Annotated in this window: 119 protein-coding genes, 1 tRNA gene and 1 pseudogene (1 of these 121 only partly in view); 31 read left to right on the top strand and 90 right to left on the bottom strand. The window is 35.0% G+C overall.

Annotation, left to right across the window (positions count from 1 at the left end; translation table 11 throughout):
- On the bottom strand, nt 1-704 hold the 5' end (the start) of the coding sequence (locus GKP30_RS02365; RefSeq protein WP_216827774.1) for a U32 family peptidase. The gene continues 1783 nt to the left of window position 1, outside the view; 704 of the gene's 2487 nt are visible here — the first part of the coding sequence; its start codon is at nt 702-704; its stop codon lies off the left edge, out of view.
- Between the two features lie 85 nt (nt 705-789).
- Nucleotides 790-1290, bottom strand: coding sequence for a GNAT family N-acetyltransferase (locus tag GKP30_RS02370; protein WP_216827775.1), 501 nt, complete (start codon nt 1288-1290; stop codon nt 790-792).
- Nucleotides 1291-1360: 70 nt separating this feature from the next.
- On the opposite strand from GKP30_RS02370, the gene GKP30_RS02375 reads away from it, so the two are divergent.
- Together GKP30_RS02375 and GKP30_RS02380 are read left to right on the top strand one after the other, a co-directional pair.
- Nucleotides 1361-1744 (top strand): DUF2512 family protein, encoded by a 384-nt coding sequence (locus tag GKP30_RS02375; protein WP_216827776.1) that lies wholly within the window; start codon nt 1361-1363, stop codon nt 1742-1744.
- A gap of 946 nt (nt 1745-2690) precedes the next feature.
- Nucleotides 2691-3548, top strand: coding sequence for a sulfite exporter TauE/SafE family protein (locus GKP30_RS02380; protein WP_216827777.1), 858 nt, complete (start codon nt 2691-2693; stop codon nt 3546-3548).
- A gap of 4 nt (nt 3549-3552) precedes the next feature.
- On the opposite strand, the gene GKP30_RS02385 is transcribed toward GKP30_RS02380, so the two are convergent.
- Together GKP30_RS02385 and GKP30_RS02390 are read right to left on the bottom strand one after the other, a co-directional pair.
- Nucleotides 3553-3924, bottom strand: coding sequence for a hypothetical protein (locus tag GKP30_RS02385; RefSeq protein WP_216827778.1), 372 nt, complete (start codon nt 3922-3924; stop codon nt 3553-3555).
- A 57-nt stretch (nt 3925-3981) separates the two neighbouring features.
- Nucleotides 3982-4902: an NAD-dependent epimerase/dehydratase family protein gene (locus GKP30_RS02390; protein WP_216827779.1), complete on the bottom strand. Its 921-nt coding sequence runs from the start codon at nt 4900-4902 to the stop codon at nt 3982-3984.
- Between the two features lie 193 nt (nt 4903-5095).
- Between GKP30_RS02390 and GKP30_RS02395 the strand changes: the two genes are divergently transcribed.
- Nucleotides 5096-5599, top strand: coding sequence for an arsinothricin resistance N-acetyltransferase ArsN1 family A (locus GKP30_RS02395; RefSeq protein WP_236034845.1), 504 nt, complete (start codon nt 5096-5098; stop codon nt 5597-5599).
- A 71-nt stretch (nt 5600-5670) separates the two neighbouring features.
- On the opposite strand, the gene GKP30_RS02400 is transcribed toward GKP30_RS02395, so the two are convergent.
- The 3 genes from GKP30_RS02400 to GKP30_RS02410 all read right to left on the bottom strand — a co-directional run bounded on the left by GKP30_RS02400 (nt 5671) and on the right by GKP30_RS02410 (nt 8539).
- On the bottom strand, nt 5671-6069 hold the full coding sequence (locus tag GKP30_RS02400; protein ID WP_216827781.1) for a (deoxy)nucleoside triphosphate pyrophosphohydrolase: 399 nt from the start codon (nt 6067-6069) through the stop codon (nt 5671-5673).
- Between the two features lie 6 nt (nt 6070-6075).
- Nucleotides 6076-8145: an AMP-binding protein gene (locus GKP30_RS02405; protein WP_216827782.1), complete on the bottom strand. Its 2070-nt coding sequence runs from the start codon at nt 8143-8145 to the stop codon at nt 6076-6078.
- Nucleotides 8146-8299: 154 nt separating this feature from the next.
- Nucleotides 8300-8539: a hypothetical protein gene (locus GKP30_RS02410; protein WP_216827783.1), complete on the bottom strand. Its 240-nt coding sequence runs from the start codon at nt 8537-8539 to the stop codon at nt 8300-8302.
- A 232-nt stretch (nt 8540-8771) separates the two neighbouring features.
- Here GKP30_RS02410 and GKP30_RS02415 point away from each other — a divergent pair, with 232 nt between their 5' ends.
- Nucleotides 8772-9314, top strand: coding sequence for a YpiB family protein (locus GKP30_RS02415; RefSeq protein WP_216827784.1), 543 nt, complete (start codon nt 8772-8774; stop codon nt 9312-9314).
- A gap of 122 nt (nt 9315-9436) precedes the next feature.
- Nucleotides 9437-10267, top strand: a complete 831-nt coding sequence (locus tag GKP30_RS02420) for a site-2 protease family protein (RefSeq protein WP_216827785.1) — start codon at nt 9437-9439, stop codon at nt 10265-10267.
- Nucleotides 10268-10393: 126 nt separating this feature from the next.
- Here the strand turns inward: GKP30_RS02420 and GKP30_RS23695 are convergent, their stop codons facing one another.
- A complete protein-coding gene (locus GKP30_RS23695) occupies nt 10394-10525 on the bottom strand; it encodes a hypothetical protein (RefSeq protein WP_268884649.1) in 132 nt (43 codons plus the stop codon).
- Nucleotides 10526-10641: 116 nt separating this feature from the next.
- Here GKP30_RS23695 and GKP30_RS02425 point away from each other — a divergent pair, with 116 nt between their 5' ends.
- Nucleotides 10642-11547 (top strand): CobW family GTP-binding protein, encoded by a 906-nt coding sequence (locus tag GKP30_RS02425; RefSeq protein ID WP_216827786.1) that lies wholly within the window; start codon nt 10642-10644, stop codon nt 11545-11547.
- Between the two features lie 91 nt (nt 11548-11638).
- Here GKP30_RS02425 and GKP30_RS02430 read toward each other — a convergent pair whose 3' ends face one another.
- From GKP30_RS02430 to GKP30_RS02450, 5 genes are all read right to left on the bottom strand, one after another.
- Nucleotides 11639-11842, bottom strand: a complete 204-nt coding sequence (locus tag GKP30_RS02430) for a DUF6501 family protein (protein WP_216827787.1) — start codon at nt 11840-11842, stop codon at nt 11639-11641.
- A 93-nt stretch (nt 11843-11935) separates the two neighbouring features.
- Nucleotides 11936-12742, bottom strand: coding sequence for a DUF169 domain-containing protein (locus GKP30_RS02435; protein ID WP_216827788.1), 807 nt, complete (start codon nt 12740-12742; stop codon nt 11936-11938).
- A gap of 65 nt (nt 12743-12807) precedes the next feature.
- Nucleotides 12808-13980, bottom strand: coding sequence for a Ger(x)C family spore germination protein (locus GKP30_RS02440; protein WP_216827789.1), 1173 nt, complete (start codon nt 13978-13980; stop codon nt 12808-12810).
- Nucleotides 13980-15449 (bottom strand): spore germination protein, encoded by a 1470-nt coding sequence (locus GKP30_RS02445; protein ID WP_216827790.1) that lies wholly within the window; start codon nt 15447-15449, stop codon nt 13980-13982. Before GKP30_RS02445 ends, GKP30_RS02440 begins: the two co-directional genes overlap by 1 nt.
- Nucleotides 15446-16528, bottom strand: coding sequence for an endospore germination permease (locus GKP30_RS02450; protein WP_216827791.1), 1083 nt, complete (start codon nt 16526-16528; stop codon nt 15446-15448). Before GKP30_RS02450 ends, GKP30_RS02445 begins: the two co-directional genes overlap by 4 nt.
- A 276-nt stretch (nt 16529-16804) precedes the next feature.
- Here GKP30_RS02450 and GKP30_RS02455 point away from each other — a divergent pair, with 276 nt between their 5' ends.
- The gene (locus GKP30_RS02455; RefSeq protein WP_216827792.1) at nt 16805-17041 is read left to right on the top strand and encodes a transcriptional regulator SplA domain-containing protein; all 237 of its coding nucleotides are present in this window, start codon (nt 16805-16807) and stop codon (nt 17039-17041) included.
- A gap of 28 nt (nt 17042-17069) precedes the next feature.
- Complete coding sequence (gene splB / locus GKP30_RS02460; RefSeq protein ID WP_216827793.1) at nt 17070-18098, top strand: spore photoproduct lyase; 1029 nt, start codon at nt 17070-17072, stop codon at nt 18096-18098.
- Nucleotides 18099-18539: 441 nt separating this feature from the next.
- Here splB and odhB read toward each other — a convergent pair.
- A pseudogene (gene odhB, locus GKP30_RS02465) lies at nt 18540-19762 on the bottom strand (2-oxoglutarate dehydrogenase complex dihydrolipoyllysine-residue succinyltransferase).
- Between the two features lie 4 nt (nt 19763-19766).
- A complete protein-coding gene (locus GKP30_RS02470) occupies nt 19767-22577 on the bottom strand; it encodes a 2-oxoglutarate dehydrogenase E1 component (RefSeq protein WP_216827794.1) in 2811 nt (936 codons plus the stop codon).
- A gap of 226 nt (nt 22578-22803) precedes the next feature.
- Between GKP30_RS02470 and GKP30_RS02475 the strand changes: the two genes are divergently transcribed.
- Entirely contained in the window at nt 22804-23592 is a 789-nt protein-coding gene (locus tag GKP30_RS02475; protein WP_216827795.1) for an HAD family hydrolase, read from the top strand.
- Nucleotides 23593-23651: 59 nt separating this feature from the next.
- Here GKP30_RS02475 and ku read toward each other — a convergent pair whose 3' ends face one another.
- Nucleotides 23652-24497, bottom strand: a complete 846-nt coding sequence (ku, locus tag GKP30_RS02480; RefSeq protein WP_216827796.1) for a non-homologous end joining protein Ku — start codon at nt 24495-24497, stop codon at nt 23652-23654.
- Between the two features lie 171 nt (nt 24498-24668).
- On the opposite strand from ku, the gene GKP30_RS02485 reads away from it, so the two are divergent.
- On the top strand, nt 24669-26483 hold the full coding sequence (locus tag GKP30_RS02485; RefSeq protein ID WP_216827797.1) for a DNA ligase D: 1815 nt from the start codon (nt 24669-24671) through the stop codon (nt 26481-26483).
- Between the two features lie 29 nt (nt 26484-26512).
- Here GKP30_RS02485 and GKP30_RS02490 read toward each other — a convergent pair whose 3' ends face one another.
- Both GKP30_RS02490 and GKP30_RS02495 read right to left on the bottom strand, forming a co-directional pair.
- The gene (locus GKP30_RS02490; RefSeq protein ID WP_216827798.1) at nt 26513-27409 is read right to left on the bottom strand and encodes a manganese catalase family protein; all 897 of its coding nucleotides are present in this window, start codon (nt 27407-27409) and stop codon (nt 26513-26515) included.
- A gap of 53 nt (nt 27410-27462) precedes the next feature.
- Nucleotides 27463-27705: a YuzF family protein gene (locus GKP30_RS02495; RefSeq protein WP_216827799.1), complete on the bottom strand. Its 243-nt coding sequence runs from the start codon at nt 27703-27705 to the stop codon at nt 27463-27465.
- Between the two features lie 244 nt (nt 27706-27949).
- Between GKP30_RS02495 and GKP30_RS02500 the strand changes: the two genes are divergently transcribed.
- Nucleotides 27950-28771 (top strand): squalene/phytoene synthase family protein, encoded by an 822-nt coding sequence (locus GKP30_RS02500; protein WP_216827800.1) that lies wholly within the window; start codon nt 27950-27952, stop codon nt 28769-28771.
- A gap of 149 nt (nt 28772-28920) precedes the next feature.
- Here GKP30_RS02500 and megL read toward each other — a convergent pair whose 3' ends face one another.
- Both megL and GKP30_RS02510 read right to left on the bottom strand, forming a co-directional pair.
- Nucleotides 28921-30105, bottom strand: coding sequence for a methionine gamma-lyase (gene megL, locus GKP30_RS02505; protein ID WP_216828081.1), 1185 nt, complete (start codon nt 30103-30105; stop codon nt 28921-28923).
- A gap of 274 nt (nt 30106-30379) precedes the next feature.
- Complete coding sequence (locus GKP30_RS02510) at nt 30380-30781, bottom strand: GNAT family N-acetyltransferase (RefSeq protein ID WP_216827801.1); 402 nt, start codon at nt 30779-30781, stop codon at nt 30380-30382.
- A 39-nt stretch (nt 30782-30820) separates the two neighbouring features.
- On the opposite strand from GKP30_RS02510, the gene GKP30_RS02515 reads away from it, so the two are divergent.
- Together GKP30_RS02515 and GKP30_RS02520 are read left to right on the top strand one after the other, a co-directional pair.
- On the top strand, nt 30821-31060 hold the full coding sequence (locus GKP30_RS02515) for a DNA alkylation repair protein (protein WP_216827802.1): 240 nt from the start codon (nt 30821-30823) through the stop codon (nt 31058-31060).
- 177 nt (nt 31061-31237) lie between these two features.
- Nucleotides 31238-32470 (top strand): aminopeptidase, encoded by a 1233-nt coding sequence (locus tag GKP30_RS02520; RefSeq protein WP_216827803.1) that lies wholly within the window; start codon nt 31238-31240, stop codon nt 32468-32470.
- Nucleotides 32471-32581: 111 nt separating this feature from the next.
- On the opposite strand, the gene GKP30_RS02525 is transcribed toward GKP30_RS02520, so the two are convergent.
- From GKP30_RS02525 to GKP30_RS02545, 6 genes are all read right to left on the bottom strand, one after another.
- Nucleotides 32582-32842, bottom strand: coding sequence for a DUF2535 family protein (locus tag GKP30_RS02525; protein ID WP_216827804.1), 261 nt, complete (start codon nt 32840-32842; stop codon nt 32582-32584).
- A 99-nt stretch (nt 32843-32941) separates the two neighbouring features.
- Nucleotides 32942-33853, bottom strand: a complete 912-nt coding sequence (locus GKP30_RS02530; RefSeq protein WP_216827805.1) for an aldo/keto reductase — start codon at nt 33851-33853, stop codon at nt 32942-32944.
- 314 nt (nt 33854-34167) lie between these two features.
- Entirely contained in the window at nt 34168-35373 is a 1206-nt protein-coding gene (locus GKP30_RS02535; protein ID WP_216827806.1) for an alpha/beta hydrolase, read from the bottom strand.
- Nucleotides 35374-35687: 314 nt separating this feature from the next.
- Complete coding sequence (gene msrA, locus GKP30_RS02540) at nt 35688-36233, bottom strand: peptide-methionine (S)-S-oxide reductase MsrA (RefSeq protein WP_216827807.1); 546 nt, start codon at nt 36231-36233, stop codon at nt 35688-35690.
- Nucleotides 36234-36480: 247 nt separating this feature from the next.
- Nucleotides 36481-36612, bottom strand: a complete 132-nt coding sequence (locus GKP30_RS23700; protein WP_268884650.1) for a hypothetical protein — start codon at nt 36610-36612, stop codon at nt 36481-36483.
- Between the two features lie 91 nt (nt 36613-36703).
- Nucleotides 36704-37375 carry an SIMPL domain-containing protein gene (locus tag GKP30_RS02545; protein ID WP_216827808.1) on the bottom strand — a complete coding sequence of 224 codons (672 nt, stop codon included), beginning with the start codon at nt 37373-37375 and terminating at the stop codon, nt 36704-36706.
- 250 nt (nt 37376-37625) lie between these two features.
- Here GKP30_RS02545 and GKP30_RS23705 point away from each other — a divergent pair, with 250 nt between their 5' ends.
- On the top strand, nt 37626-37757 hold the full coding sequence (locus GKP30_RS23705; RefSeq protein ID WP_268884651.1) for a hypothetical protein: 132 nt from the start codon (nt 37626-37628) through the stop codon (nt 37755-37757).
- Between the two features lie 53 nt (nt 37758-37810).
- Here GKP30_RS23705 and GKP30_RS02550 read toward each other — a convergent pair whose 3' ends face one another.
- Together GKP30_RS02550 and GKP30_RS02555 are read right to left on the bottom strand one after the other, a co-directional pair.
- Nucleotides 37811-38434: a hypothetical protein gene (locus GKP30_RS02550; RefSeq protein ID WP_216827809.1), complete on the bottom strand. Its 624-nt coding sequence runs from the start codon at nt 38432-38434 to the stop codon at nt 37811-37813.
- 175 nt (nt 38435-38609) lie between these two features.
- Nucleotides 38610-38897, bottom strand: a complete 288-nt coding sequence (locus tag GKP30_RS02555; RefSeq protein ID WP_216827810.1) for a HesB/YadR/YfhF family protein — start codon at nt 38895-38897, stop codon at nt 38610-38612.
- 174 nt (nt 38898-39071) lie between these two features.
- Between GKP30_RS02555 and GKP30_RS02560 the strand changes: the two genes are divergently transcribed.
- From GKP30_RS02560 to GKP30_RS02575, 4 genes are all read left to right on the top strand, one after another.
- The gene (locus GKP30_RS02560; protein WP_216827811.1) at nt 39072-39590 is read left to right on the top strand and encodes a ribonuclease H-like YkuK family protein; all 519 of its coding nucleotides are present in this window, start codon (nt 39072-39074) and stop codon (nt 39588-39590) included.
- A 431-nt stretch (nt 39591-40021) separates the two neighbouring features.
- Nucleotides 40022-41419: a sigma-54 interaction domain-containing protein gene (locus GKP30_RS02565; RefSeq protein WP_216827812.1), complete on the top strand. Its 1398-nt coding sequence runs from the start codon at nt 40022-40024 to the stop codon at nt 41417-41419.
- A gap of 112 nt (nt 41420-41531) precedes the next feature.
- Nucleotides 41532-42956 carry a lysine 2,3-aminomutase gene (gene kamA / locus GKP30_RS02570; RefSeq protein WP_216827813.1) on the top strand — a complete coding sequence of 475 codons (1425 nt, stop codon included), beginning with the start codon at nt 41532-41534 and terminating at the stop codon, nt 42954-42956.
- Between the two features lie 6 nt (nt 42957-42962).
- Nucleotides 42963-43235 carry a YokU family protein gene (locus GKP30_RS02575; protein ID WP_216828082.1) on the top strand — a complete coding sequence of 91 codons (273 nt, stop codon included), beginning with the start codon at nt 42963-42965 and terminating at the stop codon, nt 43233-43235.
- A 16-nt stretch (nt 43236-43251) separates the two neighbouring features.
- Here the strand turns inward: GKP30_RS02575 and ablB are convergent, their stop codons facing one another.
- The 6 genes from ablB to GKP30_RS02605 all read right to left on the bottom strand — a co-directional run bounded on the left by ablB (nt 43252) and on the right by GKP30_RS02605 (nt 48489).
- The gene (ablB, locus tag GKP30_RS02580) at nt 43252-44076 is read right to left on the bottom strand and encodes a putative beta-lysine N-acetyltransferase (RefSeq protein ID WP_216827814.1); all 825 of its coding nucleotides are present in this window, start codon (nt 44074-44076) and stop codon (nt 43252-43254) included.
- 48 nt (nt 44077-44124) lie between these two features.
- Complete coding sequence (locus tag GKP30_RS02585) at nt 44125-45396, bottom strand: peptidase (RefSeq protein ID WP_216827815.1); 1272 nt, start codon at nt 45394-45396, stop codon at nt 44125-44127.
- 16 nt (nt 45397-45412) lie between these two features.
- Nucleotides 45413-46075, bottom strand: coding sequence for a 3-oxoacid CoA-transferase subunit B (locus GKP30_RS02590; RefSeq protein ID WP_216827816.1), 663 nt, complete (start codon nt 46073-46075; stop codon nt 45413-45415).
- Complete coding sequence (locus GKP30_RS02595) at nt 46060-46743, bottom strand: CoA transferase subunit A (RefSeq protein ID WP_216827817.1); 684 nt, start codon at nt 46741-46743, stop codon at nt 46060-46062. Before GKP30_RS02595 ends, GKP30_RS02590 begins: the two co-directional genes overlap by 16 nt.
- A 4-nt stretch (nt 46744-46747) precedes the next feature.
- Nucleotides 46748-48097, bottom strand: a complete 1350-nt coding sequence (locus GKP30_RS02600) for an aspartate aminotransferase family protein (RefSeq protein ID WP_216827818.1) — start codon at nt 48095-48097, stop codon at nt 46748-46750.
- A 185-nt stretch (nt 48098-48282) separates the two neighbouring features.
- Complete coding sequence (locus GKP30_RS02605; RefSeq protein ID WP_216827819.1) at nt 48283-48489, bottom strand: hypothetical protein; 207 nt, start codon at nt 48487-48489, stop codon at nt 48283-48285.
- A gap of 186 nt (nt 48490-48675) precedes the next feature.
- Between GKP30_RS02605 and GKP30_RS02610 the strand changes: the two genes are divergently transcribed.
- A complete protein-coding gene (locus tag GKP30_RS02610; RefSeq protein WP_216827820.1) occupies nt 48676-49161 on the top strand; it encodes a DUF421 domain-containing protein in 486 nt (161 codons plus the stop codon).
- Nucleotides 49162-49185: 24 nt separating this feature from the next.
- Here the strand turns inward: GKP30_RS02610 and GKP30_RS02615 are convergent, their stop codons facing one another.
- From GKP30_RS02615 to GKP30_RS02630, 5 genes are all read right to left on the bottom strand, one after another.
- Entirely contained in the window at nt 49186-50091 is a 906-nt protein-coding gene (locus GKP30_RS02615; protein ID WP_216827821.1) for a chemotaxis protein, read from the bottom strand.
- Between the two features lie 79 nt (nt 50092-50170).
- Nucleotides 50171-51793: a Na/Pi cotransporter family protein gene (locus GKP30_RS02620; protein WP_216827822.1), complete on the bottom strand. Its 1623-nt coding sequence runs from the start codon at nt 51791-51793 to the stop codon at nt 50171-50173.
- Nucleotides 51794-51862: 69 nt separating this feature from the next.
- Nucleotides 51863-52654, bottom strand: coding sequence for an ABC transporter ATP-binding protein (locus GKP30_RS02625; protein WP_216827823.1), 792 nt, complete (start codon nt 52652-52654; stop codon nt 51863-51865).
- A 273-nt stretch (nt 52655-52927) separates the two neighbouring features.
- Nucleotides 52928-53212 carry a HesB-like (seleno)protein gene (locus GKP30_RS24080; protein WP_456237150.1) on the bottom strand — a complete coding sequence of 95 codons (285 nt, stop codon included), beginning with the start codon at nt 53210-53212 and terminating at the stop codon, nt 52928-52930.
- 60 nt (nt 53213-53272) lie between these two features.
- Nucleotides 53273-54202, bottom strand: a complete 930-nt coding sequence (locus tag GKP30_RS02630; protein WP_216827824.1) for a dipeptidase — start codon at nt 54200-54202, stop codon at nt 53273-53275.
- Between the two features lie 112 nt (nt 54203-54314).
- On the opposite strand from GKP30_RS02630, the gene GKP30_RS02635 reads away from it, so the two are divergent.
- On the top strand, nt 54315-54758 hold the full coding sequence (locus tag GKP30_RS02635) for an Hsp20/alpha crystallin family protein (protein WP_216827825.1): 444 nt from the start codon (nt 54315-54317) through the stop codon (nt 54756-54758).
- 26 nt (nt 54759-54784) lie between these two features.
- Nucleotides 54785-55177, top strand: a complete 393-nt coding sequence (locus tag GKP30_RS02640; RefSeq protein ID WP_216827826.1) for a YppG family protein — start codon at nt 54785-54787, stop codon at nt 55175-55177.
- A gap of 112 nt (nt 55178-55289) precedes the next feature.
- On the opposite strand, the gene GKP30_RS02645 is transcribed toward GKP30_RS02640, so the two are convergent.
- The 5 genes from GKP30_RS02645 to GKP30_RS02665 form a co-directional block, all read right to left on the bottom strand.
- Entirely contained in the window at nt 55290-55499 is a 210-nt protein-coding gene (locus GKP30_RS02645) for a hypothetical protein (protein ID WP_216827827.1), read from the bottom strand.
- 225 nt (nt 55500-55724) lie between these two features.
- Complete coding sequence (locus GKP30_RS02650; protein ID WP_216827828.1) at nt 55725-59522, bottom strand: dynamin family protein; 3798 nt, start codon at nt 59520-59522, stop codon at nt 55725-55727.
- A gap of 92 nt (nt 59523-59614) precedes the next feature.
- Nucleotides 59615-60793: an MFS transporter gene (locus tag GKP30_RS02655; RefSeq protein WP_216827829.1), complete on the bottom strand. Its 1179-nt coding sequence runs from the start codon at nt 60791-60793 to the stop codon at nt 59615-59617.
- Between the two features lie 261 nt (nt 60794-61054).
- Nucleotides 61055-62272 carry an EAL domain-containing protein gene (locus tag GKP30_RS02660; RefSeq protein WP_216827830.1) on the bottom strand — a complete coding sequence of 406 codons (1218 nt, stop codon included), beginning with the start codon at nt 62270-62272 and terminating at the stop codon, nt 61055-61057.
- Nucleotides 62273-62331: 59 nt separating this feature from the next.
- On the bottom strand, nt 62332-63186 hold the full coding sequence (locus GKP30_RS02665) for an alpha/beta fold hydrolase (RefSeq protein ID WP_216827831.1): 855 nt from the start codon (nt 63184-63186) through the stop codon (nt 62332-62334).
- Nucleotides 63187-63280: 94 nt separating this feature from the next.
- Between GKP30_RS02665 and GKP30_RS02670 the strand changes: the two genes are divergently transcribed.
- Nucleotides 63281-63481, top strand: coding sequence for a hypothetical protein (locus GKP30_RS02670; protein WP_216827832.1), 201 nt, complete (start codon nt 63281-63283; stop codon nt 63479-63481).
- 206 nt (nt 63482-63687) lie between these two features.
- Here GKP30_RS02670 and GKP30_RS02675 read toward each other — a convergent pair whose 3' ends face one another.
- Complete coding sequence (locus tag GKP30_RS02675; RefSeq protein WP_216827833.1) at nt 63688-64785, bottom strand: hypothetical protein; 1098 nt, start codon at nt 64783-64785, stop codon at nt 63688-63690.
- A gap of 497 nt (nt 64786-65282) precedes the next feature.
- On the bottom strand, nt 65283-66197 hold the full coding sequence (gene metA, locus GKP30_RS02680) for a homoserine O-acetyltransferase MetA (protein ID WP_216827834.1): 915 nt from the start codon (nt 66195-66197) through the stop codon (nt 65283-65285).
- Nucleotides 66198-66559: 362 nt separating this feature from the next.
- On the opposite strand from metA, the gene GKP30_RS02685 reads away from it, so the two are divergent.
- The gene (locus GKP30_RS02685; RefSeq protein ID WP_216827835.1) at nt 66560-67231 is read left to right on the top strand and encodes a reverse transcriptase-like protein; all 672 of its coding nucleotides are present in this window, start codon (nt 66560-66562) and stop codon (nt 67229-67231) included.
- A gap of 12 nt (nt 67232-67243) precedes the next feature.
- Here the strand turns inward: GKP30_RS02685 and GKP30_RS02690 are convergent, their stop codons facing one another.
- The 9 genes from GKP30_RS02690 to GKP30_RS02730 all read right to left on the bottom strand — a co-directional run bounded on the left by GKP30_RS02690 (nt 67244) and on the right by GKP30_RS02730 (nt 76895).
- Nucleotides 67244-68227 carry an HD-GYP domain-containing protein gene (locus GKP30_RS02690; RefSeq protein WP_216827836.1) on the bottom strand — a complete coding sequence of 328 codons (984 nt, stop codon included), beginning with the start codon at nt 68225-68227 and terminating at the stop codon, nt 67244-67246.
- A 56-nt stretch (nt 68228-68283) separates the two neighbouring features.
- Nucleotides 68284-69153: a PHP domain-containing protein gene (locus tag GKP30_RS02695; protein ID WP_216827837.1), complete on the bottom strand. Its 870-nt coding sequence runs from the start codon at nt 69151-69153 to the stop codon at nt 68284-68286.
- A gap of 187 nt (nt 69154-69340) precedes the next feature.
- On the bottom strand, nt 69341-70159 hold the full coding sequence (nadE, locus tag GKP30_RS02700) for an ammonia-dependent NAD(+) synthetase (protein ID WP_216828083.1): 819 nt from the start codon (nt 70157-70159) through the stop codon (nt 69341-69343).
- A 284-nt stretch (nt 70160-70443) separates the two neighbouring features.
- Nucleotides 70444-70671: a small acid-soluble spore protein Tlp gene (gene tlp / locus GKP30_RS02705; protein WP_216827838.1), complete on the bottom strand. Its 228-nt coding sequence runs from the start codon at nt 70669-70671 to the stop codon at nt 70444-70446.
- 72 nt (nt 70672-70743) lie between these two features.
- On the bottom strand, nt 70744-71169 hold the full coding sequence (locus GKP30_RS02710; protein ID WP_216827839.1) for an acyl-CoA thioesterase: 426 nt from the start codon (nt 71167-71169) through the stop codon (nt 70744-70746).
- A 56-nt stretch (nt 71170-71225) separates the two neighbouring features.
- Nucleotides 71226-73586: an AAA family ATPase gene (locus GKP30_RS02715; protein WP_236034847.1), complete on the bottom strand. Its 2361-nt coding sequence runs from the start codon at nt 73584-73586 to the stop codon at nt 71226-71228.
- 29 nt (nt 73587-73615) lie between these two features.
- Nucleotides 73616-74557, bottom strand: a complete 942-nt coding sequence (locus tag GKP30_RS02720; protein ID WP_236034848.1) for a DMT family transporter — start codon at nt 74555-74557, stop codon at nt 73616-73618.
- Nucleotides 74558-74676: 119 nt separating this feature from the next.
- Nucleotides 74677-76305 (bottom strand): copper resistance D family protein, encoded by a 1629-nt coding sequence (locus tag GKP30_RS02725; RefSeq protein ID WP_216827840.1) that lies wholly within the window; start codon nt 76303-76305, stop codon nt 74677-74679.
- 20 nt (nt 76306-76325) lie between these two features.
- Nucleotides 76326-76895, bottom strand: coding sequence for a copper resistance CopC family protein (locus tag GKP30_RS02730; RefSeq protein ID WP_216827841.1), 570 nt, complete (start codon nt 76893-76895; stop codon nt 76326-76328).
- A 211-nt stretch (nt 76896-77106) separates the two neighbouring features.
- Here GKP30_RS02730 and GKP30_RS02735 point away from each other — a divergent pair, with 211 nt between their 5' ends.
- Complete coding sequence (locus tag GKP30_RS02735) at nt 77107-77742, top strand: TVP38/TMEM64 family protein (protein ID WP_216827842.1); 636 nt, start codon at nt 77107-77109, stop codon at nt 77740-77742.
- Between the two features lie 39 nt (nt 77743-77781).
- On the opposite strand, the gene GKP30_RS02740 is transcribed toward GKP30_RS02735, so the two are convergent.
- The 7 genes from GKP30_RS02740 to GKP30_RS02770 all read right to left on the bottom strand — a co-directional run bounded on the left by GKP30_RS02740 (nt 77782) and on the right by GKP30_RS02770 (nt 80565).
- The gene (locus tag GKP30_RS02740) at nt 77782-78282 is read right to left on the bottom strand and encodes a VanZ family protein (protein WP_328703109.1); all 501 of its coding nucleotides are present in this window, start codon (nt 78280-78282) and stop codon (nt 77782-77784) included.
- Between the two features lie 99 nt (nt 78283-78381).
- Nucleotides 78382-78567 carry a hypothetical protein gene (locus GKP30_RS02745; protein WP_216827843.1) on the bottom strand — a complete coding sequence of 62 codons (186 nt, stop codon included), beginning with the start codon at nt 78565-78567 and terminating at the stop codon, nt 78382-78384.
- 197 nt (nt 78568-78764) lie between these two features.
- Nucleotides 78765-78905 (bottom strand): acid-soluble spore protein N, encoded by a 141-nt coding sequence (locus GKP30_RS02750; RefSeq protein WP_216827844.1) that lies wholly within the window; start codon nt 78903-78905, stop codon nt 78765-78767.
- A gap of 140 nt (nt 78906-79045) precedes the next feature.
- Complete coding sequence (locus tag GKP30_RS02755; RefSeq protein ID WP_216827845.1) at nt 79046-79186, bottom strand: FbpB family small basic protein; 141 nt, start codon at nt 79184-79186, stop codon at nt 79046-79048.
- 147 nt (nt 79187-79333) lie between these two features.
- The gene (locus GKP30_RS02760; RefSeq protein WP_216827846.1) at nt 79334-80056 is read right to left on the bottom strand and encodes a DUF421 domain-containing protein; all 723 of its coding nucleotides are present in this window, start codon (nt 80054-80056) and stop codon (nt 79334-79336) included.
- 147 nt (nt 80057-80203) lie between these two features.
- The gene (locus GKP30_RS02765; RefSeq protein ID WP_216827847.1) at nt 80204-80413 is read right to left on the bottom strand and encodes a DUF1657 domain-containing protein; all 210 of its coding nucleotides are present in this window, start codon (nt 80411-80413) and stop codon (nt 80204-80206) included.
- A gap of 11 nt (nt 80414-80424) precedes the next feature.
- Nucleotides 80425-80565 (bottom strand): hypothetical protein, encoded by a 141-nt coding sequence (locus tag GKP30_RS02770; protein WP_216827848.1) that lies wholly within the window; start codon nt 80563-80565, stop codon nt 80425-80427.
- 97 nt (nt 80566-80662) lie between these two features.
- Between GKP30_RS02770 and GKP30_RS02775 the strand changes: the two genes are divergently transcribed.
- Nucleotides 80663-81007: a hypothetical protein gene (locus GKP30_RS02775; protein ID WP_216827849.1), complete on the top strand. Its 345-nt coding sequence runs from the start codon at nt 80663-80665 to the stop codon at nt 81005-81007.
- Nucleotides 81008-81116: 109 nt separating this feature from the next.
- Here GKP30_RS02775 and acnA read toward each other — a convergent pair whose 3' ends face one another.
- Nucleotides 81117-83840, bottom strand: a complete 2724-nt coding sequence (gene acnA / locus GKP30_RS02780; RefSeq protein ID WP_216827850.1) for an aconitate hydratase AcnA — start codon at nt 83838-83840, stop codon at nt 81117-81119.
- A gap of 221 nt (nt 83841-84061) precedes the next feature.
- Between acnA and sspO the strand changes: the two genes are divergently transcribed.
- On the top strand, nt 84062-84223 hold the full coding sequence (gene sspO, locus GKP30_RS02785) for a small acid-soluble spore protein O (protein WP_075386108.1): 162 nt from the start codon (nt 84062-84064) through the stop codon (nt 84221-84223).
- 75 nt (nt 84224-84298) lie between these two features.
- On the opposite strand, the gene GKP30_RS02790 is transcribed toward sspO, so the two are convergent.
- A complete protein-coding gene (locus tag GKP30_RS02790; protein WP_216827851.1) occupies nt 84299-84553 on the bottom strand; it encodes a DUF2524 family protein in 255 nt (84 codons plus the stop codon).
- 125 nt (nt 84554-84678) lie between these two features.
- Between GKP30_RS02790 and GKP30_RS02795 the strand changes: the two genes are divergently transcribed.
- Nucleotides 84679-84816: a small acid-soluble spore protein P gene (locus GKP30_RS02795; protein ID WP_216827852.1), complete on the top strand. Its 138-nt coding sequence runs from the start codon at nt 84679-84681 to the stop codon at nt 84814-84816.
- Between the two features lie 66 nt (nt 84817-84882).
- On the opposite strand, the gene selA is transcribed toward GKP30_RS02795, so the two are convergent.
- Entirely contained in the window at nt 84883-86283 is a 1401-nt protein-coding gene (selA, locus tag GKP30_RS02800; protein WP_216827853.1) for an L-seryl-tRNA(Sec) selenium transferase, read from the bottom strand.
- An 80-nt stretch (nt 86284-86363) separates the two neighbouring features.
- Nucleotides 86364-86600, bottom strand: coding sequence for an Rdx family protein (locus tag GKP30_RS23965; RefSeq protein ID WP_407928575.1), 237 nt, complete (start codon nt 86598-86600; stop codon nt 86364-86366).
- A 114-nt stretch (nt 86601-86714) separates the two neighbouring features.
- On the opposite strand from GKP30_RS23965, the gene selD reads away from it, so the two are divergent.
- Complete coding sequence (gene selD, locus GKP30_RS02810; protein ID WP_216827854.1) at nt 86715-87767, top strand: selenide, water dikinase SelD; 1053 nt, start codon at nt 86715-86717, stop codon at nt 87765-87767.
- Nucleotides 87768-87832: 65 nt separating this feature from the next.
- On the opposite strand, the gene selB is transcribed toward selD, so the two are convergent.
- A complete protein-coding gene (selB, locus tag GKP30_RS02815; protein ID WP_328703110.1) occupies nt 87833-89728 on the bottom strand; it encodes a selenocysteine-specific translation elongation factor in 1896 nt (631 codons plus the stop codon).
- A gap of 131 nt (nt 89729-89859) precedes the next feature.
- On the opposite strand from selB, the gene GKP30_RS02820 reads away from it, so the two are divergent.
- Nucleotides 89860-91152 (top strand): ATP-binding protein, encoded by a 1293-nt coding sequence (locus tag GKP30_RS02820; RefSeq protein ID WP_216827855.1) that lies wholly within the window; start codon nt 89860-89862, stop codon nt 91150-91152.
- 36 nt (nt 91153-91188) lie between these two features.
- On the opposite strand, the gene GKP30_RS02825 is transcribed toward GKP30_RS02820, so the two are convergent.
- Both GKP30_RS02825 and GKP30_RS02830 read right to left on the bottom strand, forming a co-directional pair.
- Complete coding sequence (locus GKP30_RS02825) at nt 91189-91647, bottom strand: divergent PAP2 family protein (RefSeq protein WP_216827856.1); 459 nt, start codon at nt 91645-91647, stop codon at nt 91189-91191.
- A 127-nt stretch (nt 91648-91774) separates the two neighbouring features.
- Entirely contained in the window at nt 91775-92914 is a 1140-nt protein-coding gene (locus GKP30_RS02830; protein ID WP_216827857.1) for a DUF3900 domain-containing protein, read from the bottom strand.
- Between the two features lie 151 nt (nt 92915-93065).
- Between GKP30_RS02830 and GKP30_RS02835 the strand changes: the two genes are divergently transcribed.
- Nucleotides 93066-93162: transfer RNA gene (locus GKP30_RS02835), tRNA-Sec, on the top strand.
- Between the two features lie 103 nt (nt 93163-93265).
- On the opposite strand, the gene GKP30_RS02840 is transcribed toward GKP30_RS02835, so the two are convergent.
- A complete protein-coding gene (locus GKP30_RS02840) occupies nt 93266-93616 on the bottom strand; it encodes a tyrosine-type recombinase/integrase (RefSeq protein WP_216828088.1) in 351 nt (116 codons plus the stop codon).
- Between the two features lie 97 nt (nt 93617-93713).
- Here GKP30_RS02840 and GKP30_RS02845 point away from each other — a divergent pair, with 97 nt between their 5' ends.
- Nucleotides 93714-94283: a tyrosine-type recombinase/integrase gene (locus tag GKP30_RS02845; RefSeq protein ID WP_268884652.1), complete on the top strand. Its 570-nt coding sequence runs from the start codon at nt 93714-93716 to the stop codon at nt 94281-94283.
- 512 nt (nt 94284-94795) lie between these two features.
- Here GKP30_RS02845 and GKP30_RS02850 read toward each other — a convergent pair.
- From GKP30_RS02850 to GKP30_RS02945, 20 genes are all read right to left on the bottom strand, one after another.
- On the bottom strand, nt 94796-95116 hold the full coding sequence (locus GKP30_RS02850; protein ID WP_216827859.1) for a hypothetical protein: 321 nt from the start codon (nt 95114-95116) through the stop codon (nt 94796-94798).
- 351 nt (nt 95117-95467) lie between these two features.
- Nucleotides 95468-95848 carry a hypothetical protein gene (locus tag GKP30_RS02855; protein WP_216827860.1) on the bottom strand — a complete coding sequence of 127 codons (381 nt, stop codon included), beginning with the start codon at nt 95846-95848 and terminating at the stop codon, nt 95468-95470.
- Nucleotides 95849-96204: 356 nt separating this feature from the next.
- On the bottom strand, nt 96205-97920 hold the full coding sequence (locus tag GKP30_RS02860; protein WP_216827861.1) for a KAP family NTPase: 1716 nt from the start codon (nt 97918-97920) through the stop codon (nt 96205-96207).
- Nucleotides 97921-98310: 390 nt separating this feature from the next.
- Complete coding sequence (locus tag GKP30_RS02865; RefSeq protein WP_031537207.1) at nt 98311-98553, bottom strand: hypothetical protein; 243 nt, start codon at nt 98551-98553, stop codon at nt 98311-98313.
- The gene (locus GKP30_RS02870; protein WP_216827862.1) at nt 98538-99305 is read right to left on the bottom strand and encodes a hypothetical protein; all 768 of its coding nucleotides are present in this window, start codon (nt 99303-99305) and stop codon (nt 98538-98540) included. Before GKP30_RS02870 ends, GKP30_RS02865 begins: the two co-directional genes overlap by 16 nt.
- A 151-nt stretch (nt 99306-99456) precedes the next feature.
- Complete coding sequence (locus GKP30_RS02875; protein ID WP_216827863.1) at nt 99457-100032, bottom strand: hypothetical protein; 576 nt, start codon at nt 100030-100032, stop codon at nt 99457-99459.
- 580 nt (nt 100033-100612) lie between these two features.
- Nucleotides 100613-101365 (bottom strand): phosphotransferase family protein, encoded by a 753-nt coding sequence (locus GKP30_RS02880; protein ID WP_216827864.1) that lies wholly within the window; start codon nt 101363-101365, stop codon nt 100613-100615.
- Nucleotides 101366-101472: 107 nt separating this feature from the next.
- Nucleotides 101473-102090, bottom strand: coding sequence for an NUDIX hydrolase (locus tag GKP30_RS02885; RefSeq protein WP_216827865.1), 618 nt, complete (start codon nt 102088-102090; stop codon nt 101473-101475).
- Nucleotides 102091-102184: 94 nt separating this feature from the next.
- Nucleotides 102185-102394, bottom strand: a complete 210-nt coding sequence (locus tag GKP30_RS02890; RefSeq protein ID WP_216827866.1) for a hypothetical protein — start codon at nt 102392-102394, stop codon at nt 102185-102187.
- Nucleotides 102395-102473: 79 nt separating this feature from the next.
- Nucleotides 102474-103007 carry a hypothetical protein gene (locus tag GKP30_RS02895; RefSeq protein WP_216827867.1) on the bottom strand — a complete coding sequence of 178 codons (534 nt, stop codon included), beginning with the start codon at nt 103005-103007 and terminating at the stop codon, nt 102474-102476.
- 191 nt (nt 103008-103198) lie between these two features.
- Nucleotides 103199-103696: a hypothetical protein gene (locus GKP30_RS02900; RefSeq protein ID WP_216827868.1), complete on the bottom strand. Its 498-nt coding sequence runs from the start codon at nt 103694-103696 to the stop codon at nt 103199-103201.
- A gap of 384 nt (nt 103697-104080) precedes the next feature.
- Nucleotides 104081-104515 (bottom strand): hypothetical protein, encoded by a 435-nt coding sequence (locus tag GKP30_RS02910; protein ID WP_216827869.1) that lies wholly within the window; start codon nt 104513-104515, stop codon nt 104081-104083.
- Between the two features lie 321 nt (nt 104516-104836).
- Nucleotides 104837-106498 (bottom strand): UvrD-helicase domain-containing protein, encoded by a 1662-nt coding sequence (locus GKP30_RS02915; protein WP_216827870.1) that lies wholly within the window; start codon nt 106496-106498, stop codon nt 104837-104839.
- Nucleotides 106483-108615: an ATP-dependent nuclease gene (locus GKP30_RS02920; protein ID WP_216827871.1), complete on the bottom strand. Its 2133-nt coding sequence runs from the start codon at nt 108613-108615 to the stop codon at nt 106483-106485. Before GKP30_RS02920 ends, GKP30_RS02915 begins: the two co-directional genes overlap by 16 nt.
- A gap of 274 nt (nt 108616-108889) precedes the next feature.
- A complete protein-coding gene (locus GKP30_RS23970) occupies nt 108890-109099 on the bottom strand; it encodes a YcxB family protein (RefSeq protein WP_216828089.1) in 210 nt (69 codons plus the stop codon).
- A gap of 364 nt (nt 109100-109463) precedes the next feature.
- On the bottom strand, nt 109464-110123 hold the full coding sequence (locus GKP30_RS02930; RefSeq protein ID WP_216827872.1) for a hypothetical protein: 660 nt from the start codon (nt 110121-110123) through the stop codon (nt 109464-109466).
- 795 nt (nt 110124-110918) lie between these two features.
- Nucleotides 110919-111095 (bottom strand): hypothetical protein, encoded by a 177-nt coding sequence (locus tag GKP30_RS02935; RefSeq protein ID WP_216827873.1) that lies wholly within the window; start codon nt 111093-111095, stop codon nt 110919-110921.
- Nucleotides 111096-111666: 571 nt separating this feature from the next.
- The gene (locus GKP30_RS23710; RefSeq protein ID WP_268884653.1) at nt 111667-111795 is read right to left on the bottom strand and encodes a hypothetical protein; all 129 of its coding nucleotides are present in this window, start codon (nt 111793-111795) and stop codon (nt 111667-111669) included.
- Nucleotides 111796-112547: 752 nt separating this feature from the next.
- Nucleotides 112548-113765 (bottom strand): NAD(P)/FAD-dependent oxidoreductase, encoded by a 1218-nt coding sequence (locus tag GKP30_RS02940; RefSeq protein ID WP_216827874.1) that lies wholly within the window; start codon nt 113763-113765, stop codon nt 112548-112550.
- 210 nt (nt 113766-113975) lie between these two features.
- Nucleotides 113976-115193, bottom strand: a complete 1218-nt coding sequence (locus GKP30_RS02945) for a M14 family zinc carboxypeptidase (protein WP_216827875.1) — start codon at nt 115191-115193, stop codon at nt 113976-113978.
- Between the last annotated feature and the right edge of the window lie 150 nt (nt 115194-115343).

Below are 115343 nucleotides of genomic sequence, written 5' to 3' on the forward strand. Positions count from 1 at the left end.
GGTACTAGGTCAATGGCTGCAAGGTCTTTAGGAGATAGCACATATGCAATGTTCCCCATTTCCTTTTTCTCTCCATCAACGATTAAATCATACGGCAGACGACAGGCTTGCGCACATTCACCTCGGTTTGCAGAACGGCCACCCCACATTTCAGAAGTTAAACATTGCCCTGAATAGGATACACAAAGTGCACCATGAACAAATACTTCTAATGGGGTTTCCGTTTTATTCGAGATCGATTTAATCTGCTTTAGGTTGTTTTCACGTCCTAGTACAACAACTTCAATATCGTAAGGGGCTAAAAACTCGACAGCTTCAGCTGATGTAACAGTCATTTGTGTTGAACCGTGAATCGGAAAATCTGGAGACATTTCACGAATTATATGCATAAGTCCCATATCTTGAACAATTAATGCATCAACTCCAGCTTCCATACAGGCAGTTACTAACTGTCTTGCATCTTCTAATTCATTTTCAAATACTAAAATGTTAAAAGTTACATACCCACGTACATTATATTTGTGTAAGTACGCCATAATATGAGGGAGTTCTTCCATTTGAAAATTATCTGCTCGAACTCTGGCGTTATATTTACCAATACCAAAAAAAACTGCATCTGCCCCATTAGCAACAGCTGCACGTAAACAATCCCAATTTCCAACAGGTGCTAATAGTTCTACGCTCTTATTTAAAAAAGGATTCAAGAGTGAATCATCCTTTCATTTTCAGAAAAATTTTTTAACAAGCCTTTTCTATTTTAAACGATAATTCACGTCTCTGTAAGCTTTTTTATTTATCTAATAATTTTGACATGTAATACTCATCTACATACTCACCATTTACCTTGAGAGAATTTCGTTTTGTTCCTTCCAATTCAAAACCGACGCTTTTATATAATTTAAGGGCATTTTCGTTATGAGTCATCACTGTTAATTCAAAACGAGTAATTTCGTTATGTATTGCCCAGTTTTCAAGTTCATGAAATAGTTTCTTTCCTACCCCTTTACCAGCTTCTTCTTGAAGAATACCTATAACAATCATAACGCAGTGTTGGTTACGGTTAGCATCTCCACCTTTTGCTAAAATGTGTCCAATAAGCTTGCCGTTTTTTTCTGCTACTAGTATAGTCGAGTTTTTCACCTTTAAAAACATATCAATCATTTTTTCCATATGTTCTTTGGTTGTTTTTCTTTCGTTAACTTCCAATAATAAAAAATTTGTTTCTTCTTCTAATTTCTTCAAAAATAGACCGTAACGAACAGCATCATAAATTGAAATTGACCTTATCATTGCTTTCTCCTCACCTATAGTTATTTCGTTAACATTTGTACATACTAACGATAATGAAAAGTTTTAAGGAGTGGTTATCATTTTTAAACATTTAAATCCAATCCTCATCAAAATGGCTATGACCATTATTGTACTACTAATTGTTATGTCGGTTGCCTATAATTATCCAGTTTGGACACCAATTGGGATCGGTATATTAGTTGCTGCTGTTAGTTATTCTGTAGGTGATCTGTATATTTTAAAAATATCAAATAATGTCGTTGCCTCCTTAGCTGACCTATTCATGGCTACTTGGCTAATATGGATTATTGGTCCATTATTTCAAGGTCTAAGAATTCCATTTATCGTAGCCTTTATTTCTGCCTTACTTATTACTGGAGGAGAATGGTTTTTCCATAAGTACATGGTTAACTACAGAAAAAATATTCACCACAATCCAAAATATCCAAATTAAAAAGCTTTTGACCTACCAAAACACTCCAAATTGTAATAATTTGGAGTGTTTTTTTGTTTTACTGGGGCACCTTTTATTTAGTCAAATATTGTATTTTGGAATCATAATCTCGCTAGATTCTTTTACCACACAATCTAGTAAAAAAATTTTTAAAAGATTGTTATAAAATACTAGATTTGCTCATAGTCTAGAACAAACCATTTTAGGAGGAATTCATATGATTACAAAATGGAAAGGTCTAGATCTTCAAGAGAAAAGCTTAGTTATTGGTATGTCTTTATCTGTAGCATTTTTTCTGTTCATGAGCGCAGCTAAGTATATTTGATTTTTCCTGAAATTTAAAGGAATTGCTTACAAAGCCACCACCCAAATTACCCACCTAGAAACAATTAGTTGTTATTGAGTATTGCTACAACAAGGGTAAGAGTACATAAACATCAAAATAATTATTAATTAGAGCACTAAATGAAAGACTTTAATTTCGATGAACGGTATCTCTTTTCTATTAATATTGAGACTCATGTTATGATCGCATTTATTAACAATCGTCTAACCGACCTTTTCATCGTGTATTCTTATTTACACTTTCCCCTTAAAACTCTATTGCTTAATTATGTTCTAGCTGTTGCTAACCACTAAGCAACTTTTTTTGAGTGAAAACTTCTATCATTTTTCCTCCTAGCCATCTAAGTAGAAATGTGTTCTTTTTGGCTTTTTTCCTTCCTTCTTTTCAAGTTACTCCCATTTTTTAACTAGACAAGAGATTGTTACATAGAAAAAATAATTGCATTTTCCGAGGTTACTTCTTTAGCTTGAAAATTATTTTTGACAAAATATAATGATAGCTTAAAATTAAACTCATATGTTTAAGTTATTTATAAATTACCGCTATATCAACAATATCCTTTAACATAACTTATAAATTAATAGCAGAAGGGAGAGGTGTATGGAATATATTATTTTTGCAATCATCGGAGTTATCATCGGTACTTTTTCTGGATTGTTCGGAATTGGTGGAGGTGTGATTTTAGCGCCTTTGCTACTTATTATAGGGACTCCGCCGACGGTTGCGATTGGAACAAGTTTAATGCTCTCACTTTCAACGTCATTGTTTGGAACAATTGCCCATTTACGTTTGAAAAATATTCGTTGGAAAGTAGCTGGTATCATTGCGGTAGCTGGAATTCTTTCCGTTCAAATTACTCAGCCTTTCGTCCTATACTTAGAAAGACAAGGGCTAGATGAGATTGTTATTCCAATCGTTTTTATTATTCTTTTACTATCATTTGCTTCGATGTTATGGAGAGAACGGCCCAATGAAGACACTGAAATAGTAAAAAAACCAAAGTTCCCTCAATATATTTACTTCATTTTAATTGGGCTAATAGCTGGGATGTTTTCTGTAATGTTAGGTGTTAGTGGGGGTTTTATCATCGTTCCCCTGTTAATTGGGTTACTCCGTTTTCCAGTGAGGACTGCAGTAGGAACTAGTCTCGCTTCTGTTGTTCTAATCGTGCTTGTTGGCTTTGTTAAATATACTCTGACGACGCCGATCGAATATATTATTGGTCTTGTTTTAATTGCAGGTACGTTTTTTGGGAGTCCATTAGGGGCTAAACTAACTAACTTCTTTAAAAATGATGAAATGAAAAAATTACTTAGCTTTCTTTACATATCTTTAGCGCTAAGTATAGCATTCCGAATGTTCTTATCCCCAACCCTAGGAATTATCACATTAATCATATACTTCCTAGGCTTCCTAACTTACCTCATCTTTAAGCAAAAGGCACCTTTAACACAATAAAGTATTAAAGGTGCCTGTCACCTAAGGTGTTGAAAAAATGCTGGATGTATTGATAACTTTTTCCAAAGTCTCCTAGTGCGCCTTGTTTTGAACAGTGAATATCTATTGCGCTATTGATTGGGTCAATTTTAAAAACTGTAATAATCATCAAATAAGGTGTACCTTTTATTTTTTCGACGATCATTTCTCCACGTTCTTTATCCACTTTTTTAAGCTGCCATTCTGGAAACTTTTGATTGATGGTTTCTGACACTTGTTCAATCATCGCTTCACGACTCTTTCGATAATAGCGTGTTTTTAATTCAGGGACCTTTGGTTGTTCACTCGTTTCCTCTGAACTTTTCCAAATCCCAGTAATCGTTCGCATTAAACTCAATGTATGTCCCTCCACTTGCTAGTTCTTTATTCGAGTTTCATAAGCTTTTATAGCATATCATTTTTTTGCTCGAGTTTCATCTATGCTTCCATTAATTATTTGAAAATAGTATTGAACAAGCTGTGGCAAATACTCATTTACCCTTTTAAAGGTAAACCCTATCTGTTCAGCTTTCTTTGAACAAAGTGAGTAAGAATCAGGCAAGGCATAAGGTGACATCGTTTGTTGGTTCTTTCCATCCGTGTAGACAGCCCTTTTACCTACAATCTCTTCAATTCGTTGCATTAGCTCACGAAATGATAGATCATCAGGAGCAGCGCCGTTAATAGGACCTTCAAACGAATTTTGTCCTAGTTCATACAAAAAAGCAGCTGCTTCATCTGACGTAATGAAACCAAGGATATTATTAATGTTTGGAATATGTAGTGGCTCTCCTTTCGCTACTTTATCAACGTGATACTTTAACCGCTCTGTATAATCGTCTTCACCAACTACAATCGGCAACCTAACTGCTACAACGGGAAAACTTGCTTTTTGAAAATAGACGGCTTCAGCCATACGTTTCGCTTCCTGATATCCAAAAATCCCTTTATACTCTCGTCTTCCTTTTAGCTTAGAGATCGGAAACTTATATGGATTGAAATCACCTTCCACTTTATTTACACCAAAATCATATACAGCTCCACTCGATGTAAACACTAATTTTGAAATCTTACCTTCTAAAACCTCACATACATCCATTGCTTCTTGTGGAGAAAAGCAACTTTGATCAAACACAATATCGAAGTGCTGTGAAAAAGCTGTTTCTAGCGTTGATCGATTTTCTCGATCAATGATTAATCGCTCTACACGATCACCAAATTGATCCTTCACTTGTCCTCTCGTAGCAATTGTTACGTCTACTCCTTCATCTAGTAGTCGTTCAACTAATTTCTTTCCAAAAAACATAGTTCCACCTAATACTAGTGCCGTTTTCATAATGAACCTTCTTTCAATCATTAATTTTTGTCACTTAATTTGTATCGTATAATTTATAAAAGTTGTCTATTTTTATTCACCAGAATCGCTTAAAATATGATATCGTAAAATAAATAGATTATTTGTAAGCTCTTGTTTAAATAACAACAATCTTCTAGAAAAAGCCAACTATAATAGGGAAGGGTGCATGGTTATGCTTAAACTAGTAACAACTCGGTTAGCCACTCATACAGACTTAGAAGCCATAAGAGATATTTACAATCAAGGTATTCAGGACCGGATTGCTACATTAGAATCAGATATAAAAGACCATGCATTTATGCAAGAATGGTATAGTAAACACCAAGGTCGCTACGGTGTTATTGTCGCAGAAATTGAAGGAATAGTTGCTGGTTGGGCTTCCCTAAACCAATACAATTCACGATCTGCATATGATGGAGTCGCTAGCTTATCCATCTATATCGATCGAGATTTTCGTGGACGAGGAGTCGGAAGTCACCTTTTAAAAGCAATTGAACAATTAGCGATACAAAATGATTTCTATAAAATTGTACTTTATACCTTCCCTCAAAACGAGATGGCACAATCTCTATATCGAAAAAACGGCTACCGCGAAGTCGGTATATTTCATAACCAAGGTAGGTTAGACGGTAAATTTATTGATATAATGGCAATGGAAAAGTGCTTCATTTATTAAGGATAAAAACGGCATCTCTCTAGGAGTTGCCGTTTTTTATCTAATTCCCTATACATGTTCCAAAATCTACATTACCGATCTAATTCTTGTTGTAGCCAGTCAACAGTTGGAATGTCTGCAGGTGCCCAGTTTAATTGACGAAGCTCATCGATTGGCACCCAACGTAATTCCTCATGTTCTATTGGCTCTGGTGTACCTTCGATAATTTCAGTTAAAAACGTATGCAAATGGACGATGATTGCTTCCGTTCTGTGATAAGTATCGGTAATCTTTTCTTTAACTCGGATATGGCAGCCAAGTTCTTCTCTAATTTCTCGAACTAACGCTTCTTTCATGTCTTCACCATTTTCAATTTTCCCACCAGGAAACTCCCAATGATTTGACATCGACATCTTCTCTGAACGTAATGCACAAAGAATGCTCTTCTGTTCACTAATTATTACGGCTCCAACTACTTCAATCGTTCTCAATTTCCATTACTCACTTTTAGCAAGCTGTTCTAGTTTGACGTAGTCCGTTTTGCCACTGCCTAATAGTGGAATTTCCTCAATTTGTTTTACTTCAGCAGGAATTAGTAATGCGGAGTGTTTATTTGCTTTAACGTAACGCTTCAATTCACGCATATTAAATTCCTCTTGATTTGTAAATAAAACGATCTTTTCACCTTTTCGTTTATCAGGGATACTTACAGCTGCAAAACCAATATCATCAAAACATTGAGCAACAATATCCTCTACAAGATTTAATGAAACCATTTCTCCACCGATTTTTGCAAAACGCTTTAGTCGAGACTTAATTGTAATGTATCCATAATCATCAATCTCAACCACGTCTCCCGTATCGTACCAATCATTGAGTGGGACAAAGCCTTTTTCGTGAATTAAATATCCCTTCATTAAGTTAGGACCTTTGACTAAAAGACTTCCACCCTTTTCGATTCCCTCGACCTTTTTAAGCTTGTATTGGACACCTGGAATCATTTTACCTACCGATTGCTCTTTAGTATGCATTGGGGTATTAACCGACAATAAAGGCGATGCTTCTGTTGCACCGTACCCTTCTAAAATACGGATCCCAAATTTTTGTTGAAAAAGTTCTTTAATTTCCTCTTTTACACTTTCTGCACCAGCAATTACATAACGAACGGTATGGAAATCAAATGGATGAGCATTTTTTCCATATCCATTTAAGAACGTTGGCGTGCTTAAAGTGATTGTAATATCCTCATTATAAATTAATTCAGGGATGACCTTGTATTGAATTGGAGATGGGTGAATAACAACAGGAATGCCCGACAGCAGCGGTAAAAATGTTCCAATCGTCAAGCCGAAGCTATGAAACATCGGTAACGGGTTTAGCATGCGATCCCCAGTATGTAAATCGATCACTGATAGCGCCTGATGAATATTAGCATAGATATTATCATGTGTTAAGATAACACCTTTTGGTTTATTCTCACTTCCTGATGTAAATAAAATGACCTCATTTTTAGCATAAACCGACTTTTGTGAACTCGCATGATTTTTTAAACCAACAATTTTATCTTTAGAGTTCAAACTTTCTTTTACATCTTCAAGAAAAATGACCTTAAGTTTATACTTATTAAATACTTCAATTAACTCTCCTAATTCGGCTTTTTCAATAAACACTTTGGATGTTAAGATCGTTTTTACATTTGCGGTTTCACAACAATCAATTAATGTAGAGTGACCCATTGTAAAGTTTAAAACCGCTGGCGTGATTCCGATTTTAAATAACGAAAACAAACAAACGGCTTGTCCTATTGAGGAAGGTAAAAATACCCCCACCCTTTCTTCATCAAGAATCGTTTCCAATTTTGAACTTAATACTTGCACACCTAGTAAAAACTTTTTATAAGTAAGCGCATTTGTTGGGTCTTTGATCATAATCTTGTTTGGATCATGAGTTTTTGACGCTTCAAGAAGTTCATTGAATAAATTCACATTATATTTGAACATCGACTTTGCATAAAGGTCAGTCATTTTTTGATAAATAAATGACGCGGCAAGCTGTTTTTCGTTCACTCCAGCTGTTTTTTGAATAGAAAGTTGAAATGGTTCTCCTATATGTATCGATGCATCTTTATCTGAAAATGGATTTAAGGAAGTAAAATTTATCAGTGCATTTTTTACTTCATTCGTTTGAATAATAACAGGATAAATCGTCGCTTCTGTTCGATTTGCAATGAATGCGATCTCCTCATAAATTTTCATAATATTACCTGTCCGTGAAATTCTAATCTCTGGGAACACGAGAACGGGTTCTTCAGACTCGATAATTGAAATTGCTTTTTTCAATACTTCAGGAGTAATCTCTTCGAAGTAGGTAATTTTCCGTCCAACTATGTTCTTTTCATTAAGTTCATACTCCTCCTTATCAAAAATGAAAAAATGCACATGTAACGGAAGTTCACGATGCAAATAAACTAAATCATTTTTGGACACATGGTTTGACATGTAAATTACCCGATTCGTTTTCGGTTTCTCTATCTTTTTTACAACTTTCTTTTTAAATAATCCAAACAATGGAAATCCTCCAGTCTTGTCCACCCTTTTGATGAAATAATAATTATATCCATTATAGTATTTTACAGGTAAATTGAAAAATGTCATACTGTTATAACAATTAAAATGAATGGTGCCTGGCACCTTTAGTTCACTAAAGGTGCCAGGCACCATTCTACATAAATGCATTATTATTATGTTGGTTGATATACAAAAAGAGTGTGAAATATGTTTTTAGTTCTTTTATGGATAGATAGTCATAATCTTCGAATGTAAAATGGTCAAAGAACGATTCTAAAGTTTCTTCGTCTACACCTTCAAAGATACACTCTTGCTTAACCAAACTACGTATTTGCTCAAATAAATGTCCATAACCATAAAGTTGAAATACATCAGCAGCTTGCTCTTCAATCATCTTCCATCCCTCCACCACCAGTATGGGATGAAGTAAATCACAATAAACATTATAGTTCTGACGCAACGCCTCAAGTATGTTAATATTCGTAGCTTTAACTACTGGTCTTAACCTATAATGCCAATCATTTCTTCAAATTTTTCTTGTAACATAATCTAACAATCAAGTAGTCTTAAAACTCTGTTCCAGAGTAAAATTAAATGATCAAAGTTTTTTTCAAGGGGTTTTTCCAATGAGTAAATGGGTTTCTGTACATGAGAAAAAAGCTTTCTTACTTTGGTTTCTTGAAAATCACCGATTAAAGAAAGCGGATGCAAGACGATTATTAGAAGTCCTTATCAAACACTTTCATATATTAGAAAATGTACATTTTACAGATGAGTTAAAACCGAATCGAAAAACTGTTGTCATTTCAAGTATAAATTCAGATGAAATTGGGTTTAAATACTACCAATCAGGAAGAGTCTATGAAGAAGTAGCGATGGCTTATAATGAAATAACAAATAATCCAACTGAGCCTGTCTACCTCTTACTACATTTTTATGGAAAGCTAAATAATCAACGCTACTTACACCTTATTGAAAACAAAATAATTGATAATATAAGGCGCTATGAGTACTATGAAAAGGTTGCTAAACAAGCTGAAGAAATATTAGAGGGGTCTCTATCCGCAAACAAAAAAGAAATTCTGTTACATCAAATTGATAAAGCTTTGGATGAAAAAAATGAAGAACTCTTTCAACAACTCGTAAAGCAATTACAAAACTATATATGATCACGTTCTAGTTCTCTCTTACCGTCATATGATGAATTATAATTATGTCAATCAAAAGGGAACTTTACCTTTCTCATTCGAAAGTTTATTAGACAGCCGAGATGATAAGGGGGTATAAGAATGTGACCTGGTATGAAATGTTCCTATTACTTAAATTTGTTTTTGCTGTTTATTTGATCCTTTTCATTCACAAATGGGGACATTATTGTTTTGCCCGTTTTACTGGAATAAAGGTTACCAGCTTCAATGTCGGCCGTGGACCAATCTTATATCATACAGTTAAGAGCGATTGCCTTTGGACTTTTCAGTTGTTCCCAATTAGTGGAAGAGTAAAGGCACATTCTACACAACTCCAACACGCCCCTTTGAGTATCAAATTGGGGTATTATCTGGCTGGAGCCATTAATAACCTTTTATTTTACTTACTTTGTTACGGATATTTTAGTTTTCAGCAAACAGGTGCTTTTTGGGGAGGAATCGTTCAAGCTTTAAAAGGAATTTATCACCTTTTATTACTCATACCTACTATTAAACTTTCAACAATTTATTCCCCAGACCGAGATTTAGTCGGTCAACTTGAACTGTATAACTCTCTTGCACAACTAATGCATAGCACTGTCCTAGGATTAGCACTACTAAGTTTGCTTTATGCGATGGTTAACCTCCTACCGATACCAGGTTTAGATGGTGGAAGAATAATTTTACTTCTTATTGAAGAGATTGGTAGTTTTCTACGTGTTAAAGAAAGTTTATTACAAAAATGGATAAAAACTTGTCTCGTCATAGGAACTCTTATCCTTTTTTCTCCATTTATTGTTAATAATATTTGGTCCATTAGTCTTGAACTAGGACTAACTTTGATAGAAATCATATTATGGGTTAGTTTAACGATAAGCATCATCATGAATATCCACATTTTCCTAGAGAAGCAAACAGTACTTAAAAGACGATAAATAGAAGGAGTTGACTCGTTAATCACCCTCCTTCTATTTTTCTGTTATTTTCTTGCTTACCTCTGTAATTAAATTCGATAATCACCTAACCTCAACTTTAGTAGTCACTACAACTCCCCCGATTATTTAGGTCCTACTATTCTTCAGTCGCTCCACTTTCCAGTAATAAATTTTCGGAAAATGAAAGAACGTAACATAATCTTGTATTAAAGAAAGTCCAACAAACGAAAACATTTGTAAATCCAAGCCTTTTATCATCTTCATCTCCCCCTTAAAATAAGTCTATGGGGATAGGAGTTTGTCTAAATACATCAACTAACAGCTGTTGTATAATAAAATAAAGCTCAACTTTAAAAGAGATGAAGGAGTCATAAATGAAAAAAACGGAAATTTACATACTCTCAGGTTTTTTAGGTAGTGGGAAAACAACGTTACTAAAAAGATTATTACAATATGAAAAAGACACAGGAAGAAAAGTCGGAGTAGTTATGAATGAAATCGGCAAAGTTTCCATTGATACTACTGCTGTTTCTAACGATTTACCCTTGAAAGAATTACTCGATGGCTGTGTTTGCTGTACGATTATTGATCAATTCGAAGATCAACTCACTCAACTGCTTGAGGATAATGAACTAGATGCCATTTACATTGAAACAACTGGTGCAGCCCATCCTTTAGAAGTTTTTGATGCGTGCATGGCTCCTCCAATTGCTGCAAAAATTAAAATGAAAGGGATCATTACCATCATCGACCTCCCACTTTGGATGAAACGTCATACACTCGATTCAGCTGTCGAAGAGCTCATCCTTGAACAGGTCAAGCATGCAGATCTTTTACTTTTAAATAAAAGCGACCTTGTTGGAGAAGGTGATCAAGCATCTACCCTATTCTCAATCCAAAGCTTAAATTCCAGGGCCTTATCCATCCTTACTTCAAATGCCGATATCAGCCCAGAAATGATAACAGGAATTTCTTTAAGCGAAAAAGAAGAGAGATCAACAGTAACGATCGAGAAGTTGGCATTGCAAACATATGTGCATACGTTTAAAGAGCCAATAAGCCACGAAAAGTTCGAACAGTTTATTTCTACTTTACCAACATCCATATATCGAATTAAAGGATTCATTCGCTTCAAAGAATCAAACTTACTTTATTCGTTTCAATATACGAACGGTCAACCGATTCTGTTGCCTGATATGATGGATTACCCAACAACACTCGTTTTTATTGGTACAAAAATTGACCAGAAGCAGCTTCAGCAAACATTAATGGAATTATAAAAAAGAAAATGACTCCGTATAAATGGAGTCATTTCCTTTTCATTATGCATGCTTACCTATAAATAAAGCTAAAGCTTCAAGATTTTTTTGATTAAACTTCTTGAAAATAATCCTTGTAATATCCGCCTACTTTTCCAGTGTTATCAATAACAAAATAAAACTCTTCTGTTTCATTTTTTACATCGTACACCTTTTCTGCAGTCAACGCTCGGTCAACCATATATTTTTTGGCATTTGTATGTACGCATTTCACTTTTTTAATCGTTTCATTATTACTCCAAGTTTGATGGATCATCACTTTTACCTCCTTTAGTATGTATAACCCTTATCATACCAAAAAAAGTATAAATATAGAATAAGCGCATTTAAACAGTTAATTTATTACTTTTTACTTCCCATCTTGATCATCAAACATATCATTTAAACGTTCGTAAGTTGCTGGATATTGATTTTCATACCGCAAGAATGTTGGAACTGGATAACGAACACCGCCTCTGTGGGTCCCTTCTAACCCTTCCATGAAAGACGATACACTAGCATACGGAAAAGAAAAAGCCATTTCATGATCATGCGTTTGACCAAACACTCGATCACCGTAACACGGTAAAATTACTTGTGGCTTATCGGATTGCATCGTCCGGATAATAATATCTGCACAATCAGCGCGTGCCGAAAAATGCGAAGTAATCTCCCCACCTGTTGTATATAGAGATGCCGCAACCATACGCATGACTTGAGCAGAATTACCGTAAGTAACTACAATTTGCGGTTCAAACGTTGCGCGGTTTAATGGTGCAATCACTATTGTACCTGCTTCAGCTTTTGAAAACTTCGGTACTGCTTTTTCAGTTTCTGCTCCTATTTCACAGGTCTTCGCATACATTCCATGAGCAAGATTTCCATCAGAATAAAAATCTACTTCATCCTCATAAGCGAAAGCTACTTTTGCGATAGGACAGGACTGGTCCTCACTCCCCATCGCCAATGACCAGCCGTACCTTCTTGACATTGTAATGGCTTGGCAAATACTAAACCTCGACCCTAAATCCCTTAATGGACGCTTTACTTTCTCGGGTAGTACTTCGCCTTCCTTCATAACCCTTATCCCTAAAGGAAACGTATCAGGACGAACATATTTCTCAATCGCTTTCCCTAATAAACCTACCGTTTCACTGTGATTTACCGTATTTTCCATTGAGTTCTCCCCCTAACATATAATAGTTAGACTATTCTGCAAGTTAGAGTGAAAACCCTTTCTTTTTACTGAATATCTTTTATATCAACACTTTCATTTTTCATAATTCCTGTATGTTTAATTGTCATATCTATATTGATACTTTGGATTGAATTTTCTGTTAAGATAGGATCATCATTTTCCTTTAAACGCTGCCAAGTAGGATATTCTTTTCGAAACAACTCATGCTCAAGATTATAGAAGTCAACACCTTTTCCCACGCCTAGTTGATACATTTCTTGAATTTCTACAGTAATCACTTCTTTCGTTTCCTTTTCAATATCCTCAAGCTTCATTATTTTATTTATATTTCGATGAACAAAATATCCGGTTAACTCCAAGTTGATGTTAAACTTAGGATCACCATCAACTAATAAGACTTCAACATCGGACAACGGGTATTCGAAGACTACTTCAAAATAAATATTTTTTTCATCTGGAACTGGTATAGCTACCCTAATTGTTTCAGGTGATAACCAGCGAATTCCACCTAAATCATTCAAGCTATGAAACCCCATATAGTGCTCATTTTGAATAAAAAAGGCGCCATTGAGTGCTAGCTTCGGGTCTTTTTTTAAATCTTTTTCCCACGTTGCTTTGTCAATCGTTATTGAAGGAACAAAAGTGGTTTCACCAGGTTCGTAAATTTCCCTAGCCAGCTGGTGTAATTTTATGGGACGAATTTCAGAGCTTTGTTCATATATTCTTTGTGGCTCATGGATGATCGTATCCAAAACAGTTTGACCGAAAAAACCAGGAGTTGATAACACTTCTTTAACCGAGTCTTTAGTACCAAAAACCCACGGAGTTAAGCGAAATTCATAATATCTCGTTAAAGAATCAAAGATGCTGTCAAATCCTTGCTTTAAAGCCGTTTCACTTAAAAGTATCGTTGTAACATGGCCCCATAAAATTCTCTCTTGAGCTGTTTTATAAACAACGAAAAAAGCTTCTTCAAAACTGTCAGCGACTGCCTCTGACACCCATACGCTTCCTTCTGTCGTTTGTCCTTCTGTTCTTGCAATCCCTTCAAACGATACAAATTGGATATAACTATAATATTTTCCATCTTTATAATCGACACCTATTGCAGTCGCATAATTTAAATGTTGTATTTCTTTTACATCTCTACATCCAGAGCTGAAAAAGAGACTTATACTTGTCAAAATGACCAACAAAAATTTAAGATCTTTCTTCATCAAGATCTTCTCCACTTCTGTAATAACGGTATCGTCCATTTCTTTCTTTTCAAAGGATTTAAACTAAGTGCAGAAAGGAATTCTTTGAAATTTAAAGATGCTATTGGTTCAAGGTAACTTATTTTAAATGACTCTAAGCGACAGAGGTAAATAAGGATGCTAAACATTGTTAGAAAAAATCCGTATAATCCTAAAAATGATGAAATTAATAATGAATACAATCGTAAAACCGTAACTGTACCTGTTAATGACTGATTAACCAGTGTGTATGTTGCCACAGCTGTCAGCGCAATGATGACGATTAGCGATGGAGAGGCTAGTCCAGCACGAATCGCAGCATCCCCAATAATTAAACCTCCAACGATCGAAATAGTCTGGCCTAAAGCTCTAGGCATTCGAACTCCTGCTTCCCTTAGTAATTCAAATAGACCAAGGATAAAAAAAGCCTCAACTGCAGCAGGAAATGGTAAACCATCTCGAGCAACAACTACAGTAGCTAATAATGGAAAAGGTATTTGATCCAAGTTAACCGATGAAATTGCAATCCAAAAACCAGGTAAAAAAATAGCAATATAAATCCCAATAAGTCTTATCACCCTTTGAAAAATGACAAAATAGTAGGGAAAGTGGACATCCTCTGGTGATTTAATTAATTCAAATAAATTGATAGGCCCAATTATTACGACAGGTGAACCGTCAATAATAAGAATAAATCTTCCTCGCAATAAACACTCAACCACAAAGTCAGGTCTTAAGATATGGTCAAATAATGGATACAAAGAAAAGGTTCGATCAGATAGCCATTGTTCTAATTGTCCACTACTAACAATACTTTCTGTCTCAAAAGTATCTAAACGTTCTTTTACATCTTGAATTAGGTCATTACTTGCCTTGTTATTTAAGTAAAGTAAAGCTACTTTAGTCTGACTTAAAGTTCCGATTGTAAACGTTTCGCTCATTAAATGCTTTGTTTTTAGTCGTTTTCGAATAAGTGAAATATTCACATTTAGTTCTTCCGTAAAAGCGTCCTTTGGACCTTTAATTGAAACTTCTGTTGTGGACTCCGCTGGGACTCTTTGTGGAATTTTTGAGATATCAACTCCATAAAAGAAACTTTCGTTTACTTTATATAAAATTAGGAAGCCAGAGAATAGTTTTTCAAACATTTTTGCAATCGAATGAATTCGTTCAATCGGTGGTAATTCCAGCAAGCTGACCTGTTCTAAATGATTGTCATGAGGTTCCATTATTTTATTTACAACTGAATAGTAGTAATCATTTAGCTGGGCAATATCTGTCATACCTTCACAATAAAAAGAAATAATTACTTCGTCTTGTTCCATCGGCACAAATTGAATATCAGAATACCCCTTAAGTAATTGTTTCAATTGAACTATGTCCATAACCCCTTTTTTGAGTAACTCTTCAATCGTCGGTTTTCCAGACAAACGGCCAAAGTTTAACTTCATACGCTCTCTTTCAACCCTTTCTTCTGTGGAAGATAGCTAATAGCTATAAGTATTAACGTTAAAGTTATCCCAAAAATAAGAACAGCAGGGTAAAAATAAAACCTAAGAACTGTCGTCACCCATATGTCACTGATAGGAAATATCGTAAAGCTAGCAAGTATCATGCTGTATAGCGTGAGTAAAGTTATTTTTACAGCTCTCGATTGATTTTCTAAAATGTCATAAAGTAAAAATAAAAATAATGCTACTCGTATCGTTTCTCCACTTAGTAATTGAAAAATGGCTAAAAAGTCCACACGAGAAAAATATTCACCAAGCATAACAAGTCGCCATTGTTCGAATGCCGGAAAACGAATGAGAGCTGCTACATTAGGACCAAATGCTGAAATCGAACCAAATGTAGGACCTAAAACGAGCCCCATAAGTATAGTAATTAAAATAAAAATAGAAATAAAATTAAACGATTTATTAACATGCTGCTGTAGGAGAAGAAGTAATAATACATCAACACTGGCACCTAAAATAATCATCGTGCCATCTACGATCGGTCCTATCCCTTGAGTTAAGATTGGAAAGAGATACGAATAATCCTTATCCTGAATGGTCGCAAACGCAACAAAATGCCCAAGAAGCCATACAAAGGGTAATAATATAGTAGACATATATACAATCGTTTTAAGGTTATAGAAAGCTGCACTAATACACAATAAAAGATAAGAAATGACAAGTACCCAAATGGGGGTTAATGGTAAGAAGTACAAATTCATCTTCTTAATAAAATCATCAAATGTTATCAGTCCAGACAAACTTATGTAGATAAAAAAAGAAAAAATAATAATTGTTGAAAAAAGTCCATTTGTGCGTTCCTTTAACCAAGAGGACAACTTCTCCTGTCCATTCCTTTTCATTATGAGGTAAAGCAGCCAGCCCCAAAATAGTAATATAACATAAGCGATTAGAACACAAACCCAAGCGTCACGTTTCGCTGTCTTTAATAGATGAGGAAGCAGTAATACATGATTCGATACGCCAATAGATAATATAAGCACAAACATTAATTGCAGACGTGAAAACTTCATAACCTTTTCACCCAATTCAAGGAAGTTATGGATATTTTCTCTTAAACCATTTAAGCTATACATTCGACATTAAAATTTTATATTAAAACTTTTCCCCCCACGAAATACACGATCAAGGATTGCTTACTTAGTTGATTATTTTAGTATCCTTTAAATTTCTCCCTAACATCCCAATAAATACTTAAATTTAAAAGAAATAAAACAAGCCCTATAGGAAAAATTATTACTATTCATAATGAATTTTTGATTGGTTTAATGAAAGGGATGAGCATACAGATGAATATTAGTGAGTTACAAGATGGAGATTCTGTCTATGTAATCTACCGAAATCCTCATACACAAAATGTTGCCACGGTTCAAGAAGCAACAGTTACAGCTAATCCTGAAAACCCACATGAATTATCTCTTTTCATGTACGATACATACTATCCTTTAACGGATGAATATGCGATGTATCAAACTGCTGAAGAAGCTGAACAAATGTATGAATATTATTTTGGTCCGACCATGTAATAAATACGGTCAATGAAGGGTGTGAAATATGCTTAAGCCATTTGTACCGCAACTCGTTTATATCGAACCTCAAGCACTTGAGTATGAGCTTGGTAGAGAACTTAAAGAAAAATTCGAGAATATGGGGCTCGAAATTAGAGAAACTACGTCGCACAACCAAGTTCGTAATATCCCTGGAGATAATGACTTTCAAAAATATCGTACGGCCAAATCAACTTTAGTGGTCGGTGTGAGGCGGACGTTAAAGTTTGATACATCCAAACCTTCAGCTGAATATGCAATTCCGTTTGCAACAGGTTGTATGGGGCACTGTCATTATTGCTACCTACAAACGACGATGGGAAGTAAGCCGTATATACGTACGTATGTAAACACCGATGAAATCCTTGAAGCAGCTCAAAAATATATGGATGAACGTGCTCCTGAAATCACTCGATTTGAAGCATCATGTACATCTGATATTGTAGGAATTGACCACCTTACCCACTCATTAAAGCGAGCCATCGAATTTTTTGGGAAATCCGATTTTGGTAAGTTACGTTTTGTTACGAAATTTCATCATGTTGATCATTTACTCGATGCTGAACATAATGGTCGCACGCGCTTTCGCTTTAGTGTAAATGCAGACTTTATTATAAAAAATTTCGAACCTGGAACTTCTCCGCTGCAACAGCGGATTGAAGCTGCTGCTAAAGTTGCTCATGCTGGTTACCCTTTAGGTTTTATTGTCGCTCCTATCTATCTCCATGAAGGATGGCAAGACGGTTACAAGAAAATGTTTGTTACTTTAAATGAAACATTGCCCCCAGAAGCGAAAAAAGATGTGACATTTGAATTAATTCAACACCGCTTTACGAAACCAGCAAAACGTGTAATTGAAAAAAACTATCCGATGACTAAGCTTGAGCTAGATGAGGAAAAACGGAAATATAAATGGGGGAAATATGGAATTGGGAAGTATGTTTATCAAACAGATGAACAAGAAGAAATAAAAGAGACACTCTATGGCTACATTCATGAATATTTTCCAGACGCTAAAATAGAATACTTCACTTAATATTTTTGTATTATAACAGTATTTTAAAATGCATGTAACGAAGTTAAATCATATAACAGTTATATCTTTTCTCAATACAAAAAAGCCGTTAAAATAAACGGCTTTTTTGCTGAGGTAAGTATGTGATATATGGTTAAATGGAAATTGAAAACAGATTAGTTTCTTGCGTAATAATCATTGATCATATCAAGGATTGTTTGCTCTTCCTGGACTTCTTCAAATTGACCTTTATTCGTATTCTCAGTTGACATTCTCATTATAAACAACTCCTTGTTTGAATTTTTTGTTTATTCCTTCTCTTCTTGTTTTCTATTATAGGGTGCTGTTATATAATAGTCAACTAGTTTTTTAAATTTGTTATATTACATTTTGTCCCATTTTATATTACTCCAAAAATAAAAACCTTCATGCTCATCATTTGGCATAAAGGTTACTTTTCACTTAACTTTGCAGCATTAATCTTTCAGGGTTCTCTAACAATTCTTTTACTTTAACAAGAAAACCTACAGCTTCTTTTCCGTCAATAATGCGATGATCATAAGAAAGAGCAATATACATCATTGGACGATTTTCCATTCGCTCTTTGTCTATAGCGATTGGTCTCCACTGAATTTTGTGCATCCCTAATATTCCAACTTGGGGTGTATTAAGAATAGGCGTTGATAGTAATGAGCCGAAGATACCTCCGTTTGTAATGGTGAATGTTCCACCTTGTAAATCTTGTATTTTTAACGACTTTGTCCTAGCTTCATTAGCAAGTCTTGAAACCTCGTTTTCTAGCTCCCCAAAATTCAGTTGATCAGCATGTCGCACAACTGGAACAACTAGGCCTTCATCTGTTGAAACCGCAACACCGATATCAAAAAATTTCTTCTTAATAATCTCTGTACCATCGACCTCTGCATTTAGTAAAGGAAATTTCTTTAAAGCAGCAATAACTGCTTTAGTAAAGAACGACATAAAACCTAATTTAATTCCGTATTCTTCTAGAAAAGCTTCTTTATGTCGGCTTCTTAAATCCATAACAGCCGTCATATCAACTTCATTAAATGTAGTTAACATCGCTTGAGTTTGTTGTGCTTCTACCAGCCGGTTTGCGATCGTCTGTCTCCTTCTAGACATCGGAATTCGTTCGATGTCCTCCCTTTTATCAGTATCAACTTTTTCTTTATCTGACTGTTTTTCTTCTTTTTTCTGCGCTTCTTGAAACCACTCAATATCAGATTTTCTTAATCGACCGAATGGATCTTTTGAAGGTACCTCTTCTAAATTAATTCCTTTTTCTCGGGCAAATCGTCGTGCTGCAGGAGTAGCGATAGGTTCTTTAAGCTTTTCTTCAGTATACCGTTCTCCTCCCCTAGCTTCCTTCTTATCGGTTCCACTTGAACTAAGACCATCTTTATGATCATCTTTATTTGACTGATCTACATTCTCTCCTTCTACGATCAGGGCGATCGTTTCACCGACTTCGACAGTATCGCCTTCATGTTTTTATGCTCTCTTAATACACCAGATACATCGCTTGTAATCTCTACATTGACTTTATCGGTTTCAAGCTCAACAACGTACTCCCCTTTTGCAATAAAATCTCCAGGATGCTTTAACCACTTTATAATTGTTCCTTCTGTTATTGATTTTGCTAGTTCTGGTACTTTTATCTCCACCTCTTTAGTCTCCTTTCCCTGTAAACTTTAACGCTTCATTTAAAATACGTTCTTGATCCTTTTTATGAACAATAGGATCACCTTCTGCTGGGCTTGACCTTGGAACTCTACCGATATAAATAACTGGTATTTTTGCTTGAATAACTTCTCTTAATTTAGGTTCAATATAGCCCCATGCACCCATATTTTTCGGTTCTTCTTGGACCCAAACTATTTCTTCTACTTCCGTATATTCCTTTACAACTTCTTTTAGTTCAGTTACTGGAAAAGGATATAATTGTTCAATTTTAATATAATGGAGCTTTTCCCGTTCAGACTTCTTTAAGTTTTCATGTTTTTCAGCTAGTTCTATGCTCATTTTACCTGTCGAAAATATTACCCTTTTTATTTTATTTTTAGGTCCTGTTACTGGCGCTTCAGTATAAGTTTGAAAAGAACCTTCGCTCAGTTCTGCGACTGATGAAGCTGTCATACTATTTCTTAACATACTTTTCGGCGTCATAACAATTAGAGGCCTTACCTCCTCCATGGTTAAAATCGCTGCCTGCCTACGTAATAGGTGGAAGTATTGCGCAGCCGTTGAAGGATTGGCTATAGTCCAGTTTTTCTCGGCTGATAATTGTAAAAAACGTTCCAACCTAGCACTTGAATGTTCTGGTCCCTGACCTTCATAACCGTGCGGTAACAGCATAACCAAGCCCGATCTCTGCCCCCATTTTGCTCTACCTGCAGAAATAAATTGATCGACTAATACTTGAGCCGAATTTGCGAAGTCGCCATATTGTGCTTCCCATAATACTAATGTTTCTGGTGCAAATACGTTATAACCATATTCAAACCCAACGACAGCTGCTTCTGAAAGAGGACTATTGTGGATTGCAAATGAAGCACTTGCGTGTGGTAACATGTGCAGCGGCGAATACTTTTGACCTGTTTCTTGGTCATGTAACACTAGATGTCGTTGCGCAAATGTACCTCGTTCTGAATCTTGCCCAGTAATCCTAATCGGTGTGCCATCGTTAAGAATTGTTGCAAATGCTAATGTTTCTGCAAATCCCCAATCAATCTTCCCTCCTTCATCAAAAGGTTGTGTTCGTCTTTTTAATATTCTTTCAAGCTTTTCATTCACTTTAAATTTTTCAGACCATGTCAGTAAAGCTTCAGTGAGCCCTCTTAATTCATTTGCCTCAACTTTTGTTTTAATGGTTGGGAGTTCTTCTCTAACAACCTTAGGCACAGCTATTTCTCGTTTCGACTGTTGGTTGACTTGATTCATTTTTTCATAAGCATTTTTAAGTGTTGTATGAATAGAAGTTTTTATAGCTTTTATTTCGCCCTTCGAGATGATGTTATTTTCCAATAAGTAATTTCCGTAGCTCGTATTTACCGTGGGATGCTCGCTTATTTGTGAATACATCTTGGGCTGTGTCATCACCGGTTCATCCATTTCATTATGTCCATAACGACGATAGCCAACCAAATCAATTAATATATCTTTTTTAAAACGAACTCGATATTGAAACGCTAAATATATTGCTGCTAGGCACGCCTCTGGATCATCTGCGTTAACGTGAATAACTGGGACTTCAAATCCTTTAGCGAGGTCACTAGCATATCTAGTTGACCGTGAGTCATCTATGTCTGTTGTAAACCCGATTAGGTTATTAGCAATAATATGAATTGTGCCGCCTGTTTGATAACCTTTTAATCTACTTAAATTTAGGGTTTCAGCGACAATCCCTTGGCCAGGAAAAGCTGCATCACCATGAATTAAAACCGAAAATGCTTGGGATGGATTGTGCATAGGGTAACCTGGTTGATTACGATCTTCTTGTGAGGCTCTCGTAAACCCTTCGACAACCGGATTTACAAATTCTAGATGACTTGGGTTATTGGCTAAAGTTAGCTTTGCATGCTTAGTTTTACGGTCAGCAATTTTTCGATTAGCACCTAAATGATATTTCACGTCTCCAGTCCACCCGTAATTAATTCCTATCGAACCTTCTGAAGGCACAAGTTTTTTGTTCGGAGCATGAAGAAATTCAGCAAATATTAACTCGTACGGTTTTCCTAAAACATGAGCGAGGACGTTTAATCTCCCGCGATGCGCCATGCCAACCATTATATTTGTGACCCCACCTTGGACTGCTTCTTCAACGACACTATCGAGCATTGGGATTAAGGTATTCAAACCTTCAATAGAAAATCGTTTTTGTCCTACAAAGGTTCGGTGTAAAAAAGCTTCAAACTCTTGAACTTCTGTTAACCGTTCAAATAATGCTTTTTTACACTCACTCGATAACGATTTGTGTATCGCTCCTGATTCAACCATTTCAGTTAGCCATTCACGCTCATACTCTTCATGGATATGGCTAAATTCAAAGGCTAATGTATTTGTATAAACCTCCTTTAAATAGTCCATGGCTTCTTTACCATTAGAAACAGCAGGAGGCGCATAAGGACATAACAACTCAACAGGTACCTTTACTAAATCATCCTCTGTCAGCAGAAACCTTTCTAAATTCATTTTATAAATGTCCTTTTTCACAACCGAAAATGGATTAATATTAGCCACCATATGACCATTTTGCCTTATAGAGTCAGCCATCTTTATTGCAGAAGCTACCTTTTCAACATAATTATAGGATTGTAGAGATTGAGTACTTGAGTCAATGGTTTCAGCCCATTGCCTAAGGTTCTGCTCCCCCTCACTTTGACTCACAGCTAATTCCTCGTATTGTTCAAGAACATACCCTAAGTTCGGACCGTGAAACTGCTGCCAAAGCTTTGATTGCTTTGACTGGTCTTTTTTCATATCAATTCCTCCATCATTAAACAAAAGTTTTTGAAGGTCAGTATTCTTCTTATGAAATTATTACTATTACTATAATGAATACATAAATACAATTACCGTTATGCCAAAAGACAAACTTTATTTTTATGAAAAGTAAAATCAGGAGTTTTTCTAATTTTCAAATTCATTTTTTGTAGTACAATCTAAAGTAGATATAAAAGAATTCTTAAAGGAGTGGACATGAAGTATGGTAAAGGCTGTAATTTTTGACTTAGATGATACTTTGTTATGGGATAAAAAGAGTGTGGCGGAGTCGTTTAAAGCTACTTGCCAGGTGGCGGTAGATAAATACAATGTAAATATTGACCAATTTGAAGAAGCCGTTAGAGAAGCTGCACGTGAGTTATATAGTAATTATGAAACGTATGAGTTTACAAAAATGATCGGAATTAACCCATTTGAAGGTTTATGGGGTAATTTCGGTGATAAAATTAATGTTAATTTTCGTAAAATGAAAGAGATTGTCCCACAATATCGGACAGATGCTTGGACACAAGGATTAAAAAAATTAGGAATAGACGACGCAGCTTTTGGTGCCGAACTCGGTAAATTATTTGCGAAAAACCGTAGAACATTACCTTTCGTTTATGAAGATACATTTAGTTTATTAGAGGAGTTAAAAGAGGACTATCAGCTTTTATTATTAACCAATGGTTCACCTGAATTGCAAAATGAAAAACTTGATATGACACCAGAACTAGTTCCATACTTTGACCATATTATCATTTCAGGTGCTTTCGGCCGTGGGAAACCAGACCGTGCTATTTTTGAGCATTGCTTATATTTAACGGATTTATCCAAAGATGAAACGGTTATGGTCGGAGATAATTTACATACCGACATTATCGGTTCTAACAAAATTGGTATGAGAAATGTTTGGATTAATCGTGATAACAAAGACATTGTAGATGAAATTTATCCAACTTACACAATCAAAGAGCTATCGGAACTACCACAATTACTTAAAGAAATCTAATTTTTGCTTCAAACAATATAGAAGAGGCTTGCTTTTTTAGGCTAGCCTCTTCTTGCTTTCTACGCATTCTTTTTTGCTTTAACGGTCTTCTTCTTTGTTGTTGTTGTTGCGGCTGGTTTACTTTTCGTCTTGTCAATTGATGCCTGTAATGCTGCCATTAAGTCCGTAACATTACCTGTTGCCGCCGCTGGCGCTTTCTTATCAGCTGCTGTAACAATCTGTTCTCCATTTTTCTTATGTTCAATTAATTCCATTAACGCATTACGATATTCATCATGGTACTTTTCAGGATCAAATTCAGTTGTTAACTGATCAATTAACATTTTAGCTGTTTCTAACTCTTTATCTGTCACATCGTCGCCACTCGGTACATTAGGGACATCAGCAACATTTCGCACTTCATCAGGAAAATGGATCGTTTCCATTACGAGTGTATTATTATAGACTCGAACTACAGCTAAATGCTCTTTAGAACGAATGATAATTTTTGCTATCCCAATTTTCCCCGAATCCTGAAGCGCCTTTCGTAATAATGTATAAGCTTTCGTCCCGCCCTCATTCGGTGCTATAAAATAACTGCGTTCGAAGTAAATCGGATCAATTTCTTCAAGCTTTACAAAATCAATAATTTCAACTGCCTTATCTTCATTTTCCTTCCTTAATTTTTCAAGATCGTCTTCATCAAGAATGACAAACTTATTTTTTGCATACTCATATGCTTTAACAATCTCATCATTTTCAACTTCTTTTTCACAAACTGGACATTTCTTTTCATATTTTAAAGGAGATTTACATTCGGCATGTAAATTCCGCAATTTAATATCTTTATTTTCAGTTGCGGCATGAAGCTTTATTGGAATATTTACTAGGCCGAAGCTAATACTCCCTCTCCAAACTGTATGCATTTTAGCGCCCTCTTTCTGTCATGTTTACTATTAGTATTTGGTGCCTGTAATAATTTATGTAAAGTGTTCAATGGTAAAGACATTATTGTAATTTCACTTTTAATCATCTTAGTTAGTACACACTCATCTGGGTAAACTAAAGGTAATTAGTAAAAGAAAGGAACGTACAGCATGAAAAAACCAATGAGTCCGACTTTGTCTTTTGAAACACCAGTCGGGGATAAGTGGCAATTTGAAATCAAATATGATGGGTACCGTTGCCTTCTTAAATGGAGTAATTCAGAGTTTTCCCTTATTAGTAAAAATGGGCGGATTTTAAATGAACATTTTCCTGAACTCGTGGTTGCTAGCAAAAACATTCAAGCGGAAATTAAAGATTTACTTCCACTTGAACTAGACGGAGAAATTGTTGTTCTGGAAAATGAGTGCAAAGGAGACTTTGAAGCGATACAAAGACGTGGAAGATTAAGGAATGAGGAAACAATTAAAACTGAAGCTAAGAACCGTCCTGTTACATTTTGCGTATTTGATCTCCTCGAACTAAATGGTAAAAATTTCAAAAATGAAAGTTATATGACTCGTAAACAACATTTATACGATTTCTTTGATATAGAAAAGGTTAAACAGGAACCTACATTTAAGTTAGTTCGATCGTATAATTCTTTTGAGCGAATTTGGGAACAAGCACTTGATCATGATAGTGAAGGCGTCATTGCCAAGCTCGCTCATAGTAAATGGGAATATGGAAGAACACGTTCCTGGTTGAAAATAAAAAACTATAAACGGATCAACTGTTTTATTACTGCATATGAGAAAGAGAACGGTTATTTTCACGTCGGCTTATGGAATAACGGAAAAATCGTGCCGATCGGGCTATTTAAACATGGAATAAAAAACGAAGAAGAAAGAGCTTTAATTGAAACCATAAGAAATAATAAATCGAGTGAGGATAAACAAATTATAAAAGTGGATCCTGGAATATGTCTTGAAGTAAAGTATTTACAATTTTACAAAGAACAATTAAGGGAACCTTCTTTTGAACAATTTCGTTTTGATTTATCTTATGCGGACTGCACTATTGATCAATTAAGAAATAACAATCTACCTCCAGTCACCCAACATGAAGTGGAAATCACAAGCCCAGACAAAGTTTATTGGAAAACTATATCTTTTACAAAAAAGGAATATATTGAATACATTAAAGCCATCTCACCTTATTTTCTACCGTTTTTAAAAGATCGTCATTTGACCGTTGTTCGTTACCCTAATGGGGTTGAGGGTGAGGCTTTCTTTCAAAAAAATATCCCAGACTATGCTCCTTCATTTGTAGATTCCTCTATGCATGAGGGGATAAATTATATTGTATGTCAATCATTTGATACTTTATTATGGTTGGGGAATCAAGGAGCCATTGAATTTCATATTCCATTTCAAAACATTAATTCTCATAAGCCTAGAGAAATCGTATTTGACCTAGATCCACACTCGGTTGATGATTTTCAAGTCGCGGTAAAAGGCGCACAAATGATAAAAGAAATATGTGATCAGCTCGGTCTACACCCATTTGTGAAAACATCTGGCGGTAAAGGGATTCAAGTGCATTTACCTTTAAAGGGGGAGAAATATTCGTTTGAAGAGACACGAATATTTACTTCTTTCGTTGCTGATTTTCTTGTTTCAACAGAACCTGATTTATTTACAATTGAGCGCATGAAAAAAAATCGTGGAAAACGACTTTATGTGGATTATATACAGCATGCGGAAGGAAAAACGATTATTGCTCCTTATTCTGCAAGAGGACGTAAAGAAGCTACCGTGGCTACCCCGTTATTTTGGGAGGAAGTTAATGAACAATTAGCGCCTACTCATTTTACGATTGATACGATTATTAAGCGCTTAAATAAAAAAGGCTGTCCCTTTGAAAAATATTTCAAGGTCGACCAACCATTAGATCAAGTCATTGAATTCTTAACGCAAAAAAAATGAACAAAACGGGTGCGCATGGCACCCGTTGCCTATAATCCAGCAGATCGCATTAAGCGTTTGACTATTTCCTGATAATCTTCAGCCGAAATGCCTGGGGCAAATTCTTCTGGTAATTCTTCATAGTCAGGAGTTGGCGCGCCTTCAGGGGCACCAATCACAACTTCTAATGGCCTTCCATCTTCTGGATGAGTTCCTTTCCAAATTTTATTAATATCACGGAAGTCTGTTGGACTCCATGTGTATAACTTGGTATGAATGCCTTCATCTTCAAATTTCTGCGCTGTTTCAAACGCACGGTTACTTAAATTAGGTACCGGAAGCATCTTTGTCATATCGACACCTGTAACCACTTCAATAGCCTTTGCATATGCAACAATATGAACTCCACCACGTACAAGTAAATAGCCGATCATTTCACGCGCAGTCGGATTTTCAGTCATTTCGTATACACGCATTTTATGTGTTCTCGCCCCACACTCTAAGAAGAAATTATGAATTAAATCTAATAATAAATTGCCACTATTAAAGACATTATCTCCTGTCCACGGGCGCCCGTGTGAATCAGCAGGTTTTGCTGTTTGTGCTGTATCTATGAAATGGTGATGAAATCTTAAATCTTTCGCTGTTTGCATCGGGGCGATATCTGGGTCTCCAGGGAATGTTGTATTATTTAACATGATATTAATTGTATTGGATACTAGCTGAACATGGCCAAATTCTTCAGCTGTAATACTTGCAACTAAATCATAAAACGGTTTAAACTTCTTTTTATTACGGAAATTAAAAGATTGGTACATATAATTATTTAATGTAGACATCTCGCCAAACTTTCCGCCGAGTAACTCTTGAACAGCTGATGCACCATTAGGATCAGAATACTCTGGTCTCGGTAAGTCTATTAACATCTTATCAAAACGTATTATCAATGACCGTCTCCCCTTTCTCTCCTAACCATAAAGTTAGCAGTTAACTATCGGTTTTACTGTGGTAATACCCAAATAATACTCTGAATTCGTATAAAAAATGGCGATCCTGCAACATCTACAACAACATGATCAGGTTTTACGTCAGTTAATGCGCCACGAATATTTCCTTGGGCTGTTTGAACAACAACAGTTCTGCCGATAATTGTTTGTAACGTTTGATATACGTAAGGGTCAACTAAAGAAACCATTTGCGGAGCGCTCGCGTGACCGTGTTGATGATCTTGATAGTGATTCATGGTAACGACTCCCTTCTAATTTGTCAGTCGCTCCCATTGTATGAAGAATTGTGCATGTACCATACCATTTTTATAAAAAAACCAATAATAATAGCAAGTACACACTACATTTTAAATGGACGCCACACAATATTAACGATAAACCAAAATTAAATAGATAGAAAAAAACGGTGTTTCTGGTAATTCGAGCAGAATTAGTCTAAAATTTTAATTAAGAACATACAACGGAAGGAAGGTACACTATATGACCGAAAACACGAAGCTCTATGATCGAGCGAAACGAGTTCTAATGGAAACTAGTCGGACATTCTTTATTCCTATAAGCAAACTACCAGATGAGTTAGAAGAAGCTGTCATGTCTGCTTATCTGTGTATGAGAGCTATTGACGAAATTGAAGACAGCCCCTCACTTTCAAAAGAAATAAAAGTTAATTTATTAAATAAAATCAGTATTATGTTAAAAAATGAAGTGAACAAAACGGAATTCAACGCATTATTTGATCCATATAAATCTTCTTTACCAGAAGTTACACTACAATTAAATGACTGGATCACTCTTTGTCCAGAATCTGCTTCACAAGCAGTGGTAAATGCTACATCAGAGATGGCTGAAGGTATGGGAAAGTGGGTAAACAAAGCATTTAAAATTGACAATAAAGAAGATCTAGATGAGTATACATATTATGTTGCTGGATTAGTGGGTGTCATGCTGTCTGATCTTTGGAGATGGTATGACGGCACTGAATGTGACCGTGACCTTGCTATCGGCTTCGGGCGCGGGCTTCAAGCCGTTAACATGATCCGGAATCGTGATGAAGATTTATCGCGAGACGATGTAGACTTCTTTCCTAACGGTTGGGATATGAAAGATATGTTTGAATATGCTCGCAAAAATCTCGAATTAGGGGACGAATATACGAAAGATTTAACAGTAGGACCTGTCTACTATTTCTGTAAAATTCCACTAGCCCTCGCATTTAGTACATTAGACGCGATTGAAGCTGGACAAGAAAAATTAACACGAAATTCTGTAATGGAAATCGTAAATGAAGTTATTGCTGAGTAAAACTCTCCTTGTTGGACAACTTTTATAAGAAAGCACTATTAAATTTTAGCAAGAACAAGATTAAAGGATGACTCATAAGTGAGGCTTTAAGCCCTTACACTATGTTGAGTCATCCTTTTTATAAACAATTCGTTAAGCTAAGAACATTTTTATATTTTCTCTAATGCCTGCTCAATATCTGCCCAAATATCTTCCCATGCCTCTAATCCAACTGATAAACGAAGTAACTCCGGTCCAATCCCCATCGTTTGTCGTTTGTCTTCAGGAACTACAGAATGTGTCATCGTTGCAGGATGTTGAATAAGCGTTTCTGCATCTCCTAAGCTAACCGCAATTTTAATTAAATTTAATTCATTCATAAATCGTTGAGCAGTTTCCTTTCCACCGTCGATCAGGAAGCTAATCATTCCTCCTGCTTGCTTCATCTGAGATGCTACAATACTCGATTGAGGAAAATGGTCGTCTCCTGGAAAGATAATCTTCTTTATTTTTGTATGCGCTTTCATTTTTTCTGCTAATTTCTCTGCATTTGAACAATGACGATCCATACGAACTGGAAGTGTTTTTAGGCCCCGGATTAATAACCATGCATCAAATGGACTAATGATACCGCCAATATCCTTTTGCGTAGTCATACGGACTTCATTTACAAATTCTCGGCTTCCTACCATAAGTCCAGCAACAACATCACCATGCCCACTAATGTATTTCGTGGCACTATGAACAACAACATCAGCACCAAATGAAATCGGTTGTTGTAAATAAGGTGTTGCAAATGTATTATCTACAACAACTTTTGCCCCAACTTCTTTACCAAGCTTACAAACTAGCTTAAGGTCAACTAGTTTCATCGTTGGATTAATTGGTGTTTCAATATAGATGACCTTTGTTTCTGGCCGAATAAATGAACGAATATGTGCCTCTTCATCCATAGCAATTAAATCATAATCGACATTAAATCGGTCTTTTAACAATTCTAATAATCCATAGGTACACCCGTAAACTCCTTCAGAAACAAGAATATGGTCTCCTGAACGAATAAGACCAAATAATGTCGCGGAAACAGCAGCCATACCTGAGCTAAAAGCCAGCCCTGCTTCTCCTCCTTCTAATTCGGCAATACGCTCTTCTAATACTGTTACAGTCGGGTTACCTAATCTAGAGTAAATATAACCTTCTTCTTCGCCTGCAAATCGTCTTTCTCCTTGCTCTGCAGATCTCATCGTAAATGTTGAAGATTGAAAAAGCGGGGGGGTTAAACTCCCTTGATATGATTGACTATCATAACCTTTGTGAATGACCTCTGTTTCTAATCTGTAGTTTTTCAAAACAATCACCCTTCTACGATTATTTCCTTTCCTCTCCCCTTATATTATTCTATGAAAGTATCAATCGGTCAATGGAAACGCTTACATTTTTTTAGTAAGGTGTGCCATTGGTTTTCTCTTATTTAAAAATTAACTGATCTAAATTTTCCCAACCGTATGCAACCTCTTTAAACGATTGGCCACCAATTTCAATTTCTTCACTATTTAAATAGACTCCATTTTACGCTTCTTTGTAAAAACGTTTGGCTGTATTAGCATCGAGCACCCAAACTAATAGTCCTTAAAATCCTTTTTCCTTTAAAACTTCTGCAGCCATTCCAACCAACTGTTTTCCCCCACCTTTTCTTTGCGAATTTTCGTATAAATAGATAGCGTACAGCTCACCATCAATATCCTTAAATTTTCCTGTTCGTTCTTTCCCAACTGCAGCAAACCCAAAGATTTTATCATCTTCTTCAATAACAAGAACAGTTGTGGGGTGACTATCAGTAGAAAGAACTCGTGTCCACATTTTCTGTCGATCTTCCACTTTTAATGAAGCCAAATAATCTTTAGGTACAATTCCTTTATAGGTTGTCTTCCAGCTTGCAACATGAATATCGGCAATTACTTCAATATCTTTTATTTGAGAGCTAATCTTACATTCATCGTTTTCCCTTCTTTCTCTAGAGAGAGTATTCATGAAATAAAATGGAAATACTTTTATTAGGAGGTGTGACTTATGGCGGAACCATATTTGTGTCCTAATTGTAAAACAAACCGATCGCGGTTTAACCGTATTGAACAAATTGCTCAAGCTGTAAAACTAAATCCACAAACAGGTGAGGTTATTGAAGAATATTCTAATGAACAACTGGATCCTTTTCATCTGCCTTATCGTGGACCCTCAATAAAAATTCAGTGCGGAGCATGTGGTCTTATTGAAGACGAGAGAATGTTTGTACAGTATGGAAGAAAATAATATGTCATGAATATAAGTAGTAAACTTCATTAATATACATTAGAGGGGCTAGAACCCTCTTTTTTATTAGCTGTTTTCGTAAATTTTATTGATAGTGAACTGTTTTCTTTTTTCAAATTGATAAGAACCTGTTAAAATAATCTTGTAATAGAAATTATACATAAGTGAGGGAAATAAATGGAGAATTTACAATTAAAACTTGAAAAATATGCTGATTTAGCAGTAAAAGTCGGTGTCAATATTCAAAAAAATCAAACTCTAGTAATCAATGCACCTCTGGCAGCTGTCGATTTTGTTCGTCTAGTAGCGAAGAAAGCTTACGAAGTTGGTGCAAAAAATGTACATGTGGAGTGGAATGACGAAGAAATTGCACTTATTAAATATAAAAATGCACCTGATGAAGCGTTTCATGAATTCCCACTATGGAAAGCGAAAGGCTATGAAGAAATGGCTGAAAATGGCGCTGCTTTTATGAGCATTGTCGCTAGCAATCCTGATTTGCTTAAAGGTGTAAACCCAGAGCGTATTGCCAATGCCAATAAGGCATCAGGCCAAGCGATGGACACATTCCGATCTTATGTTCAATCTGACAAAATTAGCTGGACAGTGATCGCCGCATCTGCACCAGGTTGGGCTCAAAAAGTATTCCCTAATGAGTCTGAAGAAGTAGCGGTTGAAAAACTTTGGAATGCGATTTTCAGCGCAACACGCGTTGAACTTGAAGACCCTGTTTCAGCTTGGAAAGAGCATTGTGAAAACCTAACGAGCAAAGTTGACTTCCTAAATAAGAAACGTTTTCAAAAACTCCACTATACAGCTCCTAGTACAGATTTAACGATCGAGCTTCCTGAAAAACACTTATGGGCTGGTGCAGGGAGTAACAACGAACAAGATGTATATTTCGTTGCGAACTTACCGACTGAAGAAGTGTTTACAGCAGCTAAAAAAGACGGCGTAAATGGAACGGTATCTAGTACGAAACCATTAAACTATGGTGGAACGCTTATTCAAAACTTTACTCTTACATTTAAAGATGGAAAAGTTGTAGAATATACAGCTGAGGAAGGTTATGAAACATTAAAACGTCTTGTTGAAACAGATGAAGGTTCTGCCTATTTAGGTGAAGTAGCTTTAGTACCACATGATTCACCAATTTCAAACTCAAACATTATTTTTTACAATACATTATTTGATGAAAATGCATCCAACCACTTAGCTTTAGGAAGTGCGTATGCATTTAACCTAGAAGGTGGAAAAACGATGTCCAAAGAAGAGTTACAAAAGAATGGTTTAAATACAAGTATTACACACGTTGATTTCATGATTGGTTCAGCGGATATGAACATCGATGGAATTACAGCTGATGGTGATCGTGAACCGTTATTTAGAAGTGGGAATTGGGCGTTTTAATTGAGCGTTATCAAAACAATAAGAGCTGCGTCTACTGTTAAAAGTAGACATAGCTCTTTAATTAGGTTTTAATCTGTAGTAATGATCGATTAATATGCTATAGAACGTTTATTAACTTGGGGCCTCTAATTGATGTAATGTTTTGGTAATACTGTAGGATTTAATTTTGTTATATTCCTTTAATCCGCTCTTTTTTATTACGAAACGCGAAAAAGAATAGGCAGCTTTCGGACTTGCACTTTTCTCAATATCATCAATTAGCAACTGTAAATAATAATTAACGACAAATACATTCTCGTTTATAAGAGGAATGTCAACTATTTTATAGTTCTGTCCACTCTTATGGTAAAGTTCTACACTTTTAGTTGCCATACATTACCACCCCAATACTGTTCTATAAATAGAATAACCTATTTTTCTATTACGAACAATATAATTTACAAAAAATTAAAATAGTTTTAACTAATTTAACTATAAGTGGCCTTTATAATTTTCAAGTATTGTCATTACCTTTACTTCTTCTAATTTCTGTTCTGATATGGTGTCAAATTGATTATAAGCCTGGATAATATCCACTAATTGCTCCATTGTCCTTGCACCAGGAATCGTTGTTGCAACTGTGTGTGATGCCGTTACATATCGAAGTGCTAAACTAGTCATCGAATAACTTTCCAGCATATTATTAATTTTAGGTAATAAGCTTTTTAATTCAGTAGCTGTATATTCTAGGTATCCATTAGCAATTTTATTTCGCCAATTTGAAGATAAGACCCCTTTTGCCAACGGTCCTCTAGCGATGATACTAATGTTATGTTCATTTAATAAATCAAACACGTCAACTTCTGGACGGCGATCTAAAAGACTATATTGCATCATCACACTAATTATATTTGACTTTTTACAATATTCCCGTATTACATTAGGTCGTATTGATGAGATGCCATAATAGCGAATAAAACCTTCTTTAGTTAATTCCTCAAATGCTTCAATTGTTTCATCAATTGGGTCTTCGATGGTTCCGCCGTGTAGTTGATATAAATCGATATAGTCGGTTTGAAGACGTCGCAAACTATCCTTTACTGCAGCTTTTATGTATTTCTTAGAAGGATCCCAGCTCCATCCCTCTTTATTTTTGTCCCAGCGATTTCCTACTTTAGATGCTAAAATGACTTGATCTCTTTTCCCTTTTATTGCTTTACCGACAAGCTCTTCATTAAGTCCAAACTCATACAAATCAGCGGTATCTAATAAATTCATTCCATTATCTAGCGCTGCATGTATAATATCAATACTTTCTTTTTCATTTGAAGCATATAGTGACATACACCCTAGACCTACCTCTGAAACGTATAAGTCACTTGTTCCCAAGCGTCTTTTTAACATCCTAACACCATCCTTCGTTCTTTGCCTATTGACTATGAAAATCGTTATTTTTGGAGTCAGGTGTAAATTTAATTCCAAGTAAAAATCAACACTCCACATTGACAGCGACTTTCCTATAGTTAAACAAATTTAAGCAAATCAATCAAATGAGGTCACTTGATAATTTTGCAAGCAAAAAGAATGACTCTATATCAAACGGTATAGCACCAGTTCGTTATCATTGCAAATCTATTACATAGAGCAATAATACGATCAAAAGAGCTAACCATTAAAGAGTCATCCTTTTTAAAATCCAGTGCTGTAAAAAGCCTGAACTATCTAATTATCGTGTATTGTGTTGGTAACATAGAAAATGCTTGTTTCCCAATTAGGAATCCTGCCATTGCATACGCTTCTAACTGATCTCGGAATGTTTCTTTTCCATCTTGAATATCTACCACTTTGACTGTATAAGATTCGTGTGAAATATCATCTTCAAATGCAGACTTCAAGTAGTGAACAGACTTTTGCAACCCGTGGTTCCCACGGTACATGACTTCATAAAAGGAAATAAATCCATGCATTACACCTTTGTAGCGAATCGTTTCTACGGGAACACCAAATTCATGTAATCGTTTACCATATGCCTCTCCTTCATCTCGAAGCGGGTCAAATTCAGCTGTAATGATTAAGGTTGGAGGTAATCCAGCTAAATTTTCAGCTTCAAGCGGAGATGTGTAAGGACTTGACCACATTTCCTGCTCTGGTGTATATTTATCTCTCGCTAAATACATAACACTCCTTGAAAGTAAATAGTAGCCACTATCATATACATTTCGAGAAGGTAGTGGTACATCTTGGAACGTTGTTAACGGATAATAAAGAACCTGTGCAGTTAATTTTGGCCCACCTTCATCTCTTGACATCATTGCAATAACTGTAGCAATATTTCCCCCTGCACTATCTCCAGCAACAGCTATTTTATTGACATCACCATTCCATTGATCGACCATATCGTACGCCCACAGTAGAGCATCGTAGCCGTCTTCAATTGCGGTAGGAAACACATAATTAGGTGCAACACGATAACCGACAGCAACGACAATACTTTGTGTTCTACCTGATAATGCACGAACAATATTTTCATGAGTTTCAATGCTTCCATAACCTTCCAAGAACGCACCACCGTGGTAATACATAATAATTGGATAAGGCCCTTCACCGTTAGGACGAAAAACCTTGCCACGTATTGTAGAGCCATCCCTTACTGGGATCTCAACATTTTCTCTTACCATTGTACTTCTTCCACCACTACTTCTAGCGAAATTGGGTATTTCTATATCAAGAGGGACTAAATTTTCGTTGATAGCATGTAAGATTACTGCTGTTTTAACAGGTAACTTCCCTTCTTCCTTAGTTGCCCATTGTTCAACAGTAACAAATACAACGATCGCAAATAGGAGGAGAAAGACGCCAATACCAATCGCTATATTTCTGATTATTCTGAAAAATAAAAATATATCCTTTTTATTCTTTAGCATTTGATCCCCTCATTCCTCTCCCAGAAAAAAATGATCCAAAAAACTATCCTAATATAGATTATATCAGGTTTTTTATATTTTTGTTCATATTTTTGCGATTTTTTTATGTAATTTTACATAATTTTATATATTTGTTGGTTTTGGCGAACAAAAAAGAACCGCTATTCACGATTCTCTTTTGTTAATAGTAGTATTTGTTTTTTTGTTTTGAAATATTAGCTTTTAAGTTGAAAATAATGAATGCCTTTTGTTAAGTATATTTGTTAAGAATTGCTGAAGATCCTAGAGAAAAGTGCCATCCATAAAAATGAGGATTAGTCGTTGTCCCAATGTTGTTCAATAAACTCATCCCGGCCTGATTTTTTACGATCTTCTTTATAATGCTTGGCATTCTTTTTGTAATAATGTTGATGATATTCTTCCGCTGGAAAAAACGTCGATGCCTCAATAACTGAAGTCACAATTGGTTTTGAAAACCTTTTTATAGACTCTAATTTTTCTCTAGAAGTTAAAGCTTCTTTTTGTTGGGTTTGATTATGAAAAAAAATAGCTGTACGATATTGTGGTCCACGATCGTGGAATTGACCGTCAGGGTCTGTTGGATCAATTTGTTGCCAATAAATTTCAAGAAGCTTTTCATAGGGGAAAAGTTCTGGATTAAATGTAATTTGTACAACCTCGTAATGTCCAGTCGTTCCTGTTTTTATTTGCTCATATGTTGGGTTTTCTACGTTGCCCCCCATATAGCCCGAAACAACTTTTTCAATTCCTTCAAATTCATCAAAAGGCTTCACCATGCACCAAAAACAACCACCAGCAAACGTTGCTAATTGTAAATTTTGATGGTTATGTATACTCATCTATCATACCTCCAATTCATTCAGTGAATATATACTACCCCCAAATAAATCTCAATGCAAAAAATCAGTATTATTATGAGTAGAATGCTCGCTTATATAGATAAAAGTTACAGTTTATTAAGAAATGAAACTACATTCTAGTTAAAAATATAAGGCTGTTTCCGTAATCTATGAGAAGGTTCTTGAGAAAAAAACCAAACAAAAAACTACCGCAATAAAGCGATAGTCTGTTTATAAATATTTATAATTAATGATTAGTGTGAAATGGGTCTTTAGCATCTACATCTGACATTTTCATAAACATTAATGACATTGTAATACTAATTACCATCGCTAATCCACCGATACTAAGAATTGCTATTAATGCTACTGCGCTCATTGTATTCACCCCTATAAGATATCTTTATACGATAATTACTATATATATAGTAACATATATCTTTGGCTTATTTATGGCGAAAATGTGACAATTAACTGTATGAATAAACTACCGACACTTTAGCACGTATGACTACATCTTGCGTAGTGATCGGAGGAGTTGTAGCATAAGTCGCAGCTAAAACCATCCCTTCTGGCTGAAATACTGATACAGGTTCATCTCTTATTTCAGTTATGCTAATAGGAGGTTGAGTTAAAGTAATACCCATTTGTCCAGCAATATGATTTGCTTTTCGTGAACTACTCTGCACTGCCATTGACAGTGCTTGTAAATAATATTCAAGTGGATTAGAAATCTTGAACTGTAGTCCTTGAACAATATTTGCACCTGCCTTTGCACTTGCACTCAATGCTTCACCAACTTGATTGATGTCAGTCACCATAACATCAAATAAATGTTCCACTTCATACCCTCTAAGAATACTTTTACCTTCAATAAAGTCGTAAATCGGCCTTACATTATAGGATTTCGTCTCAATTCTTTCTTGTGGTATACCTAAACTTTCTAAGCTTTGAATGATCTGATTTGCTATTCGTGCATTTTCTTCGATCGCATCATTTGGATTTTCTCTATCAGTTCGAACACCCAGTGTAATTTGAACAATGTCTGGTGTCGCAGTCACCTCTCCATCCCCAACAACCGTGAGTCGATGCCGGTTTACATCCACTAAATTTCTACTTTGTAATTGATTATAATAATTCATTTTTGTTCCTCCTTTGTCCGTGAAAATTCCGTTAAAGTTTTTATAATAATCCAAACATAGAAACTCAAAAGGTAAAACAAATGTTTTAAGGAAGGTTTATTTGATTATATGGTTCTAACAGCTTTTTATTGTATAAATTGTTTTTATAAAAGAAGCAGCACTGTACAGTACCAAAACAACCGTTTTTGAAGTGTAATTTTATTAGTAATGGTGAAACTACTAGCGAAAGCCTAAAGGAGGAGATCACGTTATGAGAAAACGCCGTCCCCAAGAAGGAAAAGCATTGACAAACAATCAAACGCCTACAGAATCCATGTTTAATGAGGAAACCTCTAGTGAACTTGTCGACCAACCAAAGCAAGGAAAGAAAAAGAAAAAGTAACAGCATAGCTGTTACTTTTTCTTTTTTCAAATTGGTTTTGTTATAACCAATGTCTACTCAATTGTTTCTGCCATCGCTAAAAACGGAGGGGTGGCCTCTTTTTCGCGTGGAGTATGGATGGTTAAAATCATTGGCTGATCTTTACTCTTAATCAGAATTACACTAACTACAAATTCTTCTGTGTATGCCTTATACCATACAGCCCCTTCAAGAAAATCACTCATTAACGCTGTTTCATTATGATAATAATCTACACTTACACCCTTTGCCCGGATAGGTATTTCGGTTTCTATTTTGTTTATATCCACATCATTCGGTAGCATTTCAATCCTCATAAAGACGCTTCCATCCTCTTTAGAAACCACAGCATCTTTCCTAGGCTCCTCAGCTACGAGCTCAAACTCTTTAAAAAGATACATAGAAAAATCTTGATTGTCACCTTTTGTTAATAAAGCGGTCTTTTCATATAACTCACCCTCAATATAATAAGATAAAGTTTTTTCATTTGATCTTTCTTCAATTTTACCCATCTCGTCATTGTCGATTTGCTCTTCCTGTATACCATTTCCTTTAACTTCACCATCAACATCAAGCTTTACTTGCTCTTTTGTTCCACAACCTCCTAGTAAAAGTACACCAATTAAGGCAGTCAATATTAACCTTGATCCTTTTTCCATTTTTTTACCTCTCCTTATATACTTCAGAGTTAATCAGAATGCTTATTCATTTATATAGACGCTTCCTCTTCTTCTTGGTTACAGATGTCCAAAAAATATTCAATAGAAAAAGCACCCCACAAGTTATTTTCACTCTAACTTGTGGGGTGCCACTAACTATAAATCGGCCTCTTTTTTATGCATGGACAAATTCTATTTCCTCTTTACTACGACTATATTTAATTTTTACTGCTTGATCATCAAAATACCACATATCTTCTTTTTCTATATAAAATATCGTACCTTCTACATTTACTTCTATCGCTGCATCCCTGGGCTCTTCCTTAGCAATTCCTAATGAAAAACCTTGCTGAAAATTCCCGCACCCGCCGTAGCGCACAAAAATTCTCATAGATTCATTTCCTTTTAAATCGAATTCATCTTTAAACCACTGGTACGCAGGCTTTGTCACTTCTATATTCAATCCCTAACACTCCTAACGTCACATTGTACTAATCTGTTTTGTTATTTTCACTATAACACATTCACTGAAAACATTCTCGTTTTGAACTTTGAAAAACAGGAATAGGAAAAGCTTGCCTCAACATAAAGTTTAACACAACTAGTACTAAAATATTTTATAATAGGAGGGGGATGCATGGGCTTATCCTTTCAAAACCTTTCACGCAAACATATGACCTTCCCAGAAGTGTTTCAGTATATATATTCTTTTATTGAAAAAGAACCTGCTTCGACTTATCGGTTAATTATAGGTACAGATTCACAAGTACACGGTAGACATACACGATTTGTTACAGGGATAGTCATACGACGTGAAGGAAAAGGTGCTTGGGGTTGTATAAGAAAATTTGATATCCCAACTCGAATTGAATGTTTACATTCAAAAATATCAATTGAGACAACGTTAACTGAACAGATTGCTCAATTATTTACACCACAACGAAAAAGGCAGCTAATTAATATTATTATTCCGCATATTAAAGAAGGGAGTTCTTTAACGATTGAAGGTCATATCGATGTTGGACAGGGAGAAAGAAATAAAACGAAAGTTTATGTTGAAGAGATGGTTAAACGAATTGAAGAACATGGAATGAAACCTTTTATTAAACCACAATCCTTCGTTGCTTCTTCCTATGCCAACAGATACACAAAATAATACTATTCAAAATAGGCTTGGTTTATTTTTGCCTTAATGAAACTTTTTTAGCCGTAGTGAATAATATACATTAACAAACACTACGAAAAAGGTGATGGAAATGGGAAGAAATAAGAAAGTCATTCAGTACGCCCATTTATTGCACAAGCTTAAAGTGATAACTTCAAAACAAAGAGATGACATGATTAAGCAACATTCTAATCAACTTCAACCTTGAAAGCGTAAGTTAACGAGAAAAATTTATAGATAACTACAATACGAAAAGGCTACAACCAATATAATTATGGTGGTAGCTTTTCTTTGTTATATTAAAACAGCTATTTAACTTTTCCTTCATGTTTTTTGTAGTCCAGCATACTTATTAGAATAAAAGAGTGCCAAATTTCTGGCTCTCTTTTGCCAACTTTTGAGCATTAGAAGGAGGGAGTTGAATGTCTACAAGAGGTACTCAAACAACACCTGACTTACTTCATGCTGTTTTTGATACGATAGATGAAGGAATTCACGTAGTCGATTTAAATGGAAAGACCATTTATTATAATAAAGTTGCTGCCCAATTAGATGGGGTTGACGCAAGTGAAGTAATTAATAGACATGTACTTGATGTTTTTCCTTCTCTAACTGAAGCAACAAGCACATTGTTACAGGTTATTAAAAGTGGTTCACCGATCTATTATCAAAAACAACAGTTTACTAATGTTCGTGGTGTCATAATTGATACCGTTAATACAACGATACCGATCTATCAAGATCATAAAATGGTTGGTGCTGTTGAAATTTCAAAAAACCTTTCTGAAATCAAAAAGCTATCCGAAAGACTAGTTGAGCTCCAAGAAAGGGTTAATAAAAATGACACCTCGATAAAAAGGCAAAATTCTGCGACTAGTGCAATGTTTCATTTCGAAGATATTATAACGCAAAATGAACCTTTAAAACGATTAAAACAGACAGCAGTCAAAGTATCTAAGACTACTTCACCTATTTTAATTTACGGTGAAACAGGTACTGGAAAAGAGCTATTTGTCCAATCGATCCACAACGCTTCTTTGAGACAACACGGTCCTTTTATTGCTCAAAACTGCGCAGCAATTCCAGCTAGTCTGCTTGAAAGTATTTTATTTGGAACTTCAAAAGGAAGTTTTACTGGTGCAACAGAAAGGCCAGGATTGTTTGAACTCGCTCATAATGGCACGTTATTCCTTGATGAGATAAACTCTATGCCCATTGATTTACAAGCAAAATTGCTACGTGTTATTGAAGATGGAATCGTTCGAAGGGTTGGTGGAACAAAAGGAATACAATGTAATGTACGAATTATTACTGCAATGAATGAGCTACCAACACAATGCATTAAGAAGGAAAAATTACGCCAAGACTTATTTTACCGTATTAGTGTCGTTACACTAAATATTCCTCCTTTGCGCGAAAGAAAGGAAGATATTAATATACTTTCTAATCACTTTCTTATTAAGTACAACGAGAAATTTCATAAGAACGTTTTCTCCATTGACCATAGTGTACGCTCCTTTTTCGAGCAATACAACTGGCCAGGAAATGTCCGTGAACTTGAGCATGCGATTGAATCTGCGATGAATATTGTAGATGGAAATACAATTACCAAAGATCACCTCCCACTTCATCTTCATACCTCTCATCTTGACAAAAGCGAACCGATCTCCTTTCGTAACGAAGTTGAAAAATTTGAAAAGAACTTAATTGAAATTACACTCCATAAATATAACAGAAATATCCTACAGACAGCCAAATCATTGAACATTCCTAGACAAACGCTTCAATATAAAATGAAAAAATATCAACTTTCTAAGTGACAGTTTTTTGGCATTACATCCTATTCTTCCCCCATCCTTTCGCATCTTCATGCACTTTATTATTTGGCATAAAAATTGCAATAGTTAATGTAAGAATCAAGGAGGGATGATCATGAATTTTGATTTATATAAACCGAAAAAGCATTGGAAAGATATAGAACTTTGGAAAGATGTCAGTGACGACGAGTGGAATGATTGGTTATGGCAGTTAACCCATACAATCCGGACACTCGATGATTTAAAGCAATTGGTTAACTTAACTCCTGAAGAAGAAGAAGGTGTTAAGATTTCAACTAAAACTATACCCTTAAATATTACACCGTACTATGCCTCTCTCATGAATCCAGATGATCCAAGATGCCCAATTCGTATGCAATCAGTACCGATTTCAAAAGAAATCGAAAAAGCAAAGTATGACCTGGAAGATCCTCTTTCTGAGGACGAAGACTCACCTGTACCAGGGTTAACACATAGGTATCCAGATCGAGTTTTATTTCTCGTTACCAATCAATGTTCAATGTATTGCCGTTACTGTACTCGCCGTCGGTTTTCAGGTCAAATAGGAATGGGTGTACCTAAAAAGCAATTAGATGGTGCGATTGAATATATCCGTAATACCCCGCAAGTTCGTGACGTGCTTATTTCAGGAGGAGATGGTCTACTCGTTAATGACCAAATTTTAGAGTATATCCTAAAAAATTTAAGGGCAATTCCACATGTTGAAATTATTCGAATTGGTACACGTGCACCTGTCGTTTTTCCGCAACGTATTACAGAAAATCTATGTAATATTTTAAAAAAGTACCATCCTGTTTGGTTAAATACTCACTTTAATACCTCTTTTGAAATTACTGAAGAGTCGAAACGTGCTTGTGAAATGCTTGTTAATGCGGGGGTACCTGTCGGAAACCAAGCGGTTATCTTATCAGGGATTAATGATAGTGCCCACATTATGAAAAAGCTAATGCATGACCTAGTAAAAATTAGAGTTCGTCCATATTATATTTACCAATGTGATTTATCTGAAGGAATTGGTCATTTTCGTGCCCCTGTTTCAAAAGGGCTAGAAATTATCGAAGCTTTACGGGGCCATACGAGCGGATATTCTGTACCAACCTTCGTTGTAGATGCTCCTGGCGGTGGTGGAAAAATTTCTTTACAGCCTAATTATTTAATCTCTCAATCTGCTAGTAAAGTTGTCCTTCGCAACTTTGAAGGGGTTATAACCACATATCCAGAACCTGAAAATTACAATCCAGGAAAAGCAGATGATTATTTTGCCGAACATTATGGAATAACTGGTAATGAGCGTTCTGTTGGAATACATGCACTAATGAAAGACGAACAAACGACGCTAATACCCGAAGGATTGCAACGGATTAATCGACGTAAAAATTATGAAAGTGATGATAGTCACCAAACTTTAAAAGATCGCCGCCAAAAACGAGATCAAATGAAAGAGAAAAAGTGGTTAGCTGAACAAAAAAAACTACAACATCGTGAGGATAACAGTGAACAAAAAAAGGAGGAGAAATAACGTATGATGCAATGTGAATGGTGTCAATCAAACGATACAACACAAACTACAAAAGAAGCCTATTGGGAGCTGCCAGATGGATTAAAAGCTATTCAAATTCACAATATTCCATCGATCCATTGTCAATCTTGTGGAATGAATTATATTGAAGAAGCACTAGTAGAAGAAATCGAAGACCATCTATTTCTTATTCATACTCAAGATCTCCCTAATTCAATAGGTTATGATGCACTTATGAGCAAACCACGAACGCTGAAGAAAAATTATTTTAGAATGTAAATACAAAAGGCTGACTCTAGGTATCAGAGTCAGCCTTACTTTTATTCAGCTGCTTTGACCAAATACACATATCTTCAAACCCACTACTGATGATACAATTATTTATTAGTTTACCGCCATATTCATAACCTAAGCGCTTAATTGTTATATTCATCCCTGGTGACAATGCTCTAGTTAGTGAATAAGCACAATAGATGCCTTTTTTTAGTAACTCTTGCTCTAATTTCGGAATGATGTGTAATAAAAACTGTTTTCCACGATAACTTGGATCAGTCGCACAATCAGTGATTTCAGCACTTTTATATTCATTAATCATGGCAGACGCTGCACTAACAATCTTATCCTGATCTTTAATCACAACAAAAAAATAATTATCTGACATTATCTTACTTACATAATTCTCATCAAATATCTTCGTTGGGTATTTTTGGAACACCTTTTTATACAATTCAACGAGTCCTTTTACATCCTTATGACTGGCTAATTGTAAAATATATTGGTCGCCTAAAGATGAAAGTGACGTTTTGCTAGGGGTTTGTTGAACTGTATTCATGATTTTAAGCTGCTCTTCCATTTGCTTTGGTATTTTTCTGTTTACTCCTCGAAACTTACTAAGGACATAACTATCAAACCCGTAAAAGAACTCTGGAATATGTCCTTCTTGTTCATATCCCAGTTTAACGAAATATCCAACATATTCTTTTGCTACATATAATATGGTTTTAGAGGGTTGATGCTGTTGGTGCAGCTGTTCTAGCTCAACGATCTCACCCTCATTTAGTGTGGGAAAATAAGCAACAATTCTATCATTATACGAGTCTACTTCTATTAAATTTTTCATTTAATCACCTACGAACCACCGTCTCTTGCAACGGTTACTTTTAACTTTTTAACTACTAACTCCACACCAATCAATTAACGTGAGTGCAATGATTTCAGCTACTTCAAATATTTTTTCAAGCTCTATATATTCATTAGGAAAATGAGCAATTTCTGTTGTTCCTGGACCGAATACGATTACTGGAATTCCTCCTAATTTTTCTAGTAAACCACCATCTGTTCCCCAAGGTGAGGCTTCTATCATCGGCTCAGTTTGTTTCACTTGTTGAAACTTTGAATGCAATATTCCCATTAACGGATGCTCCTCATTGATGGTGCCAGGCACCCATCTTGCGCCGAACCAATCAAGTCCAACTGGCTGTTTTTTAAACCATGGGTCTATTTCTTCAAGGTTTTTTAAGCTTTGTTCTAATTCTTCTTGTGCATGATTCATTTCTTCATCTGGAGCTACTCCAATTCTACCTTCAATAGTAACTTCATCAGCTACAGAAGAAGGCCAATCCCCACCTTTAATAATGCCAAGGTTAATTGGAATAGGAATAGGTGTATTTTGATATAGTGGATCTACTATTCTAGCATTACGCACTTTTTCTAATTTCTGAAGTTCTTGAATTACCGTAATTGATTTTTCAATTGCACTAACGCCCTCATAACGAGTACCACCGTGGGCAGAACGCCCTTTGATAGTCAAGCGGAACCACATGGAACCTTGTTGCCGCGGAAAAATTTTCATATTGGTTGGTTCTGGTATAATGGCTGCGTCAGCTTTATATCCACGTAATAATGTACCTAGTGTACCAGCCCCACCACTTTCTTCTTCTATTACACTTTGAAAGATCACATCTCCGTTAAGTTCAATTCCTAATTCCTTTAATGCTTGAATGGCTAATAGAAGTGAAACGGTTCCACCCTTCATATCTGTTGTTCCACGTCCATACATTTTGCCACCTTCTATTTTGCCACTGTATGGATCATCCGTCCATTGCGTTAAGTCTCCTTCTGGAACCACGTCAATATGTCCATTTAAGATGATTGATTTACCATTTCCGCTCCCTCTTTTAACTGCAACTACATTAGGACTCTTCAAGAAATTTTTCCTCGTTGAGCAGAAATACGGATGGGTAAAAATATCTCCGCCCACTTCCCATTCATCAATTTCTAAATTTAGCTTTTTTAAATGGCTTATAAGGACTTGCTGTGCATCATATTCTTTCGTTTGTATACTACGATTTCGAACTAGCTTCTGTAAAAGTTCAATACCAACAACTTTATTTTCTTTGATCCATGAATTGATTTGCGTTTGATAATCTTTATTTATCATATGACCCCTCCTGAAGCTAATGAAAGTTTCCGAAATCAGGTGGTATAGTTAATTGACATCCTGTGCTTGCCTTTATTTCATCTAAAGAGAAATTCCCCATCGTTTCCTTTAGAGTTAACCCTCCTTCATTCACTTCTATGACTGCCATTTCAGTAATAATTAAGTGAACACAACGTGCTGCTGTTAGTGGAAGCTTGCATTCGGTTACAATCTTCGGATTTCCTTTTTTATCGGTGTGACTCATGAGCACCACGAGCTTTTTGTTCTTTACTGCTAAATCCATGGCACCGCCCATACCTGGCACCCGTTTGCCTGGAACAATCCAATTCGCTAAATCTCCTTGCTCACTAACCTCTAATCCACCTAAAATCGTCATATCAAGTAATTGCTTCCGAACAATTGCAAATGCTGTGGCACTATCAAAATATACCCCACCACTTCGCAATGTAATCGGGTATCCTCCTGCATTACATAAGTTTTCATCTTCCTGTCCTGGAACTGGCTTGGGTCCTGCACCTACAATTCCATTCTCTGCATGAAACATTACATTCCAATCATCGGGTATATAGTTGGCAACGAGAGTAGGAATCCCAATTCCTAAATTTACACACATTCCAGGAGCAATTTCCTTAGCTGCACGCTTAGCCATTCGGATACGGTCCTCTACTCCCAAGCCCATTTCCAGTTCACCCCTTCACTCTCTATGATGACATCTATAAATACACTAGGTGTGACAATCAGTTCTGGGTCCAGAGAACCTGCTGGAACAATTTCATCAACTTCAACAATTGTTAAATCACCCGCCATTGCCATGAGTGGATTCATATTTCTTGCCGTTTTATCATAAATAAGATTACCAAATGTATCTGCTTTCTTAGCATAAATCAAAGCTACATCTGCCGTAAGCGGTCTTTCAATGTAGTAGAGTTTGTTATCGATTTTTACCGTATGTTCACTAGATCTATTAAGTGACTGAAGTCCCTTATCAACAAGGATCCCACTAAGACCTACTCCACCCGCTCGGACGCGCTCTGCAAAAGTACCTTGAGGAACAAATTCAATTTCTAGCTCTTTATCATTCATTAACTGTCCCGCAACTGGATTAGAACCGATATGAGTTGTAATCATTTTTTTCACTTTTTTCTGACAAACTAACCTACCAATTCCAATATCAGGGAAACCAGCATCATTACTAATGACTGTTAATGAGTTGACCTCGCTTTGAAGAAGTGTATCAATCGTTGTTGGCGGACTACCTACTCCACCAAAGCCACCAATCATAATCGTACTTGAACTTTTTACATAATTAAGTATTTGTTCTTTTGACTGTACTTTCTGATGTGACATTCGTTTAACTCCTTTCTAATTGGGTTAAACTTTGCTCTGTTGATATTAACGCCTTCGCAAAGCGCTCTACTAGTAGATCAATCTCTTTTTCAGTAATCGTTAAAGGAGGTGCAATTAATATTCCATTGTTGTCTAGCCCGTTTTGTCCTGAAGCTGCTGGATACAACAATAACCCCACTTCATATGCATGATCAATTACTAGTTGGGTTACATTCCAAGTTCTCGGGTACGGTTTCTTCAATCGAATATTTTCTACAAATTCAACACCGATGAGCAGCCCTTTCCCTCGAACATCACCGATAAATGAAAAGCGTTTATTTAACGGGGCCAGTTTTTTCATTAACAATTCACCTTTTGCTTTAACTTCTTCAATAATTTTGTTTTTCAAGGTGTAATGTACTACAGCTAATGCTGTTGCACAGGATTGAGGATTTGCACTAAATGTATGACCACTCATAATGACATTCGAACCTTTTTCAATAGGTTCCATTACTTCATCGGAAATAAGAGTTGCCGCTATAGGTGCATAGCCTCCACTTAAGCCTTTTCCGATTGCCATTATATCTGGGATTATGCCCCAATGCTCGATTGCAAACATCTTCCCCGTTCTACCCATCCCTGTCATAACTTCATCAGCGATAAATAAAATGTTATATCGATTACATATTTCTTTTACTTTTTGATAATACCCATTGGGAGGTGATATCGCACCACCTGCTGCACCAATAATCGGTTCTGCTACAAAAGCCGCGATATACTTAGCCCCAATTCTTTCAATAATATCTTCTAATTCTTCGGCACATTGTAAGTGGCATTTTGGATAAGTAGAGTGGAATGGACAGCGATAACAATAAGGAGGTGATAAGGAAGGATAGTTTTCAAGTAGTGGTTCGAATCGTTCTCGCCGTGTAATAAAACCAGATAATGATAAAGCACCGATTGTTATACCATGATAGCTTAATCTTCTCGAGATAAATACTTGCTTTTCGGGCTTTTGCTTTTCTTGCCAATGTTGAAGTGCTACTTTCATTGCCGTTTCAATCGCTTCTGTACCACTATTTACAAAGAAGGACCAATTGAGCGAGCCTGGTGCTAAATCACTTAATACCTTTGCCAGTTTTTCAGCTGGTTCGTTCGTAAACTGTGAACGGTAAACGAATGATATCTTCTTACTTTGAGCGTGCATCGCATCTATAATATCTTCGTTACCATGGCCAATATTAGCTGTTACTGCTCCAGAAGAACCATCCAGAAATTCATTTCCATCCTTGTCATATAAAAAAATCCCTTTACCGTAATCAATAATGGGATAATTTTTTGTAAGAAACGGCTTAATTAAATATCGTTTCTCCATCGCTTTCCTCCTATATGACTTTCTATGTTCGAGTGGCTGTTGCGACCAATAAAACAGATATATTACTACAGTTTATTCATCATACACATTTTCAATGCCAAAGAAAAAGAGCCTCTCTAAAGTATAGTTAACCCCCTGTTTATAAGTGAGTATGTACATACTAATGAGACAGCTCTTATACCTAGTTACTTATACCCCTTACCTTTTGTTAGGATACAAGGTACTCCTTTTCCAATTGCTCCTGGCTGCGACATTTTTTCCATGTAGGCAATGCCACGATTACATTTAGTTTTACAAGCAAAACACACATCAGAAGTTACAACTTTCATATTAAACTCATGTTTGTTTACCTGTGGTAGAAGTACTTTCTTATTAGAAGACTTTTTTGCCATAACCATTTCCCCTTGAAATATAGAAGTATAATAAATGATATGTCTTTTAAGGGAAATTGGTTCATCGCCTATGATTGTCTTCTTTCTTACTAGGCCCTTTTCTTGGAAATAGCATCTTACTATAAGTATAAATTTACATTTTTTTCAAACAATAAATTCAAAACTTTATAATAGGAGAACCTACCCATGATATATATTTTAATCTTTCTTAAAACACTTCTAATGTTCTCTGTAGGAATTACTGCATTTCGCCTAATGGGAAGTCAAGCCGTTGGAGAAATGACAGACTTTGATTTAGTCGTAGTAATTGCCATAGGTTCTTTAATGGGTGCACCACTTGTTGACCCTTCTATTCATCCACTAATGTCCATCGTTGCGATCAGTGGTTTTGTAGCAGCACAAGTTATATTTAGCTTCCTCTCATTAAAATCTAAGCGCTTTGAGGAACTGATTATGGGACGCCCGATACACATAATCCGTAACGGAAAAGTTTTAATGAACGGACTAAAAAAAGCAAGAATGACAACGAATAACTTAGATCAAGAATTAAGAATTAAAGGAATTGAGACTGTTGAAAAAGTGAAGGATGGCTTTTTAGAGCCAAATGGAAAAGTAAGCATACTAGTTGATGAAAAAATAAACTCAAATCTCAAACAAACGGAGGCTCCATAAAGAAGAACCTCCGTTTATTGAATGCTATAAAATTAGTTGGTCAATAAGCTGTACAAGTTTAACAATTTCAGGTTTACTCACTTGGGCACTAGCCCCGACTTTTTCCCCTTTATGGAACAGGTCCTCTGTAATTAGAGAAGAAAAAATTACGACAGGTAAATCTACTAGCCTTGGGTGTTCCTTTACTTTTAACGTCAGATGGTGCCCGTCCATTTGAGGCATTTCTAGATCGGTTATTAACAGGTTTACTTCTTCTAGTGGATTTTGATTTAGATCAATTGCAAGGCCTTCTAGATACTCCCAAGCTACTCTTCCATTTTCAAAAAAGAGTACATTGTCATATCCAGCTTCTGATAAAGTATCACTTAATAATTTTCTAAGTATCTTAGAATCTTCAGCCACTACTATTTTTTTGGTCGATCTCTGCCTAGGACCTAGTACTTTTAAACTTTCAACATTCACACCCGATTCAGGACTAATATCTACAACAATCTTTTCAAAATCCAGTAATAACGCCATTCCCTCGTCCATCTTAACAATCCCAATTGTTTGCGCTTGTTCTCCTTGGGAGAGCTGACTCGGTTTTTCTATTTGCTGCCATGAAATGCGGTGGATTCTCGATACACTATGAACATGGAAAGCAACTTTTATTTGATTTAATTCCGAAATAATAAATTTATCCTGCTCTGGATGTTCCGAAGGGGGAAAATTTAGTACTTTTGATAAATCAACTACTGGTATAACCTCTTGCCGCAAACGAATAACACCTTCTACATACGGATGGGCATTGGGTGTCGCCGTAATAGGAAGCGGGTTAATTATTTCACGCACTTTTAATACATTAATTCCAAATATGCCTGCCCCTATATTAAACATCACGATCTCTAGTTCATTAGTACCTGTTTCTAGTAATATTCTGTCATTTTTCATGGAAGTCCTCCCATTTTACTACTTCTTCTGTATACACATATGATAAGTTAAATAGGAGACTAGTACAACAAAAAATAGATTATTCAGGGGCATTTTCTACATTGCTCTCAGTTACATCTGGAATTTCCTTATCTTCTAAATGATACATCGTGCGCCATAGATGGAAGGCGACTCGATCAACCCAATGAATAGAATGTACTTTTTGAATAGCTACATTTACATCCAGTTGACTTTTAGCTGTGGTTTTAATAATATTTTTCCGGTCCTGTTTGCGAATTTCCGCAATTTCTTTAGAATTTGTTTCTACTTCACTAACAAGGTTTTCAAGCTGTTTATTTTCAATACTTGAACCAACCTGTTCAAACACCTTCACTAATTTCATGAGTAAAACAGCAATGTTTGGATCTGATTTTATTTTTTCAATTGATTCTATTTCATTTAGTGCTCTTATAAGCCTATCAATATGATCGATAGCATGAATCATAGAAACATGATGGTTGTATTCGCGGTCAGAGTGCCCCCCCGACTCTGAATGGACTTTAGTTAAAAAACCTCGTATTTCAATTAATGCATTGTCTGCATCTTCCAGCTTATTCTTTAAATAAATAAGCGGCTTTTCTCCTTTTAGCACTATAACAAATGAACTAGAAATTAACCCCATAATCTTTAGTAGTGTTCTCCTTACAGCTTCAATCGCTACAGGCCCAACTGTCGCAACACTTTGATCTAAATGTTTTGTTAAATGCTCCCCTTTTTCAGGGACAATTTTAATGACCAGCTTAATAAACAGTGGCATAAATGGGACGATCAAAAGTACTCCTACTACATTAAATAACGTATGAAAAATAGCGAGTGAGACACTTTGATCTGTAATGTTCAATAAATCACTAATAAAAAACACTGCGGAAATAAATAAAGGTAAGGCGAGTAATGCAATGACACCTGTTAATAAATTAAATAAAATATGAGCAACAGCAGTACGTTTTGCAGGTGTAGAGCTACCAATCGCTGCGATTATTGCTTTCACAGTCGTTCCGACATTTTGTCCAATGACTAAAACAGCTGCTTGATCAAATGAGATTGCCCCTGCAAATAGTGCAGTCAATGTTGTTACAACAGCAGCACTTGAAGATTGCATAATAACCGTCATCGCAATTCCAATAACGATTAATAACAGCAAATGAAGAAATGTATCGCCTGAAATAGCGCTAAGATTAAACATGTCTCCAATGCCTGACATACCTTGTTGCAATATATCAATTCCTAAAAATAAAATTCCAAAGCCTGCGAGCGCCATACCATGTGGTGTTAATTTTCCTTTTGAGAAAAGTTTTAAGAATACTCCAATTCCAATTAAAGGCAGGGCAAGCGTTGACATATTAACTTTAAATCCAATGACGGAAACGAGCCATCCTGTACTTGTACTACCAACATTCGCTCCGATAATGACACCAACTGACTGTGTAAATGTTAACAGGCCTGCACTAACAAAACCAATGGTCATAAATGTAGTAGCACTCGACGATTGAATGAGTGCAGTAATTGTTGCTCCAGACAAAACAGATGAGAATGTTCCACCTGTAAACTTACTTAAAAGTTGCTTTAGAGCGTCACCAGCTAACGCTTTTAAGCCATCTGTCATCAAAGTCATTCCTAGTAGGAATAACCCAACGCCCCCTAAAACGATTGTAAAAGTCCCCATAAAATTTGCACCTATCTCTCTTTCTAAACAATTAACTATTATTCAAAATATCCATTATAAAAAGATTGTCTATCTTTTATTTATAGCTATCCAAGCCCTATCGTTTTCCCATGTTAACTTCAATGGTACATTAAATGTCGCTTCTAAATGAGCAGCTGAAATAACCTCTTCTTTTTTCCCTTGAGCGACAATTTTTCCATCTTTTAATAAGACCGCATTGGTTATTCCTTGAACCATTTCTTCAATATGATGGGTAACATATATAATTGTTGGACCATCTTCAACCCTCGTTAACGCTTCAATCGTATCCAATAGATTTTCTCTTGAGTACACATCTAAGCCGTTACAAGGCTCATCTAATATTAGTAATTGTGGATTTCCCATCCAGGCACGAGCAAGAAAGGTCTTCCGTTTTTCACCTTGAGACAATCTTCCAATGGGCTCATTTATTAAATGACCTATGTTAAACTGTTGGGCAATTAGCTCTGCTCGTTCAATTTCTTCTGAAGTTACTTCTTCATATAAACCAATCGATGCTAATTTTCCAGTTAATATAACTTCAAGCACAGTATCATTTGTTCTTGCTTGGTATCGGTCGTCTAATGCATTACTAACCCAACCTATTTTAGTACGAACCTTTTGTAGGTTACAACTTCCATATTTATTTCCAAGTACAGTAACTACACCCTTGGATGGCCACTCATACCCTGTAATCATCTTTAAGAGTGATGTCTTCCCTGACCCATTTAATCCAAGTAGTATCCAATGTTCACCTTTTTTTACTTCCCAGTTAATATTACTTACAATTGATTTTTCCCACTTTTTCAATTCAACACCATCTAAATAAACGACGTCACACATCTTATCTCCTCCAGGCATGATACGAGATAATAATACTTTTTATACTCTCTCTAAATGTAATATTAGTTTGCTTACTATTCCATTCTAGCGTAGTTTTTCCAACCTCAAAAGGGGCCTATTTTTAATAACAGAGATATATCCCTGTATTGCTGTGTTGATCTAGAGACTTTCGTTTAAATCTTCGGATATCAAACTTACACAAAATTATAAAAGAAAACGCTAGGATTCAAATAAGATCCTAGCGCCCCTTACATACGACTAAATTCCCCATCACTAACAGCAATCACTGTTTCCAATAATGGTTAATGCTTCTTTTCCAAATTCATTAGTAACGCAATCTAGTGTTATGTTTTCCACATACGGAATCACATGGTCCTCAATTGCTACTGTAAGTCCATTAATGGTTTCAACCTTATCGCTCTCTTCTGGCTCATCCAGAGCCAGTCCTAATTTTGGACCACCTCAACCCATGCCTGCAAAAACGACACGGATTGATGAAGAATTGTTTTCCTCCATTGCTGCAAGAATAAGAGCTTTTGCTTTATCAGTAATAAACATGTTCTTCACCTCTTTTCCTTATTAATTCAAGTATATAAATAAAAGCATTAATTGCCAAGTTTATACTAGGCGATTAATATAATTTTCAAAGTTGCCGTACGCAAAGCGCCGAACATCATCTTCTGAAAAATGTTTCAAAAGCTCTTCAATAAAAAATGGATATTTACTTGCATCTTCTAATCCTTTAACAAAAACAGAAATCCCATCAAAATCAGAACCGAATAAGATATGATCTTTAACACCAAGTGAACATAAATGATCGATATGCCTTACACAATCTGTAATTGAAGCGTGCTCCGTACCCGTTAGAAAAATAGGATGCCAAACGAGCCCAACCCAACCACCACTTTTTACCAATGCTAATATTTGCTCGTCCGTCAAATTACGTCGATGGTCACATAGAGCACGAGCATTGCAATGCGTAGCTACTGGGTAATCAGCAATATCCAAAACTTCCCAAAAACCTTTTTCACTCAAATGAGCAACATCCGTCCAAACCTTATTCTCATTGTTCAATAAAACAAGCTCTTTTCCTAGTAAAGTAAGACCCGCACCACGTGGTTCACCAACTCCATCAGCACATAAATTGGCTTGATTCCATGTAAGGCCAACTGATTTAACTCCGAGTTGATAGAAGATTTTCAGTTTCGTTAAATTATCACCGATACAGTCAACCCCCTCAAGAGTAAGGATCGCTCCAATTTCTCCATCATTTAATTTCAAAATATCTTGCCAGTCTTTAATATGCTTTACGTTATGGTGCTTTTTAATGACATCAGTTTGAAATAATTCGATTTGTTTTAAAATCGATTGATACTTTTCTTCTATCGTTAAATCTGGCTCGGCAAACAATGCAAAGCACTGAACCTTTACTCCACCGCTTACTAATCGTTCATAATTCGCATCAATTTCGGTAGAATTCGTAAAGTTACGCTCTTCCTTTTCCCATAACTTTAATAGCGCATCACAATGGGCATCAAATATTTTCATATTTTCACTCCTTTTTTTAATAGGTATTTGTCCTTTAGGCGAATATCACTAACAGAAACAAACTTTCATTCATATAGTAAAGCAGATACGAGAATTAATGGGAGTGATCTGTATGAGTGATAAGAAAAAAGACCCTCATTTACCTGAAGTTATTAAAAAGTCTTATAATGATTTTTTAAAGTCAATCGACTCATTCTTTCATGACGCTTTTCAAAACCTTCACAATAATGGAATGTTTTACTCACAAATTCCAGTTCAAACATATGAAACCGACTCTGACTTTGTAATTGAAGCACAATTACCTGGTGTAAAAAAAGAACAAATCATCTTGGATGTCTATCAAAGTCATGTGAAGATTGGTGTAAAACAAGAAGAGTTCGTTGAAGAGAAAAACGATGTTAACAAGTATGTTTCACAACAATACTCTACACAAGTAAGAGAGCGCGTCATCCCATTACCATTTCCTGTAACTCAAAAAGATGTTAAAGCCAAATATCAAAACGGGTTATTAACGATAAAAGTTCCTAATCGTCGTCATATCATTGATATTGAATAATGTTATATGTAAGGGGAGGGGTTAAAATGAATTTCTATAACGAGTCACCGTTTCGTATGCAAGGGTATCCGTATTTTCAACAACAATCAAACGTATATCCTAGTCCTTATCAAAACACAAATCCAAATCCGTTTCATGGCGGTTTTTATTCACCTGAAATGTACCAGTTTCCTAACCAAAATTACAATATACCTACTCAGTATAATTGGCAGCAAGGCATCCCTGGAAATCAACGTCCTAACAACTTTGGTCCTCAATATCCTTACCAGGGGCCGGCACTTCTCAATGCGTTTAAAGGAGAAGATGGGAAATTTGATATCTCGAAAACGTTTCAAACCGTCGATCAGTTAGTAAAGACGGTAAATCAAATATCACCGCTTGTTAAATCAATGAGCTCGATGTTTACACCTAAAGCTTAATTAAAATAGAAGCTAACTCAGAATTCTTGTCATTTATATCCATCAATTTATTACTTGATTTAATGGAATAGACAGAGCAATAGCATTTGACTGAGTTAGCTTCATCATTTTATTACGAATTTTTGTTTTTTATTCGTAAACCATAGGCTAAAGTTTGCGAAGCATTAATTAGTCGATAGCCCTGATTTTCATAATAGTCGATCTTTAAATATCGGCCAATTTCTTCTAATGCTTTTTGGTCAAGTAATACATGCACCTTCCCAAATGTAAATATTTCATCATCTACTCCTTGCTCATCCAGAGCAAGTTGAAATTCTAACATCGTACTTCATTCAAAAGTATCAATAGCGAGCACACGGAGATAAATATTTTCTTTTTGAAATTCCATTTCTAAACGTGCTTTGGCAGCATCTGTAACAATAACTTTCATATATTATTCCCCCTTCCATTTAGCTAGAGCTCCATTCTTCGCTTTTTGAAGGCTCTTTTCCAAAGATTGCTTTTACGAAAATATCATATTTGAAAACTTCCCTTGATTATAAGATACTTAATTTACATATTTAGCTAAATTCCTACGCTCTTCATTTAATTGAGTAAGTATTTCGCCGATTAGTTTTGACTGGTTTTGATCGGATAATACTTTATCTAACTCCTTCTCATAATGTTCAAGTTCTGTTATATGGTGAGACTTTAAACGATCTAATTCAGATAAAAACCATACGACAACAACTTCTTCAAGGTAGTTTTTATAGTTCTTTAAGTATTGATCGATGGGTAAGCGTAACCGCTCCTCAATTTTGTCTCGAAGCTGTTGATTTCCTTTTTCTAAAAAGAATGTTTTACTATTTTGATGTTCTTTCATTTCGTCTTCTAAATCAGACACTTGTAGCAAAGAAAATAAATCAAACTCTAATTCCTCTAAAGGCTTCACTTTAAAACGTAGCAACGATAAGCCCTCATGTTTCATCATTTTCTCAAAGATATGGTTTTCAATATCCTGTAAGCACTTATGACTAAAAACCTCTAGACGAAGACTGGTCGCACGTAATTCTTGCAATAAGTCATGAGCTAAAAATTGAAGAACGTTGTGAACACCTAGATGTAATTGGTGCTGAAAGTCTTTGTCCTCTTTAAAACTACTCGGATTAATTAATTCCTTAAACTCATCGAAATATCGATAGAAAACACGCTGTTTTACATAGTAGATTAATTCATGGATTTCTTGACGAACGAGTTGTTCCTCAATGTTGAAGCTAGAATTAAACATTTCTTGCTTCTTTTTTGCGACAAACTGGCTTATCTCTATTCGTCTTCGTTGCCTTGTTGCCTCATCTTTACTAGCATCATCATACCATTTTTGTAATGATTGACTTAGCTTAATTATGTCACTATTGGAACCTCTGATTGCTACATTTGTTAATTCACTTAAGACGTATGAATAGAATGAGGTTTCAAAGTTGGTCATACCAGAATACTCAAGCCCTTTTTCTTGTAATTCATCTGATAGCAGACTGTTGAATACAACCTTTTCTTTGCTTGTAAGTGAACGTACCTTCTTTAATTTTGCTAGTAGGCCTACCTTACTTGAAATAGGAAAAATCTGTGGGAAGCGTATTCCACAATGCAGCAAGTTTTTCTCAACGTGAGACGTTACAAGTTCCAGCTCTGCTTCATTTTCTGCTAAATCAGCAGCATTAATAATAAAATACATCTTATCTGTTTCAAAACAATTCTTTACACGCCCTAACTGAATAAGAAATTCACGATCACTCCTAGAAAACGCATGATTATAATATGTTAAAAACACGATAGCATCGGCATGTTTTATAAAGCTAAAGGCTAGTTTTGTATGCCTAGTATGAATCGAATTTGCCCCAGGCGTATCTACTAGCGTAATTCCTTGCTTTGCAATAGGTGAATCATAATATACATCTATGCATTCTATAAATGCAGCAAAGCGCTCTATTGAGACTAACTTTTTATATTCATCGTACGTAACCGAGGTAGTATTACCCAATTGACCTTTTACAGCCTCATAGCCATCTATAATAAACGTTAAGTATTGTAGTTGATTTGGGTGAATAAGTTCAAATAAGTCAACCTGTTGCTCTTCTTTTTCCGTTTTATTAGCTTCTGCATTATTTTTCAATTCTTCTTTACTATTTTCTCTTTCTTCTAGTAAAAGCTTCAATTCGCCTATAGTAGAGATCGTCTTAGCTATAACTTTAAGAATTTCATTGATTTCCCCTCTTATCACTTCATCCTGTTTGTAAAAAACGTGAATTGTGCCATGAGGGTGCTCATTCGTTGGAGGTAGTATTTGATTAATTGTAGCTGTTGTAGGATGCGGTGACACAGGAAGAACATTAGCACCTACTAAAGCATTAGCAAACGAAGACTTCCCAGCACTGAATGCCCCAAAAAGAGCAATCGTAAATTTCTTATCCTTTAACCGTTTACTTTGCTCGCGAAAGTCTTCTGATATTCGCTGTAAACTAGGCAGTCCTTCTATAATTTTCCCAACACTCTCAATATGAGTCGCAGCTTTTACTCTTCTCTCTTTTTCATCTGATAAACGAAAAGGTTGGACATCTGTTATTTCACTGCCTAATCGACTTAAATTAATACTTTTTTTCTGCTTTTTAGTTTCTGTATTGTCTTTAAACCGAAAAGAGTTCATCGAGTTCACATTATTTTCACATTGGACATTTTCACTTTTTATGTTCTCCAACTGCTTTACTAATAGATTAATTTCTTTTTCTATCTGTTGGTTAATTTCTCGAATACCAACACATGCTACTACCTTCCTTTCAAGCTCATCACGTTTTCGCACTTGTTCTTTTGTTTGACTAGTTAACGTTTTATTTAATGTCGTTATTGCCATTGCTAACAGTGTGTTTGCTTTTTTGCGATAATGACTCTTCACCTCATCCATTAATGCTTTAGAAAAGTTTAAAACATATTCATGAGAGAATAATGCTCCTTTTTTTTGTGAACGTGAGATAACATCTTCTTGCAATTGACCAGAAAAGCTATGGACAGCTTTACTAAGCTCGTCATCACGTATGTCATAATTTTTCAACAGTTTAAAAAATAAATCTTTAAAATGAATATCAATATACGTAATCGCATTTTCTTTCAGCTCTTGAAACAGGGCTATTCGTCTTCTTGCTCTTTCTGCTTTCGTTTTTCTTGCCGAAAAAATTCCTCTAACTTTATAGCCCATTTGTTCTGCTTCTAGGAAATCTCTCGCCAAGTTTCGGGTGTGATATGGCATTAAGTTTGCATTATTTAACAAAGTACTAAACTGTTGTAAGTAAGTTTCCTCGAATTCTTCTAAAATTTCTGTGTGAGGCTTATTATCTAGTTTGATTTGTTTAAGTTCATTTTGTAAGTACGGTTCATCTGTAATTTGATATGGGGTTAAGAGCTCCTCAAATTGCTGATACCGCTTTTCATAAGATTGTTTTAGCCAGCGTCTATGGTCGACAATTACTTGAAAAGCTTCTTTCCATACACTTACAGATAATAACTGCTCCCTATTATTTATAATAGCCTCTAAGTTTCTTTTTAGATCCTTTATATCATTGTTTGGATAGTGTCGATCAATCGCTGATGTAAAAAAAATAGCATCGTATGTAATCTCTTCGTTAGCAAACGACTGAACGGTATGATTTTTAAATTCTTCAAAACTCATTTCCGAATTTTGATGTTTATCTATTTGATTTACAACTAAAACAACTTTTTTATGCCTTCTGTTCATTTCTTTCAAGAACGCATAATTTACTTCTGATTGAACGTAGTTATAATCCATCATATAAACTAGCGTATCCGCAATATGCAATGTAGACTCAGCAGCGATTTTATGAGCATCATCAGTTGAATCAATCCCTGGTGTGTCAAGAATATAAAGTCCCTGAGGTAAACCATGTTCTTCACTATAAATCGTCAGCTTAGTCACATTATTGCCATCTTTGCAGTACCGCTGCACCACTTCGTTTTCATAAGTACCATCAAATGATGAAACTGATTCATCAGCAAATTCGACAACTACTTTTGGAGTGCCACTGGCCAATTTTACAATATTTGCACTTGTTGGAATTGGACTAGATGGTAATATATGTTCCCCAAGCAATTCATTAATTAATGTAGACTTTCCTGCAGAGAAATGTCCACAAAAAGCAATACCATATTCTTGTTTTTTTATCTTATTAATTAGTTCGTCTACGTTACTAGTTGTATTTCCTGCTCGATAAAGTGTTCGTTTTATTTGAATTAAAGCTGTCATAAGGTCTTTCTGATCGATCACTACGTTATTAGTATGTAAAGAAGTAGATAAATCCATAATACTCACTTCCATCAACAGAATTATTCCCTACAAATTTTAACTTATCTCTTATAAAAAAGTCTAATAGAGGCTACTTTTATAAGCAGCCTCTATGACCTGGAATATTCGACTGTTTCGCCAAGGCGATTTTCTGTCACGAACTTATAGATCATTAAACCAAAAAAACCAATGATAGATAAATAGCCTAAATAACTATAAAGCTGGGCTACACCTGTACTTTGAATGACTAAGCCACCGACGAACGCACCGACAATACCTGAAATACCAAAGAATGTTGTAATAAACAAAACGTGGCCTGTTGCTTGTAACTCTTCTGGCACTAGCTTTGAAACAATTTGGAAGGCTGCAATATAAAAAACTCCGAACGTAACACCATGTAATGCTTGTAAAATTAGAAGCGTCTCTGGTAAAGTCGCAGTTCCCATTAAAAACCAGCGAATACTATATAAAAAAGCTGAAAGCATTAAGAATGTTAAAGGATTAAACTTCCTAAACCAAAAAGCTGCGGCAAAGAAAACTATTGCCTCTGAAACGACACCAATAAACCATGCCCAACCTATTAATGATTCCTTCCCACCCAAGTCAGTAATAAAAATTCCAAGATACGTATCATTGGTACGATGGGTAATGGATATAAAAATAATGATAATTAAGAACATGAATAACTTTGGATTTGCCCCTAATTTTACAGCATTTAATATTGTGACTGGTTTATTCGTTGATTTTACGTCATTTAAAAATACAGCAAATAGGAACGTAATAATAGCCATAACTAAAATTGGAAACATGATATGCTGGATTCCAACTAAAGTCAAATAGTACCCTGCTAGTAACGATACTGTCGCAAAGCCTAGGGACCCCCACATTCGAATTCTACCGAAACTAACTTTATGTTGAAGAGCCGTTTTTTGTGATAGGCTGTCTCCTAAGGCTGTTACAGGTGCTAAAAATAAAAATAATACGAACATCATAACCGTATAGCCGACGAGATTATTCATCTGAAATAAAATTAGCGTTGCAAAAAATGTTCCAGCAACAACAATAAGCAGAATTCGTTTAATCGTTTTAAATTTATCGCTCATATAGCCCCAAAATGGCTGAGCAAAAATAGAAGCGAGCGGACCTACTGCTAAAAGGATTCCTAGCTCTTTTGCAGTCATTCCATGATACCTGAAGTAGACTGGCATATAGCTTATTACAATAGTCATAATCGAATATGCAAAAAATAAATATGCCATAAGCCTAAATATGGATCGATTTGGTACCATATTCCTCAACACTCCTTTCTGATAGGCTCTTATTCTAAAGATTGTTGATTTGCTATTGAACCGTTAATGTTCCTTTGTGTGATGAGCTCAAAATTACTATGTTATTTCAACAGTGCTATAAAACAAAGCAGAAAACTCACCATATAAGGATAATGGTTTTTGTTAACGTTGACTATAGTTTTAAAAATAATTAATTTTTCACAAAAATAAAAAAGCCTTCAAAACCTTAAACAGAACTTGGCTTTGAGGCGATTATTAAAATTACATTAATCCATCTTGTTCAAATAAATAACTATACGGAATATCTACAAACAAAAATAGTTGATCATCGATTGGAAATGAGTAAGTTCTAATCATCTCATCTTTTTCAATATCAGTATACAAATCAGATAATATTCCTTTTCGTTCATAGTTCATACGAACGATGTTTTCTAAAAAGTAAGGCCGCCAACTCCAGTTTTTAAATCGACTTCCCTCTTCTAAATTCCACTGGTTATGTTCATCTTTAACTGCATTACTTGATTGCTGATAGCCATCATGGTCACAAATATAAACCCTAAAGGAAATATCAGTTAATTGTTTTGCGATTTGCATCACAACGTCATCATAGCTATTTAGTGACTTCACTTTTTTTAGTGAGTTTTTTATTAACTGTGAGAGCTTTTCAGTTAACGTTATTTGTGCTTCAATTTTTTTTCGTTCATAATGAATGAAGTGATGAAATTCTTTTTTTAATGAGTTCTTACAAAAATCTACTGCTTGAAACTCCGATTTTGGCCTTGATAGGTAAAAACCTTGATAATAGTGACCGCCATTTCTCCAAGCATAATTCAACTGATTAAAACTCCCTATTCCTTCAAACATTAATGTTGCGCCTATTTTTCTAGTAAGTAAAGATAGGGAATAAAGCACATCACGATAAAGTTGGGGAAAAGAATCCCCCTCTAAAAACTCTAAATCTACTTTTACAATATTCGGCCTTAATAAGGCGATTTGGTCTAAATTACTTCCCGTTTTACCAACATCATCGATAGCGATTTGAATTCCTAAGCTTTGAATATACGTTAAAAGATGCTTTAAAGAAGAAAGGTTACCTTTAAAGTCTTGTTCCGCAAATTCTATCACTACATTGGATAATAACAGTCCTCTTGATTCATACGATTTAAATATTTTTATTAGATGTTCTCCATTATTAGCTAATAGTTCATTCATATCCACATTGATAAACAGCATCGTATTCGTATCGAAATCTAAGAGCTTTTTAATTGCTAGATGGCAAATATGTTCATCAATTTCTTGACGATACTCCTCTGGGATTGAATGATCTTTAAAAAACCACCCTAGGCTTTTAACACCGTTTTCTACTTCAATACGAGCTAATGCTTCATAGCCAATGACTAACTGTGTATCTGCACTAATGATGGGTTGAAAATATGGGATAATTTTATCTTTATTCATAATGACATCTAATGCATCCAAATGACCACCTCCATGTCTCACAACAAGGACATCAATATTATAGCATACCCATTTAATATTTAAGACTTGGGATGATCTTTATTTATAAATTGAAAAATTTGTCCTGCCACTTCTTGTGGCCGTTCTTCAGGGACTAAATGCCCTGTTTCTTCAAAGATAAACATTTCTGTATTCGGTATGTCTAGCTGTAGTCTTTTTCCAATATGAATAGGTATTACGTTATCGTACTTACCCCAAAGCAATAAAACAGGATGCTGAATTTCTTTAAGTTGTTCAGCGGTCAAATCCCCTTCCCGATGTCTTAAAACTCGGATTAAAGAACGAAAAAAACGATCATCTTCAAACGCCTTCGCGTATTCACGCACGTCTTCTTCCTTTACAGTTTCTTTATTATAGACCACATATGATAAAGCGTCCTTATAATCTCGTTTCATAAAAAATTTCTTAACTAGTATTGGTGCAAAAGGAATATATGAGGCGTAACGATACTTTTTTTTAGCTCTTTTTAAATATCCTGAACTCGACAGTAAAACGACTTTTTCAACAAGTTCAGGTCTTAACTTAGCCATATATAATACGACCTGCCCTCCCATTGAGTGGCCTACTGGTATGATTTTCTGAATGTTTAACATCGTTATAAGTGAAAAAATTAAAGTTGCATAATTATTAAAAGAATATATAAAAGAGTTAGACTTCTCACTTTTACCGAACCCTGGTAAGTCTATAGCTAGGACAGAATAATTTTGAGCTAAGTACGGTATTAAGTGCCGAAAACTATAGGTTGATGAAACAAAACCGTGAATTAGTAAGATCACTGGTTTTTCTACAATATGTTCATGAAAATAATATTCGTAATAAACGTTCACGTTATCAACTACTGCTATTTCAGATTTTACGAGATATTGCTTTGTCATTGAGAACGACCCTCCCAATGTCCTTTTTTAGTATAGGATTACCTTTATTTTAGCAAACTATAACGTAACTGAAAGCTGTATTGGAGGGTTTATAATGAAAAACAACAATAAAAGGATTACAGTTGAACCACGTACAAAAGACTATGGTTTAGAAGCAAAAATTGACTTAGAGTATACGAAGGATTACGGTGACGGTTTTGCTATGGAAGATGTAAATGACGATGATCACAATGACCTCCATGTCGATCCTGGTCCATTGAAAGATCGAATAGGTGTCCAAAAAAGAAATTTATAGGGGATTAAGGTCGGAGCTTTCTATCTTCGAAAAGAATATGGCTGACTCGAAACTGAGAAGATGTTTTATAGTTAGTTACTTACTTTACATTAAAAATGAATGGAGCGAGTCAGCCATTATATTTAAATTTAAATTGAGTGGAGACATCTTCCCAACAACGAACAAAACCTTTCATCATAAGGAAAAGAAAAGGCGTTAACTGCGCCCTAACTCTCTTGGAGCGGTTCTATAATCTTCTGAATCGTATCCTCTTGGATAGCAAGTAATTTCTCCTTCACAATCATCAAATCATAATATTCGTCAATTACATCTTGAGCTTCTTTAGCTTTTCTAAGATGTGCTGTCCCTTCCTTCATACATCCCTTATAGTTAATATCACATTGATTAATTGCTGGCATATCTGTTTCTTCAATACTTGGATCAATACAAAATTCAAACATATCAATCACTTTATCTCGCTCACTTTTAGGATCAATTACATGCGGTGCAGTTCCGTCAAGAATAGCGATTTTTAAGTCCTCAACAATGATCATATCGACACTTGAAGGGTCAAACCCACAAAGAAAGTACGTTACATCCATTCCTCGTTGATGTGCTTCGTTAGCAATCTTACGCATTAATGTCGACTTACCACTTCCAGACCGTCCCTTAATGATATACCTCGTTTTTAAATTTGCTGTAAGCTCTTCAATAAAGTGAACTGCTCCTTTAGGAGTTGCTGCTCCAAAAAAGATCTCCTCTCTACTTCCAACCTTCTTTTTGCCTTGTCTAGATTGGTAAATTGCTTTTTTAAGTTTATCAGTCACTTCATTTGCTTTATTAAAGTCCATCGCAGACAAATAAATTTGTTCCTTCATTTCATGATGCTCTTTCGCTTGGGAAAATCGTTCATATGCGAGTTGTATTTGATAATCTCTCTCATTCTCTAATTGCTTAATCTGTTTTTGAAATTGCGCTGCCTTTTGCTCATCTAGTGCCTTTTCAAAGTTAATAATGATCACTGTTTGCTCTGACAATTTTGCATTTATATTCTTGATCATTCCATATGTCACAACCGCAATTTTCAACTCCGGGATTCGTAACCCTTCCACGTAATCATTGTTACTCGGACTGTGAAAATGATCAATTGAATAATGTTTTTGTTTAATAGCCTTACCTATTTTCTCAAGGGTTTCATGCCCTTGTTTCATCGAGAGACCTTTTAACACAAATAGACATTCGAATTGCTGGGATAATTCGGGTAGGACAGAAAAATAACCCACTCTCGTATGCCCACTAACATAAAAGCGTCGATCCATTTTCATAAAATAACCTCCACCTTATAGTTTTTTTAGCAAAGGTGATAAAAAAAACAATGTGCTTGCCACTTTTTCATTATCCACTTTTGATATTACTTTTTTAGCTAAAAAATAGACATTAACCTATTGTAAACCTATGCAAAATTTATTAATTGGTGACAGAAATATACTTATTGAAAAAGGCCAACTATTTACGAATATAGATCTTGATACAATACCAAATAATTATTAAGAAAATTATATTATTAAATCACCTTGTTTCAGTCTTCAATGCAAGTACTATTTTTTATGTTCAGTTAATTTTTTTACTGTTTTTAAGCCTTTGTTGCTACAATCTTTTAGAAACGCTCTGATAGAATACTCTGTTAATCACTGGGCCGTAATGTGAAATGTAATTCACACACCTCAAGAAACTTAAAAAAAAGCAAGAGATTTCCTATAAGAAATCCCTCGCTTTTTCAACTTTTAATGACACCCGTAACACTAAACATTAAAAGGGCCTTTTATTTAGAAAGATCGTATGGTGTTTCTTGATACACGTAGTAATTTAGCCAGTTTGAGAATAATAAATTAGAATGGGCTCTCCAACGTAAAAGTGGCTTTTCTTTTACATTATTATTAGGAAAGTAATTGATTGGCATATCAATATTTAACCCTTTATTTACATCTCTTTCATATTCATCTTGTAAGGTACAACAGTCATATTCAGAATGACCTGATACAAAAATTTGTTTTCCATTTTTTGAAGCAACCATATAAACACCAGCTTCTGGTGATTCACTTAAAATCTCCAGGTCTGGAACTTTTTCTATATCTTCTCTTCTTACTTCAGTGTGTCTTGAATGAGGAGCTAGGAACACATCATCAAATCCTCTTAACAATTTTACATTCATTTGATTATTAACATGATGTGCAAAGACTCCAAACATCTTTTTCTCCAGTGGGTACTTGGGAACACCATAATGGAAATAAAGTCCAGCTTGTGCACCCCAACAAATATGTAATGTTGAAGTGACATTAGAAATTGTCCATTCCATAATTTTCTTCAACTCTTCCCAATAATTTACTTCTTCAAAGACTAACTTCTCAATTGGTGCTCCTGTAATAATCATCCCGTCAAATTTTTGATTTTTAATATCATCAAATGTTTTATAAAATGAAGATAAATGTTCTTCAGACGTATTCTTCGATTTGTGTGTGTCAGGATGTATAAATACAACGTCTACTTGTAATGGTGTATTTCCTAAAAGACGGAGTAATTGAGTTTCTGTTACCTCTTTAATCGGCATTAAGTTTAATATAACGATTTTTAATGGACGTATATCTTGTTTATATGCCCTACTCTCATCCATGACAAATATATTTTCGTTCGTTAAAGTTTCTTTCGCTGGTAAATGATCTGGTACTCTAATTGGCATTATACTAACCCCTTTTTGCAGGATAAATCTAAGCTAAATAAACCATCCTAATTATTAAGTCAAGCCCATTTAGTTGTATTTCCCCCACTAAATGGCGGTTATATCCACATGAGGTGGATCACACATTTTTACTAAAATAGGAGGAACTATATATGATTGGACCTGTAATTCGTAAAGCAGTTAAACTTATTTTGTTAAAACAAGGCATAAAGTTACTAAATGGATATCTAAATAAAAAACTGAAATAAATGATCTAAAAACTTTACCCTTTTAATTTATTAAATTATCATGAATTTAAATAATTCGCAATTATTATTTCCTTTGTTTTTTAGCTTTGTTAATTAGATATCGAGGTGGATCGTATGAAAGTTCGAATAGAATGGCATTATCAAATTCCCAAGAGTAAAAACACATACTTATTAACGACTGAACTTATGAACGTTCAGGATATTCTCTATATGGCTAGAGATATTGAAAAAACAGGTAGAGTTAAATCCCTTCAGTTTTATGACCAAATGGATTCGGAATGGACAAAAAAAGAACTAGAAAAGCTTTTAGAAAAAGAAGCAGAGGAACCGCAGCAAATTGTAGCCTTCTTTGACGGAGGCTATGATAAGGCAACAAATACAGCTGGCCTAGGTGTTGTAATTTATTATGAAAAAAATGGCCAAAAATTTCGAGTACGTAAAAATGAACGGATTGAAGAAATCGATTCAAATAACGAAGCCGAATATGCTGCTCTTTGGAACTTATTATTACAGTTAGAAGAGCTGGAAGTCCACCATACTGATCTAACAATAAAAGGAGATTCTTTAGTCGTAATTAATCAATTAACAAATGAATGGCCTTGTTACGAGGAAGATTTAGATCGATGGTTAGATCGTATTGAGAAAAAAACGAAACAACTAGGTTTCAATATTAATTACAAATCTATCTCAAGAAAAGAAAATCGGGAAGCTGACCAGCTAGCCTCCCAAGCTTTGAACGAAATATTCATTTCAAGTCACTCTAATTTAAACGACAGTGAAAACTAATACATTTTAAGTTTAGAACGAAGACAACTCTCCCTTAATTATAACTGTAGGGTTGTCTTCAAGAGAGTATTCTTCCCCACTTTCTAGCAATCTAATGAACGGTCGGTGAAGGTGGTTTTCAATCTTCGTTACGATCGCCTCCTCACCAGTATTCAACTCAACTCTCATACCTGGTAAGTATGAAGGAATACTCTTAAATAGTGCATCAACAATTTTATGTGAATAAACTTGATCTGACTTTGTCATGAGCATTTCTATTGCTGTATATGGACTTATTCGTTCATGCGATATAAGATGTTCATATTCATTAGCAATCGCACATATTTGGGCAAATTCTAAGATTTCATTCCCAGCTATTTTTCTTGGAAAACCTTGGCCATCCATACATTCATGATGTTGATAAGCGATATGCGCACAAGCTAAGTGAACCTCACGGACGTTCCTAATTAAATTAAATCCTTTAACAGGATGATCTTCGTATCTATCCGAAACAGCTTTACCAATATCATGAACTAAACAACCAAATGCTAGGTTGTTTAGTTGTAGTTCGTTGTATTTAAGAAATTTCCCAAGTTGCAGGGCGATTAAAGTTACATTTACGCAATGCGCTTGTTCCTGTACTTCATCTGCTGCATAAGTAGATGGTGCTAACATGATAACTCTTCGTCTTCTTACTTCTGTTATTAACTTTTTAACGGTACTTTGTAATTCCCTAAAAGGGAGCATGTGCTGGTCTTTAATAGTTTTATAAGCAGAATAAACCGATCTTATCGCATCAATCCATGTAGGCATATCTATTATTTCATCTAGTGTAATCCCTTTTGAAACAGCATCCTCTACAATTAAATACCTAATATCTAAACTTTTAAGCTTTTCTAAATATTTAGGGTGGATTCTGTGACCAGCCCCTAACAATACTCTCCCCTTAACATCATAAATAGGTTTACCAAGCTCCATTGATTCTTGCTTATAGTCATCTATCTGTATAAGACGCAATCCCCTTCACTCTCTTTACCAAATGTAATGCTTTTATTTTATCATAGGTTTCCAAACTATCTTTTCTTTTTTTGAATTTTAGTAATTAAGTCCTTAGCGTAACTATTGTGAATTCTCGTTACTCCTAATGGTTCAGGAACCCTTCCGTAATCCTCATGGTGGAAATCTGAGCCACCAGTCATAAGTAAAGAGGTATTATGTTTCTCCTCAATTTGTTTTACTAGATTTTCATAATGGGCTCGATCCTCTTTGGAATGGTCACGGTGATAAACTTCCACTCCTTGTAAGCCATATTTAACAACTAGAGTTTCAATCCAATCATCCAAGTCATAATAAACAGGATGTGCGATAACCGAAACTCCATTCATACGATGTATCCAACCTAATGCTTCTTCTGGAGTCATCTCTTTATCTTTAGGTACATAACAAGGACGCCCTTCTGCTAAAAATTTATCAAAGGCTTCTTTTACATCATTTACGTACTTCCTCTTTATTAAAGCCTTTGCAACGTGAGGTCTGCCAATGCTTCCACCGTCTACAAACTCTAAAACATCTTCAGCCGTTAACTCCATTCCTTCTTTTTTTAATTTCCCTAAGATGACATCAAGTCGTTTCCGTCTCAACATCTGTTGAGTTTTTAACATCTCACGTAATTCATGATTATCATAATCTAATCCATAGCCTAAAATGTGTACACTTTTACCATTATATTTTGTAGAAAATTCAATTCCAGGAATTACAGTTATACCCAGCTCTTTCCCTGTTTCTATTGCTTCTTTAACACCAGCAGTTGTATCATGATCAGTAAGTGCTATATATTGAAGGCCAACGTCCTTACATTTTTGGAGTAGCTCTTTTGGTCGGTACCCCCCATCAGAAGCTGTTGAATGCATATGTAAGTCGGCATTCTCATATCCTTTTCCCATTAAATCAACCCTTTTCATTATCCATTATTTTTATATTACTATGATCAACATACCAGATCACTTGTTTAGTTCGCAAATGGTCAGTATATACAAATTCATAGCTCCTCGAGGTCATTAATGATTACATTTACTCCAGCAAAAAAAACCATCAGTAAAGGGTTAACTTAATTACTGACGGTCTAATCATCTACTTCCACCAACTATCAAATAACGTCACTGGTAAATGCCGCTTATGTTGACTCATTAAATAACGTTTTTCAATCCTTACCTTGATATCCTCTGGAACATCTTTTCCTTCTAAATAATCGTCTAACTGTTCATAGGTCATCCCTAAAGCGACTTCATCTGGTAAAGCTGGACGATCCTCTTCTAAATCAGCCGTTGGTACCTTTTCATATAAATGTGGAGGACAGCCTAATTCTTTAAGTAATGCTTTTCCCTGACGCTTATTTAATCCAAATAGGGGTGCAATGTCACAAGCACCATCGCCGTGTTTCGTATAAAAACCAGTAATTGCTTCAGCTGCATGGTCAGTTCCGACAACTAAGCATTGAAAATGAGCGCCAAGATCATATTGTACTTTCATTCGTTCCCTTGCCTTTGTATTTCCTTTATTAAAATCGGATAATTTTTCACCTGTTGCTTCTGTGAATGTAGTATAGGTAGCATCAACTGCTGGCCTTATATTCACTGATATTCTTTTAGAAGGTTTTATAAAATCAAGCGCATCTTGAGCATCTTGTTCATCTAATTGAACACCATACGGAAGTCGAACCGCAATAAACGTATACGTCTCGGAAGAATTTTCACTATTCAACTCATTGACAGCTAATTGAACCAGCCTACCTGTTAAAGTAGAATCTTGCCCACCTGAAATACCTAGTACATACCCTTTCATACCAGTATGAAGTAAGTATGATTTCAAAAATTCCACTCTTTTTCTAACTTCTAGTTTCGCGTCTATCTCATGTTGTACTTTAAGAGCCTCAATAATTTGTTCTTGCATCTTTGTCAATTGTATTACCTCCAGTAACATTTCCGTCCTACTATTAATTTACCCGTTTCTTACCAAGTCAAACGAGTTTCTCCACCTCTACATATACATGACAATATGAATTTTGTCAGTAGTTTTGTTAGAAAATCTTTCATTTAGGGGGCTCTATCTAAAAATTCTCCATACAGGTTTTTAATATCACCCTTCGCAGCTGGAAGAAATAGCAACACTTTTTTACAAAGAGCCTAATAACAAAAAAAGCAGGCATTGCTTTTAGGCAATACCTACTACATTAATTAGTAATTACCGCGCTCGCGGTCTTCTTGTTCATCCTTAATTTCTGCTTCAAATGCGTGGATACTTTCACGACGACGCTCATTTTTTTGTTCAACAGCTTGTCTTTCTGCTCCGTCCATATCACTTTGAGCTAGCGTCTCTTCAGCTGCTTCAATGTTTTGGATTGTATTTTCCCGCATTTGTTGTAATCGTTCTACGTTATTTTTACGATTATCTGGTTTAGCCATAAAGATCCCTCCTTTAAGATTTGTACAAATCTATTTTGCTGCCCGAGGTATCTTAATATTCAGTCCAGAACTTTACTTTACTTCCTTTTTTTCACGCTCATAAACAGCATGCCAATCAGGTAAATGCTTTCTGATAGAAATTGGACGGAATGACTCTTTTTTTACACAAACGTGTTCGCTAGTTCCTGTTACACATTGAACACCATCTGGATTTACAATATTATAACCATAAACAACCCTTAAGCCGTCATACCTCTCTATCCATGTTTCAATCGTAACGGTATCTCCATATTTTGCAGGATATTTATATGCTAAATTAATGGCTGTAACAGGTGATAATACCCCTTCTTTTTCCATTTCTGCATAATTAAAGCCTAACTCTTTAATTAAATGTGTTCGCCCTAGCTCACACCAAACAACATAATTGGAATGGTGAACAACACCCATTTGATCCGTTTCTTTATAACGCACTTCAATTTCAGTTACTGATTTCTTCATTGTTTACTGAACTCCTTTTTTAGAGAGTTAATTCCGTCCCTCAAAAAACCGTTAATTCATTCGAGAAACAAGTCAAAATTAAAAACAAAATCCTCTTTCTTCAATGTCATAAGATCGTGAGGCTCAATGTCAGGCTCTTTTATCTGACATACTCGTTGTGCTTGTTCGCGAATAGCTAATTCAACTAAATTTACTGCAAACCGCCCATTACCATTTATCTCGATTTTTTTGATTTGTTTTTCAACATAATCGATTGCCTCATCATCTAACTGATAGCCATATTCTATTGCATACATGGTGATCATTCTTAATATTTCATCTTTGGAATAATCATGAAAATGAATATACTTTTTAAACCTCGACTCAAGCCCTGGATTTTGCGCTATTAACTTGTCCATTTCATTTGGATATCCCGCTAAGATGACGACAAGATTTTCATTATGGCGTGTCATTTCCTCAACTAACGTATCAATAGCTTCGCGGCCAAAGTCCTTTTCTCCACCTGCTGATAAAGAGTAGGCCTCGTCAATAAAAAGGACGCCACCTAATGCTTCACGAATCTTTTTCTTTGTTTTTATTGCAGTTTGTCCGACATAACCAGCAACAAGGTCTGTCCTACCAGCAACTACTAGGTGCCCACGTTTTAAAAGGCCCATTTCCTTTAATAACTCTGAGAATAACTTTGCTACAGTCGTTTTTCCTGTACCTGGGTTCCCGGTAAAAACAGAATGAAGTTGAATAGGAATGACACGCATATTCTTTTCAGCTCGTAATTGTTGAACCCGCACTAGCGAACTAAGTGCCTCCACTTCCTTTTTCACTTCTTCTAAACCGATTAACCGAGAAAGGCGATCCAAAGCACTTTCTTTATTTTCTTCAAAATCATGACGATCAACTTTTATGTCCTGCCCATCAAGTATCGTTAACTGCTCGATCGTTAGAGCTTTTGCAGTATCAACACGAGATCCCTTTTTAAAGATTGCATCAAGGACAATGTTTTTCACCGTACGAGCATTTCCAAACGTTTCATCTACTTGCTCTGTTTCAATCCGTTTTCTCAACTCTCTATGCCCCTCCATAGAAATGACAAAATCATTCTCTAACGCCATTCCTTCCCCGATTAATAATAATTCATCAATGGAGTAGTCTGGTAAATGAATATGATTGGGCTCTGGGAACCGACTTCTAAGGCCTGGGTTTGTCCATAAAAACTGACGCATCTCCTCAGGGTAGCCTGCTAAGATAACAGCAAATTTCCCAGCATACTCACTGCTAGACATCGCAGAAACTAATGTATCAATAACCGACTGACCATAGTCATTACTTGAAGCCCCTTCACGTTTCAAGCTATACGCCTCATCAATAAAAAGGACACCACCTACCGCTTTTTCAATAATCTTTAATGTATTTTCTTCTGTTTGCCCAACAAACCCACCAACTAGTTGTGAGCGATCGACTTCAAGAACATCTTCACGTGGTAGGATACCTAATTCAAAATATATTTTTGCGAGAAGACGAGCTAGCATCGTTTTACCTGTGCCTGGATTTCCTGTAATAATCATATTTAAACTTAAGTCATCCTGTATATGAAACCCTTCCTCTTTACGGCGGCGTTGATATTGAAGGAAATGGTACAACCCTGTTATTCGGTTCTTTACTTCTGATAGCCCGATTAGCTGATTTAACGTTTTTAGTGATTGTGGATATGAGTCCGTAGTTTTCGTTTCTTTTTCTTGTTGTACTGCTTTCTGCCAATCTTCCTTCAATTCTTCAATAGATTTAATTGAGGCTCTAATTTCATTTAACTGTGATGTTGAGTAGAAAATGCCTATGGCTGACTCCTGATACGCTTCGGTTGCCTTTGCAATTGATAACATCGGTTCATGTAGGTTAGAAATTATGTCTTCAAGTCTGTTTACTTTTTCGATTTGACGAATGTTATTATTCAACTCTGCAGATTGTTTTGCACGATTAAGAATAGCCTGTGCTTCTGACGCTCTTGTGAAAAAATGATTTGAAATTTGAAAATAATCGTGGGCTATTTTTTTCTTCGACGCCCCATGGTCGGTTTCCCTTATTTGCGGTAATTTTTCTGGAATGATTTCGAACTGTAATTGTGATATTAACCGTTCCGTTTGGATCTCATTAGCTATGGGTTGATTCGGTTCAATTTCTAATGCCTCATCTATCCATTTCAAAAGTAACGGATCATCAAGACTATATCGATCTCTTCTTTTTAATGCCAATAAACTTAAGACTGATGCCCGCAGCCTTTGAGAAGCAGGTTCTATACGGTCTTCTAAAAACGTTAGATATCGAAGGGCTAACGCTTCTTGAACTAATTGATCAGGGGCTTTAAGCCATTCGCTAACATCATTATCTATTTTTTCAATTGAGACTCTAAGTTCGCTTATCAAGTTGATCACCTCTATGTCTCACTATTACTTTATTTTACCATTACCTTTTTTGGCTGAATATCTTCTTTTTGTTTTTTTGCTTTCACATAAGTCCCAATATAAACCCCTGCTAGAACAAAGACCGCCCCTATTCCGTGAGCAAAAGTGAATGTTTCTCCTAAAAATAACGTGGCCATTATTACAGCAGAAACAGGCATTACATTAATAAATATCGATGCCTTAGCAGCACCAACCTTTTTAATACCTTGATAATACATAATAAAACTAATAACTGTAACAAAAATGCTCATATGAAGAAGTGAAGCCCAAACACCTATTGACGCATCTTGTATTTGAGACCAAGTCAGTTCATAAAGAGCGAACGGCAACAAGAAGAGCGTTCCAAAAAATACAGCATACGTCGTTGATACAATCGCACTGTATTTTCCTAGAACGACTTTACCTAATACGCTATATAGTGCCCAACTAATAACAGCACCAATTAATATAAGATCAATTGGTTCGAAGCCTACTCTAACTAAGTCAAGTAAATGACCATTAGAAATAATAATAACAACTCCAAATAAAGCTACACACATCCCAATAATATGACGCTTTGTAATCGTTTCCTTTAAAAACCATCCAGATAAAAGGACAATTAACACAGGATTTGAGGCAATAAACAAAGAACTCTTTATCACTGGTGCATGTTTACTTGCTAAGAAAAAACAAATATTATAAATGGCTATTCCTGTTAGACCTAATAACGCAAACATTCCCCAATCTTTTTTCGACGGCTTTGGACGGTCTTTTTCCATCATCCACATGATTGGAAACAACAAAAGTGTTGCTCCTAAAAAACGAAAAAAGGCAACCGTAGCTGGCTCAAAGCTCTCTACCGCAACCTTCCCTGCAATAAATGCACTACCCCATATACTTGTTGCTACAGCTAACATTATATACGTTATAATAGGTTTGTTTTGTTTTACCATCATTTTCCCTCTACTTCACGATTAATTTCCTTTATTGTACCATCTTTTTCGGAAAACGAAATATGTGAAGTTGTCGGAAAATAAAATAGGAGAAAGCTACGCTTCCTCCACAAAATTTCCTAATGGCAATATACCCCCTCTTCAAGAAACCCTCTCATATATCCACCAATTACTTCATCATTGTCATCTAAGAATTCAATTGGATGGTTAGGATCCCATTCAGTGTCTGCACTAATGACGTTGATAAACGTATTATTATCTATTTGTGCTTCACTTGTATCTCCTTCAAAATATATCGTGACTTTTTCAACACCTACTGGCTCACGCATATGGCCAATAGTTACATACGTATAAGGTCGATTATCTTGAAGCCAAGGACCGTTTCTAACGATAAAAGTTCGAATTTTATGATCCAATTCACTGATCGGAATACCACCAATCATTAAATTACTATCGTTGACTAAATAGTACTCTTCATCCTCTTTATATAGAAGCTCTGCCGCTAATCGGTCGTAGTCAATATGATAAACAACTGCGACAAATCCATCGTGGAGCCTACGTTCCACTAATATATCTACATCACCATCTTGACTAGAATTAATTGCTTCTAAAGGAGAGCTGAACGGTTCTGCTCCAATCCACCCTTGACTTGATGGTTGTGTACTTAGTAAAAGTCCCATTAATGTCACTACCGTAAAAACAGTAGACAAGACCGTGATCCTAATCCACCCTTGACCTTTGATAATTACTAATATTAAGAGTAGGAGTAATAGCGAAGAGCTAATTAATAGACTTATTGAAATCCAATTAAACGAGAAAGACAGTGGTACTAATGTTCCAACATGATCACCAATGATCCATTGATACAACAATGAAGGATCAGTCGTCTGCAATGTTCTAGCAACTTCATGAGGAGGTACTCTTTCAGTCATGATAGCCGTAATAACAAATATCATCAGACCAACAACACTCTCCGCTTTTAACGTTCGCTTAAAGCGTAAAATACCCACTTTTTGTAATCTAAATCTTAAAAAGAAGCCGTGGACTATCCCAAATACAACGATGGGAATAATTAAAATATGCTTTAAAAGTAGCAACTGACCATAAGAAAGCACCCAAGAGTTCACATATTCAGGAACTATAATTGTCATTAGTAATAGTCCAGATAAAATTAACATACTTACAGCACCTATCGCGACTGATGAAAACCAACGAATAAACGAAGACCATTTTTGTAAATTATCATCATTCGTAAACCAACTGACGATGAAAATTGTACCCATCCAGATCGTTGCAGCAATAAAGTGCATGCCATTATACAAAAAGCCCCCTGCCTCATCTAAAGAAGCAGCATGACTTGCCCAGCTCGATGAAATCGTAAACGCAATAACGAGAATAAAAAATAGACTTTTTGCGACCATTGCTTGAGTTTGTTCAATGAAGAAATAACTAACACCCACTAGTAAAGCCAAAATCATCGTAACCATCCACGCTTGCCCGATTTTATATCCAAGTACAACCTGCGTTAAGGTTGAGAGAAACGGAGCTTCATACTGGATGTGAATATAATAGGACACCGATATTACTGGTACGATACTTAATAAGGGGATTAAACCAATACTTCCATAAACCAAACGGCTTTTCACAAGAAAAGATGGTCTCCAGTGACTAGGTATAACTGAAAGTAAAGCTATACCTAACAAAAATGAAAATAAAACATACATTAAGGCCTGACTCACTTCAACCATTTTTAATCCCCCTTTTCCACTTATTTACGGCGACGTACAAGGACTATAGCTCCAATAACTACAACAATACCGAGTAGTATAAATAGAATGAAATTTGCCGCTTCTTCAGTCTCTTCTTCTACGATTTCTTCAGTCTCAATTTGTTCTTCTTCAACACTTTCTTCCTCTAAAACTTCTTCATTAACCTGTGGAACTTCCACATCTACTTCAGGAATTTCTTCTTCAACGACCTCTGGTTCGGGTGCATCTACCGTAAAAGAAATCGTACCTTCAGTTGTATGTCCATCACTTCCTAAAGCCGTCCATTGTATCGTATATTGACCACTGTAGATTAATTCGTTAAGTAAAGCTACTAAAGTTCGTTCTTCAACATATTGATTGCGGATTGGAATATTTACACCGTCCTCATCAGCGAGGTCGATTGATGTATGTTCCTCAATTCCCGCATCAAACTGTAATACAATTTCTTTTAATGGTTCATTCACCACTTCTCCTTCACTAGGAGTAGATGAACCGACATATGAATGCCCCAAAACATGTAAAGGCATCAATAAACAAAAAACAATTAAAAACCCGATTAATTTTTTCATTACTTTCACTCCTATAAAACCAAGTATTCATCTATGTATTATATATTATATATTAACAATGTGAACTAATTGTGAAAAGTAAAAAGTTTTTTTACTTTATTTCTTTTAATCAAAGACTTGTCTCGTTATAATTGTTTAAGTTACAGTTAGATGATTTTAATAACATTGTTCTTATTTTAACAATACTATACTTAGCCACGAGGAGAGTTTAATGTTTAAAAAAATTGGTGCAGTCACTCTTTATATCATCATCGGATATTTATTATACATTTATGGCGATCAATTAATAGCTTGTCTGAATACGTATGCAAGAGATTATTTATTATTAACAATGATCGTAGCTACTTTACTATCTTTATTTCCCATTATTCCATATCCTATTATCGGTGGTATCGTTGGAGCTGCATTCGGGCCAGCCTTAGGAGCATTTGTTATATGGGTAGGTTCCTCTGCAGCTTCAATCATCATGTTTATCGTCGTACGTTTTAGTTTTCAGGATTGGGGTAACGCAGTCTTGCGTAACTACAAGCCACTAGAAAAAGTCACGGTTTTGTTCGAGCGAAATGCTTTTTTTGCGATCTTCTTAAGTCGATTAATACCTGTGATACCTTCCATTATCGTAAATATTTATTCTGCATTAAGTCGTGTATCTTTTATCAACTATGCGATAGCGTCATCACTCGGTAAAATGCCATCTATGATGTTATTTGCGGTTGTCGGGAATACTCTTATAACAAATCCCCGTGATCTTATTTTAATCTTCCTTCTATATGCAGGCTTTGTTGTAATCGTCTTCGGATGCTTTAAATTGTGGAAAAAGCGCGTCTTACAAATAAACGAATCATAAAATAAGGAACCTTAACAAAAAGAAGAATGTTAAGGTTCCTTATTTTTTATAAAAAATGATAACCCGTCTTTTAATCGACCTCAGAAATACAAATAGGAGTGCTCCAATAAATGCACCAAATGTATTTAAAATAACATCATCAATATTTGCAACGCGATACGTAAACATAAACTGACTCGACTCAATAAAAATTGATATGATACAACCAGTAATTGTAATTTTTAGAATGACTGTTTTAAGTTGTTTGATTACAAATGGCAGTAAAAATCCAAACGGCATAAATAGGATAACATTTCCTACTAATATCGTAATAGGATCCATTATGTCTTTACTAAAAACAGAGATGCGGTAAATACTTCGGAAAGGAATTAAATTGTAATTGCGGCCACCTGGCCCTTCAGCTCCAAGTGAAGCTCCATAATTCCAAGCAAACAACGTGACGTAAAAAAGTAAGCACAAGTAAATTATAAATAAAACAAGAGCAAAGACTCTTACTTGTTGAGAAGAAGATAAATTTCGATTGTTATTAATAGAAAACACGTCCTTCTAATCTACATCCTAAGTTGACCTTTGTTTCATTATTCATTTTTTTGGACGATTAGACAAGACTTTTTCTTCTCAAATTTTTGATGAATTTCATCACAATTCAACACCACGTTTTTGCATTATTTTTACAACAGCTTCTTTTGGATCCCAACAATTAAATTGATAATTTGGCTTTGTTTCATACTTTAAACGCGAACAAAAATAATGAATATTTCCATTGTTTTTTAAGACTCTAAAGTGCTTACAAGTAGCACAGTAATGATATTGTTCTTTACCCATACTATCTCCTCGTTATATATTGTTTTCTTCATGATAGCACGGCACTATTTAGGTTACGAGGAAAAAGTGATAGTAAAATAAATTAATGTTGTTGGACAGATGGTCAACAACAACAAAATAAGTGCTAGGCCTCAATTGAGCCGATGCTATCATTTTATAGCACCCCCCTGTAATTGAGGCAAACTAGCACTTACGATTTAACCTTTTGGCGGGACATAATCTGGATGTTCATTTCCTTTTGTATTCATTTTCTTTCCGTTATTAGAATCACTTTTTCTAGGCTGTGTACCTAGATGATTTGGGCGAAACTTATCAAAAGCGTGCTTTGACTTTGCCATTGTTCTCCCCCTTTCTCTACCTATAATTTAAGCAGAAAGGGAACTCTTCATAAGTGGCATTTTTTTGATAAGAACGAAGTAAAAGGAATGCTAAATCTTAGCAAAAAGTCGTGTTAAGTAATTACTACAACTAAAGCTAATTATAAAGCCGCTCCATTCTCTTTTTGAATTCTTTGTTCCCAGCGCTCTTCTAGTTTTTCAAGCGCCTCTTTATCACTTAACAATTGTCGTTTATTTTCTTGGACTAATTCCTCAAATGATAACTTTCTAACTCTTCTCATACATAAATCACTCCTAACAAATAATATCACTATTTTTACTATTTTGGAGTGAATTTATACATAATTGTAAGAAAACTCTTACTTTATAGCTTAGCTTTGTTAACCAATTATGTTGATATAATTGGTTTTAAACTAAGGTGTGAAATGTTAATTCACACCCTCTTGACCTTCCTGTGGGCTTATATAGATTTGCCCTCCTTCATCCATTGTCATTAAAAAGATGTCTTTATAACTGCCATAGCCATGCTTTGTCACTTGTTCCCTAAGCCAATCGACAGTGCCAACTTTTTTTACATTAGCTAAAATTATATGTCCATCTTCAATAAGTACGGTTGGATACCCTTTTTGCGAAGTTTGTATGGACATATCCTCTGGGGTTATCGATTGGTATTGACTCTTCTTAATTACACTAATCTGTCCATTTGCTTCTAAAATGGCATAGTCAACTTCATTTAAATCAGATACTTCGAGTAACCTTAAGTCCATTAACAACGACTCTATAGTTACTTTAGCCTTTTTCATTTCCTTTTTCAAAATTTTCCCATGGCGAACTAATATTATTGGCTCGTCTTCGATAACTCTCCGAAATCGTGGCGTATGTAGTGCAATGACTGACAAGGCCAAATGTAAACCAGCTATTAACGCTGCTGCTGCTAACGGACCTCCTAATGGGAGATCACCACTAGACAAAGGCTCACCAACAATATCCCCAATTATTACTCCAAAAATAAAGTCGATTGGATTAATCGAATTCATTGAACGCTGCCCTAACATTTTCACCATTAAGAAGATATATATATATACAATAAGTGCACGAAATAAGAAACCAGATACTGCCAAATCAGGGGACCCTGTCCAAAATTCAAACATGCAACATATACTCCTTTCTACATTAAGGAGGCTGACTCAATCTGAATGTAATATACACTTTGCGGAGTGTATATTCACGAAAGAGTCAGCCAGAACTTTTAGTCTTGAAAGAAGCCAGAAAGATCCGTGAAATTAGCTCCAATTCTATTACTGATTTTGATTATATTGCGGCTCCTCGTTTAATACTTGTTGATATCGACCTTCAAGTAAATTACAGATATTTTTTTGCTGTTGCGCCAACTGCTCAAACATTTGCTTAGCTTGCTGGTTTTCAGTCTCCAAAGAAAATTGCACGAGACTAGCTTGAACACTTTGAGCTTGAGCTAATGCTTGTTGCATTTGAGTTTGTACAGTCATTTCTGTTCTCCTTACTTATCCATGTCACGGCTCATTTTTTCAGATTCTACTTCTGCATACGAAGCAAATTCTTCTGTATGATTTTGTTTACCTTGTTTCTTTGCATTGTTATTTCGATTGGCATTAGCATTACCTTTTTTTGTACGTCCCATTACTTTTTTCCTCTCTTTCACAGAAGTTTTGATTTTCGTTCATAGGTTTGGCTAAAGTAGAAAAAAATATGAATGTAAAATGGAAGGGGGACTTAAAATGTCTAGCAAGTCAAACAAAGAAATTCAATCCATACTTAATCACCTAAATGATTGGAAAGGGGAACAACTTTCTATTGAGAAACAAGAACGAGATGATGTAGACAGAAATACTCTGTCTCTAGAGGAAGTAGAAATCGTTGAACAAGTGGAAGATACTGATGATTATGTTGACCCATATACCATTCAATTACGCGGAAAGGGTACAGTCGTTCATTCTAACGGAAAAGCAAAGCTTCCGTTAAATAGTTATGAATTACCGATTCGTCAGCTTTTATCTTTCGAAACATCCAGGGAGTTCATGACGATTAAGACAGACAGGGCTACGTATTATATTAAGAAATAAAATAAGGATTAGGGAATTAATTGAATAAAAATAGAGGATAATAACCTCCTTTGAATGGACACAAAAAAACAAGACTGACCATTAGGTCAGCCTTGTTTTTTTTGTTTTATTATGCTTTTGTTCTTTCGTTAGCTAGTTTGTTACGAAGGATCATTTGAAGAATTCCACCATGACGGTAGTACTCAATTTCAACTTCGCTATCAAAACGAGTTAATACATCAAATTGTTTTTGGTTTCCAGCTTCGTCAGTTGCAGTAACCGTTACAATATCACGAGGTTTAACATCATTTGTAACTGCTACTTCAAACGTTTCTTTTCCAGTTAAGCCTAAAGTCTCAGCGCTATCACCATCTAAGAATTGAAGTGGAAGAACACCCATTAATACTAGGTTAGAACGGTGGATACGCTCATAGCTTTCAGCGATAACCGTCTTAACACCAAGAAGGTTCGTACCTTTAGCTGCCCAGTCACGTGAACTTCCCATACCGTAATCTTTGCCAGCAAGGATCGCAAGGCCAGTACCATCTTCTTTATACTTCATAGCCGCATCATAGATTGCCATTACGTCGCCAGTTGGCCAGTAAGTTGTATATCCACCTTCTGTACCAGGAGCTACTTGGTTACGGATACGGATATTTGCAAACGTACCACGCATCATTACTTCATGGTGTCCACGACGAGAACCATACGAGTTAAAGTCTACTGGCTCAACACCTTTAGAAACTAGGTATTTTCCAGCTGGAGTCGTACTACTGAATGAACCAGCAGGTGATATATGGTCAGTTGTTACTGTATCACCAAATTTACCTAATACACGTAAGCCTGAAAGTGGTTTAACTTCGCCTGGCTCTTTAGAAAGTCCTTCGAAATAAGGAGGATTTGCGATGTAAGTAGACTCGTCATCCCACTTATAAAGCGCATCTTCTGTTGTTTCGATTTCGTTCCAACGCTCATTACTTTCGAATACATCGTTATATTCTCTACGGAACAACTCAGGAGTTACAGTCTGTTCTACAACAGCAGAAACTTCTTCAGCGGTTGGCCAAATGTCTTTAAAGAATACATCGTTTCCGTCTTTATCTTTACCGATTGGATCGTTCTTAAGATCAACATCTACAGTACCTGCTAATGAGTAAGCAACTACTAATGGAGGTGAAGCTAAGTAGTTCGCTTTTACTAACGGGTGAATACGTCCTTCAAAGTTACGGTTACCAGAAAGTACAGAAGTAACTGTTAAGTCATTGTCAGCGATTGCTTTTTCAAGCTCATCTGCAAGAGGACCCGAGTTACCGATACATGTTGTACAGCCGTAACCAACAATGTTATATCCTAATTGCTCAAGGTAAGGAAGTAAACCAGAGTCACGTAAGTAACCTGTTACAACCTTTGAACCTGGTGCTAAAGAAGTTTTTACATACTCAGGAACTTGTAAGCCTTTTTCTACTGCTTTCTTCGCAACAAGACCTGCCCCTACAAGAACGTACGGGTTAGATGTATTTGTACAACTTGTGATTGCAGCAATTGCAATAGCACCTGTTTTCATTGTAGTTTCGTTACCATTTGCTAATTGAACAGTAACTTCTTTGTTAAACTCGTCTTCAGAAAGACCTAATCCTTGAGTTCCTTGTGGTGCAACTACAGCGTTACGGAAAGACTCTTGCATTTTAGAAAGTGGTACAAGATCTTGTGGACGCTTAGGACCCGAAAGGTTAGCTTCGATTTCAGAAAGGTTTAACTCTACTACGTCAGTAAATACTGGATCTGGAGTTTCACCAGGAACGTAGAACAAGCTGTTTGCTTTACAATATTCTTCAACAAGCTTGATTTGCTCTTCCGAACGTCCTGTTAGGCGTAAGTAGTTTAATGCTTCCTCATCAATTGGGAAGAAACCACATGTAGCACCATATTCAGGAGCCATGTTTGAGATTGTTGCACGATCTGCAAGTGGCATTTGTGCAAGCCCTTCACCGAAGAACTCAACGAATTTACCAACAACTTTCTTTTCACGAAGTACTTGTGTAACTTTTAATGCTACGTCAGTAGCTGTAGTTCCACTTGGAAGTTGACCAGTTACTTTTACACCGATAACTTCTGGAACTGGGAAGTATGAAGGTTGTCCAAGCATTGCAGCTTCTGCTTCAATACCACCAACACCCCATCCAAGTACACCAATACCGTTAATCATTGTTGTATGAGAGTCAGTACCAAATACTGAGTCTGGTAATGCTACTGTACCATTCTCATCTGTTGCCGTTTGGATAATATTTGCTAAATATTCTAAGTTAACTTGGTGAACGATACCTGTTGCTGGTGGAACAGCACGATAGTTATCAAATGCTTTTTGCGCCCAGCTAAGGAACTGATATCTTTCTTCATTACGTTGGAATTCAAGGTTCATGTTGAACTCTAATGAGTCAGCAGTACCTGCTTTGTCTACTTGTACTGAGTGGTCAATTACAAGATCAACAGGAATTTCTGGGTTGATTTCTTGTGGATCTCCACCAAGGTCCGCCATTGCTTTACGTAAAGAAGCAAGGTCAACGACACATGGTACTCCAGTGAAGTCTTGGAAAATTACACGTGAAGGTTTGAATGGTACATCGATGTCTTTTACTTCACTAGTTCCCCATTTAGCTAAATTTTCTACATGTTCTTTCTTAATTACAAAACCGTCTTCTTGGCGAAGAACTGACTCTAATAGAACCTTAACAGAATAAGGAAGCTTAGAGACATTTCCAACACCAGCTTCTTCTAATGCTTGAAGTCTATAGTAATCATATTTCTTACCATTAACTTCAAAAGATGAACGTGCGTTAAAAGTATTATTTTTCATATGTATTCCCTCCTCATAGCTATTATATAACAGATTGACAAAGTTGTCGAAATAGTTGGGAAAAAAAGTGTAACTAATTTGTAAAAGCTTCTTAGAAAGCGCTTTTACATTGGATTGTCATTTTCCCTACTCTAGAATAGCAAAAGATTCTTAAAGAATAAATGAATTTTTTAAATTAATATTAAGATTTTAGAAAAACTATTGAAATGGAGGTGATTTCATTGACAAAACGTAAATCTAACCATATTATTCCTGGAGCAAATGCTGCTAAAGGACAAGGGAAAGACGTAGGGTATAATTCCAAGTTTGGACAAGAAATGGCAAATGAGCCATTAACTGAAGAACAGCGACAAAATAATAAGAAGAAAAAGAAAAATCAATAAGAACATTAATAATAACGCTAACCAAAAAAGAGGATGTCACCAAAAGCTAGGCTTTTGGTGACATCCTCTAAAGTTTTATTCCTCAACTTGGTTACTTAATCGTTCTAAGTCTTGTTCATATTTATTTAACTGTTCCCTTTGATGTTCTGATGCATTTGTCAAAGCTTTATTGATTTGTGTAAAAGCTTCTTCTATTTCTTGCTTTGCTCTTTTTACATTAGAACCATAATCTGCCCTTGAAGAGTCGATCGAAGCTGTAGCTTCTTGTGCTTGAACAAAAGCTTGTTCCGCAGCTTGGAACGATTGTTGTTTATCTTTATGATAAGGCATTGTATCCCTCCTCTATATTTTCATTTTATTTTTCATTACTTCAAGTTGCTTTATTCATCGAATAAACCGTATGAAGATTTTAGATACTATTAGGGCATTACATTTGCGAGTAAGGAGGGATAATAATGGCAGAGCATAACTCATATAAAGATATTCGTAAAAATGCTCCTAAGGGTGAAAATCCTGGTCAACCAGCTCCAATGAAAGGGTCAAAAAAGGTAAAACAACGTAATCATGTTGGCCAAACAGATGGTGAGGGTTAACGTAAAAAGCTTTCCATCAGTGGTAGTCGTTCATCGCTCCACTGATGGATGTAACAAAATCAAGCGTTAATCTAATTGGTGGAGTTGTGAAATAATAAGTCCGATTTCTTCTTCCGTGATTGTACGTAGATCAATATGTACTTTATCATCAATAATACGAGTAACAATTGGAGGTTCACTTCCTCGTAAATCATTGAATAATTGCTGCGCACTCCAACCTTTGCGTGTAATAGACACTAAATATGTGTTTAGTTCAACCGTTGGCATCGTACCTCCGCCAATTTGGGATGTTCCATGTTCAACCTTCAAATGAAAAGGTAAACCTCTTCCCTGTTCGAGAAAATCCATTGCCCTTTTTTGAATACTTTTAGTTGGCTCTAAGATGGCCTTCACGGTAGGAATATCTGTAATTTTTTCTTCAGAATGTGTATAGGCCTTTAAAGTAGCTTCGAGTGCTGCTAGTGTCATTTTATCGACTCTAAGAACTCTCGCTAATTGGTGCTTTTTCAATTGTTGTATGATGTCTTTTTTTCCAGCAATAATACCCGATTGCGGACCACCCAAAAGCTTATCTCCACTAAAAGACACAATGTCTGCTCCATTCTTTAATGCTTCTTTTACTGTCGGTTCTTCTCCGATGCCGTAGTCGCGAAAATCTAGAAGGGCTCCGCTTCCTAAGTCCTCATATAGGATGACTTGTGGGTGATTTTTCTTTATTGAAATTAATTGCTTTAATGATACAGAAGCAGTAAAACCGATTGTTTTAAAATTACTTGTATGCACTTTCATAATCATAGCTGCCTGTTCTGTTATTGCATCTTCGTAATCATATGTATGTGTTTTATTTGTCGTTCCAACTTCCTTAAGGATCGCTCCACTCTCTTCCATAATAGCCGAGACTCGAAACGAGCCGCCAATTTCAACTAATTCACCACGAGAAACGACAACCTCTTTTTCTTTGGCTAAAGCTTTTAAGATAAAGTAAACCGCGGCAGCATTATTATTCACAACCATCGCCGCTTCTGCCCCAGTCACCTGTTTAATAACATCCTCAATAATATCGTGTCTTGATCCTCTTGAACCTTTTTCAACATTGTATTCTAAATTCGAATAGTTTTTTGCCGTTAACACCACTTGTTTAACCGCTTGTTCACTTAGCTTTGCTCTACCTAAGTTTGTATGTAAAATTGTTCCCGTTCCATTAATTACACGTTGTAGGGTGTGTACTGTTGCTTTCTTGGCTTTTATTTCCAGTTCGCTATATATCATTTCCTCAATATGTTTGCCACTTGTTATATTGTCATCTATTGATCCATTGATCATCTTTGTTCTAATGTTTTCCACAATTTCTTGTGCTAATCCAGTTAGCTGTTCAGCTGAAAGGTTAAACTGTTCTTTTAAACTGATAAACCTTTCAGCTTTTTGTATCTCATGGATTGGTGGTAGTTGTCTTAATAATTCATTCATAAAAGCCCTCCTCTCATTCATTGCTTAAATACCATGAATAAGAGGCTGATATAATTTAATTTGTCAGCCTCTATCGTCTCTTACATTTTTTCCATTTTATTAATAATCAGACTTGTATCAGGAAATTCACCTGTTTCCAGCTTTGAATAGAGCTTCTGCCCATTCACTGTTACTTCAAAAGCACCACCCGAACTAGGAATTAACTCTAAGGTTTCAATATTTCCTCGAAAGTGATTAAATAACTCTTCCGCAAAACTTGCGGCTTTAGGTGCGAAGTTTCACATCATGCAAAATTGAACAGCAACTTTGTAACTCATATAAACCTTCCCTTCATTAATTGTATTTTTACGTTCATTGTAATGTATCATTTGCCAGTATGCAAAGACATTCATTATACTGTAATTATGCAAAGTCGGAAGGAGGGGACAGTAATGGACGAACGTGAGAAAATCCGTCTTACAGCGATGTCGACAAAAGCTGGCTGAGGATGTAAATTAGGTCCAGGAGACCTGGCACAAGTTTTGTGTCATTTACCTAAGAATATTGAAGATCCAAATCTCCTTGTCGGTTTAGAGACGTCAGATGATGCTGGCGTTTATAAAATTACAGATGATCTTGCCATTGTTCAGACAGTTGATTATTTCACACCAATTGTCGATGACCCTTATATGTTTGGCCAAATTGCTGCTGCCAATGCATTAAGTGATGTTTATGCAATGGGTGCAACACCGAAGACAGCCTTAAATATCGTTGGATTCCCTATTAAGAAACTCCCAGAAGAAATGCTTGCACAAATTCTTTTAGGAGCAGCAGACAAAGTAAAAGAAGCTGGAGCTGTTATTATTGGCGGTCATTCAATTGATGACCAAGAACCTAAATTCGGCCTTTCAGTTACGGGATTTGTTCACCCTGAACGTGTATTTAAAAACTTCGGAGCTAAAAACGGAGATGTGCTTATTTTAACTAAGCCAATTGGAGTTGGGATCTTAACAACAGGAATCAAAAGAAATGCTGTAACAGATCAACAAGAAGCAAAAGTGACTGAAGCGATGGCTACACTAAATAAAACTGCTGCTGAAGCATTGACTTCATTTCAACCAAATGCTGTTACTGATGTCACAGGCTTTGGGTTATTAGGACATGCTTTTGAGATGGCAAAAGCAAGCGAAGTTAGCTTTATTATTGACCATACTACTGTACCTTTATTGAACGGTACGTACGAATTAGCAGAAAAGGGAATTATTCCAGGGGGTTCTAAAGCAAATGCAAAGTGGTTAAACGATTTCGTTTACTATGACGAACCTCTTACAGAAAGTATGAAAGCGATACTTTGTGATGCAATAACTTCAGGTGGGCTACTAATTAGCCTCCCAGAACACGATGCACAAACCTATATCAATGAATTACTTGATAAAGGAATTGAAGATGTAAGTATCATCGGAAAAGTAATTGCCAAACAAGAAAAAGCTATTTATGTAAAGTAAGATTCCCCTTTACATATTAAACGCCAGGCAGACCCCAAACTTTAGTCGGAGGTGCCTGGCACTTTTTATTTCCATACTCTATTTTGGTCTTTACGACTCGTATATCCTAAACGATCTAGAAGCTCTAACAAAGGTACGAGATATTTTCTTGAGACATCTAATACTTCTTTTGCATCCTTTAACGAAAATTCTTCACTCGTTCCATTCTTTAAATTTGTGACTACATCCTTAAGTACTTCTTCGTGGATAAAGTGCTTCTCATCAAGGCCATACAATTGCTTAATTCTCACCAAGAAATGCTTTATTTCCTCATGTAGTGTTTGAGGAACTTGCTGTTTTTTAAACCATTCTATTAACGGTGATACATTGACCCCTTCTTCCTTTAATCCTTCACATATAAAGTCAACACGCTTTTCCCATGTTTTTGGAACAGAAGGTGAATATTCTCTTAATGCAAGATATGGACCTTCTTTTTTCAGTTCCTCTTTTTCAACACCAGAATAAATAAAATATTCGAGAAGTTTTATTTTTACACTTGAGCTAAAGCTCTGAACAATCTCTGCCTTCTTTTTCCCAATTTGCATCGGGTTACAATCATGAAATTCTCTTAACTCTTCTTTAATTTGTAGTAAAATTTCTTCATAAAGAGACATTAACGTAAACTGTCCCCTCACCCATTCGATGAGCACACTCTCATTTAAAAGCTTTCTTATGATAGGATCCAATTCATCTTCTTGGATCCCTGCTTGAATTATTAACTCCTCTTGAGTAATGGTCTGGTGTGTTTTGATAACTTCTATAATAATATCTCTTGGTTCTCCGACTTGTTTTCTTTTTAGCATTTCTATGGTTCTTTCACCAAAGCGATACTTTTGACCATTTGGATTAATAACCATCCCACCACCAATTGTTTCCACAGGTGACGGACGCCTTAAAATAAACCGATCACCCCTTTTTGTAACAACGGGTTCTTCTAGCTGCAACTGACAAAGAATTTCTTCTTTTTCTTTTAGTTGATTTCGGTCAAACATGATGATTTTACCGTAAACTTCTGCAGTTCCAATATGTATTTTGATATAACCTCTTTGCTTAACAGGATATTCTAAGTCTTTAACAACTTGTAATGATACATCTAGTTGCGTCGTTACCGAATAATGTTGTGATGAAACGAGGACATCTCCCCGCTTAATCTCATCTATTGATAAGCCTCCAATGTTAATAGCTGCTCTTTGCCCTGCAATAGCTACTTGAACTGGCTGATGATGAACTTGTATTTGTCTTGCTCGTACCTTTTGTCCTTGGGGCAGAATTTCTAGAAACTCTCCTTCTTGAACCTTTCCTTCATAAACTGTTCCTCTAACGACCGTACCTTGCCCATGTACTGTAAATACTTGATCTATAGGCAAACGAAAAGGGCCAATAACATTACGTCTAGTTACATCGTTTAGTCCATCATGTATTAATTGCTTTAATTCTCCAATTCCTTTCAAGCTAGTACTATCAACGTAACATAAAGGCGCTTTTTCGAGAAACGTTCCCTCACAATGAGAGCGAATATCGTCTTCTACTAAGGCAAATAAATCTTCTTCTACTTTATCAACCTTGGTTACAACAATAATCCCTCTCTCAATACCAAGTAGACTTAAAATTTCAATATGTTCTTTCGTTTGAGGCATGACAGCCTCATCTGCAGCGACAACGAGTAAGACAAGATCAATCCCAGCTACACCAGCTATCATTTGTCTAATAAATCTTTCATGTCCTGGTACATCAATAACCGAAATCATAAGCTCACTAGAAAGCGGAAAATAGGCATAGCCTAATTCTATTGATATATTGCGTTCTCGTTCTTCTTTTAATCGATCTGTTTCCATATTAGTCAGCGCTTTAGTTAATGACGTTTTTCCGTGGTCTATATGCCCTGCTAATCCTATCGTATAATGATTTCCGATCTTTACCACCTCAACTAGCTAATTTCACCTTATTATACCTATATTTAATCAGAAGCTAAAAGATTTACATTAATATCTTATTATTTATGGATAAACAAGTGTTATAATAATTTTTGAATCCATTAAGGAAGGCGGATAGTATGAACGCATTAATACGTTTATTTAAATCAAAACCCTATTATAAAATCCCATTATTATATATTGCGTTAGGGCTCATCTGGATACTAAGTACGGATTTAGTCCTAACCTATATGGAACAATACAATAATTTAAACACTATTTGGAGGACGTTTAAAGGATGGTTTTTTATCATCTTTTCGGGTATTTTATTTTTTATATTATTTAAAAATCAATACAAGATGCAACAAGTTGAAGAAGAGCGTGAAATGCTTTCCTCATTTATTAATGCCATGTCAGACTTTATCTCTATAAAAGATGGCGAAAATCGTTGGCTCGAATTAAACGATTTTGCTTATAAACTGTATGACCTTAATGAGGAAGACTACTCTGGAAAAAACGATGCTGAGCTAAGTCAATTATATCCTAGCTACCGTGACCATTTCCTAGAATGTGTAAGAACTGACGAGGAAGCATGGACAAAAGGAAAACCGATTCAATTTGAGGAAATTCTGCAACTAGAAGAAGGGGAAAGAATTTTTCAAGTTATTAAAGTTCCTCTATTCACAAAAGAAGGAAAGCGTAAAGCCCTATTTGTTATTGGTAGAGACATTACTGACATAAAAAAAGCAGAAGACTTGATTGCAAAAAATGAAAAACTATCTGTCGTTGGCCAGCTAGCAGCTGGGGTAGCTCACGAAATTCGTAACCCGCTCACATCATTGAAAGGCTTTGTTAAGTTAATTCAAGAGAATAAAGGGGACAATAACTTTTATTTAGGTATTATGGATAAAGAACTAGAGCGAATTAACATTATTGTAAACGAGCTCCTATTAATTGCAAAACCACAAAAAGAAGCATTCACCAAAAATAATATTGTCAGTTTACTTCGCAGTGTTATTGATTTAATGACGTCTGAAGCAAAAATGTCTGGTGTTAAGTTAGAGATTCATGCTGAAAACAACTTACCCCTCATAGATTGTGAAGCTTATCACCTAAAACAAGTATTTATCAATATTATTAAAAATGCGATTGAAGCTTCAAAAGAAGGCGATGTAATTACTGTTAGAATTTTTAATGAGAAAGACAAGATATGTGTCCAAGTTATAGATAAAGGCTGTGGTATCGAGAAGGAACGGCTCCAGAAAATTGGCGAACCATTCTTTACAATGAAAGAAAAGGGGACTGGACTAGGTATGACTGTTTCTTATAAGATTATTCAAAATCATAATGGTTCTCTTCATATTGATAGCGAACTAGGTAAAGGAACTAGCGTTACAGTTCAGCTACCAATTGAAAATAAACAAAAAACCTAATAAAAAAAGAGGCTATTACTCCAGTGGAGATAGCCTCTAATTTTTATTTAATAAGTAACTTAACGCTCCCGTAAAAGCACCTAATAAAGCTCCAGCAAATACTTCTCGTGGCTGGTGCCCGAGCATCTCTTTTAACTTTCGGTCCTCTTCTTCATGAGCAGCATGCCTGTCATGTCCTGCTAACCTTTCAATTTCATCATCAAGATGATTTACCTTTATCGATAATTCCCCCGCTTGTCTTCGAATACCTTGTGCATCATACATAACAATCATTCCAAACACTGCTGCTAAGGCAAAATCGACAGAAGTAAATCCCTTTTTTAAACCAACATAAGTAGCTAAAGCAGTTACTCCTGCAGAGTGTGAGCTAGGCATATTCCCACTTTCAATTACAGATTTCCAGTTCCACTGCCCTGTTGCTTGTTTATTTAAAGGAAATTTTAGCAATTGGGCAAGACCAATCGTCGCTACTGCCGTCGTAATTTCTTTATTCATCGCTCCACCACCTCACCCTTATTGTCTGCCATCAAAAAGTTTCTATGCTGATAATTTGAAACTTCATCCATTTAGGTGTTGGTACAATCGAATATTAGCCCTCAATTTTAAATTCTCATTCAGCCGACTACTTCCCAATCTTATCGATGATATCTTTCATCTCATTCGGTCTTAAAAACTCAACAGGTGACGCCCCTTTGCCAAACTCAAGCTTGTCCCCTTCTAATAATACATAATAACGACCATTTTGTTTTCCTATATGAACGTTGACACCAAAGTCAGAAAGAAGTGCTTTAATGCCAATATGGTCCAATTTAAACGATAAGTCTAATTCTGGAATTTGCTCGACAAGATGATAAGACGCTTCCATGACTTGTTCAGCTGACCACTGCTCTTGGAGTTCCCGTTTTGGCGTTGTCGCCCATACTTCCATCGTTGTATCGAAATCTGTTTGTGGTGCTGGTGATGGCGCTTCAGAAGGACTTATAGCTTCCGTTTCTTCGGTTTCTACCGTTTCTTCTTCCTCAGGCTCTGTAATTTTCAGGTTAGGCATAACTCCCGTGTCTTCATAATACTGCTTTGCCAATGTAATCACTTGATCTTTAACGATTTCAGGCATTGATCGCTCATACTCTACAAACTTTAGAAAGTCCTCAAAATATCGGGAGTGAGATGATTGGTGAATTTTCAACTCCCATTCTTCGACCATCCCTTCTTCTGGCATAAAAGGGTATTGGATCGATTTCATATTTTTGGTTGTAATCGCCATTTCTACTTGTTGTATTAAGCTTCTTTCATCCGTAATCGTTGCCACTTTAGGCTCAAAGTCACACTTTAATACGAAGACAAATGGCTCATCAAAATACTTATTCAATTTCGCTCGCGCTACAATTAACGCTCCGCCCCGGATCGAACTCGTATCCATATAAGACCTAACCAATTGTTCACAACTATGCTGAAATTCGTCCGACGTAGATGCACTTCGAATTTTATTAAATTGATTGTAGTTTGGGTTTGATGCTAAATCATAGCCCTCTTCTACAAGAAATCGCCCAATTTTCGTAGGAACTTGTTCGGATTTAGGATGTCTTTCAACTTTTCGTTTGGAAATCTTCATTAACTCCCCCTCTAAAAAATCACTTAGAGGATGATTAGAGTAAGTTACTTCATCTAATGTTTGATAATGTTTATAGCTTTTAGCCCCTTGTTCACCCTGTTCTTCACTATCAATAACAAAAAATGATAAATATTGAATATCAAAATCCATTTTACTCACCTAATTTATGTATAGATTGATAACTTTTTAAGTATAGGTATTGAAGACTCTAGCGTCAACCTAATGTTTCAAAAAAACAACTCTTGAAAAAACATGACATAAAATACTATAATAGTGTTTAGTTGTCCACAATTTTCTATACGGGGCTGGCTGGGGTACTGGTGTCCCCCAAGGTCTTCAAAACCTCTCGAGAGGCACGTGCTGTCTCTGGTGGGTTCGATTCCCACACAGTCCCGCCAATTGCTTATATATCAAGGGTTTTGAGAGTTTCGATACTTTCAACCACAACCTACATACATGCATAAAATCGAGCAATGGGTGCCCTAGAGGTGCCCATTCTTTTTAGAATGCGTCATCGAACGCTTGAGCAGCACCATCTTGGAGTAATGGGTTTACATGACTATACAGGTCAAGTGTAATACTTACTTTCGTATGTCCTAAGCGCTCACTGACCACTTTGGGATGAACGTTGTTTTGAAGCAAAATCGTAGCATGACTGTGGCGTAAGTCATGAAAACGACTATCCGGTAAACTTGCTTCTTTTACAGCTTTTTTATAGGCTCTTCCTAAATCTCTTACATCCAAATAATTTCCTTTCGTGTTGTAAAAAACCAGATCATTTGGATTAAATGATGGGCCTAACTCTTTTTTCTTTTTTACAAATTTTTCTTTATGACGTTTTAGAAAATCAATTAGTTCCTTAAAGAATTTTTTTCGTTTTCTTTATGAAATGGAACTTATCGAAACGCATCCTATGGCATATTATAAAAATCCCTATTATCAACGCCCCATGAAAAACACTGCATTATCCAAAGAAGAATGTCTAAACTTGTTACATGCTGCACTGAAAAGAGACCCTTTCTTCCGGCAAGATTTCGTATTGGTTTGGTTTATGCTTATAACAGGTTTAAGAAATTCAGAAACAAGACTCATGCCGTTAAAAAATATCGATTTGGAAACAAGAATGGTTATTCTCAACCGAGAACAGAAAGGTGAAGTACGTTCTACCACAGTTACAACAGCGTTAGCAGCTGAATTGCAACGTTATGTTGGACACCCATACTTTAAATCTTGGGCTAATAGAAACGAAGTTCCAACTCTATTCTTCTATAAAAACAAACATTTGTCAGCAAAGCAGCTACAAAAAAAAATAAGAGATTTATGTATTGAAGCTGGCTTATCACGTACTGTTACCCCACACGATCTAAGACGAACTGCTGGATATCTGATGCAAACTAGTGGCATGAACATCGTTGAGATCCAGCACCAACTTGGCCATAAAATACTGTCTACAACATTAAGGTATGTTCCGCCACTTGATGAATTGGCAAAAATTTTAATGGATACTGAAATCAATTAGGTACAAATGATTTTTTTGAATCGAAACAATGAATGGGAAGACAACTAGCGGAAGTGTCGTAGGAGTATGGAGTGAGAGTGAATACGGGAGGGTTTGGAAGAAAGGTATTACCAGAAAGCTAACCTCAAAATAAAAAAATGACAGGAGACAGTGAAAAGGAATTATTCGCTGTTTCCTGTCATTTCGCCGTTTAATTACACCCTACATGGTTGAATTTGTTTTACAGGAAATTTTTCAATAAAATATTAAATAAAGAGTAGGCGCATTCACACTTTTTTATAAAACATAAACACAAAATTCTTTATAACTCGGTAAATAATGGAAAATTATTCTACCTTCCTCATCAATTCAATTGTATAGTATTAGTTAGAGTATTAGTTAAATTATTAGTTAAAGTATTAGTTAAAGTATTTTTTGCTTACGTCATATAATTAAACTAAATAGTCAAATATTAGATTTACCCAGATAAGGAAAAAATTGGAGATGGCTAATATGAAGGAATATTATTTTGATCAGGGGAAAACGGAACAAGAGAGTAGCCCCATACGTATTGCCAAATTTGAAATTGATGAGTTACTTTTAATTCTTGCAGGGTTAAACATTTTGATAATATCACTTTCGCTTAATTCGTTAATTGCTCTCATTAAATTTACTCTATAGACTCGGCAAAGTTGCTTTAACAAAAGACTAAATGCCATTGGCTCTCGAACTAATAACTCTGCTTCTACCCATTTTTTATAGTTCCCTCTACGCCGGATGTACTCTTTCTCATCTATTCTTTTATATAGAAATTCTTCAGCTAATTCAAGTGGACTTTTGAAGTCTTTATCCATATTTCCCTCCTTACTTAGTGACTAAAGTTAAACATAGTGTACTAAAATTAAATTTTGAATTGTTTTGTTCCCTATAAATAGGGAATAACTTTTTACTTGTCTTTAATCTTAGGTTGTATAACAATTATAAAAGGGATCATTTAGATTTTGTCGCACCAAAAATGTTGTGTAATAGCACCATATATAAGGAGGTAAACAATGAGTAGTTATTTTCAGACACCACCTGTTGATACAAATTGGAATGATGATTTCGATTTTGTTAAACAAAAATTTTCTTGGATTAATATTGAACTTATTGATACTATCCTTGAAAGTTTGCAATCTCCTCTAAAAGGGAAAAATTCTACAACTTTAAGTTTCCAAGAATTTAGCGATACCATAAAATTTATAGTATATGTTGTTCGTTAAAAAAAGTTTATTAATAATCTTTTTTGTTTCAGTACAGAAATTTGCTATTGTATCCAATTGATTTCTTATACCGTGAAAACTAGCATCAAATGGTCGGTGATTATCTGAATCACTCTTTGGACCTCTTTCTATTAAACTGCTTAGTTCATCTACTGTTTCATACATATACTCTAGTTTTGCTCTTAGAGTTTCTTTTTTCTCCTTCCTGTCACTTATCCACCTTTGAATTAAAGCACCCAATATAGTTAATAGACCACCGACAATTACACCCATTAAAGGAATCAAATCCTTTATTAGACTTGTAGTTATTTTTTCTTCCTCCATATTAATCCTCCAAAGCTCTAATCTATTTTGAGAATACTATAAACTTGGAATTGTTTACTGAGTTAGTTATAAAAAGGTTCAGTAAATTATGCAGATCCTCTCCGTAGCTTAATTATTTATTTTAATTTAACGCGCGGTAATATTTATAAATTTACGTTCATCGTTGTACTTCTCCTATACTTTAAGTATATTCTTTTACAGATTCACCGAATTACTAGTAAGAAAGATGACAAACCCAAAATTGATTGTTTCTAGATGTGTTACTAGTATTGTTTTACTGCAAAGCAAGTGGATCTGTTGGTTTTTCTTCCAATGAACAATATCCTACCGTTAAACCAATCTTAACCTCACTTTTGTTATTGAATTATACCAAATAAATGGTTTAATCTATGCTGAAGCATCTTATCATTTTTGGTTTCTTCTAAGTCAATAAAAAATGCCAGAAAAGTACCATAATAACCTTCTTGTTCCCAATCTTGGTTGATGTTTTTAATTAGCCTATTAATTCTGTGACACCAGTTCCAAAGTTCTTCAGTAATCTGCCCTGAAGGGATAGGAAAAAAGTATCGGTTTTCACTCAGGGATTTTAATATTTTATCCCTAATTGTCTTTTCTTTAAGAGAAATAATTGAATCAGATAAATCTTTTATGTAAGTATATTTGTGGTAAGAACCTTCATAAAAGCATTTCTCTATACGTTGTAATAATTGGTTATAATATTCGATTTTAAACTCTTCATTTATCAACCTTACTACCTTTAAGGCTTCTTCACTTTCAATATGAAAATGCCATAAATTAATTTCATTTTGAAAAGCATTCTTTTCTATATCAATACTTTGTGAAATATTGTTTTTTACGTTAGTAACGATTTCCTCATTACTAATCCCAAAATCCACTGATAAAACATCACACCATGCAAAAGAAGTAGATAACCTAGATATAACTTCTTCAATTGATTCATTACCGTTTATATTTTTGATATAATTTCTTGCATGGTCAATAAGTTCAAGTATCTCCTGTTCGGAAGAAAAGAAATTTCTTGGTTTCTCTTCATAGCTATTAATTGAAGTGATTATATTAACAATTTTTTCTCTTGAATATGAACCTGTTTCATACCACTTTTTAATATGATGAAAAATATTTTTACTCATCGCATTATCCAGTGAGTTTTTTAAAATATAGTTAGTTAAATATTCTATAACTCCACTTTCTCCACTTGTATAATAAGCATTTCTAAAATCGCTCTTAGTTTCTTTAGTATCAAGTAAAATCATTTCACTTTTGTGTTCGATATTATAGAAAACTGTTGCATAACACATACGGTAGAGATCATTTGTGGTAAATTTTTCAGTAAAGACTTCCTCACCCAGGATATCCACTACTTCTTTTATAAAGAGGTTTGTCTTTTCAAAAGTCCTCAAGTTATTAAATTTAAAGTTTTCTGCTAGAACACTTATGACGTTCCATACTTGTTCTTCAAGGATATTAACAGGTGCATCATCTGCATATTCCTCTATCGTGTAGGTTCGATCGATAGCTTTCTCTTGATACTTTTTAAAAACTTCTTTGTCCTTTTCCTCCATTTGGTCTTTAGCTGCAATAAGAACCGTTTTTATATTCTCTATTTTAGAAAGGCTATCAATTAAGCCTAATATTTCTTTTATACTAAGGTTATCGTGTTTCCTTTCTAAATCATCAAAAATAATTATAAATGTTTCTTTCTTTTCTAGTTCTTTATTTAGGGTATTATTTAAATCCTCAATAACTGGCATTGAGAGAGATACCCCAGCGAATTGAATGTTTACACTAGTTAATTTTTCCCTTAAAACACTAGAAGCTTTTTTTAATGTACCTTGGGGAGTGTTTTCAATGATACGAAAATATATTTCTTGAATTAAACTATCAATATCCTTTTTGCCAAATAATGATACATAACAAGCATTCGAGTATTGATTTTTAAAATCGGTAACATATTTAGTCTTTCCGATTCCCCAGTTACCATTGATTAATACCCTTTGATAACTGGAGTCTTTTAAATGATTTAGTACAGTAGTTATTTCATTTGCTTTCATTTAACCAACCTCCGAAACTACAGCCATAAGAGTTTAAATTAATGGTAACTAATTCACTTAAATAATAACATAACTTTATTCAATAGAAATAAAAAACAATATGAATACATGGGTTAATCGTCCAATGTAAAATGAAAATGTTATGTGGAGTGATACCAAACTGTCATAGTTGTAAAGATTTAAACTGCACCCTCTTTGAAATTAAACTGGTTCAATATAATCACAAAAATAATTTTTATTTATTGTGAATTTCAAAGTAAGACCCATACTGCGCAGTATGGGTCAAATACGAAAGACGACCACCCATAAAAGTGATCGTCCCTAAGATATATAATCATTACCAGTATCGTTGTACTGTGCGGCAAAGATCTTGTTATAAATGATAGTTCTTTATTTATCAAGTCTATAGTACAGTAATTCCATTGAATAACCTTGAAGAGAAATGCCAAGTTCGTTTTCTGTTTTAACCATTTGATGGAAGTGTTCTGGTACTGCATCCTTTCCTCCAAGGAAAAGCATTTTGTCAAGTTGTTCTTCTTTTAAATAAGTGACCCTTCCAACTTTAAGCAAATTATTTATTAAACCACTATATATATTAATTGCAACTGCTCTAAAATCTAGTGGAGTAAACACATATTTTTTTCCCAAACCCATCTTTCTGTTTTCTGTTTTTTAGCAATAAATTTTAAAGCATCCCCACGTTCTTCTAATTTAAAGGTTTCATCTACACGACCAATGGTTAATCCTTGAGTATCTGTAGATACGGTTAATCCATGCTTAAAAGCATTATAATCATATACAGATATAAAATCTTTGGCTGCCCATTTGATCCATTTCATCAATATGTCTTTTGCTTCTTCCATACTAATACCCTGTTGGCTAAAAGTTTCTTCTTGGTAATTACCATAAAACACATATAAAAGGTTTTCCACAACAGTGAACTGCGTATCATCATATTTATAATTATCTTCAAGTAATTCTGATACTGTTTTTTTGAACTTTCTAAAATCAGTATCCCTTGATATTTCTAACCATGGACATGCAGGGATAGATACATGGGCTAAAAATAATCTTAGAAACGTTTCGAGACAATGGTAATACGTTGTAGCTAGTTCCAGCCGTGCAAACTTCTCAAGCTCATTTTTTGTCAAATCATCTTCATCAAGTTTATAGCTTAAAACACCAACCTTAACATCTTCACCATCATGAAGCACATCAATAAATTTATCAGGGTTGGACAAAATTGAAGATAAAAGAACTAGTTTAGTCCCGAAGTAATCTTTTGCATAATCATTATAAAATTCTTTATTTAAATTATATATCTCCTGCTCAGCTAGCCCTTTATCTGGACCAATTTTAGTAGGTGGCTTTTTCCTTTTACCCAATTGCCTTCCTCCTTAGATACTACTATCTATCTTGTTCAGCTCGATTGAGCTTTTTTTAATAAAACGATATATTCAGATATCACAATTCATTTAGTAAATTAACTATAGTCATAATTGTTCCATATGGTGGCTTACTCACTATTGCTTTAATCTAAGAAGCAAGTTCAAAAATGCGCTTTTGTGTTTCAAGATTACGCTGCAGATTTATAATTGGACTCTCAAATTGCGAAGGTGTTTCTTTCTCTAGACTGGTTAGTTCAATCGCATTATCTACTGCAAGTTTTTTTGTGTACTCATACATTCGATTCAAAAGCACATCCAACTCCTCAATTGAAAGTACTACTTCAAAATTAGGATACATTTTCAGTTCACCCAAACATTCCATCATATCTGAAATTATCTCCATTGTAAGAGCACCCTTGCGCACAGCGTTTAGGTAGACCTTTAGAGCTTCTCTAAATTTTACGACAACATCAGGCTCTTGTTGTTTCTTTGATTTAATATAACTTTTTACACCGGCCATACCTAACTTACCCACCATAAAAAGGGGCTTCCTATACTTCCATCCATAGTATAAAGTAGCCTCCAACTTGCTGACAGGTCTAAGAAGTTTTACAATTTGCCCTTTGTTATTACGAACCTCGCCACCAAATATCTTATAATCTCCCGTAGTAACCTTCTTCATTATTTCATCAGGTATGAAAAAGGCTTCTTGAAAAATCGCCATTCGAACAACTCCTTTTATATATCTCGTCGGCTTAACAACCGACTTTTAATCCGCAACTCGAAAATGGGGGGAAAAATATCCAATGACACTAGTTATTAAAGACTTTAAACACCCTACTTGCCCCAAACTCAAATACCCTTTTTTCTTGATTCAACATAGAACAATATTGTTCCTTCTTATGGAACTAAACTGCCCGTTATTTTATGTGAAAACCTTCACAATATCAAGTATCTTTATATAAATAATACCAGAAAATAACAAATTAGTTCATGAAAAGAGTAAAAATACTCGTATCTATTCTCCGTTTGTTAATCTATACTAGTTTGGAATTCCTTCTGCGTAGTATCGGTCTTTTATTAAAAGTCAAGTATATAATTAATACCTTTTATATTTTACTCAATTTATAAAAGATCACACATTATAAAAGGGGAGAAAGAAGAAGAATAGAAGAGCAGTTAATACATCTGCTTTACCTATTCTTTTTTGTACTACAAATGACCTCATTTACCACAACAACAGACTTGGATGTTGTGTCACTAACGCCTCCGTTAGTTTAATAGAAATTACGCACATAATGTTGTTATATTATAGGGCAGTAGTTATTTATTATCTCCATAAGTCGTTCTGAATTCTCCGAAGAAACACTTTCAGATAATCTTGCTCCAGCAATGATAGGAGCCCATTGAGAAACTTCAGACCTTAAAAGCCCACTCTTTTCACAATAAAGTCGTAAGTACATATCAGCTAATTCAGACGAAAATTGGGAATATAAAAGATATGTTCGATATATATCAGCACGAATATCTCCTGCACTCGAATCAACCCAATCTATAACTACCACTTGAGTCTCTGTCTTAATCAAATTAAATAAATGAAAGTCACCATGACAGAGCCTATTCTCGTATGAAAATGACCCCAATTTATTTAACATGTAAGATTTTTGTTTTTTATCTAAATTATTCACCGTTTCAATCTGACTGTACAATTTATCGTACATTGATTCGATTCCCTCTGGAATAATGCTATGAACTTTAAGTTGCATATCGACTGAAACATTCATGTAATATTCAGCTTGTTCTTTATTTTTGAACATTAAATCTCCTAATGTTTCTCCCTTAACATATTCCATTATGATTGCTTGTTCTCCATTTATCTTCGTAACTTCTAAAATCTTAGGTACAGGAAGTCCACATGAATAGGCATAACTTTGTTTATTAGCTTCTTTTATTGATTCAGTATCTGGCAAAAAATCATTAAAAATTTTAACTATTTTGTTATCGGAAAGATAAATCTTTGCAGTATTACCTCTTGCTATTGGATTACCTAAAATCATTGGGTTCTCTCCTTCTTCCACAAACCTGACCGTTAGTAAAAAATCTCCACTTCTTGTAGAAACGCTTCCGTTAGTGCAACAACTAGCTGCCATTTTCGCTTCTAAAATCAATCAAAATATACAGATTCTTGTGGATTATGTAAATGTTTAAAAGCCAAATTAATTTGTGTTTCCGTATTTCTAGCTATCGATAATGGTGGTAGTTCATTTTCAGCAAAAAACTCAACTGCACTCGTTTCAATTCCTTCTTTTGCTTGCCCTCCTATTAATTCACATAGAATAAACATTTTATAAATGTGATAGGGAGAAGGAGGGTGAGGATGACATCTCATATCGAGTACCCCTATCAATTTTATTGCTTTTACGTCAAACCCCGATTCTTCTTTTACTTCTTTGATAGCAACTTCGCTTGGAGTTAACCCTATATCGCCCCAACCGCCTGGTAACGACCAATCTCCATCTGTGTTTTCTCTTACCATTAAAATTTTATTATCTTTAAAGACAACAGACCTAACATCTACCTTTGGAGTTGCATAACCAGTTTCATTGGCAAACAAATCTTTTATTACTGTCTTACTAACGTCCGTATGTAGTGACAACATTTCAACGCTAATATTTCTAATCAATTCAAATCTTTCCAAGTCGTATACATCTTTCGAATAAGTTAATCCTGCCTGTGCAATGGATTGAAGTTGTTTCGCCCATTCAAGCCATTTAGGTTCCATATAAAATCACCACCAATAAATTATACCTAATATTACCATATCAAAGACCAATGATAGCCTATTAAGCTATGGCATTCGATAGTTGAAGAGTTGACTAATTATTTCTGTTATCTTCCATTATCCGTATATACTCTTCAAAATTATTATTAAATCTTCCTAATTCGTATTCATAACTTCCTTGATTTACATTGCTATTGGAAGAATCTCTAATAGCACTTGAAATGCTTAATGCAGAAAAATATATTGAAAAACTTAAAATAATTATTGCACCTGTTAATGCCAATCTCGGTTTACGTTCACTCATTTCTACCCTCTCCATCTATTTTAAATTTTAGTCTTCAACTAACGCTCTCCGTTATTTTTAGTGTAATTATTTACAATGTTTAAGAAAGGAAATTATAGTTAATCTTGATAAATGTAAACCATACTCCTATTGCTATTGCAGTAAAGACAAAAAAACTTCTCCAGTAATATTTTACATTTAATCTTTTTATAATCGTTTCCACAATAAAGAAGTTAATTGCTAAACAAAGTGAATAAATACCAAACAATGGCTCAATATAAATAATCGGAATTGACGAGATTACATATAGAACAAATGATGCTATGTCTCGATTTATTCCTTCGAGTCTCTTGATAAAAATATCAATTAACAAAGATACAGGTAAACCATATATCAATAGACCTCCATAAAAAAACATAGGAAAAATGGAATACGAACCTAGTATAACTCTTAAACTTCGATCTGATATTTCCTCAAACCCTGTCATATTTATAGGAAAAATAAAAGGAACTATTAGTGATGCTACTAAACCTGTTAGTATTAGAGTCAGAAACTTTCTTCCTAAAATTAACTTAACTTCCCTATAGGTATTTTTCTCAATACCTTTCAATGTTCGATCTATTAGGAATTGCATTATAAATATCCATACAAGACCCCCCCAATTAACAAGACACTATCCAGAGTAATCCCCCCAAAACCATATCATATTTTATACTTTGTTCTTCTTGAGTTTACCTGCTTCGTTTGCAGTACAGCGATAGCCTTTATTATGCTATCGCTACCCGTTAGTTGAATAATTATCCAATCTAATTGAATATAAATATCTTACTGAACTTCAATATTACCAACGAAAATATATTCAACATCACCATTATCATCCAGCCAAAAATCCAATCTTACGTTAGAGTCTTTATCTTGGTATTCAACAACATCTAATTCGTACTCATTACGCTCGATATAAGTCTGTCCATATGCTTTTATAACATCAGACTTACTATCTCCATAACTAATCCCTCTTTTAGTTTGCGTAATTATAACCATTACCCTAACTATTTCACCATTATCATTTATAGTGAGAAATGCTCCCGAATTAAGTAATAAATAGTTATCATTATCCAAGAATGTTTTCATCGAGTTCCTGTTCTCTTCGATGAAATACTTTTCCTTTTTATCTCGGTATAACCTTAACTTTTCAATATTTTCTCTACTCAATTCCTCACTCAAATTTATATTAATTTTGTTATTGACAATGACTGACCCCTCACAACCAATCATTGTTAAAACAATACAAAGTAAACAAAAAATAGCTAAGTTATTTCTCATTCAAATCTCCTTGTACACTTGTTTTTTAAAAGTAATAGAATCTGCAATTCTTATTCTGTTCCTTGTTTACCAAAACCCTCACCAAATTTGATAGAGTGTAACTGTCCATCAGTAGCCCAATTACCTCTTTCATATTCATCAAATAATACAGTTATTCATTCTTTTTTACATTAAGTGTTTTTACTATTTCATTAGTTATTGCTTCAACAAATTCTTTTTTTGTTCAAGCGTTCTACGCTTAGCAATTTTGACTGTTATTATTGGCATTTTACTTCACTCCTAATTAATTAAAAACGACTTTACTAAACTGCTCAATAGTTGAAGAAGCGACAGCTTTGTTCAGCTATCGCCCCCTTTAGTTGAAGAAAATCTGCTTATTATATTTCATTTTTCCAAGCTTAAATAAAATACTTCATATGCATCTGGCGACTTTAATATTAAATGGGTATATGCAATTAAACTCAAGCCAATAAACTCTTCTTCATCCTTTACCTTTTGATTAAATTTCTTTACATCAAATTCCACTGGCAAAAACAAAAGATAGTTGCCCGCAATTCTTTTCCACAAATTATGCAAGAATTCAATATCCTCTACACTGATGATTTTCGTAACAGGATTGGATTGAACATCCCAATCCCACCAGAGAATAGTGCACCTTTCCGTTCCATATACCTTTTTTATAAACTCAAATATATTTGACAAGATTTCCTTATTAGGTTCTCCTGAAGGATTATCAATTAAGACCTGTAATTTAGCCTTTTCTCTTGTATATTTCTCTAAGCCGATTATATCAAGAAAACCTTCGCTGGAATTTTCCACTTTATCACCTCGATTTAATCGTAACCAATCTCTTGTTTAACAATCCTGCTCCGTTACTTTAAGTACACTTTTTTTACAATTTCATTGCTTACTTCGTTATTTCAGAAAATCCTTTATAAAAAGATGGGGTTTGCTTATCCAGCTCCCCTGCATCTTTTATCAATAAGTGTAGCTTTACTATTATGTCTAAATATAATTATATGCACAGCTTCACATTTAAGGTTAATTCAAAGTGAGTAATAAACATACTGCCAACACATACATCATTTAAGTCCCAGAAACACTTTCCTACCCTATACAATTTTTTTAAGAATGAACTCTTTATCTTAGTTGTACAATTTCGAATCCTATTTTTTTAAGCTTCGACTTATTTTCTGCACTTACAGCTTCCAATTTTATTATTAATTTATACTGAGCTCTACTCATTGCAACATAGTAAACCCTATGAGATTCTTTATTCATATCAGGGTTTATTAGGAAATCTAGTTCTTTACCTTCCTTTTCAGAAGGGAGAGTTATACAAACAGTATCAAATTCTTCACCTTTAGATTGATGAATGGTTTTGAAGTCTATAGACCCAGTTTCCGTATTCTTTATTTGTGTAACAAGCTGTTTATATGTTAATCCATCGTATAATGCTTTTACTCTACCTCTAGTAATTTTACCTGATACTTGATAATGACCAACAATATATTCATTGTGTAAATGAGTAATATTTTTATTTTGAAAGTCATCGTAACTATTAAATAGTCTTCTTAGATTTTCTAAAGCTTCTTTTTCAGTAAATTCTTCTGTCTTCCGATAGGCTTGTCTCATAAATTTTATTGCCTGTTTCATATCAAGGTTTTTAGCTCCTTCCAGGGATTGAACTAAATAATATATTCTCCAACCTCTATCTCCGTCGGAATCTTCCAACAAAATATTTACATTAGTATGATTGATATTTTTATACGATAAAAACATAACCTTCTCGAACTTATCTTTTAAAAAAGTGTCTAATCCGGATTTATCTCCAATAAATATTATAGGTGCTGGACCTTCTAAATCAGTAGGTGAATGCTGCTTAAAATCTACTCTTTCACGCATATGGTTCAATACATTAATAATTTGATTTGTGGATCTTCGATTCCCAGACAAAATGTATACTTTCATATCATCTAAAGTAAATTCTCTAAATAAATCGACATTAGCACCTTGGAAGGAATATATAGATTGACATATATCACCGATAACACCTATATACGTTTCTCTCTCACCTACCATTTTAATAATTTCGGTTTGAATAGGACTTGTATCTTGAAATTCATCAATTAAAATATAAGGAAATCTAGCTCTTATGATTTTTAAGACATCCGGTTTTTCTTTTATTATTCTATAGGCAAAGTATAGGACATCATCGTGACTCAATTTTCCTTCCGACCAATGTAATTGTTTATAGAGAATGTATGAGTTTTTCTTAATCGAATATTCTCCAATTCGCCCATCAGTATATCTTAAAAACTTAAGAACAGGTTCTCCATCTTCTAACACCCATTTTAGTTTTCCCAATGCCTCTACTAAAGCTTTGTCATCATTAAAATGTAACTGCTGACTACTTGATTTAAATTCCCTTAACTGGCTCCTTCTTAGTTTAATTTCTTCGTGACCATCTATCTTATCTAAAGGAATTGAATCTTCATTTAAAAGCCACAGATATGGCTTAACAATGTACTTATAACAAAAACTATGAATAGTGCTAACTTCTGTAAAATCTGTACAGCCTTCTAACCTTTTCACAAGAGTATTTACAGCGGTATTAGTATATGTAATGCACGCTATTTGTCTAGTTTTCTTTAGCTTTCTTGAACTTTTGAGAATATGTCTTATATGGTTAGTCAAAAAAGTTGTTTTACCTGCACCTGGACCTGCATAAAGTTTAAAGTTTTCATCAACAGGAATTTCACTTATACTAGACTCTAATTCAATCGCTACAGAGATATCCATTTTATCGCCTCACTAATATAATCTGGAGGACTAATTAAATCCTCTTTATCTGTACTAATTAAATAGGCAATTTCTTGTGCAGCTTCTCCTTTTTTAACAGATAAAAGATACCTACTTGCTAGAAGAGCTATTTTATTATCTCTATGATCCTCTAAGACCCCAGATTGGAACGAATCCAGTAACTCAGTTTTAAATTTAGATTTCCTGATTCTTTTTATTATTTCTTCTAATGCTTCATTTCGATTAACCATCTCAAATAGTTCGGTTAACTCTTTTTTGTTAGAAATTGAACTTGTCACAAAAACATTAGTAGTTGGATTTCTTCTAATCAATTCATATTCAAAAGTCGAGCTCAACCCAATTGGTTGTGAGAATACCTTTATGTTAGATGAATAGCTCTCACTGTTATTTACAAGTTTATTCGAGATTTTGTTGTACTTGTATAATTCATTATTTAAACCTAAAAATATAGGTTGGCATTTTTCCCAATTGCTTGAATCACCATCTACTTCATCTTGTGTATCATCTGATGATTCTTCGTTTAATTTTTTTCTTACTGGATCTAGATCCGTAATACAAGCTATTTTTTTATTAATTGCATATGGAGATTTTTCAATATCAAATAGTTTAAGGAAATGATCGAAGTATCTACCCCCAATATTTATTACTGTTGTATGACTATCCTCCAAGTCTAAGCCTAGTTTCCTAGCAAACTCTGGTACAACTAGTTGTTCAGCTATCCCCTCAACTAGTATGATATTTTTAGCGAAAAACAAATCTGCCTTAGTTACATCTAAAAACCTTTTCACATAATCCTTAGACTTTTTATCCTCTTCATACTGGGCATTACCCTCTTTAGTTTCAAAAACTCTATGTGGGTAAGCAGCTTTTATTACGTCTTTAGATTCTTCAGTTTCAATATTTAATTTTTGAAGTACAATTATATCTTCAAGATCTAAAGCAGCAGTTATATTTGGAGAATGAGAGGTTATAAAAATCTGTCTTACTTCAGACTCTTTATTGCTTTTTAAAAATTGTAAAAATTTATATTGCATACTTGGATGTAAATGAGCTTCAGGTTCCTCAATTGCCAGAATTGAAAATACTTTAGAATTTGATCCAAGATACTCTCCAGAAGAATCTTTTTGCATTTTTGAAAGTAGTAAAGATATATAGATTAGATTGTTATAACCTAATCCAGTACTTGTTGCCGGTAATTTAATTCCAGTCTCCTTTTCTACAATTAACCTTAAAGCCGAATATAATTCAGTATCGAGTATTTCACCTTCAAAAATTGGCTTAGAGTTGTCGATACCCGCGCCTGTACTTTTTACATACTTCAAAATCTGTTCCTCACCTTGACTCATTCTATCTTTCAAAGATTTCAATAACTGCCGTGAATCTTGAGCGAAACTATCTTTTTTAAATTGAATTTTCTCTAGTTTTTCATTTTCATTTAAGTCTCTATCATTTTTAATATCATAGTCCATATAAAAATCAATTGCTTCTTTTAGAAGTGCATTGTTACCTTTAAATAGATCCCTTTCTACATCTCTTATCGCACTTAGAAATTGAAAATCGAATCTTGAGAGTTCTGAAGAATTCACCTGATTTTGTAGATCTGGATTTCCAACATAAATTCTGCTAACAAATTTCTTTAAAAAATGCTGTTCAATTGCTTTCCAATAATCATTGATATCAGTACTTATCATACTACCTATTAATTTTTTATATTTATCTACTTCATTCTCAGGCAAGAAAAATTCGAAAGTAATAATTGCCTCATAAGGAGTTCCGATATTAGTTAACCAGTTTGAGACAGTGACCAATTCATCTGAATAAGGTTCTTCATTATCCGATTCTAATAATTTTGCAGATATACAAATCTTTGGTGGAACAGATTTTAATTTTTCAATTTCAATATCGTGATTAAAATCATTGATATTTAATTTCTTTGTTGATTTATTATCAAACAAGATTTCTAAAGCTTTAATTATTGTGGTCTTACCTGCATTGTTTTGACCAATAATCACGTTGATTCCTTCTTTAAATTCAATCGCAGTAGGCTCACTAGGAAACCCTCTGAAATTCGTAACTTTTAGTTCTGATATATACATAACCATACTCCTTACATTTATATGTTTGTTCATAATTTTTCTAAATCATTTCAATTTTATCATACAATTAATTGCCAATTTTCAAAAAAAATCATTATGGTATACCAATTGGAAAGATATCTTGTTTAAAATTTAAATACCATAGTCACAGACATTGACTATGGTATTTTAAATGTCATATATTCTTTTTATGTGTTTTGTACTCAAAGACAGAACCCGTTAGCGCAGCAACCCATTTTATTCTTCAACTCTTGCTCCCGTTTGTTGAGGAACATCAATTAAACTTAATTTTATTTGGCTCAATATTGTTAGAAACAATTATCTTAAATAAATCAAGATTATCCTTTGATTCGAAAAACCTTGTTGGCAATATTATCGCCTTATGTTTTGATATATACAAAAGAAACATTTTTTCATATTCCCTTGCTAAGTGAATATCTCTCCAATCAAAAAAGTTATTCGACTTTCCTGTTTGTTGACTAATCCTTCGCTACTAAACTTGTAACTGATTTCATATTCATTCCATCACTTATGAAGATGGAGTGTATAAAATGGTTCGTTACACTTCCTAACGGCAAACGTTCTGCAGTAATCATGTGGGTATTTACATTGGCGGGAATAAGTTTGTTGATTTATCTTCCAGAGTAGGCACGATTAAGGTTTAAGATTTTAGCAGGGGAGCTAGATACGAGGGGTACGTTAACAACACGTTCATCCGAAATAGTTCGTCACTAATGAACCTCCCCGACTTACGTTAAAAAGTTCTCTTACTATTTTTGTGAGAGAACTTTTTGCTAATTTGCATTATTAATAGTGGCTTCAGATTTCAGGAAGCATAGATGAATTGTCTATCCACGCCAATGACCCGTGTTCTTAAAAAGAATAATGATCGGATAATTTTCTTCTTCACCCGTATAAGGTACACTTTCTGTGTAAATCCAAACCGAATCGCCTTTATCAAGCATTGTCTCAATCGTGTTCTCATCTGAATAAGGACCGCTATTCCATTCCTCTAAAAAAAGTTCTTCCCAATTATCTTTTATCGGCGCATTCACAGAAAGGTATAAAGCTTGATCAAACAAAGTTCCTTCTTCACCGTTGTTTATTTCTTTATATTCCTCTATTAGATCCCAAACCTCTTCAGCAGTTAGATTGTTAAAAAAAGCCTCAGACCAATTAATTCCCTTGGCGTATCCGTAATCAGGACTACTCATGTAATCCTCAAAGATAAAGTACCTAAGTGTCTCCTTCAAGAGTTCCATCTCTTCTAGTGAAACTGACTCACTCGCTTCTTCAGGTGTGTCATTATTAGGAAACACGCCCACATCATCCGTGATTTCACTCTCACTTGTTTCAATTGAGTTAGAGTTTGAGGTCTCTTCGTTTGTTGCGATTTCATTTTGAGTTTCATCATTATACTTTGATTCAGTATGAAGGGTGTCAGTTGAGCAACCGTATAAAAACACCAAAAAAACTGCTATGATCCCATTTAAAAATATGCGTGTCATATGAACATCTCCTAATCTAATATATACCATTCTAACTAGATTGCCATAAACAAACAACATTCGTGTAAAGAAACAAAATGCTTTTTTTGTAAAATTAGTTACTTTTACACTTAAATAGTTAGTTCGAGATAAAATATCTAAAATCTAGATATAGGGATAATTACAAATGAAAAAATTATACCAAGCAAAGTTACACACAGAAGAACAATTGGATTTATCCGGTGTTAGATATTTAGAAAGAATAGAAGTATTAGATATACGAAAAAGGATTAAAAAAATCAATTGTAATGAATAATTTTTAAGATACATATCTCTAATTAATCACCAATCCCCAATCGGTAAAATCGGATAGTGAATCTATACGTTAATAAAAAATAAAATAAATATTACCATGCCTATATTTATTGTTTTAAATTTTTTCAACAATCTAATAGTCTTAATTGGAGTTATAGATTTCTCTCAGTGGTTAAACACCTCCACTTTCTTTGTATTTATTAACACACTAAAAAAGACCACTCTTAACAATTGAGTAGCCTCCCTTAATGCATTAACACTTCTGTCCTGATTTAATAATACGATCAATAATCTTCAACTGTTTTTTCTTATCTCTTACTTATTATTCCTACTTTCCCTCCCGACCAATTTTTATTTATTTTCTCTGCAACTAATTTTTATCTTTTCTATCAATAAATATATACTATCTTCCTTCCTTGCCTGTTTTAACTATACTATCGACAATTTCAACAACAGATTTATTTCCTTTTTTGTATAACATAGTATCAACCCCTCACAATTTTAGTCATCAAATACTTCAATAGATGCAATATGATGAGGATTAATAACAACATCGCTAAAAATTTCAACAAATCCATTAATTAAACAATTTTCTTCATCAAAAATTTCTTCATAAAACTCATACAAAGTCCAATTTAACTTATAAATAACCCCACTTTTCATAATCACAGCTAACAATAACAACACTCCTCTCTAATAAATTATTATTCTGTATCAAAGAGGTTTATAATTTCTTTTTAGCATCCCCTGTTAGACTTGAACCAACAAATCACACAGTTAAAGGGGTGTAAAACCGGTTGCTCTAACCAATTTAGCTAAGGCGACAAAATAAAAAAACTATACAAATTAGCTTAAAAGATAATTTTCATACCTTTAAATCTAATCTTTACTCAGGAAACAAAGTATAGTCCTAATTGCTTATATGAGAAATACAGTTTTCTACATTACCATTCTAAAGCACTGAGGGATGCTATTTTATTATTTATAAGCATTTAGGCAATTTAGTATTAGATATTGATCATTATTGTGCGTATGGAAGTCCTAAGAGGGCAACTTAGATTGTTTGATTTTTCTCTTCAATTCAACTTCTCTTTATGATCTCATGTGGTATATTTTTGTGAGTTTTCATCTTTTCGTTGTCTGTGGGTTAACAACATAAAAAAGACCACCTTCGTTATTATGGTCAGGGTGTTTAAACCTTAACTACTTTATGCTTTTGTTAGAGACCAAACTAATGCAATAATCCACCCTATCCCTGACCAGACCTTGTTTGCTTTACATCTGCAACTATAGCTGGTGTAAAATAAGCTACAACTGCAATTAATAATAATTGCTCTATGATAATCACTTCCTTAAGTTTAACAATAATATACCCCATAAGAATTATTCCTTATTCAAAAAGTTAATTTAGTTTACATCCGATTTTTTGTTTACAAAAAATCTTAAGTCAAACTGTGTAAAAATGAAAAACTAAAGACAACCTCTTCAATTGAATACCAAAGCAATTCAACTTTGAAGAAGTTTACAAAAAATAAGAAACAGTTTCGTTATTTTTTAAGATATATTTTTTACTGTAAAACCGGTGCCGAGTTTGGTGCCCAAATTAAAAAATTTAACGATACTCAAGATCACAATAAAATATCAAAAGCTTAATACAAAGCACTATACAGCACTCTTTGATGCTATAAAGTATAGACCATATAGAACTTCAAAACCTCTCGAGAGGCACGTGCTGTCTCTGGTGGGTTCGATTCCCACACAGTCCCGCCAAACTAAGTTTTTTCACAACTGGTTATAAATCTGTGTCACGAGGTCTTATGGGTGGTTTTGATGGTGACCTCGGGAGACCTATTTGCGAAACCTCTAGATATAAACTCGTCTGTAGCCTTCTTCAATTAAGATTGATGGAGGTTATTTTTGTTAGTAAAAGTATACTAACTGCAGTATTCATATTACTGTTAAATGTTATTACTCCAAGAAAACAGGGGTAAGACAAAATATATGATAACTCACTAGTAAACATAGTTCTAAACTCAATAAAGTAAAAAAACTAAGTGAGTTCACTCAGTTTTTTTACAAAACATATTGTTGGTTTTTTCACTTAAACACAGCCTTATTTTTAGTCAATGTTTAATTTGGTTTTATCGGACGATTTTGCAAGTAGAGCTCTAAATCTGGACTACTACCTTTTACAATGACATCAGAAATGATTTTTGAAAGAATCATACTATATACAGTTCCGTTATCACCAAAGCCAAACAAGAAGTGACAATTTGGATATTCATCATATCTTCCGATGATAGGGAGGCCATCATTTGTACCCCCATAAAAAGCTGTTGCATAATATTCTGGCTCAACTTTTATATCAGGAAAAAGCTTGTTGAATTCAAGAAGAAGCTTATCTCTTTTACTGATTAATTTACGATCGCGCACCTCTGCGAAGGGTGTATTTTCATCTAAACCACCGATAATAATACGGTTATCCTTTGTAGTACGAACAAAGGTATACGGTCGTGCTGTTTCCCAAATTAAGGTTTTATTGTACCATGACGAAAAATCCTCTACTGGTTTTGTTGTAACGATATAAGTACTGACAAAGGAAGCTTTCTTTTCTTTTTTAATATCGATTCCTTCGTATCCACAGGCAACTATGACATGACGAGCAGTTATGTAGTGATTGTTTTTAGTTCGAATGGTAGCTTCTGTTGGTTCAAACTTCTTTCCGTTCACTTCGGTATGTTCAAAGATTTTTACTCCTTTTTTTGCAGCATAATCAAATAAATTATGAGTAAAAGTAATTGGATTTATTTCTCCGTCACCATAAGAATAAAGAGCAGCATCTTTTTTAAACGGATAGCGGTCTTCAATTTGGTCAGCTGTTAAAAAATCGACTGGAAATTTTTCCTCAACAAGTAAGTCGTATTCTTTTTGTAGTTTTTGTACATCCTCTTTATAGCTTGCAAAATAAAATGAATCTCTTCTAGTAAATTCACAGTCAATATCCCCGAGCGAAGAAGCCACTTCAATATCATTAATGGCTTGTTTACATAGCTGTAAATGCCTTGAGACATAAGGTCTGCCAAAACTATTGACTAAATCAGAAAACAATCTTTCGCCAGAATATTGAATGATAGCTGTATTGGTAGTAGTACTTCCACTTCCAATCGTATTCTTTTCGACAACAACGACATTCAAGCCAGAATCTGCTAAATAATAGGCGCATTGGGCACCTGAACTTCCACCACCAATAATGAGAACATCGCAATCAAGATCTTCTTGTAGATTAGAATATGTTGGTGGATTTTTGAGTGTAGTAGGCCAATAATAAATACCTGTTTGTAGATTCATGAAGTTAACTCCTTTTATCTCAAGATACCCCCAAAAGATTTGGTTATCAGTTCAAGAAATAGTATTACCAAAGTTTACAAAGCCATTCGAGGATTAGTTTTTACAAAGTAATATCAACTCAGATAGCGTACCTTTTAGTAATTCCACAGAATTTAGTCAAAAATAAAACAACCATCTTCATTGAAAACGGTTGTTTTTGCCTTTCTAATATTAAAACCCATCTCGGCTTGCTGGCCATCTTGAAGTAAGTGGAATATCTTCATACTCTTCAGGATCAATATCATATACTGAACCATCAACCATACCGTCAATAATTCCATATAATCCACGTTCCACTGCTTTAACGAGCTTACCACGTTCTTTTTGGCCGAAACTTTGCGTTTGTCCAGTTACTTCAAATAGAACCGTTCCACTACCATTTAACGCATAAGTCCCTAGAGCAGTACCTGGCAGATCCAGTCCTTGAGAGTAAAGTGTTACATTTCCAAACGGTGAGTTACCCATACTATTTAACGCATCGTATACTGCAACATTTAATTGTCTTGAGAAGTCATAGTTATATTTATCGGCAAATTCTTTATACTTAGCCCCATCCGTACTATTAGGGTCTGGGACAAACTGACCTGAAATTGATAAAGTAACTCTGTCATCTGTTCCTTCTACGTAATATATCCCCTGGTGGTGAAGGTCAACAAATACATCAACATTTTCAAACTCCTCTAAAAGATTTTTATATACATCACGTGAAGCTTGTGCTTCTGGTGTAATAAACCACCCAGGTGCTGATGATCTTCCAGGAAAATCTTCGGCTTTCGGAACATAATTTAAATCTGGATTAAAATCACGGTTTACATCAAATCCGGGATTTGCTCCATAATCATAGCTTTGGCTAATGCCTCTAGCAAGGTAATTCCAAGCAGGAGCACTAGCACCTGCAAGTTGAGGAAAGGCTTCTACAACCTCAGCCCACGTCATATCATTTCGTCGTTTATCCATTTCAGCTGCATCTGGGTTCATTTTTGGCATGAAAACTAAAGTGAGTTCGTCACGAATTTTTTGAGATTGTCGTGAGTTATTTCCAAGCTGTTGAAGCATGTTCATAATTGCCTCTGTTCCTGTTTTTTCGTTCCCATGGATCTCACTTTGGATTAATACAACTTTATCCCCTGTTCCGACTCGTGCTGTATAAATGTCTCGTCCTCTGTTGGATTCGCCTACTACTTCAACCTGAACTCGACCTTGACTTGTTCGTTCAATTTGTTCAAGTCTTTTTGCCATCTGTTCGTGTGTCATAAAACCTGAAATAGAGTAATCGTGGTGATGAGAAGTTGTTTCTTGAGCGAATACACTAGGTGTAAATGTTGGTGCTAATAAACATGTACAAAGCAACATTGCTCCTAATGTTTTTACTACCTTTTTCTTTTTCATAAAAAAACACTCCCATTCGTTATTTTGCCGAAAAGAACTATAGAGCGAAGCCGAATGTATTCCGACATGCTAAATATTCCATAAGGGAGAAAGAGTTCCTTCGAGCCTCGAAAAGATAGTAGTTTTTCCTTAATTTGGTTATTTTTGTAT

It is taken from the genome of Alkalihalobacterium elongatum (assembly GCF_019024285.1).
Taxonomy (GTDB): Bacteria; Bacillota; Bacilli; order Bacillales; family Bacillaceae_F; genus Alkalihalobacterium; species Alkalihalobacterium elongatum.

Bases quoted from the DNA above. Each gene is read 5' to 3' on its own strand.
- GKP30_RS02370 (WP_216827775.1), bottom strand. From the start codon at position 1,290: ATGATAAGGTCAATTTCAATTTATGATGCTGTTCGTTACGGTCTATTT.
- GKP30_RS02380 (WP_216827777.1), top strand. From the start codon at position 2,691: ATGGAATATATTATTTTTGCAATCATCGGAGTTATCATCGGTACTTTT.
- GKP30_RS02390 (WP_216827779.1), bottom strand. From the start codon at position 4,902: ATGAAAACGGCACTAGTATTAGGTGGAACTATGTTTTTTGGAAAGAAA.
- GKP30_RS02395 (WP_236034845.1), top strand. From the start codon at position 5,096: ATGCTTAAACTAGTAACAACTCGGTTAGCCACTCATACAGACTTAGAA.
- GKP30_RS02410 (WP_216827783.1), bottom strand. From the start codon at position 8,539: ATGATTGAAGAGCAAGCTGCTGATGTATTTCAACTTTATGGTTATGGA.
- GKP30_RS02415 (WP_216827784.1), top strand. From the start codon at position 8,772: ATGAGTAAATGGGTTTCTGTACATGAGAAAAAAGCTTTCTTACTTTGG.
- GKP30_RS23695 (WP_268884649.1), bottom strand. From the start codon at position 10,525: ATGATAAAAGGCTTGGATTTACAAATGTTTTCGTTTGTTGGACTTTCT.
- GKP30_RS02425 (WP_216827786.1), top strand. From the start codon at position 10,642: ATGAAAAAAACGGAAATTTACATACTCTCAGGTTTTTTAGGTAGTGGG.
- GKP30_RS02430 (WP_216827787.1), bottom strand. From the start codon at position 11,842: ATGATCCATCAAACTTGGAGTAATAATGAAACGATTAAAAAAGTGAAA.
- GKP30_RS02435 (WP_216827788.1), bottom strand. From the start codon at position 12,742: ATGGAAAATACGGTAAATCACAGTGAAACGGTAGGTTTATTAGGGAAA.
- GKP30_RS02440 (WP_216827789.1), bottom strand. From the start codon at position 13,980: ATGAAGAAAGATCTTAAATTTTTGTTGGTCATTTTGACAAGTATAAGT.
- GKP30_RS02445 (WP_216827790.1), bottom strand. From the start codon at position 15,449: ATGAAGTTAAACTTTGGCCGTTTGTCTGGAAAACCGACGATTGAAGAG.
- GKP30_RS02450 (WP_216827791.1), bottom strand. From the start codon at position 16,528: ATGAAGTTTTCACGTCTGCAATTAATGTTTGTGCTTATATTATCTATT.
- GKP30_RS02455 (WP_216827792.1), top strand. From the start codon at position 16,805: ATGAATATTAGTGAGTTACAAGATGGAGATTCTGTCTATGTAATCTAC.
- splB (WP_216827793.1), top strand. From the start codon at position 17,070: ATGCTTAAGCCATTTGTACCGCAACTCGTTTATATCGAACCTCAAGCA.
- GKP30_RS02470 (WP_216827794.1), bottom strand. From the start codon at position 22,577: ATGAAAAAAGACCAGTCAAAGCAATCAAAGCTTTGGCAGCAGTTTCAC.
- GKP30_RS02475 (WP_216827795.1), top strand. From the start codon at position 22,804: ATGGTAAAGGCTGTAATTTTTGACTTAGATGATACTTTGTTATGGGAT.
- ku (WP_216827796.1), bottom strand. From the start codon at position 24,497: ATGCATACAGTTTGGAGAGGGAGTATTAGCTTCGGCCTAGTAAATATT.
- GKP30_RS02485 (WP_216827797.1), top strand. From the start codon at position 24,669: ATGAAAAAACCAATGAGTCCGACTTTGTCTTTTGAAACACCAGTCGGG.
- GKP30_RS02495 (WP_216827799.1), bottom strand. From the start codon at position 27,705: ATGAATCACTATCAAGATCATCAACACGGTCACGCGAGCGCTCCGCAA.
- GKP30_RS02500 (WP_216827800.1), top strand. From the start codon at position 27,950: ATGACCGAAAACACGAAGCTCTATGATCGAGCGAAACGAGTTCTAATG.
- GKP30_RS02510 (WP_216827801.1), bottom strand. From the start codon at position 30,781: ATGAATACTCTCTCTAGAGAAAGAAGGGAAAACGATGAATGTAAGATT.
- GKP30_RS02515 (WP_216827802.1), top strand. From the start codon at position 30,821: ATGGCGGAACCATATTTGTGTCCTAATTGTAAAACAAACCGATCGCGG.
- GKP30_RS02520 (WP_216827803.1), top strand. From the start codon at position 31,238: ATGGAGAATTTACAATTAAAACTTGAAAAATATGCTGATTTAGCAGTA.
- GKP30_RS02525 (WP_216827804.1), bottom strand. From the start codon at position 32,842: ATGGCAACTAAAAGTGTAGAACTTTACCATAAGAGTGGACAGAACTAT.
- GKP30_RS02530 (WP_216827805.1), bottom strand. From the start codon at position 33,853: ATGTTAAAAAGACGCTTGGGAACAAGTGACTTATACGTTTCAGAGGTA.
- GKP30_RS02535 (WP_216827806.1), bottom strand. From the start codon at position 35,373: ATGCTAAAGAATAAAAAGGATATATTTTTATTTTTCAGAATAATCAGA.
- msrA (WP_216827807.1), bottom strand. From the start codon at position 36,233: ATGAGTATACATAACCATCAAAATTTACAATTAGCAACGTTTGCTGGT.
- GKP30_RS23700 (WP_268884650.1), bottom strand. From the start codon at position 36,612: ATGAGCGCAGTAGCATTAATAGCAATTCTTAGTATCGGTGGATTAGCG.
- GKP30_RS02545 (WP_216827808.1), bottom strand. From the start codon at position 37,375: ATGAATTATTATAATCAATTACAAAGTAGAAATTTAGTGGATGTAAAC.
- GKP30_RS23705 (WP_268884651.1), top strand. From the start codon at position 37,626: ATGAGAAAACGCCGTCCCCAAGAAGGAAAAGCATTGACAAACAATCAA.
- GKP30_RS02550 (WP_216827809.1), bottom strand. From the start codon at position 38,434: ATGGAAAAAGGATCAAGGTTAATATTGACTGCCTTAATTGGTGTACTT.
- GKP30_RS02560 (WP_216827811.1), top strand. From the start codon at position 39,072: ATGGGCTTATCCTTTCAAAACCTTTCACGCAAACATATGACCTTCCCA.
- GKP30_RS02565 (WP_216827812.1), top strand. From the start codon at position 40,022: ATGTCTACAAGAGGTACTCAAACAACACCTGACTTACTTCATGCTGTT.
- kamA (WP_216827813.1), top strand. From the start codon at position 41,532: ATGAATTTTGATTTATATAAACCGAAAAAGCATTGGAAAGATATAGAA.
- GKP30_RS02575 (WP_216828082.1), top strand. From the start codon at position 42,963: ATGCAATGTGAATGGTGTCAATCAAACGATACAACACAAACTACAAAA.
- ablB (WP_216827814.1), bottom strand. From the start codon at position 44,076: ATGAAAAATTTAATAGAAGTAGACTCGTATAATGATAGAATTGTTGCT.
- GKP30_RS02585 (WP_216827815.1), bottom strand. From the start codon at position 45,396: ATGATAAATAAAGATTATCAAACGCAAATCAATTCATGGATCAAAGAA.
- GKP30_RS02590 (WP_216827816.1), bottom strand. From the start codon at position 46,075: ATGGGCTTGGGAGTAGAGGACCGTATCCGAATGGCTAAGCGTGCAGCT.
- GKP30_RS02595 (WP_216827817.1), bottom strand. From the start codon at position 46,743: ATGTCACATCAGAAAGTACAGTCAAAAGAACAAATACTTAATTATGTA.
- GKP30_RS02600 (WP_216827818.1), bottom strand. From the start codon at position 48,097: ATGGAGAAACGATATTTAATTAAGCCGTTTCTTACAAAAAATTATCCC.
- GKP30_RS02605 (WP_216827819.1), bottom strand. From the start codon at position 48,489: ATGGCAAAAAAGTCTTCTAATAAGAAAGTACTTCTACCACAGGTAAAC.
- GKP30_RS02610 (WP_216827820.1), top strand. From the start codon at position 48,676: ATGATATATATTTTAATCTTTCTTAAAACACTTCTAATGTTCTCTGTA.
- GKP30_RS02615 (WP_216827821.1), bottom strand. From the start codon at position 50,091: ATGAAAAATGACAGAATATTACTAGAAACAGGTACTAATGAACTAGAG.
- GKP30_RS02620 (WP_216827822.1), bottom strand. From the start codon at position 51,793: ATGGGGACTTTTACAATCGTTTTAGGGGGCGTTGGGTTATTCCTACTA.
- GKP30_RS02625 (WP_216827823.1), bottom strand. From the start codon at position 52,654: ATGTGTGACGTCGTTTATTTAGATGGTGTTGAATTGAAAAAGTGGGAA.
- GKP30_RS02630 (WP_216827824.1), bottom strand. From the start codon at position 54,202: ATGAAAATATTTGATGCCCATTGTGATGCGCTATTAAAGTTATGGGAA.
- GKP30_RS02635 (WP_216827825.1), top strand. From the start codon at position 54,315: ATGAGTGATAAGAAAAAAGACCCTCATTTACCTGAAGTTATTAAAAAG.
- GKP30_RS02640 (WP_216827826.1), top strand. From the start codon at position 54,785: ATGAATTTCTATAACGAGTCACCGTTTCGTATGCAAGGGTATCCGTAT.
- GKP30_RS02645 (WP_216827827.1), bottom strand. From the start codon at position 55,499: ATGTTAGAATTTCAACTTGCTCTGGATGAGCAAGGAGTAGATGATGAA.
- GKP30_RS02650 (WP_216827828.1), bottom strand. From the start codon at position 59,522: ATGGATTTATCTACTTCTTTACATACTAATAACGTAGTGATCGATCAG.
- GKP30_RS02655 (WP_216827829.1), bottom strand. From the start codon at position 60,793: ATGGTACCAAATCGATCCATATTTAGGCTTATGGCATATTTATTTTTT.
- GKP30_RS02665 (WP_216827831.1), bottom strand. From the start codon at position 63,186: ATGACAAAGCAATATCTCGTAAAATCTGAAATAGCAGTAGTTGATAAC.
- GKP30_RS02670 (WP_216827832.1), top strand. From the start codon at position 63,281: ATGAAAAACAACAATAAAAGGATTACAGTTGAACCACGTACAAAAGAC.
- GKP30_RS02675 (WP_216827833.1), bottom strand. From the start codon at position 64,785: ATGAAAATGGATCGACGCTTTTATGTTAGTGGGCATACGAGAGTGGGT.
- metA (WP_216827834.1), bottom strand. From the start codon at position 66,197: ATGCCAATTAGAGTACCAGATCATTTACCAGCGAAAGAAACTTTAACG.
- GKP30_RS02685 (WP_216827835.1), top strand. From the start codon at position 66,560: ATGAAAGTTCGAATAGAATGGCATTATCAAATTCCCAAGAGTAAAAAC.
- GKP30_RS02695 (WP_216827837.1), bottom strand. From the start codon at position 69,153: ATGGGAAAAGGATATGAGAATGCCGACTTACATATGCATTCAACAGCT.
- nadE (WP_216828083.1), bottom strand. From the start codon at position 70,159: ATGCAAGAACAAATTATTGAGGCTCTTAAAGTACAACATGAGATAGAC.
- tlp (WP_216827838.1), bottom strand. From the start codon at position 70,671: ATGGCTAAACCAGATAATCGTAAAAATAACGTAGAACGATTACAACAA.
- GKP30_RS02710 (WP_216827839.1), bottom strand. From the start codon at position 71,169: ATGAAGAAATCAGTAACTGAAATTGAAGTGCGTTATAAAGAAACGGAT.
- GKP30_RS02720 (WP_236034848.1), bottom strand. From the start codon at position 74,557: ATGGTAAAACAAAACAAACCTATTATAACGTATATAATGTTAGCTGTA.
- GKP30_RS02725 (WP_216827840.1), bottom strand. From the start codon at position 76,305: ATGGTTGAAGTGAGTCAGGCCTTAATGTATGTTTTATTTTCATTTTTG.
- GKP30_RS02730 (WP_216827841.1), bottom strand. From the start codon at position 76,895: ATGAAAAAATTAATCGGGTTTTTAATTGTTTTTTGTTTATTGATGCCT.
- GKP30_RS02735 (WP_216827842.1), top strand. From the start codon at position 77,107: ATGTTTAAAAAAATTGGTGCAGTCACTCTTTATATCATCATCGGATAT.
- GKP30_RS02745 (WP_216827843.1), bottom strand. From the start codon at position 78,567: ATGGGTAAAGAACAATATCATTACTGTGCTACTTGTAAGCACTTTAGA.
- GKP30_RS02750 (WP_216827844.1), bottom strand. From the start codon at position 78,905: ATGGCAAAGTCAAAGCACGCTTTTGATAAGTTTCGCCCAAATCATCTA.
- GKP30_RS02755 (WP_216827845.1), bottom strand. From the start codon at position 79,186: ATGAGAAGAGTTAGAAAGTTATCATTTGAGGAATTAGTCCAAGAAAAT.
- GKP30_RS02760 (WP_216827846.1), bottom strand. From the start codon at position 80,056: ATGTTTGAATTTTGGACAGGGTCCCCTGATTTGGCAGTATCTGGTTTC.
- GKP30_RS02765 (WP_216827847.1), bottom strand. From the start codon at position 80,413: ATGACTGTACAAACTCAAATGCAACAAGCATTAGCTCAAGCTCAAAGT.
- GKP30_RS02770 (WP_216827848.1), bottom strand. From the start codon at position 80,565: ATGGGACGTACAAAAAAAGGTAATGCTAATGCCAATCGAAATAACAAT.
- GKP30_RS02775 (WP_216827849.1), top strand. From the start codon at position 80,663: ATGTCTAGCAAGTCAAACAAAGAAATTCAATCCATACTTAATCACCTA.
- acnA (WP_216827850.1), bottom strand. From the start codon at position 83,840: ATGAAAAATAATACTTTTAACGCACGTTCATCTTTTGAAGTTAATGGT.
- GKP30_RS02790 (WP_216827851.1), bottom strand. From the start codon at position 84,553: ATGCCTTATCATAAAGATAAACAACAATCGTTCCAAGCTGCGGAACAA.
- GKP30_RS02795 (WP_216827852.1), top strand. From the start codon at position 84,679: ATGGCAGAGCATAACTCATATAAAGATATTCGTAAAAATGCTCCTAAG.
- selA (WP_216827853.1), bottom strand. From the start codon at position 86,283: ATGAATGAATTATTAAGACAACTACCACCAATCCATGAGATACAAAAA.
- GKP30_RS02820 (WP_216827855.1), top strand. From the start codon at position 89,860: ATGAACGCATTAATACGTTTATTTAAATCAAAACCCTATTATAAAATC.
- GKP30_RS02825 (WP_216827856.1), bottom strand. From the start codon at position 91,647: ATGAATAAAGAAATTACGACGGCAGTAGCGACGATTGGTCTTGCCCAA.
- GKP30_RS02830 (WP_216827857.1), bottom strand. From the start codon at position 92,914: ATGGATTTTGATATTCAATATTTATCATTTTTTGTTATTGATAGTGAA.
- GKP30_RS02845 (WP_268884652.1), top strand. From the start codon at position 93,714: ATGAAAAACACTGCATTATCCAAAGAAGAATGTCTAAACTTGTTACAT.
- GKP30_RS02850 (WP_216827859.1), bottom strand. From the start codon at position 95,116: ATGGATAAAGACTTCAAAAGTCCACTTGAATTAGCTGAAGAATTTCTA.
- GKP30_RS02855 (WP_216827860.1), bottom strand. From the start codon at position 95,848: ATGGAGGAAGAAAAAATAACTACAAGTCTAATAAAGGATTTGATTCCT.
- GKP30_RS02860 (WP_216827861.1), bottom strand. From the start codon at position 97,920: ATGAAAGCAAATGAAATAACTACTGTACTAAATCATTTAAAAGACTCC.
- GKP30_RS02875 (WP_216827863.1), bottom strand. From the start codon at position 100,032: ATGGCGATTTTTCAAGAAGCCTTTTTCATACCTGATGAAATAATGAAG.
- GKP30_RS02880 (WP_216827864.1), bottom strand. From the start codon at position 101,365: ATGATTTTAGGTAATCCAATAGCAAGAGGTAATACTGCAAAGATTTAT.
- GKP30_RS02885 (WP_216827865.1), bottom strand. From the start codon at position 102,090: ATGGAACCTAAATGGCTTGAATGGGCGAAACAACTTCAATCCATTGCA.
- GKP30_RS02890 (WP_216827866.1), bottom strand. From the start codon at position 102,394: ATGAGTGAACGTAAACCGAGATTGGCATTAACAGGTGCAATAATTATT.
- GKP30_RS02895 (WP_216827867.1), bottom strand. From the start codon at position 103,007: ATGCAATTCCTAATAGATCGAACATTGAAAGGTATTGAGAAAAATACC.
- GKP30_RS02900 (WP_216827868.1), bottom strand. From the start codon at position 103,696: ATGAGAAATAACTTAGCTATTTTTTGTTTACTTTGTATTGTTTTAACA.
- GKP30_RS02915 (WP_216827870.1), bottom strand. From the start codon at position 106,498: ATGGATATCTCTGTAGCGATTGAATTAGAGTCTAGTATAAGTGAAATT.
- GKP30_RS02920 (WP_216827871.1), bottom strand. From the start codon at position 108,615: ATGTATATATCAGAACTAAAAGTTACGAATTTCAGAGGGTTTCCTAGT.
- GKP30_RS02930 (WP_216827872.1), bottom strand. From the start codon at position 110,123: ATGACACGCATATTTTTAAATGGGATCATAGCAGTTTTTTTGGTGTTT.
- GKP30_RS23710 (WP_268884653.1), bottom strand. From the start codon at position 111,795: ATGGGGTATATTATTGTTAAACTTAAGGAAGTGATTATCATAGAGCAA.
- GKP30_RS02940 (WP_216827874.1), bottom strand. From the start codon at position 113,765: ATGAATCTACAAACAGGTATTTATTATTGGCCTACTACACTCAAAAAT.
- GKP30_RS02945 (WP_216827875.1), bottom strand. From the start codon at position 115,193: ATGAAAAAGAAAAAGGTAGTAAAAACATTAGGAGCAATGTTGCTTTGT.